108 protein-coding genes, 3 tRNA genes, 3 pseudogenes and 1 other annotated feature (2 of these 115 only partly in view) are annotated in these 112,864 nt (G+C 58.5%); of the genes and pseudogenes, 66 read left to right on the forward strand and 48 right to left on the reverse strand.

What is annotated here, in order from left to right:
• Positions 1–992 (reverse strand): annotated as a pseudogene (gene purM, locus QE432_RS18485) (phosphoribosylformylglycinamidine cyclo-ligase) (it extends 83 nt beyond the left edge of the window).
• A 296-nt stretch (positions 993–1,288) separates the two neighbouring features.
• Between purM and QE432_RS18490 the strand changes: the two are divergent.
• The 5 genes from QE432_RS18490 (at position 1,289) to QE432_RS18510 (ending at position 7,508) form a co-directional block, all read left to right on the forward strand.
• Complete coding sequence (locus QE432_RS18490) at positions 1,289–2,428, forward strand: AI-2E family transporter (protein WP_013635868.1); 1,140 nt, start codon at positions 1,289–1,291, stop codon at positions 2,426–2,428.
• Positions 2,429–2,430: 2 nt separating this feature from the next.
• The gene (hdaA, locus tag QE432_RS18495) at positions 2,431–3,159 is read left to right on the forward strand and encodes a DnaA regulatory inactivator HdaA (RefSeq protein ID WP_003512460.1); all 729 of its coding nucleotides are present in this window, start codon (positions 2,431–2,433) and stop codon (positions 3,157–3,159) included.
• A gap of 98 nt (positions 3,160–3,257) precedes the next feature.
• Entirely contained in the window at positions 3,258–5,456 is a 2,199-nt protein-coding gene (locus tag QE432_RS18500; protein ID WP_075807550.1) for an RNA degradosome polyphosphate kinase, read from the forward strand.
• Positions 5,453–6,976, forward strand: a complete 1,524-nt coding sequence (ppx, locus tag QE432_RS18505) for an exopolyphosphatase (RefSeq protein WP_111798989.1) — start codon at positions 5,453–5,455, stop codon at positions 6,974–6,976. Before QE432_RS18500 ends, ppx begins: the two co-directional genes overlap by 4 nt.
• Positions 6,977–7,040: 64 nt before the next feature.
• Positions 7,041–7,508, forward strand: a complete 468-nt coding sequence (locus tag QE432_RS18510; protein ID WP_137037418.1) for a GNAT family N-acetyltransferase — start codon at positions 7,041–7,043, stop codon at positions 7,506–7,508.
• Between the two features lie 97 nt (positions 7,509–7,605).
• Here the strand turns inward: QE432_RS18510 and QE432_RS18515 are convergent, their stop codons facing one another.
• From QE432_RS18515 to QE432_RS18550, 8 genes are all read right to left on the reverse strand, one after another.
• Complete coding sequence (locus QE432_RS18515; protein WP_306625245.1) at positions 7,606–8,238, reverse strand: DapH/DapD/GlmU-related protein; 633 nt, start codon at positions 8,236–8,238, stop codon at positions 7,606–7,608.
• A 158-nt stretch (positions 8,239–8,396) separates the two neighbouring features.
• On the reverse strand, positions 8,397–8,744 hold the full coding sequence (locus QE432_RS18520) for a hypothetical protein (protein WP_112681877.1): 348 nt from the start codon (positions 8,742–8,744) through the stop codon (positions 8,397–8,399).
• Between the two features lie 172 nt (positions 8,745–8,916).
• Entirely contained in the window at positions 8,917–9,264 is a 348-nt protein-coding gene (locus QE432_RS18525) for a YunG family protein (protein WP_112681876.1), read from the reverse strand.
• A gap of 159 nt (positions 9,265–9,423) precedes the next feature.
• Positions 9,424–10,779, reverse strand: a complete 1,356-nt coding sequence (locus QE432_RS18530) for an esterase-like activity of phytase family protein (RefSeq protein WP_065688201.1) — start codon at positions 10,777–10,779, stop codon at positions 9,424–9,426.
• 149 nt (positions 10,780–10,928) lie between these two features.
• Positions 10,929–11,957, reverse strand: a complete 1,029-nt coding sequence (locus tag QE432_RS18535; RefSeq protein ID WP_111795780.1) for an adenylate/guanylate cyclase domain-containing protein — start codon at positions 11,955–11,957, stop codon at positions 10,929–10,931.
• Between the two features lie 184 nt (positions 11,958–12,141).
• Positions 12,142–12,756, reverse strand: a complete 615-nt coding sequence (locus QE432_RS18540; RefSeq protein ID WP_065688202.1) for a hypothetical protein — start codon at positions 12,754–12,756, stop codon at positions 12,142–12,144.
• A 137-nt stretch (positions 12,757–12,893) separates the two neighbouring features.
• Positions 12,894–14,054 carry a ribonuclease D gene (rnd, locus tag QE432_RS18545; protein WP_003512471.1) on the reverse strand — a complete coding sequence of 387 codons (1,161 nt, stop codon included), beginning with the start codon at positions 14,052–14,054 and terminating at the stop codon, positions 12,894–12,896.
• Between the two features lie 82 nt (positions 14,055–14,136).
• Positions 14,137–15,408: an MFS transporter gene (locus QE432_RS18550; protein WP_003512472.1), complete on the reverse strand. Its 1,272-nt coding sequence runs from the start codon at positions 15,406–15,408 to the stop codon at positions 14,137–14,139.
• Between the two features lie 180 nt (positions 15,409–15,588).
• Here QE432_RS18550 and aspS point away from each other — a divergent pair, with 180 nt between their 5' ends.
• From aspS to QE432_RS18565, 3 genes are all read left to right on the forward strand, one after another.
• Complete coding sequence (gene aspS / locus QE432_RS18555; RefSeq protein ID WP_003512477.1) at positions 15,589–17,376, forward strand: aspartate--tRNA ligase; 1,788 nt, start codon at positions 15,589–15,591, stop codon at positions 17,374–17,376.
• A 256-nt stretch (positions 17,377–17,632) separates the two neighbouring features.
• A complete protein-coding gene (gene creD / locus QE432_RS18560) occupies positions 17,633–19,087 on the forward strand; it encodes a cell envelope integrity protein CreD (RefSeq protein WP_306625248.1) in 1,455 nt (484 codons plus the stop codon).
• A 78-nt stretch (positions 19,088–19,165) separates the two neighbouring features.
• Positions 19,166–19,221, forward strand: a sequence feature (sul1 is cis-regulatory element that is thought to sense ions involved in sulfur or methionine metabolism; They are found in Alphaproteobacteria).
• 74 nt (positions 19,222–19,295) lie between these two features.
• The gene (locus tag QE432_RS18565) at positions 19,296–20,777 is read left to right on the forward strand and encodes a SulP family inorganic anion transporter (protein WP_306625250.1); all 1,482 of its coding nucleotides are present in this window, start codon (positions 19,296–19,298) and stop codon (positions 20,775–20,777) included.
• 43 nt (positions 20,778–20,820) lie between these two features.
• On the opposite strand, the pseudogene QE432_RS18570 reads toward QE432_RS18565, so the two are convergent.
• A pseudogene (locus tag QE432_RS18570) lies at positions 20,821–22,012 on the reverse strand (hypothetical protein).
• Between the two features lie 230 nt (positions 22,013–22,242).
• Between QE432_RS18570 and parC the strand changes: the two are divergent.
• Positions 22,243–24,495 (forward strand): DNA topoisomerase IV subunit A, encoded by a 2,253-nt coding sequence (gene parC, locus QE432_RS18575; RefSeq protein ID WP_013635880.1) that lies wholly within the window; start codon positions 22,243–22,245, stop codon positions 24,493–24,495.
• Positions 24,496–24,559: 64 nt separating this feature from the next.
• Here parC and QE432_RS18580 read toward each other — a convergent pair whose 3' ends face one another.
• The 5 genes from QE432_RS18580 to hemB form a co-directional block, all read right to left on the reverse strand.
• A complete protein-coding gene (locus tag QE432_RS18580; protein ID WP_065688205.1) occupies positions 24,560–24,949 on the reverse strand; it encodes a type II toxin-antitoxin system death-on-curing family toxin in 390 nt (129 codons plus the stop codon).
• Positions 24,946–25,167, reverse strand: a complete 222-nt coding sequence (locus tag QE432_RS18585; RefSeq protein WP_038490623.1) for an AbrB/MazE/SpoVT family DNA-binding domain-containing protein — start codon at positions 25,165–25,167, stop codon at positions 24,946–24,948. Before QE432_RS18585 ends, QE432_RS18580 begins: the two co-directional genes overlap by 4 nt.
• Positions 25,168–25,239: 72 nt before the next feature.
• Positions 25,240–26,007, reverse strand: a complete 768-nt coding sequence (locus QE432_RS18590) for an arginyltransferase (protein ID WP_038492769.1) — start codon at positions 26,005–26,007, stop codon at positions 25,240–25,242.
• A 176-nt stretch (positions 26,008–26,183) separates the two neighbouring features.
• Positions 26,184–26,642, reverse strand: a complete 459-nt coding sequence (locus QE432_RS18595; protein ID WP_038490628.1) for an RDD family protein — start codon at positions 26,640–26,642, stop codon at positions 26,184–26,186.
• Between the two features lie 115 nt (positions 26,643–26,757).
• The gene (hemB, locus tag QE432_RS18600; protein WP_003512495.1) at positions 26,758–27,771 is read right to left on the reverse strand and encodes a porphobilinogen synthase; all 1,014 of its coding nucleotides are present in this window, start codon (positions 27,769–27,771) and stop codon (positions 26,758–26,760) included.
• A gap of 181 nt (positions 27,772–27,952) precedes the next feature.
• On the opposite strand from hemB, the gene QE432_RS18605 reads away from it, so the two are divergent.
• The 12 genes and pseudogenes from QE432_RS18605 (at position 27,953) to QE432_RS18660 (ending at position 40,310) form a co-directional block, all read left to right on the forward strand.
• Entirely contained in the window at positions 27,953–28,390 is a 438-nt protein-coding gene (locus QE432_RS18605) for a DUF6163 family protein (RefSeq protein WP_306625256.1), read from the forward strand.
• Between the two features lie 234 nt (positions 28,391–28,624).
• Positions 28,625–29,134 (forward strand): transcriptional regulator LdtR, encoded by a 510-nt coding sequence (gene ldtR, locus QE432_RS18610; protein WP_025593036.1) that lies wholly within the window; start codon positions 28,625–28,627, stop codon positions 29,132–29,134.
• Positions 29,135–29,509: 375 nt separating this feature from the next.
• The gene (locus QE432_RS18615) at positions 29,510–30,841 is read left to right on the forward strand and encodes a L,D-transpeptidase family protein (protein WP_003512501.1); all 1,332 of its coding nucleotides are present in this window, start codon (positions 29,510–29,512) and stop codon (positions 30,839–30,841) included.
• 211 nt (positions 30,842–31,052) lie between these two features.
• Positions 31,053–32,342: a serine hydroxymethyltransferase gene (gene glyA / locus QE432_RS18620; protein ID WP_003512506.1), complete on the forward strand. Its 1,290-nt coding sequence runs from the start codon at positions 31,053–31,055 to the stop codon at positions 32,340–32,342.
• 12 nt (positions 32,343–32,354) lie between these two features.
• Positions 32,355–32,834, forward strand: coding sequence for a transcriptional regulator NrdR (gene nrdR / locus QE432_RS18625; protein WP_003512508.1), 480 nt, complete (start codon positions 32,355–32,357; stop codon positions 32,832–32,834).
• A gap of 2 nt (positions 32,835–32,836) precedes the next feature.
• Positions 32,837–34,087, forward strand: coding sequence for a bifunctional diaminohydroxyphosphoribosylaminopyrimidine deaminase/5-amino-6-(5-phosphoribosylamino)uracil reductase RibD (gene ribD, locus QE432_RS18630; RefSeq protein ID WP_306625261.1), 1,251 nt, complete (start codon positions 32,837–32,839; stop codon positions 34,085–34,087).
• Positions 34,087–34,698: a riboflavin synthase gene (locus tag QE432_RS18635; protein ID WP_003512512.1), complete on the forward strand. Its 612-nt coding sequence runs from the start codon at positions 34,087–34,089 to the stop codon at positions 34,696–34,698. Before ribD ends, QE432_RS18635 begins: the two co-directional genes overlap by 1 nt.
• Before the next feature lie 262 nt (positions 34,699–34,960).
• Positions 34,961–35,593, forward strand: coding sequence for a LysE family translocator (locus QE432_RS18640; protein WP_306625264.1), 633 nt, complete (start codon positions 34,961–34,963; stop codon positions 35,591–35,593).
• Between the two features lie 164 nt (positions 35,594–35,757).
• Positions 35,758–36,204 carry a 6,7-dimethyl-8-ribityllumazine synthase gene (gene ribH, locus QE432_RS18645; protein ID WP_025593086.1) on the forward strand — a complete coding sequence of 149 codons (447 nt, stop codon included), beginning with the start codon at positions 35,758–35,760 and terminating at the stop codon, positions 36,202–36,204.
• A 4-nt stretch (positions 36,205–36,208) separates the two neighbouring features.
• Positions 36,209–36,706, forward strand: coding sequence for a transcription antitermination factor NusB (nusB, locus tag QE432_RS18650; protein WP_013635887.1), 498 nt, complete (start codon positions 36,209–36,211; stop codon positions 36,704–36,706).
• Positions 36,707–36,727: 21 nt separating this feature from the next.
• A complete protein-coding gene (locus QE432_RS18655; RefSeq protein WP_306625267.1) occupies positions 36,728–37,951 on the forward strand; it encodes an MFS transporter in 1,224 nt (407 codons plus the stop codon).
• 219 nt (positions 37,952–38,170) lie between these two features.
• Positions 38,171–40,310: pseudogene (locus tag QE432_RS18660) on the forward strand (sodium-translocating pyrophosphatase).
• A 75-nt stretch (positions 40,311–40,385) separates the two neighbouring features.
• Here QE432_RS18660 and QE432_RS18665 read toward each other — a convergent pair.
• Entirely contained in the window at positions 40,386–40,916 is a 531-nt protein-coding gene (locus QE432_RS18665; protein WP_065661135.1) for an outer membrane protein assembly factor BamE, read from the reverse strand.
• A 270-nt stretch (positions 40,917–41,186) separates the two neighbouring features.
• Between QE432_RS18665 and QE432_RS18670 the strand changes: the two genes are divergently transcribed.
• From QE432_RS18670 to QE432_RS18745, 16 genes are all read left to right on the forward strand, one after another.
• Entirely contained in the window at positions 41,187–41,726 is a 540-nt protein-coding gene (locus tag QE432_RS18670; protein ID WP_111803625.1) for a ubiquinol-cytochrome C chaperone family protein, read from the forward strand.
• 8 nt (positions 41,727–41,734) lie between these two features.
• Positions 41,735–42,298 (forward strand): YceD family protein, encoded by a 564-nt coding sequence (locus QE432_RS18675; protein ID WP_003512527.1) that lies wholly within the window; start codon positions 41,735–41,737, stop codon positions 42,296–42,298.
• 99 nt (positions 42,299–42,397) lie between these two features.
• Positions 42,398–43,459, forward strand: coding sequence for a phosphate acyltransferase PlsX (plsX, locus tag QE432_RS18680; RefSeq protein ID WP_003512528.1), 1,062 nt, complete (start codon positions 42,398–42,400; stop codon positions 43,457–43,459).
• 4 nt (positions 43,460–43,463) lie between these two features.
• Positions 43,464–44,435 carry a beta-ketoacyl-ACP synthase III gene (locus QE432_RS18685; protein WP_003512529.1) on the forward strand — a complete coding sequence of 324 codons (972 nt, stop codon included), beginning with the start codon at positions 43,464–43,466 and terminating at the stop codon, positions 44,433–44,435.
• Between the two features lie 243 nt (positions 44,436–44,678).
• Positions 44,679–45,017 carry an integration host factor subunit alpha gene (locus QE432_RS18690; RefSeq protein WP_003512530.1) on the forward strand — a complete coding sequence of 113 codons (339 nt, stop codon included), beginning with the start codon at positions 44,679–44,681 and terminating at the stop codon, positions 45,015–45,017.
• A gap of 275 nt (positions 45,018–45,292) precedes the next feature.
• On the forward strand, positions 45,293–45,826 hold the full coding sequence (locus QE432_RS18695) for a MerR family transcriptional regulator (RefSeq protein WP_306625271.1): 534 nt from the start codon (positions 45,293–45,295) through the stop codon (positions 45,824–45,826).
• 116 nt (positions 45,827–45,942) lie between these two features.
• Entirely contained in the window at positions 45,943–46,671 is a 729-nt protein-coding gene (locus QE432_RS18700; RefSeq protein ID WP_013635890.1) for a hypothetical protein, read from the forward strand.
• Between the two features lie 141 nt (positions 46,672–46,812).
• A tRNA-Leu gene (locus tag QE432_RS18705) sits at positions 46,813–46,898 on the forward strand.
• A 247-nt stretch (positions 46,899–47,145) separates the two neighbouring features.
• Positions 47,146–49,650 (forward strand): heavy metal translocating P-type ATPase, encoded by a 2,505-nt coding sequence (locus tag QE432_RS18710; RefSeq protein WP_306627089.1) that lies wholly within the window; start codon positions 47,146–47,148, stop codon positions 49,648–49,650.
• Positions 49,651–49,662: 12 nt separating this feature from the next.
• Positions 49,663–50,685 carry a 2Fe-2S iron-sulfur cluster-binding protein gene (locus QE432_RS18715; RefSeq protein WP_112154952.1) on the forward strand — a complete coding sequence of 341 codons (1,023 nt, stop codon included), beginning with the start codon at positions 49,663–49,665 and terminating at the stop codon, positions 50,683–50,685.
• Between the two features lie 11 nt (positions 50,686–50,696).
• Entirely contained in the window at positions 50,697–51,185 is a 489-nt protein-coding gene (gene cueR / locus QE432_RS18720) for a Cu(I)-responsive transcriptional regulator (protein WP_013635893.1), read from the forward strand.
• 72 nt (positions 51,186–51,257) lie between these two features.
• On the forward strand, positions 51,258–52,202 hold the full coding sequence (locus QE432_RS18725) for an ABC transporter permease (RefSeq protein WP_003512536.1): 945 nt from the start codon (positions 51,258–51,260) through the stop codon (positions 52,200–52,202).
• Complete coding sequence (locus QE432_RS18730; RefSeq protein ID WP_013635895.1) at positions 52,192–53,097, forward strand: ABC transporter permease; 906 nt, start codon at positions 52,192–52,194, stop codon at positions 53,095–53,097. The genes QE432_RS18725 and QE432_RS18730 overlap by 11 nt, the downstream gene beginning before the upstream one ends.
• Before the next feature lie 141 nt (positions 53,098–53,238).
• The gene (locus QE432_RS18735) at positions 53,239–54,303 is read left to right on the forward strand and encodes an ABC transporter ATP-binding protein (protein WP_065661117.1); all 1,065 of its coding nucleotides are present in this window, start codon (positions 53,239–53,241) and stop codon (positions 54,301–54,303) included.
• Between the two features lie 12 nt (positions 54,304–54,315).
• On the forward strand, positions 54,316–55,326 hold the full coding sequence (locus QE432_RS18740) for an ABC transporter ATP-binding protein (RefSeq protein WP_065704744.1): 1,011 nt from the start codon (positions 54,316–54,318) through the stop codon (positions 55,324–55,326).
• A gap of 239 nt (positions 55,327–55,565) precedes the next feature.
• On the forward strand, positions 55,566–57,059 hold the full coding sequence (locus tag QE432_RS18745; protein WP_306625275.1) for an ABC transporter substrate-binding protein: 1,494 nt from the start codon (positions 55,566–55,568) through the stop codon (positions 57,057–57,059).
• A gap of 391 nt (positions 57,060–57,450) precedes the next feature.
• On the opposite strand, the gene QE432_RS18750 is transcribed toward QE432_RS18745, so the two are convergent.
• Both QE432_RS18750 and QE432_RS18755 read right to left on the reverse strand, forming a co-directional pair.
• Positions 57,451–57,705 carry a heavy-metal-associated domain-containing protein gene (locus tag QE432_RS18750; protein WP_003496638.1) on the reverse strand — a complete coding sequence of 85 codons (255 nt, stop codon included), beginning with the start codon at positions 57,703–57,705 and terminating at the stop codon, positions 57,451–57,453.
• Positions 57,706–57,812: 107 nt separating this feature from the next.
• On the reverse strand, positions 57,813–59,270 hold the full coding sequence (locus QE432_RS18755; RefSeq protein WP_003512541.1) for a TrkH family potassium uptake protein: 1,458 nt from the start codon (positions 59,268–59,270) through the stop codon (positions 57,813–57,815).
• Between the two features lie 79 nt (positions 59,271–59,349).
• Here QE432_RS18755 and ilvA point away from each other — a divergent pair, with 79 nt between their 5' ends.
• From ilvA to QE432_RS18770, 3 genes are all read left to right on the forward strand, one after another.
• Positions 59,350–60,624, forward strand: a complete 1,275-nt coding sequence (ilvA, locus tag QE432_RS18760; protein ID WP_029658759.1) for a threonine ammonia-lyase — start codon at positions 59,350–59,352, stop codon at positions 60,622–60,624.
• Between the two features lie 75 nt (positions 60,625–60,699).
• The gene (locus QE432_RS18765) at positions 60,700–61,008 is read left to right on the forward strand and encodes an HlyU family transcriptional regulator (protein WP_013635901.1); all 309 of its coding nucleotides are present in this window, start codon (positions 60,700–60,702) and stop codon (positions 61,006–61,008) included.
• Positions 61,009–61,125: 117 nt separating this feature from the next.
• The gene (locus QE432_RS18770; protein WP_306625278.1) at positions 61,126–62,391 is read left to right on the forward strand and encodes a GGDEF domain-containing protein; all 1,266 of its coding nucleotides are present in this window, start codon (positions 61,126–61,128) and stop codon (positions 62,389–62,391) included.
• A 42-nt stretch (positions 62,392–62,433) separates the two neighbouring features.
• On the opposite strand, the gene QE432_RS18775 is transcribed toward QE432_RS18770, so the two are convergent.
• Positions 62,434–63,051 (reverse strand): FMN-dependent NADH-azoreductase, encoded by a 618-nt coding sequence (locus QE432_RS18775; RefSeq protein ID WP_306625280.1) that lies wholly within the window; start codon positions 63,049–63,051, stop codon positions 62,434–62,436.
• 149 nt (positions 63,052–63,200) lie between these two features.
• Between QE432_RS18775 and QE432_RS18780 the strand changes: the two genes are divergently transcribed.
• Positions 63,201–64,169: a LysR family transcriptional regulator gene (locus QE432_RS18780; protein ID WP_013635904.1), complete on the forward strand. Its 969-nt coding sequence runs from the start codon at positions 63,201–63,203 to the stop codon at positions 64,167–64,169.
• Positions 64,170–64,369: 200 nt separating this feature from the next.
• The gene (locus QE432_RS18785) at positions 64,370–64,921 is read left to right on the forward strand and encodes a DUF2087 domain-containing protein (RefSeq protein ID WP_306625282.1); all 552 of its coding nucleotides are present in this window, start codon (positions 64,370–64,372) and stop codon (positions 64,919–64,921) included.
• 45 nt (positions 64,922–64,966) lie between these two features.
• Here QE432_RS18785 and QE432_RS18790 read toward each other — a convergent pair whose 3' ends face one another.
• From QE432_RS18790 to QE432_RS18800, 3 genes are all read right to left on the reverse strand, one after another.
• On the reverse strand, positions 64,967–66,955 hold the full coding sequence (locus QE432_RS18790; protein WP_111802086.1) for a bifunctional 2',3'-cyclic-nucleotide 2'-phosphodiesterase/3'-nucleotidase: 1,989 nt from the start codon (positions 66,953–66,955) through the stop codon (positions 64,967–64,969).
• 214 nt (positions 66,956–67,169) lie between these two features.
• Positions 67,170–67,505, reverse strand: coding sequence for a PilZ domain-containing protein (locus tag QE432_RS18795; RefSeq protein WP_003512551.1), 336 nt, complete (start codon positions 67,503–67,505; stop codon positions 67,170–67,172).
• A gap of 98 nt (positions 67,506–67,603) precedes the next feature.
• A complete protein-coding gene (locus QE432_RS18800) occupies positions 67,604–68,071 on the reverse strand; it encodes a DUF1203 domain-containing protein (RefSeq protein ID WP_306625285.1) in 468 nt (155 codons plus the stop codon).
• Between the two features lie 162 nt (positions 68,072–68,233).
• On the opposite strand from QE432_RS18800, the gene QE432_RS18805 reads away from it, so the two are divergent.
• Both QE432_RS18805 and QE432_RS18810 read left to right on the forward strand, forming a co-directional pair.
• The gene (locus tag QE432_RS18805) at positions 68,234–69,118 is read left to right on the forward strand and encodes a DUF4344 domain-containing metallopeptidase (RefSeq protein ID WP_111789297.1); all 885 of its coding nucleotides are present in this window, start codon (positions 68,234–68,236) and stop codon (positions 69,116–69,118) included.
• Positions 69,119–69,172: 54 nt separating this feature from the next.
• Positions 69,173–69,817, forward strand: coding sequence for a dihydrofolate reductase family protein (locus tag QE432_RS18810; protein WP_112496627.1), 645 nt, complete (start codon positions 69,173–69,175; stop codon positions 69,815–69,817).
• Positions 69,818–69,955: 138 nt separating this feature from the next.
• Here the strand turns inward: QE432_RS18810 and sseA are convergent, their stop codons facing one another.
• The 4 genes from sseA to QE432_RS18830 form a co-directional block, all read right to left on the reverse strand.
• A complete protein-coding gene (gene sseA, locus QE432_RS18815) occupies positions 69,956–71,377 on the reverse strand; it encodes a 3-mercaptopyruvate sulfurtransferase (protein ID WP_306625288.1) in 1,422 nt (473 codons plus the stop codon).
• 16 nt (positions 71,378–71,393) lie between these two features.
• The gene (locus tag QE432_RS18820) at positions 71,394–72,131 is read right to left on the reverse strand and encodes an alanyl-tRNA editing protein (RefSeq protein ID WP_003512557.1); all 738 of its coding nucleotides are present in this window, start codon (positions 72,129–72,131) and stop codon (positions 71,394–71,396) included.
• A gap of 12 nt (positions 72,132–72,143) precedes the next feature.
• On the reverse strand, positions 72,144–73,181 hold the full coding sequence (locus QE432_RS18825) for a cysteine synthase A (RefSeq protein WP_003512558.1): 1,038 nt from the start codon (positions 73,179–73,181) through the stop codon (positions 72,144–72,146).
• Between the two features lie 122 nt (positions 73,182–73,303).
• Positions 73,304–74,743 carry a cryptochrome/photolyase family protein gene (locus tag QE432_RS18830; protein ID WP_306625290.1) on the reverse strand — a complete coding sequence of 480 codons (1,440 nt, stop codon included), beginning with the start codon at positions 74,741–74,743 and terminating at the stop codon, positions 73,304–73,306.
• 189 nt (positions 74,744–74,932) lie between these two features.
• On the opposite strand from QE432_RS18830, the gene QE432_RS18835 reads away from it, so the two are divergent.
• From QE432_RS18835 to QE432_RS18845, 3 genes are all read left to right on the forward strand, one after another.
• Positions 74,933–75,220, forward strand: coding sequence for a DUF982 domain-containing protein (locus QE432_RS18835; RefSeq protein WP_003512562.1), 288 nt, complete (start codon positions 74,933–74,935; stop codon positions 75,218–75,220).
• Between the two features lie 131 nt (positions 75,221–75,351).
• Positions 75,352–75,909, forward strand: a complete 558-nt coding sequence (locus QE432_RS18840) for a methylated-DNA--[protein]-cysteine S-methyltransferase (RefSeq protein ID WP_038492779.1) — start codon at positions 75,352–75,354, stop codon at positions 75,907–75,909.
• A gap of 113 nt (positions 75,910–76,022) precedes the next feature.
• Positions 76,023–76,466, forward strand: coding sequence for a TIGR02594 family protein (locus QE432_RS18845; RefSeq protein WP_025593218.1), 444 nt, complete (start codon positions 76,023–76,025; stop codon positions 76,464–76,466).
• Positions 76,467–76,535: 69 nt separating this feature from the next.
• On the opposite strand, the gene QE432_RS18850 is transcribed toward QE432_RS18845, so the two are convergent.
• Entirely contained in the window at positions 76,536–76,775 is a 240-nt protein-coding gene (locus QE432_RS18850) for a hypothetical protein (protein WP_013635919.1), read from the reverse strand.
• Between the two features lie 169 nt (positions 76,776–76,944).
• On the opposite strand from QE432_RS18850, the gene QE432_RS18855 reads away from it, so the two are divergent.
• Positions 76,945–77,337: a DUF2934 domain-containing protein gene (locus QE432_RS18855; RefSeq protein ID WP_065704729.1), complete on the forward strand. Its 393-nt coding sequence runs from the start codon at positions 76,945–76,947 to the stop codon at positions 77,335–77,337.
• Positions 77,338–77,427: 90 nt separating this feature from the next.
• On the opposite strand, the gene QE432_RS18860 is transcribed toward QE432_RS18855, so the two are convergent.
• Positions 77,428–77,502 (reverse strand) — tRNA-Asn (locus QE432_RS18860).
• A gap of 176 nt (positions 77,503–77,678) precedes the next feature.
• Here QE432_RS18860 and QE432_RS18865 point away from each other — a divergent pair.
• On the forward strand, positions 77,679–77,957 hold the full coding sequence (locus tag QE432_RS18865; RefSeq protein ID WP_013635921.1) for a hypothetical protein: 279 nt from the start codon (positions 77,679–77,681) through the stop codon (positions 77,955–77,957).
• 3 nt (positions 77,958–77,960) lie between these two features.
• Here QE432_RS18865 and QE432_RS18870 read toward each other — a convergent pair whose 3' ends face one another.
• On the reverse strand, positions 77,961–78,605 hold the full coding sequence (locus QE432_RS18870) for an exopolysaccharide biosynthesis protein (RefSeq protein ID WP_003512591.1): 645 nt from the start codon (positions 78,603–78,605) through the stop codon (positions 77,961–77,963).
• 517 nt (positions 78,606–79,122) lie between these two features.
• On the opposite strand from QE432_RS18870, the gene QE432_RS18875 reads away from it, so the two are divergent.
• From QE432_RS18875 to QE432_RS18905, 7 genes are all read left to right on the forward strand, one after another.
• Positions 79,123–79,710 carry a YqaA family protein gene (locus tag QE432_RS18875; RefSeq protein WP_003512594.1) on the forward strand — a complete coding sequence of 196 codons (588 nt, stop codon included), beginning with the start codon at positions 79,123–79,125 and terminating at the stop codon, positions 79,708–79,710.
• Between the two features lie 138 nt (positions 79,711–79,848).
• Positions 79,849–80,403, forward strand: coding sequence for a dual specificity protein phosphatase family protein (locus QE432_RS18880; protein WP_003512595.1), 555 nt, complete (start codon positions 79,849–79,851; stop codon positions 80,401–80,403).
• Positions 80,404–80,715: 312 nt separating this feature from the next.
• Entirely contained in the window at positions 80,716–81,810 is a 1,095-nt protein-coding gene (locus QE432_RS18885; RefSeq protein ID WP_306627091.1) for an ABC transporter substrate-binding protein, read from the forward strand.
• A 120-nt stretch (positions 81,811–81,930) separates the two neighbouring features.
• Complete coding sequence (locus QE432_RS18890; RefSeq protein ID WP_065704973.1) at positions 81,931–82,983, forward strand: FecCD family ABC transporter permease; 1,053 nt, start codon at positions 81,931–81,933, stop codon at positions 82,981–82,983.
• On the forward strand, positions 82,980–83,801 hold the full coding sequence (locus QE432_RS18895) for an ABC transporter ATP-binding protein (protein ID WP_111795797.1): 822 nt from the start codon (positions 82,980–82,982) through the stop codon (positions 83,799–83,801). Before QE432_RS18890 ends, QE432_RS18895 begins: the two co-directional genes overlap by 4 nt.
• Complete coding sequence (locus tag QE432_RS18900) at positions 83,798–84,253, forward strand: pseudoazurin (protein WP_065658036.1); 456 nt, start codon at positions 83,798–83,800, stop codon at positions 84,251–84,253. Before QE432_RS18895 ends, QE432_RS18900 begins: the two co-directional genes overlap by 4 nt.
• 116 nt (positions 84,254–84,369) lie before the next feature.
• Positions 84,370–84,867: a ferritin gene (locus QE432_RS18905; protein ID WP_003512602.1), complete on the forward strand. Its 498-nt coding sequence runs from the start codon at positions 84,370–84,372 to the stop codon at positions 84,865–84,867.
• 59 nt (positions 84,868–84,926) lie between these two features.
• On the opposite strand, the gene QE432_RS18910 is transcribed toward QE432_RS18905, so the two are convergent.
• The 3 genes from QE432_RS18910 to QE432_RS18920 form a co-directional block, all read right to left on the reverse strand.
• Complete coding sequence (locus tag QE432_RS18910; RefSeq protein ID WP_013635930.1) at positions 84,927–85,130, reverse strand: hypothetical protein; 204 nt, start codon at positions 85,128–85,130, stop codon at positions 84,927–84,929.
• Between the two features lie 170 nt (positions 85,131–85,300).
• Complete coding sequence (locus QE432_RS18915; RefSeq protein ID WP_003512603.1) at positions 85,301–85,561, reverse strand: hypothetical protein; 261 nt, start codon at positions 85,559–85,561, stop codon at positions 85,301–85,303.
• Between the two features lie 138 nt (positions 85,562–85,699).
• Positions 85,700–85,776, reverse strand: a tRNA-Pro gene (locus tag QE432_RS18920).
• A gap of 219 nt (positions 85,777–85,995) precedes the next feature.
• Between QE432_RS18920 and QE432_RS18925 the strand changes: the two genes are divergently transcribed.
• Positions 85,996–86,532, forward strand: a complete 537-nt coding sequence (locus tag QE432_RS18925; RefSeq protein ID WP_003512604.1) for a DUF1269 domain-containing protein — start codon at positions 85,996–85,998, stop codon at positions 86,530–86,532.
• A gap of 59 nt (positions 86,533–86,591) precedes the next feature.
• Here QE432_RS18925 and QE432_RS18930 read toward each other — a convergent pair whose 3' ends face one another.
• The 6 genes from QE432_RS18930 to uppC form a co-directional block, all read right to left on the reverse strand.
• Complete coding sequence (locus QE432_RS18930; RefSeq protein ID WP_112681860.1) at positions 86,592–87,272, reverse strand: hypothetical protein; 681 nt, start codon at positions 87,270–87,272, stop codon at positions 86,592–86,594.
• A 230-nt stretch (positions 87,273–87,502) separates the two neighbouring features.
• On the reverse strand, positions 87,503–87,652 hold the full coding sequence (locus QE432_RS18935; protein WP_003512607.1) for a hypothetical protein: 150 nt from the start codon (positions 87,650–87,652) through the stop codon (positions 87,503–87,505).
• 78 nt (positions 87,653–87,730) lie between these two features.
• The gene (uppF, locus tag QE432_RS18940; RefSeq protein WP_306625294.1) at positions 87,731–88,972 is read right to left on the reverse strand and encodes a polysaccharide biosynthesis O-antigen ligase family protein UppF; all 1,242 of its coding nucleotides are present in this window, start codon (positions 88,970–88,972) and stop codon (positions 87,731–87,733) included.
• Positions 88,969–90,522, reverse strand: a complete 1,554-nt coding sequence (gene uppE / locus QE432_RS18945; RefSeq protein WP_065704721.1) for a polysaccharide biosynthesis glycosyltransferase UppE — start codon at positions 90,520–90,522, stop codon at positions 88,969–88,971. The genes uppF and uppE overlap by 4 nt, the downstream gene beginning before the upstream one ends.
• 221 nt (positions 90,523–90,743) lie before the next feature.
• On the reverse strand, positions 90,744–91,886 hold the full coding sequence (uppD, locus tag QE432_RS18950; protein WP_306625296.1) for a polysaccharide biosynthesis type 4 glycosyltransferase UppD: 1,143 nt from the start codon (positions 91,884–91,886) through the stop codon (positions 90,744–90,746).
• Positions 91,887–91,903: 17 nt separating this feature from the next.
• Complete coding sequence (gene uppC / locus QE432_RS18955) at positions 91,904–92,476, reverse strand: polysaccharide export protein UppC (protein WP_003512614.1); 573 nt, start codon at positions 92,474–92,476, stop codon at positions 91,904–91,906.
• Positions 92,477–92,685: 209 nt separating this feature from the next.
• Here uppC and uppB point away from each other — a divergent pair, with 209 nt between their 5' ends.
• Positions 92,686–94,950 carry a polysaccharide biosynthesis protein UppB gene (uppB, locus tag QE432_RS18960; RefSeq protein ID WP_306625298.1) on the forward strand — a complete coding sequence of 755 codons (2,265 nt, stop codon included), beginning with the start codon at positions 92,686–92,688 and terminating at the stop codon, positions 94,948–94,950.
• 21 nt (positions 94,951–94,971) lie between these two features.
• On the opposite strand, the gene uppA is transcribed toward uppB, so the two are convergent.
• Together uppA and QE432_RS18970 are read right to left on the reverse strand one after the other, a co-directional pair.
• The gene (gene uppA / locus QE432_RS18965; RefSeq protein WP_306625300.1) at positions 94,972–96,204 is read right to left on the reverse strand and encodes a polysaccharide biosynthesis GNAT family N-acetyltransferase UppA; all 1,233 of its coding nucleotides are present in this window, start codon (positions 96,202–96,204) and stop codon (positions 94,972–94,974) included.
• A gap of 98 nt (positions 96,205–96,302) precedes the next feature.
• A complete protein-coding gene (locus tag QE432_RS18970) occupies positions 96,303–96,515 on the reverse strand; it encodes a DUF2842 domain-containing protein (protein WP_003512618.1) in 213 nt (70 codons plus the stop codon).
• 227 nt (positions 96,516–96,742) lie between these two features.
• Here QE432_RS18970 and QE432_RS18975 point away from each other — a divergent pair, with 227 nt between their 5' ends.
• A complete protein-coding gene (locus QE432_RS18975) occupies positions 96,743–97,861 on the forward strand; it encodes a COX15/CtaA family protein (RefSeq protein WP_065661568.1) in 1,119 nt (372 codons plus the stop codon).
• Positions 97,862–97,867: 6 nt separating this feature from the next.
• Here QE432_RS18975 and QE432_RS18980 read toward each other — a convergent pair whose 3' ends face one another.
• From QE432_RS18980 to QE432_RS19005, 6 genes are all read right to left on the reverse strand, one after another.
• Positions 97,868–98,713, reverse strand: coding sequence for an aminoglycoside phosphotransferase family protein (locus QE432_RS18980; RefSeq protein WP_111803642.1), 846 nt, complete (start codon positions 98,711–98,713; stop codon positions 97,868–97,870).
• Positions 98,714–98,723: 10 nt separating this feature from the next.
• A complete protein-coding gene (gene argC, locus QE432_RS18985) occupies positions 98,724–99,656 on the reverse strand; it encodes an N-acetyl-gamma-glutamyl-phosphate reductase (RefSeq protein ID WP_019565461.1) in 933 nt (310 codons plus the stop codon).
• 71 nt (positions 99,657–99,727) lie between these two features.
• Complete coding sequence (speB, locus tag QE432_RS18990) at positions 99,728–100,681, reverse strand: agmatinase (protein ID WP_003512629.1); 954 nt, start codon at positions 100,679–100,681, stop codon at positions 99,728–99,730.
• A 131-nt stretch (positions 100,682–100,812) separates the two neighbouring features.
• Positions 100,813–101,280: a 30S ribosomal protein S9 gene (gene rpsI / locus QE432_RS18995; protein ID WP_003512631.1), complete on the reverse strand. Its 468-nt coding sequence runs from the start codon at positions 101,278–101,280 to the stop codon at positions 100,813–100,815.
• A gap of 2 nt (positions 101,281–101,282) precedes the next feature.
• The gene (rplM, locus tag QE432_RS19000; RefSeq protein WP_003512633.1) at positions 101,283–101,747 is read right to left on the reverse strand and encodes a 50S ribosomal protein L13; all 465 of its coding nucleotides are present in this window, start codon (positions 101,745–101,747) and stop codon (positions 101,283–101,285) included.
• A gap of 251 nt (positions 101,748–101,998) precedes the next feature.
• A complete protein-coding gene (locus QE432_RS19005; protein WP_306625304.1) occupies positions 101,999–102,835 on the reverse strand; it encodes an EamA family transporter in 837 nt (278 codons plus the stop codon).
• Between the two features lie 239 nt (positions 102,836–103,074).
• Here QE432_RS19005 and QE432_RS19010 point away from each other — a divergent pair, with 239 nt between their 5' ends.
• The 4 genes from QE432_RS19010 (at position 103,075) to QE432_RS19025 (ending at position 105,894) form a co-directional block, all read left to right on the forward strand.
• On the forward strand, positions 103,075–103,221 hold the full coding sequence (locus tag QE432_RS19010; RefSeq protein ID WP_162163069.1) for a hypothetical protein: 147 nt from the start codon (positions 103,075–103,077) through the stop codon (positions 103,219–103,221).
• Between the two features lie 497 nt (positions 103,222–103,718).
• Positions 103,719–104,153 (forward strand): CoA-binding protein, encoded by a 435-nt coding sequence (locus QE432_RS19015; protein WP_025593243.1) that lies wholly within the window; start codon positions 103,719–103,721, stop codon positions 104,151–104,153.
• Positions 104,154–104,226: 73 nt separating this feature from the next.
• A complete protein-coding gene (locus tag QE432_RS19020; protein ID WP_035198148.1) occupies positions 104,227–105,510 on the forward strand; it encodes an O-acetylhomoserine aminocarboxypropyltransferase in 1,284 nt (427 codons plus the stop codon).
• 15 nt (positions 105,511–105,525) lie between these two features.
• Complete coding sequence (locus QE432_RS19025; protein WP_038490713.1) at positions 105,526–105,894, forward strand: cupin domain-containing protein; 369 nt, start codon at positions 105,526–105,528, stop codon at positions 105,892–105,894.
• Between the two features lie 58 nt (positions 105,895–105,952).
• On the opposite strand, the gene QE432_RS19030 is transcribed toward QE432_RS19025, so the two are convergent.
• Both QE432_RS19030 and QE432_RS19035 read right to left on the reverse strand, forming a co-directional pair.
• A complete protein-coding gene (locus tag QE432_RS19030) occupies positions 105,953–107,206 on the reverse strand; it encodes a cytochrome P450 (protein ID WP_162706736.1) in 1,254 nt (417 codons plus the stop codon).
• Between the two features lie 85 nt (positions 107,207–107,291).
• Positions 107,292–108,539, reverse strand: a complete 1,248-nt coding sequence (locus QE432_RS19035; protein WP_306625306.1) for a GGDEF domain-containing protein — start codon at positions 108,537–108,539, stop codon at positions 107,292–107,294.
• A gap of 455 nt (positions 108,540–108,994) precedes the next feature.
• On the opposite strand from QE432_RS19035, the gene clpP reads away from it, so the two are divergent.
• From clpP to lon, 3 genes are all read left to right on the forward strand, one after another.
• Entirely contained in the window at positions 108,995–109,627 is a 633-nt protein-coding gene (gene clpP, locus QE432_RS19040; protein ID WP_003496491.1) for an ATP-dependent Clp endopeptidase proteolytic subunit ClpP, read from the forward strand.
• Positions 109,628–109,918: 291 nt separating this feature from the next.
• Positions 109,919–111,196 carry an ATP-dependent Clp protease ATP-binding subunit ClpX gene (gene clpX, locus QE432_RS19045; protein ID WP_003512644.1) on the forward strand — a complete coding sequence of 426 codons (1,278 nt, stop codon included), beginning with the start codon at positions 109,919–109,921 and terminating at the stop codon, positions 111,194–111,196.
• Between the two features lie 412 nt (positions 111,197–111,608).
• A protein-coding gene (lon, locus tag QE432_RS19050; protein ID WP_003512645.1) for an endopeptidase La crosses the window boundary here: on the forward strand, positions 111,609–112,864 show its 5' portion. It continues 1,162 nt past the right edge of the window; only the first 1,256 of its 2,418 coding nucleotides appear in the window; its start codon is at positions 111,609–111,611; its stop codon lies beyond the right edge, outside the window.

Consider the following 112,864-nt stretch of genomic DNA (forward strand, 5'->3'; position numbering starts at 1 on the left):
CGCCTTCCGCCGTCAGAGCATCGGTGACCTTGGCGGCATTTTCAGCCGAAACGACCACGATCATGCCGACACCACAGTTGAACGTCCGCAGCATTTCTTTGGCTTCAACGCCACCCGGTTTTTGCAAGCCACGAGAACACAGCCGGAACCTCGATCGCGTCGAGATCGATCTCGGCGGCGAGATGCTTGGGCAGAACGCGCGGAATATTTTCCGGGAAGCCGCCGCCGGTAATATGTGCCAGCGCCTTCAGCGCGCCGGTCTCGCGAATTGCCTTCAAAAGCGGCTTTACATAGATGCGCGTCGGCGTCAGCAGCGCTTCGCCAAGCTTCTTGCCATCTGCGAAGGGTGCCGGGGCGTCCCAGTCAAGGCCGGAGACCGAAACGATCTTGCGCACCAGCGAAAAACCGTTGGAATGAACGCCGGAGGACGAAAGCCCGAGAATGACGTCGCCTTCGGAAATATCGCCGGCGGGCAGAAGCTGGCCACGTTCGGCAGCACCCACGGCAAAGCCCGCGAGATCATAGTCGCCATCGGAATACATACCGGGCATTTCAGCGGTTTCACCACCGATCAGCGCACAGCCGGATTCGCGGCAGCCGGCAGCAATGCCGGAAACGATGGCAGCGCCCTGATCCGGGTCGAGCTTGCCGGTCGCGAAATAGTCGAGGAAGAACAGTGGTTCTGCGCCCTGCACGACGAGATCGTTGACGCACATGGCTACGAGGTCGATGCCGACGGTGTCATGGAAATTCGCGTCGATGGCGATCTTCAACTTGGTGCCGACGCCGTCATTGGCGGCCACCAGAACCGGATCGTTAAAGCCTGCGGCCTTCAGATCGAACAGGCCGCCGAAGCCGCCGATTTCGCCATCCGCGCCGGGACGCCGCGTCGAGCGCACCGCCGGTTTGATCTTTTCGACCATCAGGTTGCCGGCGTCGATATCCACACCTGCGTCACTATAGGTAAGACCGTTCTTGCCCGACTGGCTCATCGCTCTCGTCTCCGCTGGTTCCTTTGGCGTCGCCATTCGCACGGGACGGGGCCCGATGCAAGGGTTTGAGTGGCAAAAGCTCCGGTTTTTAACGGCTTTGCGACGGTTTGACGTTTTGTGTGCCTCGGGCCTCTCGACAGCGATATGCGCAGCGCAGACTTGAAAACCCGTCGTCGTTGCACAGACCTGGTAACCGCCGTGTCTATCGCTACCGGACCACCGGCCTTGACCATGTGCATATGCGCATCCTATCTCCATCATGGGCAATGACGGCGCGGCGACAAGAGGATGAACGGATGCAACCCCATGTGAGCGGTACGAGCCTGCGCCGGCAGGTTTTTTTCTGGATAGGCGTGCTTGCCGTCTTTATCTTTTTCCTGATGGTCTTCAGCTCCATCCTCCTACCTTTCGTGGCGGGCATGGCACTTGCCTATTTTCTCGATCCGGTTGCCGACTGGCTGGAGCGCCGAGGCCTGAGCCGGTTGATGGCGACCGTCGTTATCCTCGTCACCTTCGTGCTGATTTTCGCGCTGTCGCTCATTATCATCATTCCGCTGATTGCCGCCCAGGCATCCGAATTCATCACGCGCATCCCGCAATATATCTCGTCCCTGCAGCAGTTGATCGCCGGTGCGGACGCCAATCTGCTGCCTGACTGGGTGAGCAACCAGATCAATGCAGTGAAGGAGAATTTTTCCAAGCTGCTGACCGAAGGCGCGGGCTTCATCGGCACCCTGCTGACGCAGATCTGGAATTCCGGCAAATCGCTGGTCGATGTCATGTCGCTGCTAGTCGTCACACCCGTCGTCGCCTTCTACCTGCTGCTCGACTGGGACCGGATGATCGACAAGGTCGATAGCTGGATACCGCGCGACTACGTGCATACCGTCCGCCAGATCGCCCGCGACATGGACAGGACGATTGCCGGCTTCGTGCGCGGGCAGGGGTCGCTCTGCCTCATCCTTGGTGTTTATTACGCTGTCGGCCTGTCCTTGGTGGGCCTGAATTTCGGCCTGCTGATCGGCCTTTTCTCCGGCCTTATCAGCTTCATTCCCTATATTGGTTCGATGGTCGGCCTCATCCTTGCCGTCGGCGTCGCCATTGTGCAGTTCTGGCCTGATTACATCTATGTATTTCTGACACTTGCCGTGTTCTTTTCCGGCCAGTTCATCGAAGGCAACATCCTGCAGCCGAAGCTCGTCGGCAGCAGCGTCGGCCTGCATCCGGTATGGTTGATGTTCGCATTGTTCGCCTTCGGTGCGCTTTTCGGTTTCGTCGGCCTTCTGGTCGCCGTGCCGGCGGCGGCAGCCGTTGGCGTGCTTGTCCGCTTTGCATTGTCGCGATATCTTGAAAGCGATCTTTACCATGGACACGCCGCCAACCTTCCCTGGGAAGAACAGGAAACGTCCTCCGGCAAGGTTGACTCTCAGGGCTAACGATGACTGACCAAATCAAAAACGACAACGCCCGGTCGAAGGCCGAGCAGCTGCCGCTCGCATTCTCACACCAGTCCGCTTCCGGAAGGGACGATCTTCTCGTGTCTGACTCGCTCAAGGCTGCCGTCAGCCTTGTGGATGAATGGCCGAACTGGCCTTCGCCCGTGGTGGTGCTGGCCGGGCCTCCGGGTTCGGGAAAATCGCATCTCGCCAATATCTGGAAAAATATCAGCAGCGCGCAGGATATCCACCCGCAAGCCGGTGTTGGCGCTGCGCGCCTTGCCGAAACCGGAGCGGTTCTGTTTGAGGATGCCGATCGCCGCGGTTTTGACGACACCGAACTTTTCCATGTCATCAACAGCGTGCGCCAGCACGGCACCACGCTTTTGATGACCAGCCGGCAATGGCCGGCCGCATGGCCGGTGACCTTGCCGGACCTGCGCTCACGCCTGAAAGCCGTGACTGTGGTGGAGACAGGCGAGCCCGACGAGGGTCTTCTGGCACAGGTTCTGGTGAAACTCTTCGCCGACCGGCAGCTTTATATGGATGACAAACTCATAGGCTACATCGTCAACAGAATGGAGCGTTCACTCGATACAGCGCAGACGATTGTGGACCGTATCGACAGGCTGGCGCTCTCGCGTGGAACAAGGATAACCCGTCCCTTGGCGGCGGAAGTCCTTAACGCGATGGGCGAAGGGACAAGGGGTAGCGGGCTGGAGGTCGATTGACTGTCACAGTTCCGTCGTCAAACTGTTATACGGGCAAGAGGGACGATCGCGGGATGCAGCAGGATCACGGGACGGAAAGTCAGGGGATGGTACAGGACATGGACGCTATTGTGCAGGACGACTTCAACAAGGTTCAGCCGATGACCGAGGGCGAGAACCTCTGGGACAGCCCCGCGCGCTTCATCAACCGCGAATTCTCCTGGCTCCAGTTCAATCGCCGTGTTCTGGAAGAAACGCTGAACACGGATCATCCGCTATTGGAGCGGCTGCGTTTCCTGTCCATCTCCGCCGCCAACCTCGATGAATTCTTCATGGTCCGCGTCGCCGGCCTCGAAGGCCAGGTGCGCCAGAAGATTACGGTCAAGACACCTGACGGCAAGACACCAGCCGAGCAGCTGGAAGACATTCTGAAGGAAATCGACAACCTGCAGATGGAGCAGCAGGCTTCGCTTGCGGTTCTGCAGCAATATCTCGCCAAGGAAGAAATCTTCATCGTGCGGCCTGCCGCACTTTCCGAAGCGGATCGTACCTGGCTGGGCACCGAGTTCGAGGAACGTATTTTCCCGGTGCTGACGCCGCTGTCCATCGACCCTGCGCACCCGTTCCCCTTCATTCCGAACCTCGGTTTCTCGATGGGCCTGCAACTCGACAGCGTCAACGGCCGCGAGCCGATGACAGCGTTGTTGCGTCTCCCGACGGCGCTCGACCGCTTCGTTCGTTTACCGGATGAGAAAAACGCCATCCGCTACATCACGCTAGAAGATGTGGTCGGCCTGTTCATTCACCGTCTTTATCCGGGCTATACCGTCCGGGGATTCGGCACGTTCCGCATCATCCGTGACAGCGATATCGAGGTGGAGGAAGAGGCGGAAGATCTGGTCCGCTTCTTCGAAAGCGCGCTGAAGCGCCGCCGCCGCGGTTCGGTTATCCGCATTGAGACCGACAGCGAAATGCCGCAGTCGCTCCGCCAGTTCGTGGTGCACGAGCTTGGCGTGCCTGATAATCGCGTTGCCGTTCTGCCCGGCTTGCTCGCGCTCAACACCATCTCGGAAATCGTGCGCGCACCGCGCGACGACCTGAAGTTCGAGCCTTACAACGCCCGTTTCCCCGAGCGCGTGCGTGAACATGCCGGCGATTGCCTTGCCGCCATCCGCGAAAAAGACATGGTGGTTCACCACCCCTATGAAAGCTTCGACGTGGTTGTGCAGTTCCTGTTGCAGGCTGCGCGCGACCCCGAAGTGCTCGCCATCAAGCAGACGCTTTACCGCACCTCCAACGACAGCCCGATCGTTCGCGCGCTGATCGACGCGGCGGAAGCCGGCAAATCCGTGACCGCGCTGGTCGAATTGAAGGCGCGTTTCGACGAGGAGGCGAACATCCGCTGGGCGCGCGATCTGGAGCGGGCCGGCGTGCAGGTGGTGTTCGGCTTCATCGAACTCAAGACGCATGCCAAGATGTCTATGGTGGTGCGCCGCGAGGACGGCAAGCTCAGAACCTATTGCCACCTCGGCACCGGCAACTACCACCCGATCACAGCCAAGATCTATACCGACCTGTCCTTCTTCACCTGCAACCCGAAGATCGCCCACGATATGGCGAATATCTTCAACTTCATCACGGGTTACGGCGAACCGGAAGAGGGCATGAAGCTCGCCATTTCGCCCTATACGCTGCGTGCGCGCATCGTGAAGCACATCAATGAAGAGATCGAGCACGCCAAGCGCGGTGCGCCGGCGGCGATCTGGATGAAGATGAACTCGCTGGTCGATCCCGAGATTATCGATACGCTTTACCGCGCCAGCGCGGCTGGCGTGGAGATCGATCTCGTCGTGCGCGGCATTTGCTGCCTGCGCCCACAGGTTGCGGGTCTGTCGGACAATATCCGCGTCAAGTCGATTGTCGGCCGCTTCCTCGAGCACAGCCGAATCTTCTGCTTCGGCAATGGTTTCGGCCTGCCGTCCGACAAGGCGCTGGTCTATATCGGCTCCGCCGACATGATGCCGCGCAACCTTGATCGCCGCGTTGAAACGCTGGTGCCGCTCACCAACCCTACCGTGCACGAGCAGGTTCTTTCACAGATTATGCTGGGCAATCTCATTGACAACCAGCAGAGCTACGAGATACTTGCGGACGGAACGTCGAGGCGCATCGAGGTGCGTAAAGGCGAAGAACCGTTCAACGCGCAGCACTATTTCATGACCAATCCCAGCCTTTCCGGACGTGGTGAAGCCCTGAAATCAAGTGCGCCCAAATTGATTGCCGGGTTGATTTCTTCCCGCAAGAAACAGGCTGAATGACTCGATCAGAAGCACAGGGGCGGCTGACCGGCCTTGCCCCCGTTTCCGTCATAGATATTGGTTCGAACTCCGTTCGTCTCGTCGTATATGAAGGTCTTTCCCGCGCGCCCGCCGTGCTGTTCAACGAAAAGGTCCTTTGCGGTCTCGGCAAGGGACTGGCCCTCACGGGCCGGATGCATGAGGAAGGCGTTAGCCGGGCTTTGATGGCACTGCGTCGCTTCCATGCGCTTTCCGAACAGGCGCAGGCGCAGCAACTCTACGTACTGGCAACAGCGGCAGCGCGTGAAGCGGAAAACGGCCCGGATTTCATCCGTGAAGCCGAAGCCATACTGGGTTGCGAGATCGAGGTCCTGTCCGGCGAAAAGGAAGCGCTTTATTCCGCCTATGGCGTGATTAGCGGTTTCCACGACCCGGATGGCATTGCAGGCGACCTGGGCGGCGGTTCGCTGGAACTCATCGACATCAAGGGCAAGAACTGCGGCGAGGGCATCACCCTGCCGCTCGGCGGCCTTCGGTTGTCGGAGCAATCGGATGGCTCGCTGGAGAAGGCGACGACCATTGCCCGCAAGCACGTCAAATCCTTCGCAAAGCTGCTGGCGGCCGGCGAGGGGCGTACCTTTTATGCCGTGGGCGGCACGTGGCGAAACATCGCCAAGCTGCACATGGAGATCACGGGTTATCCGCTGCACATGATGCAGGGATATGAATTGCCGCTGGCGGAAATGCTGAATTTTCTGGAAGAAGTCATCGTCTCCAGGGACAGCAAGGACCCGGCCTGGCAGGCGGTCTCCAAGAACCGCCGTTCGCTTCTGCCGTTCGGCGCCATCGCCATGCGTGAAGTTCTAAAGGCGATGAAGCCGGCAACGATCGCCTTCTCGGCGCAGGGCGTGCGCGAAGGTTATCTTTATTCGCTACTGACGGAAGCGGAGCGGGATACCGACCCGCTGCTGGTCACGGCCGACGAGCTTGCCATTCTGCGTGCCCGTTCGCCCGAACATGCGCGCGAACTGGCCGACTGGAGCGGCCGCACCTTTCCGGTCTTCGGCATCGATGAGACGGAAGAGGAAAGCCGTTACCGGCAGGCGGCCTGCCTTCTGGCCGATATCAGCTGGCGTGCACATCCGGACTATCGCGGTCTGCAGGCGCTCAACATCATCGCCCACTCCTCCTTCGTGGCGATCACCCATCCGGGCCGCGCCTATATTGCACTTGCCAATTATTACCGCTTCGAAGGGTTGAACGACAACGGCACCACACAGCCGCTCGCCGCCATGGCGGGTGACCGCCTGCTGGAACTCGGCAAGTTGCTCGGCGGCCTGCTGCGCGTCGTTTACCTCTTCTCAGCCTCCATGCCCGGTGTCGTCGATCACCTGAAATTCCGCAAATCCACCAATCCGGATCTGGATCTGGAATTCGTCGTGCCACACGCCTATTGCGATTTTGCCGGCGAGCGTCTGGACGGACGCCTGCAGCAACTGGCGAAACTGACGGGCAAGCGGTTGGCGTTTGTGTTCGAATAAACGGTCGCGCGCATGACGTAGCATAGAATGCTGGTCAACATGGGAGCTGGCTTAAGGGGATCAGTTGACCGAGACACGATTTAGACTGGCGTTGCCGCACGAAGCGCTGATCGTGAAAGAGATCAGTGCTGCGGCCTATATTCCAGCATATCTACAAATTGTGGGCGCTGCGCCCAAACCCGCTTTTGAAGATTACCTGCCGCGCATTTCTGCGGAACAAGTGTGGTTTAGCGTAACCGATGGCGAAACGTCTGGGTTGGTGGTTCTCGAAAGCCATCACCGCTATCTCATGATTTACAGCATAGCCGTTAGTCCCATCTTTCAGGGAAGAGGCATCGGGAAATCACTTCTCCGTTTCGCGGAGCTACACGCTTTGGAATGTGGGATTGGCGAATTGCGCCTTTACACGAATATGCGGATGACGAAGAACATAGCGCTTTACAGCGATTGCGGCTTTGAGGAGTGCGGGCGTCGCCCGCATCCGTCAAGAGAAGGTGAAATCCTCATCGATATGAAAAAGTCGGTTGCATGATTTTGCAACTCTGTCTCACCGTGGCGAGGCTGACGGCCGGCTGGCATTTCTCTTCGAATAACAAACAGACGTTTTCGCCGTTGGGGCACGAATTGTGTCAGGACCAACGCTCGCAAAAGGCTTCGATATCGCTCGACTGAAAGTCGGCAAGCCGTGCCATGATCGTCTCGAATGGCCAGTTCCACCAGGCGATAGAGGCCAGCTTCTCCGCGACGGTTCGCGAAAATCGCTCGCGAATGATCTTCGCGGGGACGCCTCCGACGATTGTATAGGGCGGCACGTCTTTGGTGACGACCGCGCCGGCCGCGAGCACTGCACCGTCTCCAACCTTTACACCTGGCAAGACAATGACCCCGTGACCGATCCAGACATCGTGACCGATGATGGCACGATCCGCCTTGCGCTGATCGAAGAAGGCGTCGTCGCGCACAGCATCCGCAGAGTAATATTCCGGGCAATAGCTGAAACGATGCATGGACGGTCGGTCCATCGGATGGTTCGGGGCGCCTATCCTGACCTCTGCGGCGATGGCGCAGAACTTTCCGATTGTCGCATCACCGACCATGCAGCGGTGTCCAAGATAGGAGTAGTTCCCGAGTTCGACATTGTGCAGGGAGGTATCCGCCAGAATTTCGCAGCATTCGCCGAGGCTTGAATCTCTTATGCTTGCCGTCGAATGGATAATGGTCTCTGCGAGCTTGGGGCGATTGAGTTGTGCGGTCGAGTCCATTCCAGTCTCCGGATTTTGGCCTGCTTAACCGGGGATGATGAAGGACATGTGACGTGGGAAAGGCCGAGGGAGCCGGTCGGGCCGGTCATTCCCTCTAAAAATGCAGATTGTGCGTGTTGCATCGCGTGGAGCGAAATCTTGCCTTCACGCAGAGTCTGTCAGTTGCCCGAAACATCCGCTGCGGCATTTTTCTTCTGCCAGTAGTGGTCGGATATGTTTTGAGCGTTCCGAATGATATGACCTGCGATTTCGGGGTCTCCGCCCTCGAATGTGTCCGGGTCGGCCCCGCATAACAGCAGGAAAAGCTGCTGGTGAGCGACGGCGGCGAAATAGTCATGTGGCGGGGGCTGTATTTCCGAGCCAACGGCCTGGAGTTCCTCGGCGGCCTGTTTGCTGGCGCGCTCAAGCGCTGCGTTAATGGTGGCCATCATCGCCGCTTCCGTCCGTTCCAATATATCCTGAACTTGCTGCTCAGCCGGTGTCAGAACCGGGCAACTCTCACTCATCGAACCTCTCTCCTATCGGTGCGCCATTTCGCTCACCGATACTATCGCATGGATTGTGTCGGCTTTGCGGGAAAGACTAGATCGCAGTGTTGAAACTACACTCAATAGCTGATCGCCATGCCGGATTCGGTGGGGCAAAACCACAATCGACTGGCGCGCATGGGCAAACGGGTCAGCAGTGCCCCAGCGCCTTCCGGATACAGGCGCTGAGATAGGCATATTGCAGGGGCGTGGCCCTTGCCATCGCTTCCGTGCGGGTGGCGGGCCTGTCCTCGTAACCGACCGGAATATCGAACTGGGTGAAGGTGAAATCCCAGCGGGTGTCGTTGACGATATTGTAGAAATGGTCGGCGCCGCTAACGACGGTTTTGGCGAGGTCGCCACCGAAAATATCCTGCACCACCAGAGCTGTAACGCCGCCTTGCCCCCTGGCTGGGTTTTCCCTCGACCACAGGCTGCTGGTTTCGAGCGACCAGCTTTTCCTCAGGGCGTAATACAGTCGTTCGGCATTGTCCTGCATGACGGGTCTTTCCTGTTTCGGAACCGGGTTCCGGGTCAGGTTGGGTCGGTACAGTAACGGAGCGCCTCGCTTCCTTTTTCAGGCCGCAGGAACGCTCCGTTCAGTTGAGATTGCGCCGATGCGCTGACGGTGCCGGAACGAATTCCGGCACTCCTTTCCTCACTTCGCGTCGAGAAGGTCCTTGACTTCCAGCAGGACGAACTCGTTGTCGTCAGCCTTGTCCAGCGCACGGCCGGCCGAGAAGGGCAGGTTGTTGTCGTTGCCGACGATGATATGGGTGGCGTCGACACGGTCGACATTCTCGATGGTCACGAACGGCATGTCGTAGAAACCGTTGCCGCCGCCCTGACGCTTCCTGTTATCAGGATCGGAGATCTTCAGCAGATCGATATAGCCGATCTTGCGCGCCGCCTTGCCAGCATTGGCGTCGTTGAATTCGATCTTGTAGATGCGCTTGACCTTGGAAGGTACGGCAAAGCAGTTTACGTCCGGCTTTTTCGGGTCGGCGCAGGCTTTGTCGGCGGTGCCGGCGCCATTGTCGCGCTCGATGACCAGCGCGGTGCTCTCGTCCAGCATGTTGAAATCGCCGATGGCTTCGCCACCTTGCGCCAGCGGGTAGAGCCAGGTGCGGCCTGTCCATTCCTTCTTGGCGGTATCGAGCTCGATGATGCGAAGGGCGGTTGAGCCGTCTTCGGTCTTTTCGACCTGACCTTCGGCGGTGTAGAGCGGGCCTTCGAGAAGGCCGTAAAGCTTCGAGCCGTCCTTGGAGAGCGCCATGCCTTCATAACCACCTGATCGTTTCAGGTTGAAGGCGGGCATTTTCTGCGTGGGGTTGCCGGGCAGTGCCAGGGTCGGATGATCCGGGGACTTCACCTCGATATCGCCGGCCTTGGTGGCGATGACGTCGGTCAGCTTGCCGTCGCGGGTGAATTTCAGGATGTAGGGACCGAACTCTTCGCCCACCCAGAAGCCGTCGGCAACGGGCTGAATGGATTCGACATCGAAGTCGGCGCCCGTCAGGTAACGTTTGGTCGAACCTTCCATGACGATGGGGAAGGGAGCTTTCTTGTCCGGGTCGGAAAGGAACACCGTCTCCAGCGCGTTGACCTTGCCGGCATCCCAGTCGAATTTGATGTGGTGGAGCATCAGCATGGCATCGCTGGAGTTGAGCTTCGAGCCGAAACCATTATCGGAAAGGCTCCAGAAGCTGCCGTCCTCCATGGCCTTGATGCCGGAAAAGCCCTGCATGGCCTGGCCGTTGAACGGCATGGAGAGGCCGGTCGGGCGAACGCCATCCTTGCCGGGCACGGTGCCGAGACCCTCGGCGCGCTTGCGGTCGGCCGTCGTGAACTTGGCGGATGTCTTGAGGTATTCCGGCGCATCGGCAGGTGCTGCGATGATGGTGTTGGCGGGCAGAATGGCGTGCGAGACCAGCTTTGCCGAAAACTCCTGCTCTGCATGGGATGCGGTTGCGAGCGCAAGAACGGCGAAAGGTGCGAAAAGAATATGCTTCATGGTGGAGACCCCTCAATGCCTGTTGAAGACAGGACTGAGGCGATAGGGGTGCCACATGACAGGCAGGTGATTGCAGTTTGAAGCTTTGATGAATTTTGATGGCGGGCGGCCTCGGAAAACGAAGCTACCCGTTTGTTTTCAGGGTTTTTTCAGGCGGCTGGGGCCTGATATTGGCTGAGCGTACACACGCCGAGCGTCTGGCCGCGTCCCTTGACAGCATGTTCGCCGAGATATTCGCTGCGCACACCTTTGGGTAGCACCAGCTGATGGGCGAGATCGGCAGAAATCAGCACGGGATGGCCGAGCATCTTGCTCAGTGATTCGAGCCGCGAAGTGGTGTTCACCGTGTCGCCAAAATAGGTGATCTTGTGGTGATCGACGCCGATTTCGGCTGTTATGACCGGCCCGCCATGAATCGCAAAGCGAAGGCGCGGCACTTCACCGAAACGGGCGAGCCACATGTCGCGCTTGTCCTCGATGGTCGCCTGGATATCGAAAACACAGCGCACGCAGGCTGCCCGCCTTATTGCCATGTGATAGGGCCAGGTGATGATGGCCGCGTCGCCGATGTAGTCGTCAATGACGCCGCCATGTCTTCTGACGGGGGCTGCGTAGGTCGCGAAGATTTCGCCCAGAAACTCCTGAGCCTTCAGGTCGCCATGGGTTTCGGCAAACGAAGTGGAGCCGACGAGGTCGATGAAGATGAAGACGCGGTCTTCGCTGACTGGACGGCGATAGCGCCCAAGGATGAGATCGATGAAGATGTCACGGCCCAGCAGTTCACGCACGCGCATGATGAAAACGATGATGCCGCAGACGATGAGGGTGAAGATCAGTGTCTGCACCTCGGCATGCACCGCCCGTTTCCAGGTGCCGGGAAATATGCCGCTAACCCACAGAATGGTACCGCCAAGCCCGAAGCCACAGAAGACGAGTACGGCATAGATGATGAGGCCGACGGCAATATAGGCCGGTGTCGGCAATGCGCTAACCTGCCGCGACAGACCGGGCAGCACGTAACCACGCTCGAAGGCGAGGATTGGCGCACAGGCGAACAGCGCATAGGTGGCGCCAATGAGCGCGCCGCCGCCATATTCCAGAAACGCGTAGGCCACCCCGCTGCCGGCCACGGCAACGAAGAGCACCACGTAATCCAGAATGGGCAGCAATTTTCTCATGTCGGTTCTTGATCTCGGGGAAGGGAAGCGTCGTGCCCCGTCAGGCGAAGCTTCTGTTCAAGTCATATGCGACATTAATGTGGAAAATGCGCTGCAAAAAGTGACCATTCGGTAAGGTCACATGAAGGATTGGAAAGGCTGTTGCCCCGTTGCCGCAAAAGGGCTGTGAACCCGGCTCTACTACTTAATAGGATGTTCTGTAATAGACCGTTTCAAGCGGGGATTGCGGACGGTCGTCCGGCGAGCGGTTCGACCATGTGACTGGGAAGGCGGCAAAACGCAGCCGGTTGCCGTCTATCCATGCCCGGTCGAACAGGGTTTCTCCCTTGCTGGCAAAGGTGATGGCCGCGCAGGTCCGACCATCGACATCGAAGGGAATATTCTCTTTCCAGCCAGTCAACCCGCAGCCGATACCCTTCGGGTCACCATTATAATGCTCGACAACCGCGGGGTCGTTGGGCGTCATGGCGATTGAGGTGACGGTATGGGCAAAGAGCATGCTGTCGTTGTCCTTCAGGCCACCATCCAGCGTGCCTTCGTAACGCACCTGCACCGTGGGCTGCTGGCAGCTGCTGCGGGCGTAAATCTGTGAGACAGCATGCATGCGGCCACCGCGTATGGTGATGCGAGTGACGATGCCGTGACGATCGTTCTTGCCGATCTTAAGGCAATCGGTCGTCCATTCGCCCTGAAGATCGACCTTGCCGTCATCGGCGCGCGCTGACGTGGATGAAAAAGTAGGGAAAATGCCTGCGGCCGCGATAGATGCGGCCAACAGCAGAGCACGGGCAGGTTTCATGGAAATACCCTCAAAGCGAGACCATCTGCAAAGAGATGGACCGCGATGCGGGCAAAATTTGGGTTGGCGCAGGTCCAGTAAAAGCAGAGACGCTTTTGCATCCGGACAATGCGCAAAACTGCGCGAGGCGCGGGCGATCAGGCCTCGCTCACCGCCACATCAACCGCCTCGACCTTCTTGCCGGCGAAACGCAATGCCACTTCGCCATTGATGAGCTTCAGCGCCACATCGCCAAACAGTTCGCGCCGCCAGCCGGTCAGCGCTGCCACGGTGGCAGCCTCGCCCTCGGAAGCGATCTTGTCCAGATCTTCGCTGTTGGCGATGACCTTTGCTGCGACGCCGTGCTTGTCTGCCGTCAGCTTCAGGAGAACTTTCAAAAGCTCCACAGCAGCGCCGGAGCCTTCCGGTGCGTGGCTGTGACGCGGCGCCTTCGGCATTTCCTCTTTCGGAAGTGCCAGCGCCGCATTCACGGTCTCGATGATGGCCGTGCCGGAGGAAGAGCGCTCCCAGCCCTTCGGGATGGTGCGAAGCCGCGACAGCGCCTCGGTGTCCTTCGGCTGCTGCTGTGCGATTTCGAAGATCGCATCGTCCTTCAGCACGCGTGAGCGCGGCACGTTGCGCGACCGCGCCTCACGTTCACGCCATGCGGCGACAAATTTGAGGATGGCGAGTTCCGTCGGCTTGCGCAGGCGCGATTTCAACCGCAGCCAGGCATCGTCGGGATGCATGTCATAGGTTTCGCGCGATTCCAGAATGTCCATCTCTTCGGTCAGCCAAAGCGAGCGGCCTTCACGCTCCAGCTGCGCCTTGAGCGCTAGATAGACATCACGCAGATGGGTGACGTCGGCCAGCGCATAATCCAGCTGCTTTTCCGTCAGCGGGCGGCGGCTCCAGTCCGTGAAGCGTGAGGATTTGTCGATCTGCACATTCTTGATCCTCTGGACCAGCTGGTCGTAAGAGATCGAATCGCCGAAACCGCACACCATGGCCGCGACCTGCGTATCGAAGATCGGGTGCGGAATAAGCCCGCCAAGATGATAGATGATTTCGATATCCTGACGCGCCGCATGGAAAACCTTCACGACATCGGGATTGGCCATGAGTTCGAACAGCGGCGTAAGGTCGAGACCCTTGGCGAGCGGGTCGACCAGTACCTCAAGGGTAGGGCTCGCCATCTGTACGAGACAAAGCTCGGGCCAGAAGGTCGTCTCACGCAGAAACTCGGTGTCGATGGTAATGAATTCCGATTTCGCCAGTTCCGTGCAGGCTTCGGCGAGGGCGGCAGTCGTTTCAATCATTGCAAATGGCCACTCGTGAAAATTATCCGTCTTACTTTCCCTTTGCCGGGCGCATGTCAATACAAAGCCCGCTTTTGAAGGCTCAAGGATCGTTTTTCTCAGGTGGTTTTGGCGTCGGCCCGTCGTTTTTGGGTGGTGCAGGGGCGGCCAGCTTCTGAAAATAGGCCGAGGTGCGCAAAAGCGGGCGGAACCGCCAGTTCCGCTCCTCAACGGGTACTCCCTCGCGCACCCTAAGCCGGTATATGGTGTAGGCGATGAAAACGATCTGGATCGCGGCCGTGTAGCTGAACAGCGCTTTGGGACCGAACTGATCGATCAGGACGGAGGCGAGCAGCGGCCCGACGGTTGCACCCACCGACCAGAAGAACAGCAGCCCGGCAGACACCATCGCATGTTCGCCCTCTTTGGCATGGTCGTTGCCATGGGCGGAACTCAGTGAATAGAGCGGCAGGGCAAAGGCGCCGAACACGAAGACGCCGATGATGTTGCTCCATTCGTCCGAGCCGGCGAACAGGGCGAGAAACAGACCGACAATCACGGAGCAGGCCGTGGTAGCGAGAATGATGATGCGGCGGTCGTAACGGTCGGAATAGACGCCGAGCGGATATTGCAAGACCACGCCGCCGATGATGCCCGCACTCATGAAGGTGGCGATGGCGGTGACGGAAAGGCCGATCTGTTCGGCATAGATTGGCCCGATGTTGCGAAAAGCCGCCATGCTGAGGCCGACAGCCACGCAGCCGACGACGGCAAGCGGTGAGATGCGCCACACCGCGAAAAGATTGAACGGGATCTGTTTCGGCGGCGCGGGGTTGGATTTGTCGGCAATCGAGATCGGCACCAGCGACAGCGTGAGCGCCATGGCGATCAGCGAAAACACCACGGGCCCGTCAATGCCGGCGACGGGAATGATATATTGGGCGAGCGTTACGGAACCGAGATCGACGAAACGATAGATGGACAGCGTGCGCGCACGGTTGGAATTCGTCACCTGCGCATTGATCCAGCTTTCGATCGCGGCGAAAAGGCAGGCGACAGCAATACCGATGACGAAGCGCATCAACATCCAGAACAAGGGATGAAGGACAAGCGGCATGGCGATCGAGGCGGCCGATGCGACCGCCGCCATGGTGGCGAAGGTGCGGATATGGCCAATCTTGCGCAGAAGGCGCGTCACCGAAATGCAGCCGAGCGCGAATCCGATACTGTAGGCGGCGCTGATGAGGCCGATGGTGCTGGCCGAAAACCCTTCGGACAGGCCCCGCAGCGCGATATAGGTTCCCTGCAGACCGTTGCCGCCAATCAGAATGCCGGCGGTGACGAGAAGCGGGATAAGAGGTCTGATCTGGCTCATTGCGGGCCGACTCGGTTTGGCGGGCTGAATAAGCACTATCTAAAGCGAAGGTGCGCGAAAGGACAGGCTGAACGCGACATTGTTGTGCTTTGCCTTGACAAATCGGGCTGGTCATGCGCTTTTCCGGCAAATTTCGACAGTGCCGCCGATCTGGCCCACGACACGCTCCAGGATATTAAAATGCATCGTTACCGCAGCCACACCTGTGCCGCTCTCCGCAAGTCCGACGTCGGCGAAACCGTTCGCCTTTCCGGTTGGGTTCATCGCGTGCGAGATCATGGCGGCGTTCTCTTTATCGACCTTCGCGACCACTACGGCATTACCCAGGTCGTGGCCGACCCCGATAGCCCGGCCTTCAAGGTTGCCGAGACGGTGCGCGGTGAATGGGTGATCCGCATTGACGGTCTCGTCAAGGCGCGGTCCGAAGACACCATCAACAAAGGCATGGCCACTGGCGAGATCGAGCTTTATGCGCAGGAGATCGAGGTTCTGGGCGTTGCCAAGGAACTGCCGCTGCCGGTCTTCGGTGAGCCTGAATATCCCGAAGATGTTCGCCTGAAGTATCGCTTTCTCGACCTGCGCCGCGAAACCCTGCACAAGAACATCGTCAAGCGCACGCAGATCATCTCCTCCATGCGCAAGGGAATGGGCGATCTGGGCTTTGCCGAATATACGACGCCGATCCTCACCGCATCCTCGCCGGAAGGCGCGCGCGACTTCCTCGTTCCCTCGCGCATCCACGAAGGCCAGTTCTTCGCGCTGCCGCAGGCCCCGCAGCAGTACAAGCAGCTTCTGATGGTGGCCGGTTTCGACCGCTACTTCCAGATCGCTCCATGCTTCCGCGATGAAGACCCGCGTGCAGACCGCCTGCCGGGCGAATTCTACCAGCTCGACGTCGAAATGAGCTTCGTGACCCAGGAAGACGTCTGGACCACGATGGAGCCGATGATGACGGCCGTTTTCGAACAGTTTGCCGAAGGCAAGCCGGTGACGAAAGAATGGCCGCGCATTCCCTATGACGAATCGATCCGTAAATACGGCTCCGACAAGCCGGACCTGCGCAACCCGATTGTCATGGAAGCCGTGACCGAACATTTCGATGGCTCGGGCTTCAAGGTTTTCGCCAACATGATCGCCTCCAACCCCAAGGTGCAGGTCTGGGCTATCCCGGCCAAGACCGGTGGGTCGCGTGCATTCTGCGATCGCATGAACGCCTGGGCGCAGAGCCAGGGCCAGCCGGGCCTCGGCTACATCTTCTGGAAGGAAGAAGAAGGCAAGGTCGCCGGCTCCGGTCCGCTTGCCAAGAACATCGGCGAGGAACGCACTGAGGCGCTGCGCCAGCAGCTCGGCCTTGAGGCGGGCGACGCCTGCTTCTTCGTCGCGGGCGATCCCGCCAAGTTCTACAAGTTTGCCGGCGAGGCGCGCACCCGTGCCGCCGACGAGCTGAACCTGATTGACCGCGACCGTTTCGAAATGTGCTGGATCGTCGATTTCCCCTTCTTCGAATACAACGACGAAGAAAAGAAGATCGATTTCGCCCACAACCCATTCTCCATGCCGCAGGGTGGCATGGAAGCGCTGGAAGGACAGGATCCGCTCTCCATCAAGGCTTTCCAGTATGACGCGGTCTGCAACGGCTTCGAAATCGCCTCCGGCTCTATCCGTAACCAGTCGCCCGAGCTGATGGTCAAGGCTTTTGAAAAGGTCGGCCTGTCGCAGAGCGACGTGGAAGAGCGCTTCGGCGGTCTCTACCGCGCCTTCCAGTACGGTGCGCCTCCGCATGGCGGTTGCGCCTTCGGTATCGACCGCGTGGTCATGCTTCTGGTTGGTGCGAAGAACCTGCGCGAAATCACGCTGTTCCCGATGAACCAGCAGGCACAGGACCTGCTGATGAACGCGCCGTCCCCGGCAACGCCGACCCAGCTTCGCGAGCTGGCGCTGCGCGTGGTTCCGTCCAAGAAGGACTGATCTCAACCGCCACGGGTTTTGAACAAAAGGGCTGGCGGCGACGCCGGCCCTTTCTGTTTCTGCAACGAACGTGGGAAAGTCACAATTTTACCGCGAGTTTAACGGAATTCCGAACGTAATCAGCCGGAATCCGATCCCAGTATAGTTTTGCGCTCATTTTGGGGACGCAAAGACTATCGGGGATTTTAAACTTGGGACAGCGCCGGCCGAACTTCGCTTGGGGTTGCGGCGCGATCATATTTATAAGGATTTCAGAATGGCACATGTATCGGAAAAAGACCTCGCCCCGGCCGGTGGGCAGATGCCGCCAGCCCCGCCTCGCAACGGCTTCGCCGTCAGCCTGCGCTCACCGGGCGCCAAGTTTCTGATGATCGGTTTCATATCGATGGTTCTGCTCGTACCGCTGCTTCTCGTCTGGGCGCTGACGGAAGAGCGCGCCTCGCGGGCCGAGGATGTTTCGGGCCGTATCGCCAGCGGCTGGGGTGGCGATCAGGTGGTGAACGGCCCTTATCTCGCCGTGCCTTTCGACGTGGAAAGACGCCGCGAGGTGAACGGCCAGAGCATCGTCGATCGCACGACCGAATGGGCGCTGGTCATGCCGGAAACGCTTGATGTCACGGCCGATCTGAAGACCGAGGAGAAGCGGCTGTCGATCTACAGCCTGCCGGTCTATAATGGCGACCTTGTCCTCAAAGGCCGGTTCGGTGCCGGCATCCTTCAGGATCTCGCCCGCTTCTCCGGCACGCCCCGCCTCGACAGCGCCATTCTCGTTCTCAGCATACAGGATATGGCCGGCATTCGCTCGAGCGCCGGTGTCAGGATCGATGGCGGTTCCGTATTGCCGTTCGATCCCGGCATGCGTGATATCTCTGTCATAGCGCCCCGCACGGGTGCGCAGGACATGTCCATCAGGTCCGATGCCGGCGTGCACAGATCGATCGAAAGAGGCCTTGTCGAGAAAGGCTTCGATTTCGATATAGCCTTCTCCCTGAATGGTTCCGGCAGCTTTGCCGTCGCGCCCGCCGGCCAGACCACCAGTTTGGCGGCCAAGGCCAACTGGCCGCATCCCGGCTTTGAAGGCCTATTCCTGCCAGAGGAAAAGACCGTCACAGCCTCGGATTTCACGGCCAACTGGACAATCCCCTATCTCGCAAGGGGCATAGACCGCGTGGTCGAGAGTTCGCGCCTGCCGCTGACCGACAGCCTGATGAGGATCAACCTCGTCGAGCCCGTGAAATTCTACCAGATCATCGCCCGGACACTCAAATATTCGATAGGCTTCATCTCTCTGGTGTTCCTGGCCGTCTTCATCGTCGAACTGAGGGGCGGCAGCAGCGTGCACTGGATCCAGTACGTGCTGACGGGGCTGGCGCTGATCGTTTTCTACGTGCTGCTGCTCGCACTTGCGGAACATACGGGCTTCACCATCGCCTATGCTGCGGCGTCGCTTCTGACAGCGCTCCTGATCTCCTCCTATCTCGGAAGCGCAACCCGTAGCCGCAAGAACGGGGTAGCCCTGTTTACGGTTCTGGCGGTGGCTTATGGGGTCATGTATCTAGTTCTGAATGAGGATGAATATGCGCTGCTGGCCGGCGCGTTGATATCTTTCATCGCCATTGCTGCCACCATGTTCGCAACCCGCAGGGTCGACTGGTCGGGAACCGGCCCAACCCAGCACAACACCAATATTGGTCGCAGCGAAGCCTCGTAAGGCGCATCGCCAGCATCGAAAGGCGCGGGCATGCAACTTGCTGCCCGCTTTTTTGCCGTCTATAGGTGGAGCATTCACCACGGACCCGGTGAAATTCCGGGTGGCTCTTCTGGCCGCCGATCCGCCAGACAACGCAAAGCACCGACATTCTTTTTCAATCTACCGGACATGTTTCCGGCCGGTGCGTCATACTTTGCGAAAAAATCAAATGAACAGATTTCAGACTTACAGACGTGAGTGGTTTTCCAATATTCGCGGCGATGTGCTTTCCGGCATCGTCGTCGCACTCGCGCTCATTCCCGAAGCAATCGGCTTTTCCGTCATCGCCGGCGTCGATCCGAAGGTGGGGTTGTTTGCTTCTTTCGCCATTGCCTGCGTCTGCGCCTTCACCGGTGGCCGTCCGGGCATGATTTCCGCGGCAACCGCCGCCACAGCCGTCCTGATGGTGACGCTGGTGAAGGAACACGGCCTGCAATATCTCTTTGCTGCGACCATCCTCATGGGTGTGCTGCAGATCGCTGCGGGCTTTGCAAGGCTCGGGCGGGTGATGCGCTTCGTCTCTCGCTCGGTCATGACCGGCTTCGTCAATGCACTGGCGATCCTGATCTTCATGGCGCAATTGCCCGAGCTGATAGGCGTGCCTATCGCAACATACGTCATGATCGCGGCTGGTCTTGCGATCATCTATCTCTTCCCGCTGGTCACTAAAATCATCCCGTCGCCGCTGGTCGCCATCGTCGTTTTGACCTGCGTGGCGGTGTTTTTCGGCATGGATATCCGCACCGTCGGCAATCTCGGTGAGCTGCCCTCGACACTGCCGGTCTTCGCCCTGCCACAGGTGCCGCTGACTTTCGAAACGCTGCAGATCATCTTTCCGTATTCCGCAGCGCTGGCTGCCGTCGGTCTCCTGGAATCCCTGCTGACGGCACAGATCGTTGACGAAATGACAGATACCGGCAGCAACAAGAGCCGGGAATGCATCGGGCAGGGGACAGGCAACATCGCCTCCGCGCTGATCGGCGGGATGGGCGGCTGCGCCATGATCGGCCAGTCGGTCATCAACGTCAGATCCGGCGGCAGGGGCAGGCTCTCCACTTTTGTGGCGGGCGCCTTCCTGCTGTTCCTCATTCTGGTGCTGGATGATCTTGTCCGCATCATTCCAATGGCCGCTCTTGTGGCTGTCATGATCATGGTTTCGATCGGCACCTTCTCGTGGCGTTCGATTCTCGATCTCAGCCGCAATCCACCGTCTTCCAGCATCGTCATGCTGGTAACGGTCGGGACCGTGCTGGCGACCCATGATCTCGCAAAAGGCGTGCTCGCCGGCGTGCTTCTCTCCGGCGTGTTTTTCGCGGGGAAGGTTTCAAAACTCTTCCACGTTCGTCCAGAGCTTGTCGCGGATGGACGGCATCGCATCTATCGCGTCGATGGGCAGATTTTCTTCGCCTCGACGGAAAGCTTCATTGCCGCCTTCGATTTTGCCGAAGACGTGGGAACGATCACCATCGACGTCACACAGGCGCATCTGTGGGACATTTCGGCTGTCGGTGCGCTGGACAAGGTCGTGCTGAAATTCCGCAAGACCGGCAAGACGGTCGAGGTGATCGGCGTCAACGAAGCTAGCGCCCATATGATCGACCGTTTCGCCCTGCACGACAAGCAGGATGGAGCGACAGCCCCACTCCACTGACCAGAAGTAAAAAGCCCCGGCGGAACCGGGGCTTTTTGTTGTGCTATTCGTTTGCCGTCACCGTGACGCCGAGCATTGTCGGCAGGGTGTTCGGTGCACCCATGGCGGCGCCCATGATCATCGGGAAGGGAACCGGCTTTTCCGGTTCGGCCGAGATGGAGAAGCTCTTCGGATTGTCGATATAGGCGTTGATCGCAGCCGACACCATGTTCTGCAATTCCGGAACGTTGAGCGAAGCCATCATGATGGGCGCCATGCCCTTGATTGTCTGGGAAAGCTGATCGCTGGTCATACCCTGCTGGCTTGCAGCGTAGTCGATGGCGCGCTTGGTGATGCCTGGCATCTTCGAAGCTGATTTCGGCATTAACGAAGGAAAGCTGCTGCATCAGGCCGAGCATGGCAAGGCCCGCTGCCTGTTCCGCCTGTTCCTTGTTCGGATTTGCAGCCTGCGCCTTCACCGTCTCCTGCATCGATTTGATGAAGGCGAGTGTGTAACCGGAGAAACCGAACGACATGTTGAGACGGCCGACCTTGTCGAGGTCGATGGCATATTCCTCGACGTCTACGGTGCCGGAGGCAACTTCCCAGCTTCCGCTCATGGTCATGTTGCCGGAAAGGGCCTGCAGATTGAGCTTTTCAATTGCGTCCTTCGTGGCCGGATCGTTGACTTCGCTGAGATCGGCTTTGAAGCCGGATGCGTCGAGATCGAAGCCGATCGAGGCCTTGTCGTCGCTGACGGACATCGTTGCGCTGCTTTCCTCGAGCGAGAAAGCCTGCTTGCCGTCGATGGAGACGGAAATCGGACCGCTATGCGCCTCGTCGTAGAACATCAGCGCATCAATCGTGCCCGTCGTCGCATCGGCAGGGATGGTGAGACCTGACATGTAGATGTCGTTGGCCTTGATCTCCACGTTTTCCTGCTTGTAATCGACATTGTCGAAACGCGCGTTCTTGATCTTGTAGCCGCCGTTGTTTTCCTCGACGCCTTCAAGGGTGACGTTGCCGACCGGAATTTTTTTGGCCGGATCGGCAGCCGCATTGAAGGTCACGCCGTTCAGCGTCACCGTGTCGCCGTTGACGGCGACGGATCCGGCGGCGATTTCACCGCCCTGCGCGGCGTAGGCGGCGTTGATCTTTTTCAGAACGTCGTTGCCATCCAGTGCGAATGCCGGTGCGGAAAGCGCGAGAAGCGCGGCACTTGCGAAAAGAATCTGCCGGGTGGATTTCAGTCTCATAGTGTTTCTTCCCTCAATGTGCGGATGTGCACCGTGTTCTAAATGTGAATGGTGACATTTATATTCGCGATTATTCAAAGGTCTACAGGATTTAGATCGATTCGTATGACGGCGGCATTGCGGCATTCGCAACGCAGTTAATAAAAATCCTCACAAAAGGCATCGTTTCGTCCACAGCCGAGCCCCCCGAATTCCTTGCCGGGAATCGGCATTTCCGCTAGTCAAGCACCATGGGAAAAAATCTTGTACCTCCGTCAGGCGGAGACGATAACATTCATCCGGTCGATTTGAAGGCGGCGCTTGAAGAGCGCTACCTCGCTTACGCCTTGTCCACGATCATGCATCGTGCGCTGCCGGATGTGCGCGATGGACTGAAGCCGGTTCACCGCCGCATCATCCACGCCATGAGCGAAATGGGCATCCGCCCCAACTCGGCTTTCAAGAAATGCGCCCGTATCGTCGGTGACGTTATCGGTAAGTTCCATCCGCATGGCGACCAGTCGGTCTACGATGCGCTGGTCCGTCTCGCGCAGGATTTCTCGCAGCGTTATCCGATCGTGGACGGGCAGGGCAATTTCGGCAATATCGATGGCGACGGCGCCGCCGCCTATCGTTATACCGAAGCACGCATGACCGATGTAGCAGCGCTGCTGCTCGAAGGCATCGGCGAGGACGCGGTTGACTTCCGCGCTACTTATAATGAGGAAGATGAGGAGCCGGTCGTCCTCCCGGGCGCGTTCCCCAATCTGCTTGCCAACGGCGCCTCCGGCATTGCCGTCGGCATGGCGACGTCCATCCCGCCGCACAACGCCCATGAACTGTGCGACGCAGCTCTGCATCTCATCAAGCATCCGGATGCGACGGTTGAAAAGCTGGTGGAATTCATTCCTGGCCCCGACCTGCCGACCGGCGGGGTGATCATCGAAAGCCGCGAGAATATTCTCGAAGCCTATAAGACCGGGCGCGGTGGTTTCCGCGTGCGCGCCAAATGGGAAACGGAAGACCTCGGACGTGGCGGCTATCAGATCGTCATCACCGAAATCCCGTTCCAGGTGCAGAAATCGCGGCTGATCGAAAAGATCGCCGAGCTGCTGCTCGCCCGAAAACTGCCGCTGCTTGAGGATGTCCGCGACGAATCGGCCGAAGACGTGCGTATCGTGCTGGTTCCGAAAAACCGCACCGTCGACGCGACGCTGCTGATGGAATCGCTGTTCCGTCTGTCCGACCTTGAAAGCCGCCTGCCGCTCAACATGAACGTACTGTCGCTTGGCAGGGTGCCGAAGGTCATGGCGCTGAACGAGGTGCTGAGCGAATGGCTGGCACACCGCAAGGACGTGCTGGTCCGCCGTTCCCGCCATCGTCTTGCGGCCATCGATCGCAGGCTCGAGATTTTGGGCGGCCTGCTGGTCGCCTATCTCAATCTCGATGAGGTGATCCGTATCATCCGCGAGGAGGACGAGCCGAAACAGGTGATGATGGCCAAGTGGTCGCTCACCGATAATCAGGCCGAAGCCATCCTCAACATGCGTCTGCGCAATCTGCGCAAGCTCGAGGAATTCGAAATCCGCAAGGAGTTCGACGAACTCAGCAGCGAGAAGGCTGAAATCGAGGGTCTACTCGCCTCCGATGAAAAGCAATGGCAGACCGTCGCCTGGGAAATCGGCGAGGTCAAAAAGAAATATGCCAAGGCAACCGAGATCGGCCGTCGCCGCACGCAGTTTGCGGATGCGCCGGATGCCGACATCGAGGCCATCCAGCAGGCGATGATCGAAAAGGAACCGGTCACCATCGTCATCTCGCAGAAGGGGTGGATCAGGGCGCTGAAGGGGCATATGTCCGATACGTCGGCTCTGACCTTCAAGGAGGGCGATGGCCCGAAGCTCGCCTTCCCGGCGCAGACGACCGACAAGTTGCTTCTGCTGACCACCGGCGGCAAGGCCTACACGCTCGGCGCCGACAAGCTGCCCGGCGGGCGTGGTCACGGCGAGCCGATCCGCATCATGGTCGATATGGAGAACGATCAGGACATCCTGACGGCCTTCGTTCACGATCCGTCGCGCAAGCTTCTGCTCGTCTCGACTGGCGGCAACGGCTTCATCGTGGCCGAAAGCGAAATGGTCGCAAACACCCGCAAGGGCAAGCAGATCATGAATGTCGCCATGCCTGACGAAGCCAAGCTCGCCGTACCTGTTACGGGCGACCATGTCGCCGTCGTTGGCGAAAACCGCAAGCTGCTTGCCTTCCCGCTATCGCAGGTGCCGGAAATGTCACGCGGCAAGGGCGTGCGCCTGCAACGCTACAAGGACGGCGGCGTCGTTGATGTTAAATGTTTCGCGCTCGCAGACGGCTTGAGCTGGTCCGACACGGCCGGGCGCCTCTTCACCAAGGTCGGTGAGGAATTGCGCGAATGGCTGGCAGACCGCGCCACCGTTGGCCGCACCGTACCGAAGGGCTTTCCGCGTAGCGGGAAATTTGGCGGGTAAATCCGTCCTCTATCGATAGAAACAGAAAAAGCGCCGCATATCGAAAGACGTGCGGCGCTTCCGTTTAATCGAGTGGGACGACGTGGTCGCGTAGAAAAAGATAAACGCCGTCCTCATCAATGTTGCCGGCAGCGACGTCGAGAACAAAAGCGATGACATCAGCTTGCTCGGCGTGGATTTCATGGCCGTTGATGAACAAGAAGGTGTAGGCCGCTAGAAACGCGGTTCGTTTGTTTCCATCTGAAAATGGGTGGTTGCGGGCTATCCCGTAAAGATAGGCGGATGCAAGCCTTAGAGCGTCTTCCTCACCGTAGGCGGCTTTGTGAAGGGGGCGTGCCAAAGCTGCCTCAAGTGCGTTCTCGTCTTTTAGACCTTGCAGGCCGCCATGTTCAACAAGTTGTTCCCGATGTATTATTTCAATGGAAGTTCGGGACAGCCACTTAATTTTTTTCATTTTGCGAGTTCTCTCAGCGCCACATGATATTTCTTCATGCCGCGCCGGGCAGCTTCAAGCTGCTCGCTCAAATCCGCTTGTTCAGGGACGAGTTCGATGTTCCCGGAGACTTCCCTTAGTTCAAGGGTATCACCCGTCTTGAGACCCATGCGATCCAGGACTTCTTTTGGGATGATAATGCCTTCGGAATTACCGATTTTCCGGATTGTGATGTTCATGACGCCAACTCCTGTTATAACTGAGTTATAACATTGTCATCACGGTGAGACAATGCCGGTGTTGGATTGGATCTACTCGGCTGTCTCTACCGCAGGCACATAAACCTCCCACCCACGAGGTGTCAGGTGCTCCTGCGGGTGGTAGCGCGTCTTGTAGCCCATCTTTTCCGAACCATCGACCCAGTAGCCGAGATAGACGTGCGGCAGGCCGAGCGCGCGTGTGCGGGTGATGTGATCCATGATCATGAAAGTGCCGAGCGAGCGCTTTTCTAGATCGGGGTTGAAGAAGGAATAGACCATCGACAGCCCGTCGCTCATCACATCGCTCAGCGCTACGGCGAGAAGTTCACCTCGTTTGCTGGAATCGATGCCGGAGCCGGGCTCTCGCACACGGTATTCGATGATGCGGGTGTTGACGTGCGTGTCTTCGATCATGATCGCATAGTCGAGCGCCGACATGTCGGACATGCCGCCTGACTGGTGCCGATGGTCGAGATAGCGGCGAAACAGTGAGAACTGTTCGGTGGATGGCTCAGCGGCATGAACGGTGGCGACGACATCCTTGTTGATGGAGAGAACGCGCCGCATCGATTTCGTCGGCTGGAACTGTTCGGCAAGGATGCGCACGGAAACGCAAGCTCGACAGGTTTCGCACGCCGGGCGATAGGCGATGTTCTGTGAACGCCTGAAGCCGCCCTGGGTCAGAAGGTCGTTCATTTCCGACGCACGCGGGCCGACCAGATGCGTGAAAACCTTCCGCTCCATCTGGTTCGGCAAGTAGGGGCAGGTGGCCGGTGCCGTAAGATAGAATTGGGGAGAGGGCGTCGCCTGCGTGTTCATCGAACCGTGATCGCCTCCTGCGTCTGTTGTGAAAGCGCGCCGCGATTTCACGGGGTGCGGCGACGCTTCAAGCGACATGCATAATGTCACAGAATGGCAAAATGACGGAAAACGTCAACTGCACCATGCGCTATTTGCCTGATATGGAAGCCAAGTTTTCGTGGCTTTCCCTTATATCAGTAGGTTCTGACCATGACGGTGCCGAGCAGGAAGTCGTGAACGAGGCGCGAGCGCTCCGTAAACAGGCCTGCAAGCAGGATAAGCGGCGTCAAAACCGAGTTGATGATCCAGAAAAGCGCAATGTGCACGGTAGCCAGAAGGAAATCGATTCGCCGTCCGTCCATGCGCGCCATCGCGATGCCCATCGCCCGCATGCCGGGTGAGGCCTGCGACGGGCCGCTGAGCGTTACGCCGAAATAAAGCACCGCCACGATCACGAACAAGGCCGGATAGAGGAAGAAGCCGAGACCCAGCGTAATCACGCCGAGAAAGAAGACGATCACGGCGGCTGGAATGCACAGCAGGAGAACGATCGCGTAATCGATCAGGAACGCGAAGACCCGTCGGCTCAGGACGCCGCTATAGGCGCGCCAGTCGTCCGGTGCGACATAGGTAGGGTTCTGGTCGAGGTTCATCGGTCGTTTTCTCCTGAGAAGACATGACAGCTCGAAACGCGCTTTTCGTCAGGCAGCATTCCGTGTCAGCAAACAATATGGGAAGAAAACGACCGAATACAATAAGCGTCGGCTGTCAGCCCTTCGCGAGTTTGCGCGCGGCTTCCACTGCGAAATAGCTCAGAATGCCATCGCAGCCCGCACGCTTGAAACAGAGAAGCGTTTCCATCATCACGCGCTCGCCGTCGATCCAGCCATGCATGGCCGCTGCCTTGATCTGGGTATATTCACCGGACACCTGATAGGCGAATGTGGGCAGCCCGAAATTCTCTTTCAGCCGCCAACAGATGTCGAGATAGGGCAAGCCGGGTTTGACCATCAGCATGTCAGCACCTTCTTCCACGTCGAGCGCTGCGTCGCGGATTGCCTCCATGCCGTTGGCGGGGCTGATGTAATAGCTGTTCTTGTCCCCCTTCAGCAGTCCGGCCGTCGAAATGGCCTCGCGATACGGACCGTAATAGCCGGAGGAGAATTTCGTGGCATAGGCCATGATGCCGACGTTCTGGTGCCCGGCCGCATCCAGGCCGCGGCGGATGGCGCCAATGCGGCCATCCATCATCTCGGACGGAGAAATAATGTCCGAACCGGCATCGGCCTGAAGGATTGCAGCACGAACGACCTGGTCCACGGTCTCGTCATTGACGATTTCATCGCCGCGCAGAATGCCGTCATGCCCATGGCTGGTGAAGGGATCGAGCGCAACATCGGTGATCATGCCGATATTCGGAACCGCTTTTTTGACCGCGATGGTCGCCTGATTAATGAGGTTGTTGGCCTCGAGCGCATTCGAGCCGGTCTCGTCGCGCAAGTCCATCTCGATATTCGGGAAGGTCGCAATCGCCGGAATGCCGAGATCGGCGGCTTCCTTCGCCGCTTCGACCAGCTTGTCGACGCTCATGCGGTTTACGCCGGGCATCGCCGGTATGGGATCGAGGATATTGCTGCCCGGTACGATGAAGACCGGCCAGATGAGATCATCGACGGTCAGGCGGCTTTCCTGAACCAGACGGCGAGTCCAGTCGGCCTTGCGATTGCGGCGCATGCGGCGATGGCCGGTGATCGCGTCGACCAGATGCGTTTTGTCCTGCATGTAAGAATGTCCTTCGTATCCCACCCAAGTCAGGAAAGCTGCATAACACGAAGCAAGCGCCGTGCGAATGCGACAATGTTTCCCCCTGGACTTCCCCGGTGGGCGAGGGTGCTTTGACAAGGCAAGCCGCCGAATTCAATAGGGGCTGGTCGCCCGCCCGTCGAAACCGTATCTTCCGGCCATGGAACCTGATTCTCAACCTCTGCCGAAACGTCCGCTGACGGAAATCCTCTTTCTGGTCTTCATGAGGCTGGTCGCGGTTACCTGTTTCTGGTTCGGCCTGCAATATTGGGCGATGCTGACGGGATATTCTCTCGGCGGGCATGGGCGGTTCGATATGCTTAACCTGCCATGGCGGGTGGCGGGTAGTGCGCTTGCGGTGATTTTCCCGGTCACGGCGCTCGGTCTCTGGCTCGGCGCCTCCTGGGGGGCAGTCATGTGGGTCTTGGGTGCCGGCACCCAGATCGCCATGTATAAGGTGTGGCCATATATCTTCGGCGCCAACACGCTTGTACCCGTCATGCACGGTCTCGTGGCAACCATTTATATACTATTCCTGGTCGCTTTTTGGCTCGATCAGCGCCAGAATGAAGAGCGCGCAAGAATTGATTTACCATAAGAATAAAGCAATTCAGCCTGGTTTTCGGTCGAATTTTATTGCTAAGTCTTTGATTTGTAATGCATGGTGATAAGCCAGTCCCGCTTCGCCACAAGTTTGACCCACTTGGGAAAATGCAGGTAAGCATTTGTTAATCGTAGCTTTTAAGTAGAATTTTATGCGCATTGATTAGGTTCTCACTCAAGGCGGGAGACAAACAAACACACCGCCAAACAAAACAGTGAGGCAGTCATGATCAATAGCAAAGCAAAGCCGCAGGCCGTTGTTGCCGACGCACATGAAGATACCATCCGTTCGCTCTACATGGAGTCGCTGCACCTGGTGGAACGTCTCCACCGCCGCCTCCTCGATGTCATCAAGGACGAGTTCGATCGTCAGGGTCGCGATGATGTCAACGCCGTTCAGGCGCTCCTGCTGTTCAACATCGGCAATTCCGAACTGACGGCCGGCGAGCTTCGTTCGCGTGGTTATTACCTCGGATCGAACGTCTCCTACAACGTCAAGAAGCTGGTAGACCTCGGTCTCATCAACCACCAGCGCTCGCGTGTCGACCGCCGCTCGGTCCGCATCAGCCTGACTGAAAAAGGCCAGGAAATCGCAGAAACGGTTGCTCACCTCTACGAGCGCCACGTCGGCTCGATCGAAAAGGTCGGCGGCATCGGCACCGGCGAATTCTCCGAAATGAACAAGCTGCTGCAGCGCCTCGATCGCTTCTGGAACGACTCGATCGCTTATCGTCTCTAATTCCGCGGCGGTTTCACTGTTAGAGCCGGGGGCATCGGTTTGCCTCCGGTTTGCGGATTCGTGTTGGAGGCGCCGTTCACCTGTGCGTGTCAAGCCCGTTCTCTCAGGTGCGTTTTCGCCCTGTTTTGCAGGCATACACAGCTTCGTGAGAAAAGGTCCGTGACACGAATTGGCCATATTGATATGGGACCCGCAAAGGTGAAGGAGCCGGCGGTTTCTCCTGCTGTCGTGGCAAGTCCCGACTGTTCTGCCAGACAATAGCGCCCAGACCATGGGTATTGAGCATTACCGGCCGGCAGACACGTTGTACGTGTTTGTTAATCATATTGATTTAGGCATTGTTGAGAATGCCGAAGAGAGTGGCTGGTAGGTAGAATGACAAAAAAATCCGTTTCCGAATCCGTATCGCGCCGTGCGCTTCTGCGCTCGGCTGTTTCCGTTGGTGTTGCCGCGCTTGCCGCGCCGGCCCTGGCGCAGAATGCGCTCAACGATCTCATGGGCTCGTCGCGCCGCGGCAACTGGGATGACCAGTTCGACGCGAATTCGTCGCGTTCCGCCGTTGGCGTCGTTTCCAACAACCCGGTTCTCGGACGGGAAGCGCCTGTCTACATGCAGCAGGCGATCATGCAATATCAGCAGATCGTGCAGAATGGCGGCTGGCCGGACGTGCCCGTCACCCAGCAGCGTCTCCAGATCGGCGTTTCCGATCCTTCCGTTCAGGCGCTTCGCCAGCGATTGATGGTCTCCGGCGACCTGCCGCGCGAAGCTGGCATTTCCAGCGCCTTCGACTCTTACGTCGATGGTGCGTTGAAGCGCTTCCAGGCCCGCCACGGCCTTCCCGCCGATGGTGTCAGCGGCGAATATACGACCAAGGCGCTCAATGTTTCGGCCCAGATCCGTCTGGCGCAGTTGCAGACCAACCTCGTGCGCATTCAGTCCATGTCCGGCGATCTCGGCCAGCGTCACCTGATGGTGAACATTCCGGCCGCTGCCATCGAGGCGGTTGAGAATGAGCGCGTCGTCCTGCGCAACACCGCCGTCGTCGGTCGCGCCAGCCGCCCGACGCACGTCATCAATTCCAAGATTTACGAAGTCATCCTCAACCCTTACTGGACAGCGCCGCGCTCGATCGTCGAAAAGGACATCGTGCCGCTGATGCAGAAGGACCCGACCTATCTGGAGCGGAACAACATCCGCCTCATCGACGGCAAGGGACAGGAAGTTTCGCCGACGGCGGTCGACTGGTTTGCGCCAAAGGCACCGAACCTGATGTTCCGCCAGGACCCCGGCAAGATCAACGCCATGTCCTCGACGAAGATCAACTTCCACAATCCGAACAACGAATATATGCACGACACGCCGCAGCAGGGTCTGTTCAACAAGCTGATGCGGTTCGAATCGTCCGGCTGCGTGCGCGTACAGAACGTGCGCGACCTCACAAGCTGGCTGCTGCGCGACACGCCCGGCTGGTCGCGTCAGGAAATGGAACGCGTCATCGCCACCCGCGTCAACACACCGATCAAGCTGGCGCAGGAAGTGCCTGTCTATTTCGTCTACATCACCGCATGGTCGGCGAAGGACGGCGTGGTGCAGTTCCGCGACGACATCTATGAAAAGGACGGCAACGCCGAACTGGCGCTCAACACCACCACCGGCATCGAACAGCCGGCTGGACCTGTCGACGACGACCTGTTGCCGCGCAACTGATCCGGCGCTGCCATCAGGTTTTTATATTTAAGTGAAAGGCCGCACCCCGTCGGGTGCGGCTTTTTTTCATTTTCGCTGCTGGTTTTGAAAAAACAGCTGCCGTTTTTTGTCGCAACGTCGCAGTTTGACGGGCAAATCTCGCTGCCCGTATTGCTCTTGTTCGGGCAGGGCGCTAAGACGCCATCGCATTACTGTTTCAGGAGCCTTCACCATGTCGAACACAGATGCTTTCTTCTCCCGTCCGCTTGCCGAAGTCGATCCGGATATTTTCGGCGCGATCGAGAAGGAACTGGGTCGCCAGCGCCACGAGATCGAACTGATCGCCTCGGAAAACATCGTTTCCCGCGCTGTGCTTGAAGCGCAGGGTTCGATCATGACCAACAAATATGCCGAAGGTTATCCGGGCAAGCGTTATTACGGCGGCTGCCAGTTCGTAGACATTGCTGAAGAGCTTGCCATCGAGCGCGCCAAGAAGCTGTTCGGCGTCAACTTCGCCAACGTCCAGCCAAATTCCGGTTCGCAGATGAACCAGGCCGTGTTCCTCGCGCTGCTCCAGCCGGGCGACACCTTCATGGGTCTCGACCTGAACTCCGGAGGCCATCTGACGCACGGTTCGCCGGTCAACATGTCCGGCAAGTGGTTCAACGTCGTGTCTTACGGCGTGCGCGAAGGCGACAACCTGCTCGACATGGACGAGGTGGAGCGCAAAGCCAAGGAAACCCGGCCGAAGCTTATCCTTGCTGGCGGCACCGCCTATTCCCGTATCTGGGACTGGAAGCGCTTCCGAGAGATCGCCGATGAAGTCGGCGCCTATCTGATGGTCGATATGGCCCACATCGCTGGTCTCGTTGCCGGTGGCCAGCATCCGTCGCCGTTCCCGCATTGCCACGTTGCCACCACGACGACGCACAAGTCGTTGCGCGGCCCGCGTGGCGGCATGATCCTCACCAATGACGAGGATCTGGCCAAGAAGTTCAACTCCGCCGTTTTCCCCGGCCTGCAGGGCGGTCCGCTGATGCACGTCATCGCCGCAAAGGCAGTTGCCTTCGGTGAAGCTTTGCAGCCGGAATTCAAGGATTACGCCGCACAGGTCGTCAAGAACGCCAAGGCGCTTGCCGAAACGCTGATCGAAGGTGGTCTTGATGTCGTCTCCGGCGGCACCGACAACCACCTGATGCTGGTTGACCTTCGCAAGAAGAACGCCACCGGCAAGCGTGCTGAAGCAGCTCTCGGTCGCGCCTACGTCACCTGCAACAAGAACGGCATTCCTTTCGATCCGGAAAAGCCCTTCGTCACCTCGGGTGTGCGTCTCGGCACGCCGGCTGGCACGACGCGCGGTTTCAAGGAAGCGGAATTCCGCGAAATCGGCAAGCTGATCGTCGAGGTTCTCGATGGTCTGAAGGTCGCCAATTCGGATGAGGGCAACGCTGCTGTTGAAGCTGCGGTGCGCGAAAAGGTCGTCGGCCTGACTGACCGTTTCCCGATGTATCCGTACATGTAAGGACGTAAAGAGATGCGCTGCCCATTCTGCGGTTCCGAAGACACACAGGTCAAGGACTCGCGTCCGGCGGAGGATAACACCTCCATCCGCCGGCGGCGCATCTGCCCCGATTGCGGCGGCCGCTTCACAACCTATGAGCGCGTGCAACTGCGCGAGCTGATGGTCATCAAGAAAAGCGGCCGCAAGCTGCCCTTCGACCGGGAAAAGCTGGTGCGATCCTTTGAGATCGCGCTACGCAAACGCCCGGTTGACCGGGACCGGATCGAGCGGGCCGTCTCGGGCATCGCTCGCCGTCTGGAAAGTTCCGGCGAGACGGAAATTCCCTCGGAAGAAATCGGCCTCCAGGTGCTTGAAGCGCTGAAGAGCCTCGATGACGTGGCCTTCGTACGCTACGCCTCGGTCTATCGCGATTTCAGTCATGCCGAGGATTTCGAGAACGTGATTGCCGAAATCAACGCCAAGATCGCCCGAGATACAGACGCCGGAGCATAGACGTGACGAGCCGCGCCGATGACGAAAAATTCATGGCCCGGGCAATCGAGGTTTCCCTGCGTCATCAGGGTCAAACCGAGACCAATCCCTCCGTCGGTTGCGTTCTCGTCAAGGACGGAAAAATCATCGCCGAAGCGGTGACCGCCATTGGCGGCCGCCCTCATGCCGAACGCCAGGCGCTGGAAATCGCCGGCGAAGCGGCGCGCGGCGCAACAGCCTATGTCACCCTCGAACCCTGCTCGCACTGGGGCAAGACGCCGCCCTGCGCCAATGCGCTGGTCGAATACGGCGTGGCCCGTGTCGTTGTAGCGGTTGACGACCCGGACGAGCGTGTTTCCGGTCGTGGTTACTCCATCCTGCGGGAGGCGGGCATTGTCGTGGAAACCGGCCTGCTGCGCGAACAAGGCAAGAGAGCGCTTGCAGGTTACCTCACACGCCAGGTGAAAAAACGCCCGCATGTGATTCTGAAGCTTGCGATTTCCGCTGATGGCATGATCGGCAGGAGAGGCGAGGGGCAGGTGGCGATCACCGGGCGCGAGGCTCGCCACGCCGTGCATGAACTCCGGGCGCGTTGTGATTGCATCCTTGTGGGGATCGGGACTGCGATTGCGGATGATCCGGAACTGACGGTTCGCATTGACGGTATCGAGGATCGCTCGCCGGTGCGCATCGTGCTGGATCGGCATTTTGAATTGCCGCTGACGTCGAACCTGGTGAAGACGGCGCGCGAAGTACCGGTGATCGTTGCGGTCGCGGCGTTACCCCCCTCTGCCCTGCCGGACATCTCCCCCTCAAGGGGGGAGATCGGCAAGGGGCTGGCCGCTCGCTCAAATTTTGACTCCACCTCTCATTCGTTAACCTTCGATGTCGGGCAAGGCAGCGCCCTATCGATCTCCCCTCGTGAGGGGGAGGTGCCCGGCAGGGCAGAGGGGGTTAGCCCCGACCACCGCCGCCAACAACTGACCGACGCAGGCGTCGAAATCCTTGAAGCACCAACCCTCGAGAACCTCCTTCACATTCTCGCTGAACGCGGCATGTCGGAACTTCTGGTCGAAGGCGGCGCTTTTGCCGCAAAATCGTTCCTTGAAGCCGATCTCGTGGACCGTATCATGCTGTTTGAAAGCCCGGTCGTGGTTGGTGAAGGCGGGATTGAAACGCCGCTCAGCCGTGCCGATATTCCGGGCGATTATGTTTTGGTCAGCGAAACCGCCTACGGGCCGGATCGCTGCTTCGATTATGAAAGGCCGCTTTGATGTTTACCGGAATTGTTACCGATGTTGGAACCGTGTCCGAGCTGGAAGCTCTGGCGGAAGGCATTCGTCTGCGGGTGGCGACCAATTACGATCCCAAGACCATCGATATGGGCGCATCGATCTCCCATGGCGGCGTCTGCCTGACGGTGACCAAACTGCCCGAAGACGGCAGCAACGAGCGCTGGTACGAGGTCGAAGCCTGGGAAGAGGCATTGCGCCTGACGACGATTGCGGGCTGGCAGAAGGGCACGCATGTCAATCTGGAGCGCGCCCTGAAGATTGGCGACGAGCTTGGCGGTCACATCGTTTCTGGCCATGTCGATGGCAAGGCGGAGATTCTGTCGGTCGAGCCGGAAGGTGAGGCGGTCCGTATCCGCCTGCGCGCGCCCGACCATCTGGCGAAATTCGTGGCGCCCAAGGGTTCCATTGCACTCGATGGCACTTCTCTGACCGTTAATGCGGTCGACGGAACGGATTTCGACGTGCTCCTGATCCGCCATACGCTCACCGTCACCACATGGGGTGAGCGCCAACCGGGTGATTTCGTCAATTTCGAAGTCGACACCATGGCGCGATATGCCGCAAGGCTTGCGGAGTTCCCCTCGGCGTAACACCGTTCGGCATCTATTGTGCTGAAATACACTCCCGGCCTTGAGCCGGTATCCAGCCAGCCCAAATCCTTGGGCTGAAAAGACTCTTGCCGCCGCGCAGACGCGCGTTGACTGGAGTACCTCTCAAGGCCAGAATGCCGGATAGACTTTACAGTCCTCCGCCATCGCGACAGATCAGTTGTTGTCCCGCACTCCGCTTTCGATTGACGCGCAAACACTATAAAGACGTCTTTAGGCCCAAACGGGGTAGGGGGATTACGACATGCCGTCTTTCGAACTGCTGACAGCCTTTTTCATCACCACCGCCCTGTTTGCCTATATTCCCGGCCCGGCCATGCTTTATGCGGCGGCGCAGACAATGGCGCGCGGCCGGTTTGCCGGGCTGATGGCGGTGCTTGGCATCCATGTCGGCTGCTATTTCCATATCGTCGCCTCTGCGGCGGGGCTTTCGGTGCTGTTCCAGGCGGTGCCGTGGCTTTATCTGGCCGTGAAGCTGTGTGGCGCGCTGTATCTCATCTGGCTCGGCTTCTCGATGCTGCGCAGCAAGCTTGAAGGTGAGGCCGTCAATCTGACCATCCAACCGAAATCGGCAAGGCGCGCCTTCATCGACAGCATCATCGTCGATGTGCTCAATCCGAAGACGGCGCTGTTCTTTCTGGCGTTTCTGCCGCAATTCGTTGATCCGGCGGCGGCCTTTCCGATCTGGCTGCAATTGCTGATCCTCGGTATTGCCGTCAATTTCATTTTTTCCTCCGCCGATCTGGTTGGCATGCTTCTGGCGGGCGCGATGGTCGGGCGGCTCAAGCGCTCCAGCAGGGTGCAGGTGCTTGCCCGTCGCACTGCGGGAACGGTGCTGATGGGGCTTGGCGTGCATCTGGCTTTCCAGAAAACCTGATTTTCGTAAGCCGCGCCGGATAAGGCCAAAACCTGCGCAATTGTCTTGCAAACGGGGCCTCTTGCGCGGTTGACACATGAAATTACTTGCCAAAAACGGCCAGCCGTGGTTTGACCGCCGCAAAAGCCGGTATGATCCGGCCCGAACCTTTTCAGGAAAATCCCATGTCCAAACCCCATCTTCTTATCGTGGAAGCACGCTTTTACGACGATATGGCAGACGCTCTTCTCGAAGGCGCGAAGTTCGCGCTGGATGAGGCTGGCGCAACCTATGACGTCATCACCGTTCCCGGCGCGCTCGAAATCCCCGCTGCCATTGCCATGGCGCTGGATGGCGGCGACAACGAAGGCACTGAATATGATGGTTTCGTAGCGCTCGGCATGGTCATTCGTGGCGAGACCTACCACTTCGACATCGTTTCCAACGAATCCTCCCGCGCCCTGATGGATCTCGCCGTCAGCGAATCGCTGGCCATCGGCAACGGCATCCTCACCGTCGAAAACGACGATCAGGCATGGGCACGTGTTCGCCGTTCTGACAAGGATAAGGGCGGTTTTGCGGCCCGCGCGGCGCTGACGATGATCGAGCTCAAGAAAAAACTGGGTGGCTGAACGCATGTCGGATGTTGAAAATGGCGGCGAACCGCGCCAGCCTTCGGTAAAGCCCGCCAACCAGCGTGGCGCTGCGCGCCTCGCGGCCGTGCAGGCACTTTATCAGATGGATGTCGGCGGCACCGGCGTGATGGAAGTCGTGGCGGAATACGAGGCACATCGTCTCGGTCAGGAAGTCGATGGCGATACCTATCTGAAGGCCGATCCTTCCTGGTTCCGGTCCATCGTGTCCGGCGTCGTCCGCGATCAGACGAAGATCGACCCACTGGTGCGCTCCGCACTTCTGGAAGACTGGCCGCTGTCGCGTCTTGATGCCACCGTTCGCGCTATCTTGCGTGCCGGCGCTTTCGAGATTCTGGAGCGCAAGGACGTTCCGGTTGCCGTCATCGTCACGGAATATGTCGAAATCGCCCGTGCTTTCTTCGAGCATGACGAGCCGAAGCTGGTGAACGCGGTTCTGGACCGCATTGCCAAGCAGGTACGCGGCGAGGCAAAACGCTAAAATACGTTAGGTGAGGAAGATATGAGCGCCGTTTCCGTCCCCGGACTTGAAGTTCAACTGGACGAGGCGAAGCGCAACGTCTTCCTCCTGACCGCCGCACAGGCGATCATGGGCTCGGCAGCACCTATGAGCTTCTCGGTTGGCGCGCTTGCCGGTTACCAGTTGCTCGGGGCTGACAAGTCGCTGGCAACGGCGCCGCTTACCGGTTTCAACATCGGCGTGGCGCTGGGCGCCATCTGCGTTGCCGCAGCATCGCGTTTTCTCGGCCGCAAGGCGGGCTTCATGGTCGGCGCGCTGATGTGCTCCATCGGCGGCGGCATTGCTGCCGTGGCACTCTTCCGCTCCGACTTCTGGCTATTTGCGATCGGCCTGCTGCTGATCGGCATTTCCGGCGGTTTCACGCAGAAAATCCGCTTCGCTGCTGCCGACGCATCCCCCTCTTTCTACAAGCCGAAAGCCATTTCCTGGATATTGGCGGGTGGCGTCGTCTCGGCGATCATCGGGCCGCAGCTTGCCATTTTCGGCAAGGATGTCTTCGCACCGGTCACCTTCGCCGGTGCTTTCATCGCGCTGGTGCCGCTCGGCATCATCGCGATTGCCATTCTGGCATTCCTGAAATTGCCGGACCCGAAGGCCGCCTCTATCCACGCGCAGGCGGCACGGCCTTTGTCGGAAATCGTGCGCACGCACCGGTTTGTTACCGGCATGGTCTGCGGCATCGGTTCCTATGCGTTGATGACCTTCATGATGACCGGCGCGCCGCTCGCCATGGTGGTCGGCTGCGGGTTTCCCACCGAACTTGCGACGCTCGGCATCCAGTGGCACGTTCTCGCCATGTTCGGCCCAAGTTTCTTCACCGGTATGTTGATTGCGCGATTCGGCGCGGAAAAAATCGTTGCAGCCGGTCTCGTCGTGCTGATGGCCTGCGCCGTCGTCGCCCATATGGGCATCGAATTGTGGAATTTCTGGGCGGCGCTCATTCTCCTCGGTCTCGGCTGGAACTTCGGCTTCATCGGCGCCACTGCCATCGTTACCTCGAGCTACCGCCCGCATGAGGCAGACAAGGTACAGGGCTTTCACGATATCGTGCTGTTTGGCACGGTAGCGCTGTCGTCCTTCTCTTCCGGCAAGGTGTTTACGGCCTGGGGCTGGTCGGTCATGAACCTCGTCATCTGGCCGGTTGCGGGCCTATGCCTCGTGCTGGTGGCGTCGCTGTTGCTGACCCCGCGCAGAAACGCCGCGTAAGATCGCCTTCGATCTCTACCCCTTTCATGTTTCAGGCAAATTTGTGGGCTTGACGCCACGCCTTTCGCCAACGCAATCTTGCCGCGCAGGTCATTTTTCCTTGGGAGGGGAAGAATGGCCACGACAGGACGGGCCGCGCATTTGATCGCCCCTGTCCTTGCACATGGTTCGCCACGCCGGGGAGGGAGTGAGACCCGGCCTTTTGGGAGGTAAGTGCGCATGACCGTAATACCCATAGTGATTTTATGTGGGTTCCTGTCCGTGGTTTACGCGGCATGGACGACCAGGACCGTTCTCGCTGCCGATCAGGGCAACGAGCGTATGCGTGAAATAGCAGGTTTTATCCGTGAAGGTGCGCAGGCTTATCTCACCCGTCAATATCTCACCATCGCCATCGTCGGATTGATCGTCGCCGTTCTCGCCTGGTATCTGCTGTCGGCTCTCGCGGCCATCGGGTTCATCATCGGCGCCGTGCTTTCGGGTGCTGCCGGTTTCATCGGCATGCATGTCTCCGTCCGTGCCAATCTGCGCACCGCACAAGCCGCATCCCACAGCCTTGCCGCCGGTCTCGACATCGCGTTCAAATCAGGCGCCATCACGGGCATGCTGGTGGCTGGCCTCGCGCTGCTTGGCGTATCCATCTATTATTTCATCCTCACCTCGGGTGCTCGGCCATGCGCCCGGATCGCGTGAGGTGATTGACGCGCTGGTGTCGCTCGGTTTCGGCGCTTCGCTTATCTCCATCTTCGCCCGTCTCGGCGGTGGCATCTTCACCAAGGGTGCAGATGTCGGCGGCGATCTTGTCGGCAAGGTTGAAGCAGGCATTCCCGAGGACGACCCCCGCAACCCGGCAACCATCGCAGATAATGTCGGCGACAATGTCGGCGATTGCGCCGGCATGGCGGCCGACCTTTTCGAGACCTATGCCGTCTCGGTGGTGGCAACCATGGTGCTTGCGGCGATCTTCTTTGCCGGAACGCCGATACTGGAAAGCGCGATGGTCTATCCGTTGGCCATTTGCGGCGCCTGCATCCTGACCTCGATTGCCGGCACCTTCTTCGTCAAGCTCGGCACCAACAACTCCATCATGGGCGCTCTCTATAAAGGGCTGATTGCCACCGGCGTCTTCTCGATTGCGGGGCTTGCCGTGGCAACTTACGCGACCGTGGGCTGGGGTACCATCGGCACGGTTGCCGGAATGGAGATTACCGGCACAAACCTCTTCCTGTGCGGGCTGGTCGGCCTTGTGGTAACAGCGCTTATCGTCGTCATCACCGAATATTATACCGGCACCAACAAACGCCCGGTCAATTCCATCGCGCAGGCTTCGGTCACGGGCCACGGCACCAACGTCATCCAGGGTCTTGCAGTCTCGCTGGAATCGACGGCGCTGCCGGCGCTTGTCATCGTCGGCGGCATCATTGGCACCTACCAGCTCGGTGGCCTTTTCGGTACCGGCATCGCGGTCACCGCCATGCTTGGTCTGGCGGGCATGATCGTGGCGCTCGACGCCTTCGGTCCGGTGACTGACAATGCCGGCGGCATTGCCGAAATGGCCGGTCTCGACCCGGATGTGCGTAAGGCGACCGACGCGCTGGATGCCGTCGGCAACACCACCAAGGCGGTGACCAAGGGTTACGCCATCGGCTCTGCCGGTCTCGGCGCGCTGGTGCTGTTTGCCGCCTATTCCAACGACCTGTCCTATTTCGCTGCCAATGGCGATACCTATCCTTACTTCAAGGATATCGGCGAAATATCCTTCAGCCTTGCCAATCCTTACGTCGTTGCCGGTCTGCTGTTCGGCGGCCTCATTCCGTATCTCTTTGGCGGTATCGCCATGACGGCGGTGGGCAAGGCGGCAAGCTCGATCGTCGAGGAAGTTCGCCGCCAGTTCCGCGAAAAGCCTGGCATCATGGCAGGAACGGAAAAACCGGACTACGGCAGGGCGGTCGATCTTTTGACCAAGGCGGCGATCAAGGAGATGATCATTCCGTCGCTGTTGCCGGTTCTGGCGCCGCTCGTCGTTTATTTCGGCGTGCTGCTTATCTCAGGTTCCAAGGCCTCTGCCTTTGCCGCACTCGGTGCATCGTTGCTTGGCGTCATCATCAACGGCCTGTTCGTGGCGATTTCCATGACCTCCGGTGGTGGTGCGTGGGATAACGCCAAGAAAAGCTTCGAGGATGGCTTCATCGACAAGGACGGCGTGCGCCACGTCAAGGGTTCGGACGCCCACAAGGCGTCGGTTACGGGCGATACGGTGGGCGATCCCTACAAGGATACCGCCGGTCCGGCGGTCAACCCGGCTATCAAGATCACCAATATCGTGGCGCTACTGCTATTGGCGGTTCTCGCCCACTAAGGAGTTGCAGCATCGACAAAGAAAAAGGCCCGGGGAGCGATCTCCGGGCCTTTGAATTTTCGTTCCGTCTTCCGATCAGGGGGTGTTGCCGCTCTGGCCAAGAATGCTCTTGGCGATGTTGGCGCCCGAGGTGCCGCCGGACAGCAGCTGCTGCAGGAAGGTGAGATCCTTGCCGCCTGTCGGGGTGGTACGCGAAATCGTGTCGAAGACCTTGCCGTCCTGCAGCGCGTAATTGGCCTTACGCTCGATTACGCCGTCCTTGTTGAAATAGATCGCGAGAATGTTCTGTTCGACCAACGTCGGCTTCATGAAAGCGGCGCGGCGCACACGCTTCTGCGAGATGTAATAGAAAACCTCGTTGCCGAACGTCGCCGTGGTGGAGGGCGTGCCCATGGTCAGCAGAACCTGCTCGCGGCTGGAACCTTCCGGGATCAGCTGAAGCGACTGCTCGTCCATGACGTAGCCGTTGTGGAACACATCGGTGGTGCTGGTGCAGGCGGAAAGCAGGGTGGACGCGACGACGATTGCGATGGCGGTCTTGCCCAGAATTTTACCGTGACTTGCGGATTTCTGCTTGCTCAACTGCTTTTCCCCGACTGCGATCATGAATGGCACCTTCCGGCATTGCGTGGTGCACAGTGTCTGTGCACATGATTGTGTCAATCCGGGGACGGAAAATCCCGATCACCCCCCAAATTCAACGCTTTCACGGCCTTTGGAAACTCTTCCGGTCTCTTAGACTGTTTCAGCCGAAAGACGAACGTGACCGCGACAGCATTGCAATTCGTGGATGCTTCGGTAAACCAGCTTTGGCGATCATGCAACAAGTGCGATAGGCGGGTGAGCGAATTCACCAGCCCCGTTCGGAAAAAAACGATGATATTCGGGCTGTTCAGACAGAAAAACAACAACCGCGCCATAGTAGACCGGCAATATGCGATCCTGACGGCTGCGGCCCGCACGCCCGCTTTTTATCTTGATCTCGGCGTTCCAGACACGGTGATGGGCCGCTTCGAGATGCTGTCGATCATCATGATTCTCTATTTCCGCCGCACCAAATCCTCCGGTGTGAGCGGGCAGGAAATCGCGCAGGAGATCGTCGACGCCTTTTTTCAGGATATCGACCATTCCATCCGTGAGCTCGGCATTGGCGACCAGGGCGTGCCGAAGCGCATGAAGAAATTTGCCGGCATGTTCTACGGGCGGCTCGAATCCTATGCGGCGGCGCTGGATGCATCCGACCCCGTTGCCCTTGCCGCAGCGCTCCGGCGCAATATATACCCCCAGACAGATGAGAAAGCACCGGAACTGGACGAGCTTGCGGGCTGGATGATGGAGGCGTCTTCCAACCTTTCCGCAGGCTCCGAAGAAACGATAGCAACCGGAAGCCTGAAGCTGCCTTTGCCTGGACTATGAGGTTTACGATGAACGCGCGACACGCCGCAAATGACGATCTGCCTTTTTCCTACCCCGTAAAGGTAGGCCATATTTCCGCCAATCCGGTGAGGATTGGTCTTGAAGCCAATGCCGAGGAACTGAAGGCGCTGGCGAAATTCTGGGATGTGGTTTCCGTCGAATATCTGAAGGCGGAACTGCAGGTTACCCGCTGGAAGAGGGATGGCGTGAAGATCAAGGGCGAGGTGCATGCGGCCGTGACCCAGTCCTGCGTCGTGACGCTGGAGCCGGTTTCCAGCAAGATCGACGAGAGCGTCGAGCATATTTTCGTGCCGGAAGGATCGAAGCTGGCGCGGATGGTCACCAATGAGGAAGGGGAGATCGTACTCGATCCCAATGGCCCTGACATTCCCGACCAGTTCACCGGCGACAGCATTGATGTTGGCGCGACTGTTGCGGAATTCGCGGCCCTTGCGATCGATCCCTATCCGCGCAAATCGGATATCGAATTTACCGATACGACCGAAAATGAGCCTGAAGAAGAAAAGCGTCCGTCGCCTTTCGCCGTGCTGAAAGACTGGAAAAAAGACTGAATGCGCCGCCGGGCTGAAATAATTTTATTGTAACACAGGCCGGAACAGGTATTTTCGCGCAAAATCCGCTTGAGTGGCGGCAAAAAGGATAAGGGACGAGTGATCAGAATAGCGATTGACGTCATGGGTGGCGATTTCGGCCCTGATGTTGCCATACCCGGTGCCGCCAAGGCGCTTGAACGGCACAACGATGTGACTTTTCTGCTCTACGGGCAGAAAAGCAAGTGCGACCCCATTCTGGCACAATATCCCGCACTTCGGGAAAAGTCGGTCTTTCACGATTGTGAAATCTCGGTCGCCATGGACGAAAAGCCAAGTCAGGCGCTTCGTCGTGGCCGCTATGTCTCCAGCATGTGGCGCGCCATCGAGGCCGTGAAGCTCGGTGAAGCGGACGTCGTCGTATCCGCCGGCAATACCGGCGCGCTGATGGCCATGGCCAAATTCTGTTTGCGCACCATGGCGCGGGTGGAACGCCCGGCCATCGCCGGCATATGGCCGACGCTGAAAGGCGAAAGCATCGTACTCGATGTTGGCGCCACGATTGGCGCCGATTCCCAGCAATTGCTCGATTTTGCCCTGATGGGCGGCGCCATGGCGCGTGCGCTTTTCGATATCGACCGTCCGACCGTCGGTTTGCTGAATGTCGGTGTCGAGGAGGTGAAGGGTCAGGAAGAGGTCCGTGAAGCCGGACGGCTGATCCGCGAGGCCGATCTAGGCACCATCGATTACCGCGGGTTCGTCGAGGGTGACGACATTGGCAAGGGCACGGTGGATGTGGTGGTGACCGAAGGTTTCACCGGCAACATTGCGCTCAAAGCCGCCGAAGGCACGGCGCGCCAGATCACCACGCTTCTGCGTGAGGCGATCTCCCGCAGCTTCTTTGCCAAGATCGGTTATATTCTCGCGAAAAGCGCTTTCGATGTGCTGCGAGAAAAAATGGACCCGCGCAAGGTCAATGGCGGCGTGTTTCTCGGCCTGAACGGCATTGTCATCAAAAGCCATGGCGGCACAGACGCCATCGGTTTTGCCTCCGCGGTCGATGTCGGCTACGACATGGTCCATAACGGTCTTACGGCAAAAATTGAAAACGATCTGAAGATTTACCACGCAAGACGGCTTCCGCCCCCGGCGCCCGAAGCTCTCGTGGCTGACGAGGAATAAGGGAATGATCCGCTCTATCGTACGTGGTTTCGGGGCAGCGCTTCCGAAGCGTGTCATGACCAATAGTGAAATCGAAGGGGTCGTAGAGACGTCCGATGAATGGATCGTGCAGCGCACGGGCATTCGTCAGCGCTACATAGCGGGAGAAGGCGAGACCACCGCTTCGCTCGGCGAGGCTGCGGCGCGTGCGGCGCTCGACAATGCCGGCCTGACGCCCGATGATATCGACCTCATCATTCTGGCAACCTCGACACCGGACAATACATTTCCGGCAACGGCGGTAAACATCCAGAACCGTCTCGGCATGACCCACGGTTTCGCCTTCGACATGCAGGCCGTCTGCTCCGGCTTCGTCTATGCCGTGGCCACCGCCGATCTTTACATTCGCGGCGGCATGGCCAAGCGCGTGCTGGTGATCGGCGCCGAAACATTCTCGCGCATTCTCGACTGGAAGGACCGCACCACCTGCGTTCTGTTCGGTGATGGTGCAGGCGCACTCGTAATCGAGGCAGGGGAAGGCGAAGGTACTTCCAGCGATCGTGGCATCCTCACCTCGCAGCTGCGCTCCGACGGTTCGCACAAGGACAAGCTTTACGTCGATGGTGGACCTTCCACGACCGGCACGGTCGGCCATCTGCGCATGGAAGGCCGGGAAGTGTTCAAGCACGCTGTCGGCATGATCACCGACGTCATCGAACAGGCTTTCGAGGCGACAGGCACGACGGCTGATGATCTCGACTGGCTCGTCCCGCATCAGGCCAACAAGCGCATCATCGACGGATCGGCAAAAAAGCTCAATATCGATCCGGAAAAAGTCGTCATCACCGTCGATAAACACGGCAATACGTCGGCCGCATCCATTCCGCTGGCGCTTGCCGTTGCGGCCAGTGACGGACGCATCAAGAAAGGCGATCTGGTCATGCTGGAAGCCATGGGCGGCGGTTTCACCTGGGGCGCAGTGCTGCTGCGCTGGTAACGGCAAATTTTAGCGTTTACCGGGGCGTTGGCACAAAATCGGTTGTGATTTTTGCGGCAGTACCCCGTTCAAACGCGCTGAAGCGACCCCCGCGTGCGGCAAAACCGCGTCAGTCGCTCTAAGCCATTGCACTGATTGCCGAAAGCCTCAAATGAATCTGGAACAATCCCTTGACCGGTCGCCACAAGGGAAATAATCTCGGCGGCTCCTAGAGAAAAATTCAGACACGGTTTGTGGGGAAAAATGGCCGGGAAGACAGTGACACGCGCAGATCTTGCAGAATCTGTGTTTCGTAAAGTCGGGCTGTCCCGCACCGAATCCGCCGAACTGGTCGAAACGATCATCGACGAGATTTGTAATGCGATCACGCGTGGCGAGGTCGTCAAGCTCTCGTCCTTCGCGACATTTCAGATCAGGGAAAAGAACGAGCGTATCGGCCGCAACCCGAAAACGGGTGAGGAAGTTCCGATTTCGCCACGCCGCGTCATGACCTTCAAGGCGTCAAACGTGCTGAAACAGCGAATCCTGAAGGCGCATACGGCTCGCAAGACCAAGCAAAAGGGTCAGAAAGCCGGGGCGTAAGCCGGCTGTAACACGGGTTTTTTGCCGCATGGCAAGCCTTTATCCCCATTCTTCTTGTGAACATGCTTGAATTTCGACGTGCAAGCCGTTGAAATCTGGTCGACTCACATCATAATCAATTTTAGATAAATGGTATCTTGCCGCCACGGGCATCGGTGCGAGGATCGGGTTCGATTTTTCGCAAGACATGATGCACGGTATCGGCTGGTGAAAAGCGTTCTTGTTCAGTGTCCGGCTGGGTGCATGGCGCTCAAGGTCCGGATGGGAGTGGAAGTTTGGACAAAAGCCCCGACGCGTTTCGGACGATCAGTGAAGTGGCGGATGAGCTGAACCTGCCGCAGCACGTGCTGCGTTTCTGGGAAACGCGCTTTCCGCAGATCAAGCCGATGAAACGGGGTGGGGGCCGCCGTTATTACCGCCCTGATGATATCGATCTCCTCAAGGGCATTCGTCATCTTCTTTATGACCACGGCTACACCATCAAAGGTGTGCAGAAACTTCTGAAAACCAACGGAAACCGTTTCGTGGCGGCAATCGCGTCGGGCGATCTTGCTACCATGGAAGCCATCATGGCAGCGAGCGGCGAAAAGGAATTTGCCGAACCGCGCGTGCTGGATCCGGACGGAGACGAGGTCGTCGGCCGCCCGAAAGCCAAGCCGAGCGGCCGATTTTTCGGCTTCGGTGGCGGTAACAGCGATACCGAGATATCAGTCGGCAAATCTGGCATCGGCAAGGATGACCAAGCGCTGTTGCAGGAGGCGCTGTTCGATCTTCTCGAATGCAAGCGGCTGCTTGATCAGGTTCGCTGATCGTTTGTCCACAACTCTGTTCGAGCATTTTCAGGAAAAGCGAAGGCGCTCTGGAATGCCAACCTTTCAGAAACTCTCTTGACCGATAATGCGGCTCCGTAAAAAGGAGTCTGATCGTGAGCAATCGAAAACCGACAACGCGACGCCGTACGGCGAAGAAATCGGCCGGCGGCAGCGTTTGGCCCTGGGTGCTAATGCTGGGCGTCGTGGCCGGCGGCATTCAGGCTTACGAACATCGCGACAGTCTTATGCCGCAGCGGCATGTCGCGAAGGCAACATCCACGACGACAAATTCCCCCAAGATCGCCGTAGCCGCCAAACGCGAGACGGCCGCACCGGAGAAGGTGGCGGCCATCCGCCCCGCATCGCCGGTTTCACCGATCAATGGTCCGGTGCCGCCACGCTCGATTGCCATGCCGCCTGCGGCACAGCAGAGCCAGGTTGCCGCTATCCTGCCGGAAACACGCCCTTCGGTCGAAAAAGTCTCGCTGGGAGAAAAAAGCGGCGCCTTTGCCTTTTGTGGTCGCTCAGGTCTCACCAATTGCGTGGCCGATGGCAATACCTTCTGGATGAAGGGCGTGAAAATGCAACTCGCCGGCATCGAGGTCCCGCAGATCGACCGGGCGCGATGCATGGAAGAGCGTCAGCGCGGTTTCATTGCCAAGGTGCGGTTGCGGGATATGTTGAATGCCGGCGCATTCGATGTGGCGTCGTCGGCAACAGCCGGCGGGCAAGCCATGGAACGCAAACGGATTTCACGTTCGGGCGTATCCTTTGCCGATCAACTCGTGCGGGAAGGCCTGGCTCATCCGGTCTCGGCAAAAAATCAGTCCTGGTGTGGCTAAGGCCCGGTTGACCGAAACGGTGCGGCCTGTGTAGATGTGGCGCTGTCGGTGCTTGGGGTCAGGGTCTCGTTCGATCCTGTGCCTGAGGAATGACAAGGCAATTTTGTAGCGCCGGGGCCTGTTGGCACGCGGCGCGACAATGCGGACGTGGCGAAATCGGTAGACGCAGCAGACTTAAAATCTGCCGACCATTGGTCTTGCGGGTTCAAGTCCCGCCGTCCGCACCATTTCCATCTCCAATTAAAAGATTTCTCTGCCGTTTTCCTACGACATGCGGGCATTCGGGATGGATTCTGCGCCAGGATAGTCGATATCCGGGCAATCGATTGCATCATGACGGATGAGTCAGCCTAAAAAATGGGCTTGTTCACGCTCGCGGCATTTCTCCGTGAAAATCATCCAAAAGAGCCTATTGACCTTGCCACGATGGGAAGCCCTATCTTTTTTTTGTAAAGAGAAAAAGAGGTCATGCGCATGTCACAAATCCAGATACAGGCGAACCATTCGATAGCCATCGAGGGAATGACATGTGCCTCCTGCGTCGGTCGTGTCGAGAAGGCTATTGCCAAGGTGCCGGGGGTCGTCAAGGCTTCGGTCAATCTTGCGACGGAGCGCGCCGATATTGCTTTTTCAGGAGCGCCCAACGTTTCGGCCGTTGTCGATGCCGTGCGAAATGCAGGCTATAGCGTCGACGAGAAAACCATCGAACTCGATATCGAGGGCATGACTTGCGCGTCCTGTGTCGGCCGTGTCGAAAAGGCGCTGAAGGCCGTTTCCGGTGTCTCCGACGCGAGTGTCAATCTCGCAACGGAGCGCGCCACCGTCCGCGTCGCCGGCAATGCCGTCTCTGCCGCCAGGCTGGCCGAAGCAATCAGCCAAGCCGGTTACAAGGCAAACGAGATCGTCGCCGACAAGGCCAAGGGTGACGAGCCGGACCGGCGCGAAGCCGAATTGCGCGGTTTGAAAATCAGCCTGGCCACCGCTGTTGCCCTGACGCTGCCGGTCTTCATTCTGGAGATGGGCTCGCATCTTGTGCCCGCCATCCATGATTTCGTGATGGAAACCGTCGGCATGCGGGAAAGCTGGTATCTGCAATTCGCGCTGACCACGCTTGTCCTCTTCGGGCCGGGCCTGCGGTTCTTCAAAAAAGGCATCCCCGCACTTCTGCGGCTGGCGCCAGATATGAATTCGCTGGTGGTGCTGGGCACTGCCGCCGCCTGGGGGTTCTCGGTCGTCGCCACCTTCGTGCCCGAAATCCTGCCGAGAGGCACGGCCAATGTCTATTATGAGGCCGCAGCGGTGATCGTCACGCTTATCCTGCTCGGCCGTTTCCTCGAGGCGCGCGCCAAGGGCCGCACCAGCGAGGCGATAAAGCGGCTCGTCGGCCTGCAGGCCAAGTCGGCCCGTGTGATGCGCAATGGTGAAACCATCGATGTGCCGCTGCAGGATGTTGCGACCGGCGATGTCATCGTCGTCCGTCCCGGCGAGAAAGTGCCAGTCGATGGTCTGGTGCTTGATGGTTCTTCCTATGTCGACGAATCGATGATTACAGGCGAACCGGTGCCGGTGACCAAGACGGCTGGGTCCGAAGTCGTGGGCGGTACGGTCAACAGAAACGGCTCCTTCACGTTCCGCGCCACGAAGGTCGGTGCCGACACGCTGATCGCGCAGATCATCCGCATGGTCGAGGAAGCGCAGGCCGACAAACTGCCGATACAGGCGCTGGTGGACAAGGTGACCAACTGGTTCGTGCCAGCAGTCATGCTCGCTGCACTCGTCACCTTCATCGTCTGGTTCATTCTCGGACCGGACCCGGCCTTGACCTTTGCGCTGGTTAACGCCGTCGCTGTCCTCATCATCGCTTGCCCCTGCGCCATGGGCCTTGCCACCCCGACCTCGATCATGGTCGGAACCGGCCGTGCAGCCGAAATGGGCGTGCTGTTCCGGCGCGGCGATGCTCTCCAGACTTTGCGTGATGCCGATGTCATCGCCGTCGACAAGACCGGCACGCTGACGCTCGGCAAGCCGACACTGGTGCATTTCACCACGACAGAAGGCTTCGATCAGGATGAGGTGTTGCGCCTTGTCGCCTCGCTTGAGAGCCGTTCCGAGCATCCCATAGCCGAAGCGATCGTCGAGGCGGCAAAACATGGTGGCCTGACGCTTGCCGACGCGGCCGGCTTTGATGCGACCCCCGGTTTCGGCGTTGCGGCAACGGTTGACGGCCGCAAGGTCGAGGCGGGCGCCGACCGCTTCATGGTGAAGCTCGGTTACGACATTGCGAAGTTCGCCGACGATGCCGACCGGCTGGGCAGGGAAGGGCAGTCGCCGCTTTATGCCGCTGTCGATGGCCGGCTGGCCGCCATCATCGCTGTTGCCGATCCGATCAAGCCGACGACGCCGGAGGCGATCGCAGCGCTGCATGCTCTTGGTCTCAAGGTCACGATGATAACAGGCGATAACCGCCGCACGGCCGAAGCCATTGCCCGCCGTCTTGGTATCGACGAAGTGGTGGCGGAAGTACTGCCTGACGGCAAGGTCGAGGCCGTTAAAAGACTTGCGGCCGATGGCCGGCGGGTGGCCTTCGTCGGTGATGGCATCAACGATGCGCCGGCCCTTGCGGCGGCCGATGTCGGTCTCGCAATCGGCACGGGTACGGATGTCGCCATAGAAAGCGCCGATGTGGTGTTGATGTCTGGCGATTTGCGCGGTGTCGCGAATGCCATTGCGTTGTCCAAGGCGACGATCCGCAACATCCGCCAGAACCTGTTCTGGGCCTTTGCCTATAATGCCGCACTCGTTCCCGTGGCGGCCGGAATATTGTATCCTGCCAACGGTGTTCTGCTGTCGCCTGTCCTTGCTGCCGGAGCCATGGCGCTTTCCAGCGTGTTTGTCTTGACCAACGCGCTGCGTCTCAAAAGCTTCCGCCCGCCGCTGCTGGACAGATCGTCCGGCATGCAACTCGCAGCGGCAGAATAGGGGGCGGATGTGATGACGCCTGGAAACACAGTCTATTTGCCACGTATCGGACGTAGCATTGTGGCAGCGCAGGGCGAGACCGTCCTTCAGGCCGCCCTTGCCGCCGGAATTTCCTATCCGCACGGCTGTCGCATGGGCCGGTGCGGGGCGTGCAAATCGCACCTCGTCTCAGGCGAGATCGACCTTCTCAAGCATACGCCCTTTTCGTTGACAGAAGAGGAAAAGGCGGAAGGGCTGACACTCGCCTGCCGCGCCGTGCCGTTGAGCGACGTGACGATCGGCTGGCTCGACGGTGAGGATGAGTTTGCCGATATTCCGACCGGCCGCTTTGATGGCGTCATCGCGGAAGCGGTAGATGCGACGCATGATATCAAGCTCATCCGCATCAGGCTCGACGATCGCGAACTGTTTACCTTCAAGGCCGGCCAATATGTGCGCCTGCTTTATCCGGACTGTTCGCCGCGTGACTATTCCATTGCCAGCCGCATCGATGAGGACCTGATCGAATTCCATATCCGGCATGTCCCCGGCGGCGTCACGAGTGGCCATATTTTCGCGAACGCCAAGGCGGGTGACCCTGTCGTGCTGGTCGGTCCCTTCGGGTCTTCGTATCTGCGGGAAAAGCATTGCGGACCGATCCTCGGTATTGCCGGCGGTTCGGGGCTGGCGCCGGTGAAGGCGGTGGTAGAGGCAGCGCTTGCCACTGATCGGACCACGGGCCGGCAACGCCCGATCCATGTCTATTTCGGCGCCCGCGCCGAGCGTGACCTCTATATGGTCGACCGTTTCGAAGAACTTGCCGTAAGCCACGGCAATCTGAGCTTCGTTCCGGTTCTCTCGAATGAAGACCATGCGCAGATGCGGCGCGGTTATGTCGGTTCCGCCGTGGCGGACGACTTCGACGATCTCGATGGCTGGAAAGCCTATCTGGCCGGACCGCCGGCGATGATCGAGGCAACGGTGCCGCAGCTCTTGGCAAGGGGCATCCGCACCGCCGACATTCATGCAGACGTGTTTTTCACCCCGGAAAGATAGGAGCAGGATCGATGAACATTGGTACAGCCGCCACCGCATCCGGTGTTTCCGCAAAGATGATCCGCCACTACGAGACGATCGGGCTGATCAAATCCGCAAACCGCACGGAATCCGGTTATCGGGTCTACACGACCAACGATCTGGAGACGCTGCGTTTCATCCGCCGCGGCCGCGACCTCGGTTTCTCGATCGAAAAGATCAGGCAGCTCATGACCCTGTGGCGCGATCCCGGCGGTGCATCCTGCGACGTCAAGCGCATCGTCATGGAACATGTCGTAGATCTGGAGGCCAAGATGCATGCTCTTCGGGAGATGGCCGACACGCTGCGAAATATCGCGACCTATTGCCCTGACAATGGTGAACCGGATTGCCCGATCATTCAGGATCTTGCCCAATCTGAAGATCCCGATTTTACGCCGGTGGCGATCCTACCCAAGCGTTCCGGCATGCTGAAAGGCACGTCCGGTGTGGTGACGGATTTGCCGCGCCTCATGAAATAAACCGCATTTCCCCGGCGGGGACCGATCATCAATTGCAGTGCAATGGCCATTTGCGGCGAAGGAGAACAGGCAATGTGGATACAGATAATACAACGCTTCCTTATTCTGTGCCTTATGCTGATGATCGTCTCCGTCATCGCGTTTCTTTTGCCCTACATGGCCGGTGGCGATCCTGCCCGCACCATTCTGTTTTCGCGCATGCGCGATACGGCGCTCGATCCGCATGCGGTCGAGGCCCTTCGGTTAAGCCTCGGGCTCGACCGGCCGCTTTACGTCCAATATTTCGCATGGCTGTCGGGCGCGCTGCGCGGTGATCTGGGCTTTTCCTTCACCAGCAGCCAGCCCGTGGCGGGTGAGCTTTTGCGCTCTCTCGGCGTGTCCGTGACATTGGCACTGACGGCGCTGGCGATTGCGGTCGCCGTCGCCCTGCCGCTCGGCACGTTGGCGGCGATGCGTCCGGGTGGCCGGCTGGACAATTTCGCAACGCTGATGATCCAGACCTTCGTTGCCACGCCGGAATACTGGTTTGCGCCGATGTCGGCGCTCGTCTTTGCGCTTTATCTCGGCTGGTTGCCGTCCGCGGGCTGGGATAGCTGGCGCTCGCTGGTGCTTCCCGCTTTGACGTTGACGCTGCGCCCACTGGCCTATTTCACGCAGGTGACGCGCGCCGCCATGGCTGAGGTTCTGCGCGCGCCTTACATCACGGCGGCCCGCAGCCGCGGTCTCGGCATGCATGGCACGGTCATGCGCCACGGCATTCGCAACGGTTCGCTTCCGATCGTCACCTTCTTTGCCCTGTGGCTTGCGGGCCTGCTTGGCGGATCGGTGGTCGTGGAGGTGATATTCGCCATCCCCGGAATGGGCCGGCTTCTTTACGACGCCGTGGTCAATCGGGACATCCCCATGCTGCAGGGCGGTTTCATCTGCATCGTCGCCCTTTCCATCCTGATCAATACCCTGGCCGATGGCCTCTATGTCCTGATCAATCCAGCAATGCGAGGTCAACATGACCATTAGTCACTTCCCGAGCGCGCCGGTAGCCGCCATGCCAATGACCTTGCCCAAGCGCCCGTCGACACTTTTCCGGTTCACGGATTTCATCCGCCGGCGGCACTGGACGTTCTACGCGGGTTCGGCGATTTTTCTCGTCATCATCGTGCTGCTCGTCATCGCGCCGTGGATTTCGCCCTATAATCCCGCGCAGCAAAGCCTTCGCCTGCGGTTGAATGCGCCAAGCGCCGCCTACTGGCTGGGCACTGACCATCTCGGGCGTGATGTCTTGAGCCGGTTGCTTATCGGTGGACGCTTCACGGTCACGATTGCCGCCATCACCGTCATTCTGTCGGTCGCCATCGGAACATTCATCGGCATCATCAGCGGTCGCAGCCGCGGCGTTGTCGATGAAGTCCTGATGCGGGTGGTGGATCTGCTCATCGCCATCCCTGACGTGGTGATCGCCATTTTCCTCGTCGCCATCTTTGGCCCGGGATATGGAACATTGATCGCGTCGCTGACGATCGTCGGCTGGACACCTTTTGCGCGACTGGCACGCGGGCTGACGCTTTCGATCAATTCCAGAGAATATATGCGCGCCGCCGAGGTGCTTGGATGCACACGCCGCTTCATTATTTTCCGGCATGTCATTCCCAACACGATCTGGCCCATCGCAGCAGTTGCCTTCCTGCGCTTCGGCCACAAGCTGATCACGGTGGGCGGACTGTCGTTTCTCGGCCTCGGCGTGCAGCCGCCTGCCGCAGACTGGGCGCTGATGTTGGCCGATGCGCAGGCCTATGCGGAACGTATGCCCATTCTCGTGATCGCACCAGGTCTGGCGATTTTCCTGTCGGCGTTGAGCGTGACATGGATCGGCCACGGCCTGAACATGGATACCAGGAAACCGAACGGCCATTGACGCCTGCGGTTAGAGCAATGACCGGCGCCCGCGCCGATCAAACATACACAGGGCACGATAGCCCCAAGGAGAGTATTATCGTCTGAAGCCGCTTGAAAATACGCCCATGCCTCCGATGCAATAATAATAAGGGGAACTCTTATGAATATCGAAGGACACACGCATGCCAATACGGCCATCGCCCCGGAACGGACACCGCTTCTGGAAATCGAGGATCTGCACGTTTCGGTGCCGTCTGGAAATGGCCGCAAGTTTGTTATCTCCGGTCTGACGCTCTCCGTCGATGCCGGAGAGGTCGTTGCACTGGTCGGCGAATCCGGATCCGGCAAGAGCATGACGGCTCTGTCGCTGATGCGGCTGTTGCCGCACGGCGCGGAAATCAACTCCGGCCGCATTTCCTTTGCCGGGCGCGACATTCTCGCTCTCTCGCCCTCCGAGCTTGATGCGTTGCGCGGCGCCGATATCGGAATGCTTTTTCAGCAACCGCAGGCCATGCTCGATCCGACCAGCCGGGTGAGGACGCAGGTCGCCGAGCCACTGTGGGTCCACCGCAAGATGAGCCGGCATGCGGCACTGGGCCGGGTTGTCGGCATGCTCTCGGATGTTGGAATTCCCGATCCGTCGGCGCGGGCGCAATGCTTCGCACATGAACTCTCCGGCGGCATGGCGCAGCGCGTCATGATTGCTGCGGCACTCTCCGGCAATCCGCAACTGCTGATCGCCGATGAACCGACGACGGCACTCGATGTCACCGTCCAGGCACAAATATTGCGCCTGCTCGACGATGAGCGTCGGAAGCGGCGGCTCGCCACGCTGCTCATCACCCATGACCTCTCGGTCGTTGCCGCTTTCGCGGACCGGATTGCGGTGATGTATGCTGGTCGCATTGTCGAGGAAGGGCCGACGCAGGCAATCCTCAAGGCGCCGCAACATCCCTATACCAAGGCGCTCATCAGCTGCTCGCTTCTGACGACCGACAGCGAGGGGCAGCTGCTGACGATCCCCGGCTCCAGCTCGCAGGCCCATGACATGTCCTGCGGTTGCCGTTTCCATCCCCGCTGCGCGCTTGCACAGTCGGCCGGCATGGGCGGCCGTTGCATGGCAACGGAGCCGGATCTGAATGCCTTGCCGGAAGGCCGCAAGGCGCGGTGCTGGGCGGTCGACGACGACCATGCCGGCAGCCATGCCAGTCACACAGTCTGCTGAAGGAGGGTTGCGATGCTATCGACAGTGAAAACACCGAACCAGCCTCAGGCGGATGGCAAGATCAAGCCCTATGTGGTCGCAAACAACCTGTGCAAATATTATCCGATATCGGGTTTCGGCAATCGCGTGGTCAAATCCGTGGACGATGTTTCCCTCACGATCGGCGAGGGTGAGGTTCTTGGTCTCGTTGGCGAATCCGGCTGCGGCAAAAGCACTGTCGCCGGGCTGATAACGCGGTTGACCAACGCGACGAAAGGCGAGGTCAGCATCGGAGACCACGATATTCTGCATATGCAGGGCGAGACGCTGCGGCGCATGCGCCGTGTCGTGCAACTGGTGTTCCAGGATCCCTATTCCGCGCTCGACCCGCGCATGCGCATAGGGCAAAGCATGGAAGCGCCGCTTGCCCAGCACGGCATCGGCACGCGCGAAGAACGCATCGCGCGCGTGTTCAAGATGCTGGAGGAGGTCGGCCTCGATGCCTCCTATTATGACCGTTATCCGAGCCAGTGCTCCGGCGGGCAGTTGCAACGCGTGGTCATAGGACGCGCGCTTCTTCTCAATCCAAGCTTCCTTGTGTGCGACGAACCGACATCGGCGCTCGACGCCTCCATGCGCACGCAGATCCTGAACCTCCTGATGGACATGAAGCGTCGTCATGGTTTGACGGTGCTGATGATTTCCCATGACCTGCGCGTGGTGCGTTATCTCTGCGACCGTATCGCGGTGATGTATCTCGGGCGGATCGTTGAAATCGCCGACCGGGATGAGCTTTTCCGGGCGCCTAAGCATCCCTATACGAAGGCTCTTATTGCCTCGTCGATGCTTGATGAAACCGGATTATATGCGCCGGAAATGCTTCTGGATGGTGATCTGCCAAGCCCGCTCAATCCTCCAAGTGGCTGCAAGTTTCACACCCGCTGCAAATATGCGACGCAGATTTGCAGCGAACAGGAACCGGTTCTGGAAGACGTTGCCGGGGAGCATTTCGCTCGTTGCCATCACTGGCGCGAATGGGGCTGAGGAGCAGCGCAGTTACAGTCTTCTGGTTCTGTAAAAACAGATGAATTGTGCGTTTGTGAATTAATATCGGAATTAAATTCCGAGTATAAAAACATAAAATGAATGATATTCAAGCGGATGTTCGTGGAGCGTCCGAAGGATATTCTTATGTCTTTCGAGATCTATTTTGTGAAGATATTAAATCTCGTGAGACGACTGAATTTTGAGCGTTGTCATCAAAAATAAAAGGGGAATATTCAATGATAAAGCACGTACTTTTGGCGACAAGCGCCATTGTGGTCTCTTTTGGAACGCAAGCGGCAACGGCCGGAACGATCACCTATGACGATTATACCGGCGTCAAGACCGGCTGGCAGATGGCTTCCGACGATGCCTATCTCGGTTCGCGCGCAGGGTGTTTCGAAAGCATGGTCCGCGTCGGCTATGACACCGCACTGGAGCCGGGCTTGGCCGAATCCTGGACACAAACCTCACCGAAGGTTTGGGAGTTCAAGTTGCGCAAGGGCGTGAAGTTCCAGAACGGCGAGCCGCTTAATGCAAAAGCCGCGGTCAATGCGCTCACCAATCTTCTGAAAGCGCCCGTTCCGGCCCGGGCCTTTTCGCCTAAGCTGGTCGCTGCCGTCGAGGTTGGTGGCGACGATATCGTGAAGATCACGACCATCGAGCCATCGGTGCTGCTGCCGGCGCAAATGGCAAGCCCGGCGACTTCGATCCTCGCGCCATCCGCCTATAAGGACGGCAAGGTCGATCCGATCGGAACCTGCACCGGACCGTTCAAGATCACCAAGGTCGATGCCAGCCAATATATGGAACTGACGGCGAACCATGACTATTGGAACGGTATGCCGAAGCTCTCGGGCGGCCGTGTGAACTTTATTCCGGATGCCGATACCCGCGCCACCCAGATAAGAAGCGGTGAGGTGCAGATTTCGCGCGTGATTCCACCTTGGGCGGTAAAGACCATTGTAGCCACGAAGGGTGTCAAGGTTGCGCCAATTACCGTGCCCCGGATTACGGAAATGCTGCTCAATAATTCGAAGCCGCCGTTTAAGGACATCAAGGTTCGGCAGGCGATCCGGGCCGCCATCGACACCGCCGGTATTGCCGACAGCATCTATGAAGGCATGGTAAACCCCGCAACGATGCCCTTCGCACCGGGAGAGCCGTGGGCGCCGCAAAACGTCACGCCCGCTTATGACATAGAGAAGGCAAAGGCTCTGCTGAAAGAGGCGGGCATTGCCCCCGGCAGCCTGAAGCTGACACTTCTGGCCTATACTGAAAGAACCGAACTCAAGGATGTTGCCGCCGTTATTCAGGCCCAATTGCAGGAAATCGGCATCAAGGTCGATGTTCGCGTTGCTGATTACACTGCGATCGAGCCCGATCTCCTGTCCGGCAATTTCGACATGGTCCTTCTGTCACGCGGTTATGCCACCGATGTTGCAGAACCGATCGGGTTCCTCAACGCCGACTATACCTGCGGAGGCGGCTACAACATCTCGCATTATTGCAGTGAGGAGACGGACAAGCTGATCAAATCTGCCTATATGGCGGCTGAGCCGGCAAAACGTTACGCCATCTATGCCGAGGCGGCGAAGCGGATTTACGACGAAGCCGTCACCGTCTACCTCGTCCATGAGACCGCTTTCGATGCCTATTCGGACAAGGTCGAAAACTTCAAGCCGCATCCGATCAACTACTTTATCATGACCAAGGATCTGGCAGTGAAATAGGCCAATGTGACATTGCTGACGAGATATGGCCCGGCTCGAAAGAGCCGGGTTTTGCCTGTTGACAGGCCATCGCCCACACTCAACGTCATCCTCGTCCTGAGGATCTTTCCACCTATCGTAAAATCAATAGGTATCAGATGCCCGGACAGGCCCGAGCATGATGAAGGACAGGTTTTCAGACCTTGTCAGCCGTTGAAAATACGAATTTCAGGAACCGGGAAAACCTCCACTGTCATCCCCGGTCGAAAGGGAGAGTCACTTGCCGCGGGAGGTATGGAGAAGGACGAACGTTGGTATCGTCCAGCGGCTGTCACGCAAGCTCGGCGTGAAGCGGGGGCAGGCAGGTCGATCCGGCGGCAGGGATGAAGGCCGCCGCCGGCATCTCGTCAAATCAGGCGCGCGCTTCCGGCGTATAGCCTGCAGCGGTGATGATTTCAGCAATACGTGCCGCGTCGGAGACGCCGCCAACCACAACCGTGCGGCTTGCCGGATCAGCATGAACGGCGGCGCCGGGAACGGTCTTTTCGATAGCGCCCTTGATCACACCGGCGCAGTGACCGCAGGTCATGTCTTCAACGTGGAAAGAAAGGTCGGCATCAACAGGTGCGGCAGCGGTTTCGGGGTGATGCTGGTGGGCGGTGCACATAGGCGGTTCTCCTTGGGTTGGAACTTGTAACAGCAGGAGCCTGAACTATTCCAACGTGGGAAGGTCAAGCGCTTTATTAAGGCAGCCAAAATAAGCGCACCGGCATTTTAGTTGCGCCAGAAAATCGGCATCAGCAGCACGAGAACGGTGAGGATTTCCAGACGTCCAAGCAACATCAGGACAGACAGGAGATAGAGCGCCGGATCGCTGATCGTGGAGAAATTGCCGACAGGCCCGATGATCGGGCCGATGCCGGGGCCGACATTGGCAAGTGCGGTCGCAACGCCCGAGGTCGCAGTCAGGAAATCGTAACCCATCAGGCTCATGGCGAGGCTGCCGGCGATCCAGAGCGCGATGAAACAGCTGACGAAAAGGAAGATCGTCCGGATCGTGTCGGGATCGACCACCTGCTGGCCGTAACGGACCGAATAAACCGCGTTCGGATAGATCAGCTTTTTGAGGCCTGCCCGAACGACATTGAACATGATCAGAAAACGATAGGCCTTGATACCACCCGCCGTCGAGCCGGAGCAGCCGCCCATGAAGGTTGCGAAAAATGCAACGACGACAACGAACGGACCCCACAGCGTGTAGTCGTCGCTCGCAAAGCCACCGGTCGAGAGGATTGATGTCATGTTGAAGAAGGAGTGGCTGAGCGCAGTATCCAGCGGTACGCCGTTTCTAAGGTGGTGATAAACGCCGACTGCGATGGAAATCGCGCAGAGATAGCCAAGGAAGACCGCTATCTGCGGGTCGCGCAGCGTCTCCAACCTGCGGCGCACCGCAAGCAGGATCATCACCGAGAAGGGCAGGCTGCCGAAGATCAGGAAGATGGTGGCAATCCAAAGCAGCGCCGTGTTGTTGAAATAGGCAAACGAGGCGTCGTGGGTGGAAAAACCGCCGGTCGCAACCGTCGACATGGCATGGTTGAGGGCATCGAAATGCGACATGCCAGCAAAATCGAAAGCCACCGTGCAGGCGATGGTCATGATGATGTAGATCGCCACGAAAGCGCGGGTGAAGCTTGCCAGCCGCGCGAAGGGCCGGTCATTGCCGGTGTCGGATGATTCCATGCGGAAGAAGGTCATGCCGCCAACGCGCAAGAGCGGCAGGATGAAGAGGCCAAGCGCGACAATACCGATGCCGCCGAGCCAACAGAGCAACGACCGCCACAGAAGAATGCCCTGCGGCGCATTATCGAGGCCGGATATGGCGGTCGATCCCGTCGTCGTGATGGCCGAGACCGATTCGAAAAGGGCCTGACCGGGCGTCAGGTCAAGCTCGGACAGATAGAGCGGAACCGCTCCGACAATGGAAAATACAAGCCAGAGCACGTTGACGAGCAGGAAGCCGAAGCGTTTGTTGAAGGACGCGATCGGTGCGCGCGTGGCCAGCGCACAGGCAAGCGCAAAGCCGCCGCACATGAAGCCTGAAAGCGCAAACACCGTCCAGTCGTCATTGCCGTAATAAAGGTCCGTCAGCGCGGGCAGGAACATGGCCGTCGCGAGATAGAGCCCGAAGATGGACGCCACATATATGACCGAGCGCAGAAGATTGCTGTTCAAGAAATGAAACCCAGGGTTCGTGGCAGCGTGAAATGAGTCTTTGTCTCTGACGCCTTCCTATGGCATAGCGGGTGCCATTATGAATTTCAATGGATTGACAATCGTGGACAAGCAGCTTGTGGAGGCAGCGCGGCGGGAAGTGCGGGAGATATTCCCGGAAACGCCGTTGCAGTTGAATGAACATCTCAGCCGTCGGTATGGCGCGTCGATTTGGCTGAAGCGTGAGGATCTGTCTCCGGTTCGTTCCTACAAGATTAGAGGCGCATTCAACTTTCTCCGCAAGGCTGTTGCGAAGGCTGGCAAGGACAAGGTTTTCGTCTGTGCTTCGGCCGGCAACCATGCGCAGGGGTTTGCTTTCGCCTGCCGCCATTTCGGCGTTCACGGTGTTGTTTTCATGCCGGTGACCACGCCGCAGCAGAAGATCGACAAGACCCGTATCTTCGGTGGTGAATTCATCAGCATCCGTCTGGTGGGCGATATTTTCGACCAATGTTACGCCGCCGCGCGCAAATACGTCGAAGACAATGACGCCTACATGGTGCCGCCCTTCGACCATCAGGATATCATCGAAGGCCAGGCGACGGTTGCTGCCGAAATCATGGACCAGCTCCCCGAAGGCACCAAACCGGATATGGTTGTCATGCCGGTTGGCGGCGGCGGGCTTTCGGCAGGCCTTACCGGCTTTCTGGCGGGCACCGTTGAAAAGGGCAACTTCGTGTTCTGCGAGCCGGAAGGCGCGCCGAGCCTGAAAAGGAGCCTCGAGCGTGGCGAAGCGGTAACGCTCCCCAAGGTCGACAATTTCGTCGACGGCGCCGCTGTTGCCCGCATCGGCGATCTCAACTTCCAGGCGCTGAAGGATTTTCCGGCCGAGCAGGTTTTGCTCATCCCCGAAAACGCCATCTGCGTGACCATCATCGAGATGCTGAACCTCGAAGGCGTGGTGCTGGAGCCAGCGGGTGCGCTGTCCATTGCCGCGCTGGAGAAGCTCGGCCGCGAGAAACTGGAAGGCAAGACGGTTATCGTCGTCGTCTCCGGCGGCAATTTCGATTTCGAGCGGCTGCCTGACGTCAAGGAACGCGCCATGCGTTACACCGGCGTGAAGAAATACTTCATTCTGCGCCTGCCGCAGCGCCCCGGCGCGCTGCGCGATTTCCTCAATCTGCTTGGCCCGGACGACGATATCGCCCGTTTCGAGTATCTGAAGAAATCGGCCCGCAATTTCGGTTCGATCCTGATCGGCATCGAAACCAACGCGCAGGAAAACTTCGCAGGGCTTCTGGAGCGTTTCGAGGCTGCAGGCCTCGGCTATGAGGATATTACCGAAAACGAGATCCTGTCGAACCTGATCATCTGATCGGGATAAGAGCGACGGGAAGGGCGGAGCATATCCGCCCTTCGAAATGCGAGACAGATTAAGGGAGTGAAAGCCATGGCATCGTTTTTTTCCAAAATCCTTTCGGCCTTCGGCTCCGGCCAGTCCGCGGATGCGCCGCAGAAGGCAGCGCAGTCGGAACCGCATGTGCATGGAGACTATCTGATCTATGCGACGCCGCTGAAGGAAGGCGGCCAGTTCCGTTTGGCGGGCCGCATCGAGAAAAAGGACGGCGAGGAAACGCTCGTACATGAATTCGTGCGCGCCGATGTCTTCACCAGCATGGACGATGCGGTTGAGTTCACCATCCGTAAGGCAAAGCTGATCATCGACCAGAACGGTGCATCGCTTTTCCCAGGAAAATGATGGCGGTTTCTTCTGCTGGACATTAAGATTCCGTTGGTTGCTTCGGCCTATCGTCTTCAGAGGGCATGAAGTCGCGCCGATGAACCGGCGCGATGTGGATCGATAGGGCGTATGCCGATGCAATGGGCAAATCTGGCCCTCTTCGTGGCGGAAGCCATCGTCTATTTTTCGGTAATGACGGCATTCCTTCATTACCGGCATATTCTCGGCATCGGTGTTTTTCTCACCGCGCTGGGTGTCATGCATTTCCTGGAAACCTATCTGGCGGCGGTCTTTTACGTCGAGCTGCCATTTGGCGTGGTATCACCCGGCTCCTCGATCCTTTTTGCCGGCAAACTGATGATGATCCTCATGCTCTATATGCGCGAGGATGCGGCAGTCGTCCGCCAGCCGATCTACGGCCTGTTTCTCGGCAATATACTCACCATCATCATGGTGCAGATCATCCGCTTCCATCCGACGGTGGCAATTGTCCCCGGACAGTCGGTAGATACCGGATTTCTGGATGAGATGGGCGTGCTGATGGTCTGGGGAACCAGCCTGCTTTATATCGACGCCATCGCCATCATCCTGTTTTACGAAAAGCTGGGACGCTATTTGCAGCGCCTTATTGTCCTGCGCTTCGCAATCTGTGGCGTGGTGATTTTGAGCCTGGATCAGGCAGGCTTTTACGCGGCGTTGCGATATATGCTGAACGCGCCGGTCGATGTCTTTTACGATGGCTGGAAAGCGAAGATGGTGGCCGTTGCCATCTATGCTCTGCTCTTTGCCATTTATCTGAAGCTGACGGCGGCGAAAGGCCGCTTCCTGACGCGCCGCAGCGTTGCCGATGTCTTCAACGACCTCACATTCAGGGAGCGCTACGAGGAGCTTCTGTCCCGGTCTGGCCGCGACATGCTGACCGGTGTGTCTGACCGCGCCCGCATGGAACTCGATGCGCCGTCCGTCGTCGTGGAATGTCTGGAAAAGAAACGTCCCGTTAGCGTGCTGATCGTCGATATCGATCACTTCAAGACCGTCAACGACACCTTTGGGCACTTGCAGGGCGATGAGATGTTGCGGGAATTCGCCGCCGTTCTGAAACGCATCGTGCAACCGCACGGCCATCTCTACCGGTTCGGCGGCGAGGAGTTCGTGGCCCTGTTGCCGACGATGACCCATGAGGGGGCACTTGCCTTTTCAGCAGGTCTGCGGACGGCGATATTGAAGGATCTGCAACGGCCAGACGGTTCGCCACTGACTGTCAGCATCGGCGTCGCCACGGCTTTCGAGGACGGGCAGCTTTTCCGCGCGCTGCTATCGGAAGCCGATGCGCGGCTCTATGCGGCAAAAAATAACGGCCGCGATCAGGTGCACGGCCGTTACGGAATGTGGGTCGGCTGATACCGGCAATCGAGCCGGCATCACCACGTGTCAATTGGCGCCTCAGGCTGCCTGCGCCAGTTCGGCAACCTTTGCTTCGGCTGCCGCAATGGCCTTCTCAACGGCTTCCGGTCCAAATGCCAGACCTTCGACATAGATCACTTCAACATCCGTCATGCCCATGAAGCCAAGAACGGTCTTGAGGTAGGGAACGGCGTGGTTCATCGACACAGCCGGGCCTTCGGAATAAACGCCGGCGGCGGCCAGCACGATGTAGACCTTCTTGCCGGTGGCAAGACCAACCGGGCCGGTTTCGGTGTACTTGAAGGTCTGGCCAGCGCGGGCGACGTTGTCGATCCACGACTTCAGGCCGGAATAGATATTGAAGTTGATGAGGCCGGTGCCGATGACGACAGTGTCGGCGGCCATAAGCTCTGCAACCAGCTTGTCGGAAAAATCGGCTGCAACCGCTTCTTCAGCGGTGCGCTGGTCGGGAGCCTTGCGGATCGCAGCGGTCTTGACGGTGTCGAGATGCGGAATGGGGTCGGCAGCAAGATCGCGGTGGACAAGGGTATTGGAAGCCGACTTGGCCTTCAGCTTGTTTGCGAGTTCGCCGGAAAACTTGTTGGAAACCGACTCGTCGCCACGCGGGCTGGAGGTGATGAGCAGAATGTTGGACATGGTCTTTCCTTGCATAAGCGATGAATTGACGGGCGCCTTGGGAGGGCGGGAGAGCACGATGCCCTTCCTTTGCCCCCTATATGACCAATTGATGCCATCAAGAAAACTGTGATAATGTGGAAGCGACCTATCGATGAAATGGATGGAACATGGACGCGAACCCGACGCTCGACCAATTGCAGGTGTTTTTGACGGTTGCCGAAACCGGAAGTTTCTCTGCCGCGTCACGGGCGCTCAATCGCGCCCAGTCTGTTGTCAGCTACACCATCGCCAATCTCGAGGCGCAGCTTGAAGTCAGCCTGTTCGAGCGCAATGGCGTACGCCAGCCTCGATTGACGGACGAGGGTCGCGCCATGCTGGAAGACGCAAGGCGCATCGTGGCCGGTCTGCAGGAAATGCGTGCGCGTGCCAAGGGTTTGAAGCAGGGGCTGGAGGCCGAGCTTTCTGTCGCCATCAGCACCATGGTACCGGCGGAAGCCGTCGTTGCGGTGCTTCGCGATTTTCGCAAGGAATTCCCCACCGTTACCCTTAGCCTCAATGTGGGTGAGTTGGGCATGGTTATGGATATGGTGCTCTCCCGCAAGGCTGGGATTGGCATCGGCGGGGCGCTGTTGCGCCAGGATGACGAACTCGTCGTTGAAAAGGTCGGCCATTCCTTCATGCTGCCGGTCGTCGCCGCCGATCATCCACTGGCACAGATTGAGAGGCCGCTGGTTCTGGGCGATGTCCGCGAGGAGGTCCAGCTCGTCGTCACCGATGCGTCGGGGCTGACCAAGGGGCGCGATTTCAACGTGCTGTCCTACAAGACATGGCGGGTCAGCGACATCGCTACGAAATACCAGCTCATCAAGGGCGGTCTCGGCTGGGGCGGTCTGCCCGCATCGATCGTGCGCAACGACCTGACCAATGGCAGCCTGAAGGCACTTGATCTTGAAGCTTATGAGCAGGGCGAATATCCGATCTTTGCGCTGCGCCGGGTGGATTCACCCGCCGGTCCCGCTGGCCAGTGGCTTGCCACGGCCTTTCAGCAGCGTCTGTCGGCATGCCCGAACCAGAAGGATTTCAACAGGATAATTGCCGGAGGCAAACAGCGGACTATTTCTGTCGCCGCCGAGTGACATGGGTTGACTGAGTGACCAATTGACGAAGGTGAATGGCCTGCCTTATACAGGAAACACGGTCAGCAGTTCACCGAGGCATCGCCGTCCCGCAAGGGAAGCTAAACCTGCATTTTGAAAGATTGACAGCACTTATCCCGTGCCTAGTCGGAAGCCGGCGATCAGCGACACCTCTTCGGAATGGCACTCGAGGGTAAGTCATGCCACGTTCGATCTTTTCCATTGATATCGCCGACCTCTCCACCTTTGCCAAATCGCTACGCGAACAAATCGGCAGGCTGGACCGCCAGCCAAGCCATGTGGAGATGCTCAATCTCCTGAGCCGGGCTGCCGGGTTTCGCAACTTTCAGCATCTGCGCGCCGCGCGCACGCCACCCGTAGCAACTGGCTTGCCGCCACCGCAGACACGACCGGAGACAATGCCTGCCAATGAGGGCAGGGTGCTGAAGACCGCGCGGACTTTCGATGCTGCCGGTAAATTGGTGCAGTGGCCGGCCCGCCGCTCCCAGCAGGAACTGTGCCTCTGGTATCTGTGGGCAAGAATACCAGCCGGTCGCAGTTTCTCAGAGCGCGAATTCAGCAGCTTTCTCGATGGTCTGCACCTGTTTGGAGATGCCGCGATGCTGCGGCGTGACATGGCGGGTCTCCGGCTCATCCGTCGTAACCGCGATGGCAGTGACTATCAACGCATCGAGCAGAAGCCACCGCCGGAACTGCCACTGTTGTTGCGTATCGTCAGTGACCGCAATTGAGTAAATGCCCTCCCGGCCGATGAAACGCCGGGAGGGCTGCAAGCTCTAGAGAACGAGGCGGAACTTTGCGAAACCTTCGGCGCCGTCGCCGGCATCCTCGATTTTTGCGCCCTTGATGTCAGCCGCGTAATTGCGACCCTTCGGACCAGTCTCGAAGATGGCGGTCGTATTGGCAACTGGGGCGAAGGACCAGTTGGCATCCGCCGACGGGTTAATGGTGCCCTGATCGATGATATAGCGCACGATCACGTCACGGTTGGTGTCGGGCGCCACAAAGATCACCTTGTCGGCGGCGATATCGGGGAATTTTCCGCCGCCGCTTGCTCGGTAATTGTTGGTCGCCACCACAAATTTCTGCTCGGGGTCGATCGGCTTGCCGTCGAATTGCAGATTGACGATGCGGCTGCTGTCGGGATTGACGGCCTTGCCGTCCTTGTCGAACTTTGCCGGTTTGGAAATGTCGATCTGGTAGGTGACACCGTCGATGACGTCGAAATTATAGGACGGGAAATCCGCGTTTAGGAGCGGCGCATCCTTTGCGCCGGCCTCGACCGTGTTGAACATGCCGGCGGACATTTCCAGCCAGTTCTTCACCTGCGCACCGTTGATCAGCACCGCCTGCACCGTGTTGGGGTAGAGGTAGAGATCGGCGACGTTCTTGATGGCGATGTCACCGGCAGGGACATCGGTGTAATAATCCGCACCACCGCGACCGCCAGACTTGAATGGCGCTGCTGCCGAAAGCACGGGCAGATCCTTATATTGCCCTTCCTTCAGCATGTCCTTGATGTACCACGTCTGGGCATTGGAGACGATCTGCACGGACGGGTCGTCGGCCACCAGCGCGAAGTAGGAATAGAGTGGCGCCGACGTCTTGCCGACCGGGCGACGCACATAGGCGAGCGCCGCTTCGTGATCTGCCTTGGCGGCGGCTATGACCTCCGGTTTGTCCGTGACATCTGCAACGACCTTGCGATTGTCGTCGCGGTGGTAGATCGGCCGGGCCTCGGAGGTGAAATCGACGATCTTCCAGCTTTTGCCGTCTTTTTCGAGAAGAAGGTCAATGAGGCCCATATGCGAGCCCCAGAAACCGGCCATCACGGCCGGCTTGCCCATCAGCGTACCCTTGACCGCATCCGCACCCTCGATGCCGTCCCATGTCTTTGGACCGGGGAAGACCAGATGCTGGTGACCAGTGAAGATGGCGTCAATGCCTTCCACGCCCGCCAGATAAAGCGAGGCGTTTTCCATGCGATCGGTCTGGCCCTTGCCATCGATGCCGGAATGGGAAAGCGCGATGACGATATCGGCACCTTCTTCCTTCATGACCGGAACCCAGGCTTTAGCCGCCTCGACGATATCGCGCGTCTGGGCCTTGCCCTCCAGATTCTTGGAATCCCACATCATGATCTGCGGCGGCACGAAACCGATGATACCGACCTTGACCGGGCTGGTTACGCCTGCACCATCGCGGATCTGTTTCTCGAGGATGACGTAAGGCTTGAAGAACAGCTCATCCTGCTTGGGATCGGAAGCCAGCTGACCCTTGGTGAGGTTGGCGCAGACATAAGGGAAACCGGCGCCCGCCAGCGTATTGGACATATAGTCGAGGCCGTAATTGAATTCGTGGTTGCCAAGCGTGCCACAATCATAGCCAAGGACATTCATGGCGTTGATGACGGGATGCTTGTCGCCGGCCTTCATGCCGCGCTCATAGGCGATGTAATCGCCGAGCGGATTGCCCTGCAGGAAGTCGCCATTATCCACCAGCATCGAGTTTCCGGCCTCGGCACGGATGGCGCCGATGATCGAAGCGGTGCGCGCCAGACCCATCGTGTCGTTCGGTTTGTCGGCGTAATAATCATAGGGAAAGACGTGAACGTGGATGTCAGTCGTTTCCATGATGCGCAGATGCGCCTGGTTGGCTGCGGCGCGCGCGGCGAAGGGATGCAACAGCACCAGAGCCGAAGAGGCGGCGATGCCACCCAGAAGCGAACGGCGAGTGATGGGGTGGAGAGCGAGAAGCGACGACATGGGAACTCCTTCGTATGAAGCTTGCTCTGTCAGGAAAACGACAAGGTAGAAGCAATCCCCGAGGAGTCCATCATCAAAATGACAAGCCCGTGACGGACGGGCCAGTTTTCAACCGTTTGATAAATTTTTTGTCACAAGGTGGCCGCGCGCGCATGGTGCGCTTCGGGAATGCGCTTTGTCCGGCCTGCGCATTCCCCTTGTCGGAAACGTCTGCTTAGCGGGCGAGAGTCGGTTTTACTTCTTCGTGGAAGAAGCGGAAATAAGACGACAGCTGTGCCAGCGTGTTGGTGGAAAGTTTGAGTTGCAGGCCGAGCCGGTTCATGTGCTGCCATTGCACGACACCCTCGATGAAACCCAGATCTTCACTCTGCACCTTCACTCGGCTTCCCTTGGCGGCAGCGAAAGGTCCGTCCAGTTCGAGCGCCATGCCGGTGGCGGACAGGTCCACCACGCGGCCTCGGGTCGACTGGCTGAAATAGTGCACGGTCGCGTAGATCCGGGTCTTGCTACGGGTCGCAGTGCGGGTCGCCATATTGAGGTTGTTTGTCATTTCGCTACTCAAATCAATTGTTTCCGATGCTTTCATCATGACGTAGAAAGTTTGAGAGCCGTTTAGCCGTTTGCTTAAAATTGCAAGTAATCGCGCGATTATGCTTTGTCGATACGGCACTGATAGCAATTGTTGCGGGCGGAGCGCACATGCACATAAGCGACGTCTGCCCGCTCCAGAAGATGCGCTGCGCGTGAAAGGATTTCGTCCGTCGCCGTCACCGCTCCGGTGCCGTAGACGATGCGGTCGTCAGTGCCATAGCCGCGAACGATATAATCGGGGCTGTTAAGCATCGGGGGAAGGGCATCCGTCTGCGGATAGTGCTCACAGGCCTCAGCGTGAAGAAAGACTGGCCCCGTTTCCGCATAGGGCTGGAGCGAAGGGAAGGGCCGGTAGGCGAGGATCAGCATTGCTTCGCCTTCATTAATCTGGGAAAGGCAATGGCGGCACGGCATGCCGCCTGGAGAAACGGCCTTTTCCGGCGGGTTGCCATAGGCGTCGGCGGCTCCCGCCCGGAAAGCCTCAGCTTCCTTAGCCGGCATTGCTGTAAAGACGAGATCGGTCATGGCGAGGTCCTTCAGTTGGGATCGGCGTTGCTTCTTTGCAGCTATGATCCCGAAACAGACCTCTATCCACCCGATTCTTGACGGGTGATGCAACCAGCCCATTGCGTGACTCGTTAGCATCGGGAATCAGTGGCGCTCCTCGATCCCGGAAGGTCTGATTTTATGTTCCGTCGTTTTCTGGCCGCCGTTCCGCTGGCTTTCGTTTCTTTGACGGTTCCGATCGACACGCAGGCGCAGGTCGCCTCCGGTCTCGATGGCCTGTCCGACGATCAGCTTCAGCAGGCGGTCAATTTCGTCATCGGCAATGCGATCTTCTCGCTTTATCACGAGGGTGCACGCATGCTGATCTCGGATTTCGGCGCGCCGGAGACCGGCAGCGCGCAAGCACCTGCCGATCAGCTGGCGGGCACGCTCATCCTGCAGGCCAACGAGGAATGGCTTGATACCGCACTCGTCAACGCTACCGACAGCTGGTATCTGGCGCGCGAGACGGAGGCTTTGCCCGAGCACGAAGCACCGGTGTTTTCGGCGCTTGTTCCCGACAGGAGCCGCGATCGCAACATGGCCTGCCTGATGGTCGGCCGCGACAAGGACGGCTATGGCGATCTTGCCACCATGATGGGGCTTGCCAATGACGAATTTGCCAAATGTGGCGCCGCCTATCCGCGTATCGCATCGGCGTGGGAGGATTTTCTGACGCCCCACCGCGCGCAGACACCATCCAGATTTACTGTGAGCTACGTGCCGCCGCGCGATCCGGAGCTGGAACCTTACGCCATCATGGTCAAGGAATCGAAGGTTCTCGATCTTATCAGCCGCAGTTTCGGCGTTTACGGCTTGAAAGGCGAGGTCAAGTTGACGGCGAAGTCCTGCGGGCGTCCCGATGTCTACTGGTCGGCCGAAAAACGTGAGATCACCTATTGCTACGAGCTGGGTAAATTCCAGGCGGAGCTGATTGCCGATCATCTCCTCAACAGCGTTACCGAAGACAAAGGTTCCGCCGGCGGGCATACCCCGACGGCCGTCACTCTGGAAAGAGAAATCTGAGGCCAGTTACCGGATGCACGGCAACCTGTCCTCTTGAAACGGGAGGATATTGCCATGCCGAAGGTTGTCGTTCGAAATTTCGCCATTTCGATTGACGGATACGGTGCCGGGCCGGATCAAAGTCTTCAGAACCCGCTGGGTGTGAATGGCGAAATGCTGCATCAATGGGCGTTCAAGACCCGTACCTTTCACCGCATGTTCGGCAAGCGAGGCGGCTCGACCGGCACGGACGAGCAGTTTTCCGAGAAGAGTTTCGAAAATATCGGCGCCTGGATCTTGGGCCGCAACATGTTCGGCCCTATCCGCGGTGCCTGGCCGGATGAACACTGGAAGGGCTGGTGGGGGGAAGAGCCGCCTTATCACGTGCCGGTTTTCGTGCTGACGCACCATGCGCGCGCCTCCTTTGCGATGAAGGGCGGCACCGTGTTTCATTTTGTCAACACGGGCATCAAGGCCGCCCTCGACATGGCGTTGGAGGCGGCAAACGGCAGGGACGTCCGGATCGGCGGCGGCGTTTCGACCATTCGGCAATATATGGCCGGAAGCATGATCGACGAACTGCATCTGGCGCTGGCCCCGGTCTTTCTCGGCAAGGGCGAAAACCTCTTCCAGGGGCTGGATTTGCCTGCGCTTGGTTATCGCTGCACCGGGACCTCGGCGGGTGAGGGCGCGACCCATTTGATTATCGATAAAGCCTGAGTCGCAAACTACACAATGGTTTCATGTGCGGTTGCCTCCCACTCCCTCATTCCTGTGACAAGCAAAGGAATGAGGGAGGAGCAGTCCGATCTGCTCTATAGTCGGGGAATAGCGCGGGCCATCCCCGACGTGACGAACTCAGTTGCGCAGCGAGATTTCCAGAAGCTCTGTATCGGACAGCGGCTCTACCCAGGCCTCATAGGTACCAACAGGCGAAAATCCCATCATCTGGTAGAGTTGCAGCGCGCGCGGATGGTCAAGCGTGTTGGTGGTCACCGTCACGCGCTTCGGATTGTCCTGCCAGGCGGCGTAGAGCGCCTGCAACAGGAACCACTTGCCGACGCCAGCACCGATTGCCTCTTCGAGAAGCCCGAAATAGGAAAGCTCGGTTACCTCGTCGCTTGCCTTGTTCAGCTCGAAGAAACCGGCGGGTGCACCGTTCATATAAAGGACGGTGACGCTGTTCTTCGGGTCCTTGAGGACGGCGGACAGTTCCGCATCGCTCATGCGCATGCGTTTCTGCCAGTGCCAACGTTTTCCCACCCGCCAGTACATGTAACGGTAGAAGTGCAGGGGAATATCGGTGACCCGCATCAGTGCCGTCTGGATGTTGACGGGGATAGCAAGGCTGACCTTCGGCGGCGCCGTCATTTCAAGCTGCGTCACATGCGCCTTCAACGGTCCATGTGACACCACGGGAAGAGGTTCGGCAGGGCCGGTGACAACAGGCGTGTCTTCCAGTCCACCCCATTCCGACCACGAACCGTCATAGAGCGAATTATCCTGGTGGCCGAGCGATTCCAGCGCCAGCGTAATGACGGCGGCGGTAACGCCCGAGCCGCAGCTCGTCACCACAGGCTTGCCAAGATCGATACCGGCATCCGCCACCATCTTGCGGATGGCGGTGAGGTCCTTGAAGTGGCCGTTCTCGGAAAATGCGGTGGCGGGCAGGCTGCGAGCACCAGGCATATGGCCCGAACGCATGCCGGCACGCGGCTCGGCCTCGTCGCCGGTGAAACGTCCCGCGCCGCGGGCATCGGCAATCTGCTTTTCGCCACTGTCAACGATGCCGCGCATGGTCGATAGCGAGGTCACGCGCTTTTCGTTGAAATCGGGTGTGAAGGTGGCAGGCTCGATTTCCGGCGAGCCGTTTTCTAGCGGCCGGCCTTCGCGCTTCCAGCCGTCAAGACCGCCATCCAGCACGTAGGCCTTGCGCACGCCCATCACCCGCAGCATCCACCACACGCGCGGTGCGGAAAAGAAACCGGGGCCGTCATAGACCACGATGGTATCAGTGTCGCTGAGGCCAAGCTCTCCCGCCTGTTCAGCAAAGAACTCCGGCGAGGGCAGGGAATGCGGCAATCCGGTTGCATGATCGGCGATCTTGTCCTGATCGAAGAACACGGCACCGGGCAGGTGACCCGCCGCAAATTCTTCCGCACCGTTGCGTTTATGCGCCGGCAGATACCACGAGGCATCAACGAGACGAAACCCGGCCGTGCCGAGCTGCTTTTCTACCCAGTCCGCCGAAACGACGAAACGGCTCTTATCCGTGCTCACGATGTCTCTCCTGATTTCAGGCAGCAGCTTCAGGCGTGCCGAAACGAATGCGGAACCGCCTGTTCTCCTTGCCCTTCTTTTCTATCTTGGCAATGTGAATATCGCCCACTTCCTGCGTTTCGGAAACATGGGTGCCGCCGCAGGGCTGGCTGTCGATGGTGGAATTTTCGCCGATGCAGACAAGGCTGACCCGGCCAAGGCCGATTGGCGGGCGCACATTCTTGGATTTGACGATGCCCGGATTGGCCTGAAGTTCTTCGTCGGTAATCCATTGCAGGAAAACGGGATGGTTGGCTTTCACCAGTTCCATCAGCTTTGCCGTGACTTCATCCTTGTCGATGGTTTCCGACATGTCGAAATCGACGCGCGATTCGTCTTCGCCGACGGCAGCACCGGTGATCGGCCACTGGCAGACGACGGATAGCAGGTGGCAGGCCGTGTGCATGCGCATCAGCTTGTAACGGCGCGGCCAGTCTACATGCAGGGTCAGTTTTTCACCGACCTCGGGCGAAGGCTGACCTTCCAGCGGCACATGGATGATAACGCTCTTGTCGGCGCCATTTTTGGTAATGCCGAGTTCGATGCGCGAACCATCGGCCCGCTCGAGAAAGCCGCTGTCGCCCGGCTGGCCGCCGGACGTGGCGTAAAAGCAGGTCTGGTCGAGCTCGATGCCGCCATCCTCATGCACCGCCGTGACGATCGCTTCTGCGGTGGAAAGATAAAAATCGTCACGGAACAGGGCATTCACAGGCATTTCGGCATGTCCTCAAACGGTTTCGTACGGAACCGCAATCTCGCTTTTCGTTGCCAGCCACTGCGGAACCGGAAGCCCCTTGGAGCGCAGGAAATCCGGATTGAACAGCTTCGACTGATAACGATTACCGTAGTCGCAAAGTATCGTCACGATTGTATGCCCCGGACCAAGCTCGCGGGCAAGGCGGATTGCGCCGGCAATGTTGATGCCGGAGGAGCCACCGAGGCAAAGACCCTCTTTCGTGACCAGATCGAACAGCACCGGCAGGGCTTCCGCATCCGAAATACGATAGGAGAAATCCGGCGCGAAGCCTTCCAGATTGGCGGTGATGCGCCCCTGTCCGATGCCCTCGGTGATAGAGGAGCCTTCCGACTTCAGGACGCCATGCTTGTAAAATTCGTAGAGGGCGGCGCCCTCAGGGTCGGCAAGGCCGATCTTGATGTCGGGATTGAAATCGCGCAGGCCGTCAGCCACGCCCGCAAGCGTTCCGCCGGAACCGACGGAGCAAATGAAACCATCGACCTTGCCGTCCGTCTGGTCCCATATTTCCGGTGCCGTTGTCTCAATATGGGCCTGACGGTTGGCGATGTTGTCGAACTGGTTGGCCCAGATCGCGCCGTTTTCATCCGTCGCGGCCAGCTGTTTTGCCAGGCGGCCGGAAACCTTCACGTAATTGTTCGGGTTGGAATAGGGTGCCGCCGGAACCTCGACCAGCTTTGCGCCGAGAAGCTTCAGCGCATCCTTCTTTTCCTGGCTTTGCGTCTCGGGAATGACAATGACAGTCTTGTAGCCTAGCGCATTGGCCACCAGCGACAGGCCGATGCCGGTATTGCCTGCCGTGCCTTCCACGATGGTGCCGCCCGGCCGCAGCTGTCCGCGCCGTTCCGCATCGCGGATGATGTAAAGCGCGGCGCGATCTTTCACCGATTGGCCGGGATTGAGAAACTCCGCCTTGCCGAGGATTTCACACCCCGTCGCTTCAGAGGCAGCTTTCAGACGGATAAGCGGCGTGTTGCCGATAGCACTGAGCGCAGAGGGATGAATGGTCATGATTGAGCCTTCTTGTCTGAGCGGAAATTAGGTGCCGTTATGTCCCGTTACAACCGCCTCAAGGCAAGAAATTATCTTCCCGCCTTAGGCTTCGCCACGCAAAATTTTGCCGATACCCAATTTTATGCGTTGTTCTTCACTGCGGCATAGGCCGCAAGTGCTCTTTCCCGTGCCTTCCCATGGTCGACGATCGGCAGAGGATAGGTCTTGCCGAGCTCGATACCCGCCTTTTTAAGCACCTCTTTCGGTGCTTCAAACGGCTTGTGGATGTATTTTCGCTCAAGCTTTTCAAGCTCCGGCACGAAGCGGCGCACGTAGTCTCCCTCGGCATCGAATTTCTCCCCCTGCAATATGGGGTTGAAAATGCGGAAGAACGGCGAGGCGTCCGCGCCCGAACCCGCCACCCACTGCCAGTTGGCAGCGTTGGAGGCCGGATCGGCATCAACAAGCGTATCGCGAAACCACTTCTCTCCTTTGCGCCAGTCGATAAGTAGATGTTTGATGAGGAAGGATGCCACTATCATGCGCACCCGGTTGTGCATGGTGCCGTGTTTCCACAATTGCCGCATGCCGGCATCCACGATCGGATAACCCGTCATGCCACGCGTCCAGGCGTTGAAAGATGTGTCATCGTCCCGCCAGCCGAAGGCGTCGAAACTGTCGTTCCAGTTTTTCTCGTCCAGCTCGGGAAAGTGGAACAGCAGATGGTAGCAGAATTCCCGCCAGACGAGTTCCTTGCGGAAACGGCTGATATCGTTGGACGCGATATGGCGTGAGAGCCCCTTCGTCGCATGCCACACGGCGGCGGGCGATATTTCGCCGAGCGCCAGATGCGGCGCAAGAAGCGACGTGGCGTCCTTCGCCGGAAAGTCGCGGCCTTCCTCATAACCCTTCAAGGCACCATCGATGAAATCATCGAGTTTTTCCCGCGCGGCATTTTCACCGGGTGTCCATATCTCGCTGAAACCCCTGGCCCAGTCCGGTTTGACCGGCAGAAGCTTCCAATCATCGAGTTTCTCCGATTTTGGCCATGTCTCAGGTGCCTTCAGGCTCTGCGGTGCATCCGCCGGCGTATGTGGCTCCTCGCCGCCCTCCAGAGCCCGCCAGAAGGGCGTGTAGACCCGGTAGGGACCGCCGGATTTGGTCTGCACCCGGGATGGTTCATGCAGCAGGTGTCCGGCAAAGCTGCGAACTGTCAGTCCGTCGTCCCCAAGCGCCTCTTTTATTGCCTTGTCCGTTGCCATGCCGGTCGGCTCATAGCGACGGTTCCAGAGGACTGCATCCGCGCCGGTTTCGGCTATCAGCCGGCGCAGCGTCTCCTCTGCGTTGCCGCTTCTGAGCAGTAGACGGCTGCCGCATTTTTCCAGCGCCGCGGAAAGAGAGGCGAGCGAATGGTGAACCCACCATTCCTGCGCGCCGCCCAGCGGGCCGCTGGATGTCTCACGGATATAGAGCGGTATGACGGGGCCGCCATGCTCCACCGCTGCAAGAAGGGCGAGATTGTCCGCAAGGCGCAAGTCCTTGCGGAACCAGACGATAACAGGAGAGGATTTTGTTGGCATGAAGGGATCCGGTTCACTTCCGCTTGAACGAGTGTTGAAACGCTTTGTTCCTCAAATCGCGTAGAATGGAAAGCTGGAGGCACATGGTTTTTCGAGGGCTATTTTTTCGACCTTGAAACCGAAAGTGAAGGGAACCAACTGGAGGAGCCAGCGTTTTTCGCTGGTTAATAGAGCATGGAAGTACAATCAATGTTGCTGAAAGACGTTAAGTGGGAAAAGCCTGTTACCATATCCTTGGAAAACGGTGCTCCCCGGATTTTCAACGGCGTTTACGAGGCCTTCGATTTTCTCCAGCACGAATGGCCACAACGCGGTGACAAGGCGCATGAGCAGGCCCTGCGTCTGTGCCGCGCCTCGCTGATGGGGGACGTGGCGGGAGAGATTGCGCGCGCCGCCTTCGTTACCGCAAGCCGGCAGGCGCAATGCCTCCTGGAGGCCGGAAACAAGGTGGAAGATCAGGGTAAACTTGCATCCTGACAGCGTTGCCGGATTGAGATGTGAAAGGCCACCCGTAAAGCCGGGTGGCCTTGTTTTATCCGCCGACAGAAACGGGTTGTGTCGAACGCAGGATATGGCATCGTGCGCGTGCAAAGCGGATGAATACGGCAATGACCAACCACTACGGCTATATTGTTTTCCCGACAGCTCTCGGCCATTGCGGCCTCGCATGGGCAGAGCGCGGTATCGCCCGTCTGCAATTGCCCAGCGCAGATGCCGGTGAAACCGAGAAACTTATCCAGAAACGCCTGCCGTCATCTTCCATCGCGGTACCTGACACACGCGCCCGTGAGGCGATTGCGATGGTTACCCGCTATTTCGATGGTGAAGAGATTGATTTTACGCCCGTGGAACTCGATCTTGCCGGGCAGGAGCGGTTCTTTCTAGATGTCTATGAGGTGGCACGGCATATCGGCTGGGGCCGCACGACGACCTATGGCGGTATCGTAAAAACGCTGGGCCTCTCCATGGAAAAGGCCCGCGACGTCGGGCAGGCCATGGCGAAAAATCCCGTGCCGCTGATCATTCCCTGCCACCGTGTTCTGGCGGCTGGCGGCCGGCTGGGTGGCTTTTCCGCGCCGGGCGGAACGAACACCAAATTACGTATGCTGGATCTCGAAAATGCCGGCCGCAGCCGTGCTGACGATGCACAGGGCAGCCTGTTTTAAAGCAATGACAGATCAGTCCACATGAATAGCCGTCTGATTTCTGCCCTTTTCTCGTCAAATTGTCGCTAAATTGTCACAATACACGGACGCCCTCTAACATAAGGGCGAGACGTTTGAGAGTATCCGCGTTAATTCTATCCGCTGCCTTGGCTTTTACAGTCGTGGCACCCGCGTCGGCTGGCATGCTGAACCAAGCTGAAAAATACACCGGACTGCATGAATCCAAAAACAACAAGAGCCTGAAGAATATTCTTGGGGCAAATCCCCGCAGCACACCGTGGTGTGGCCTGTTCCTGCATGCCGTTGCCAGCAAGGCCGGGCGCGCATCGCCCAAATCCTACGGATTTGCAAAATCCTGGACGTCATTCGGTTATGCCGTACCCGTCGCCGCCGCCAAACCGGGCGATGTTGTCGTCATTCGCAACGGCCGCGGTTATCACGCCGGAATATTGAAGAGCATGAGCGGCAAGACAGCGCAAATTCTCGGCGGCAATCAGTCCGGCCGTGTGCAGGTGTCGAACTTCAACCGCAAGGCCATCGTTTCCGTGCGTCGCTGAAGACCGGACCAATTTTACGACGATCCTTATAAAGGCGGGCTGTGGCCCGCCTTATGCGTTTTAAGGCCCCTATGGCTGTTCCCTTGTGCCGGGTGCCGCATCGCGCTGGTCGTCATCCTCAAGGTCTGTGGCGACGATGAAGGCATCCTCGTGTTGCCGCGCTGCCTGCCGGCGTGCGCGCAGGCTTATGGATTCATCGGGGTAAATCTCACTTTCTTTCGATTTGAGTTCGCTGTCGGTTTCAAAACGCGGCAAATCTTCGTCTTTGATATCGAGAGGTTCGTTTTTCTTCTGTTTCGGATCGCTCATGGATGGTCCTCCTGCGGGTTCCTGCCGGACAAACGATCCTGCAGTGAGTAGGGTTCCCTTTTTTCAGGGAAATGCGCATGCGCAATCTCCGGACGCGGAACAATTTCCGGCCATTTCTGTTTTTCAATTGGCACAGTCAAAGCCGATGCGACGCAAAGAGGAGGACGTTATGAACCATGATCGCGAAGCAGCAATCCGCGAAAAAGCCCGCGCAATATGGGAGAGAGAAGGCAGGCCGGAGGGACATCACGAACGCCACTGGATGGAGGCGGAACGGGAGGTCTCGGCAAGCACGGAAACGGGAAAGACCAATGGTAAAAATGGCGCGAAGAAACCCGCTGCCGCCAAGTCCTTGGTCCAGAAGAAGGTGACTGCGGATAAGGCTTCGGCAAAAAATGCCAAATCACCAGCGGTAAAATCTCTTCAGAAAGAGCAAAAAGCGGAGACCAGCCGAAAAGACGACGACCTGACCGAAAGCCTGGAGGAAAGTTTCCCGGCAAGCGATCCGCCTGCACTCACCAACGCGTCTACTTCGACGAAGCGTGTGGCGAAGAAGACCTGAGGTCAATAGCGCCCAGCTAGGCGCCTATGCCAAGATCGATATAGAGCGAATGCTGCGGCATCTCGCTCATCATGCCATATTTTGGAAAAATGGCTCCCCGGGCCGGATTCGAACCGGCGACCTGTCGATTAACAGTCGAATGCTCTACCGCTGAGCTACCAGGGAACGTGCGCTGCTTGGCGCGGTGTGAGCGGGGTAATACAAATGCTTTTCCGATTTGCCAAGCGCTTTTTTCAAAAAAAACGCATTCATCTTGTTTTATCTCGCCGGAGTCCCGATTTTCCGGGCTTATCGACGGTGAAAAAATTATCCACAGGCCAGATGTTAAAGGGCAGTATGGAATGAAATTTGGAATGGACCACAGAACGGGTCGTCTCAATCTCGGAAAATGGAGCGTTGCCATGCCGCGTTCGCGCGTCGGCAGGATCGCCACCGGCTCGGCGCTGGTGGTGGGCGGAACGCTCGGGTTTTTGCCCATCCTCGGTTTCTGGATGGTCCCGCTTGGTCTTATCGTGCTTTCCCACGATTTGCCGGCGGTTCGCCGCAGGCGGCGGCGGCTGGCAGTGTGGTGGGCATCGCGACGCAATGGTCGCAACACCCGCAATAGAGGTGGACAATAAGGCTCAGCCGCCCATCGAGCTGCTGAGTCCCTGTCCGGCCCAGAAGGCGGCATAGGCGAGTGCTGCAAAATAAATCGCCGTCAGGATGAGAAACAGATACCCGCCGAGAACGGTCACGCCGTCCCTCTGGATCATACCCGCCGAAAAAAGCAGGATGGCGACGCCCGGCAGGGTGTTGGAGAAGGGAATGAAGCCGAGCGGCATCATCAGCAACACGCCAGCGGTCATCAGCGCAAGTCCGTTCACCCTATTGGCGACGATGCCCGCCGTCAGCGCCGGAAGGCGCGGGCGGATGAAGCGATCGAGCCTGGAGACGATGGCGACGCCTTTCTGGAGTGCCGGCACCAGCTTTGCCGTTTCCATCTGCCGGTCGAGAATCCTGGCCGGCAGCCATGGCAGACGGTTGAGGGTGATGGCCAGACTGACGAGAATGATCGCTGCGCCAAACACGGTGCTGACGCCTGGAATGGAGACCGGAATGAGGAAGGGCAGGGAAGCTATTGCACAGATGAGCAGCAGGCCCTGTTCGCCGATTGCCTCCATCAGCTCGCGCAATGTGATCGTCTGACCTTGCAGTTTCCCAATCAGCTTTTCGAGCGTGGTGCTGAGCTTTTCAGACGTATCAGTGAAGGCGAATTCGTTCGACATCAGGCTTCCCGGAAGTTGCTTTAACTCCGGGTTTGATAACATTCATCCGGCCGAATGCCTACCGCCGATGGAAAATCAGCGTCTTTTCGGACCGGTGCTGCCGCCCGCCTTTGTCAGTGGGAAACCCAGCTGCTGTAGGCGCCTGCGAGAAGAACAATCAGCAGGATGACCAGTATGACCGGATTGATCGACGTAATGAAGCTTACATAGTCCATGATAACTTCCTCCTCTTTCCGCCACACCTTATTCTACCGCAAAAAGGCCGGTTTATCTACCTGAGGATGAAATTTCGCATCGCAGCAACCATTCGCCGCTGCGGTCTGGAATTGTTTGTTTTTCTCATTTGCCGCAACGCAAAAAATAAATCTTCCAACATTTGCCATTCTCTTGCGTTGTCTCTAATCCTGATTTGGCGGCGGTCGATAGTCAGACCGTCCGCCGCTGACAAACCGCCACTGAGATGCCTTGGCTCCCGCCTTGCCTTCGGTCTAAAACGATCTTCCCCCGGGGACATGAAATGCTGAAAAACATCTATGCCTGGACGATGGCGCTTGCCGCGCGCAAAAGCGCCGTGTGGTGGTTGGCGATCGTGGCCTTCGTCGAAAGCTCCGTCTTCGTTGTGCCGGCGGATGTGCTTTTCCTGCCCATGGTGCTGGCAAAGCCAAAAAAGGCGATGTTTTATGCGCTCGTCGCAACGGTCGCTTCCGTTCTCGGTGGCATTGCCGGCTGGTTTCTCGGCCACTATGCTTTCGAGAGTATCGCGCGGCCAATTCTGGAATTTTACGGCAAGCTGGACAGCTTCGAGCAGCTCAAGAATTCGGTAAATTACGAGACCATCATTCTCCTGCTGGTGACATCGGGCTTTGCGCATCTGCCGCCGATCAAGGTTGTCACCATCCTCTCCGGTGCGGCCAATATCAGCCTCGGCCTCTTCATTCTCTCGGCTGTCGTCACACGCGGCGCGCGCTTTTTCATCCTCGCCGGGTTGCTGCAAAGATACGGTGAACCGGTGCGCCACTTCATCGAAAAACGCCTTGGTGTTATCGCCGCCGCAGTGGCCGCAGCGCTCATCGCCATCTATGCGGTCTACGTTTTCGTGCGCTGACGAAACGCAGTTTTTCTACTCTTACAATACTGTCGCATAACTTTCAGCCTACTGTCAGAATCCAGCTGTATCGGTTGTCTCGTCCAATGAGAGAACCGATTTATTATGCGAAGATTATGGAAGTGCTCCTTTGGGGGCATGGGTATTGCTGTGCTTGCCGCAGGCGGTTATCTCCTCGCCATCCAGCTTCTCGGCAACTTTCACGAGGTGGTGGCAGGGCAGCTTTACCGCTCCAACCAGCCAAGCAGTGAGCAGCTGGTCCGCTATACCAGGGACCATGGCATCAAGACGGTCATCAATCTGCGCGGGGAGAATGAATCCGAGGACTGGTACAAGGATGAGATCAAAACCTCGCGCGAGCTTGGGTTGACCCATATCGATTTTGGCATGTCAGCTCGCCACGAACTCGACATGACCAAGGTGAACCAGTTGGTCGCGATCATGCGTGATGCGCCGAAGCCCATCCTCATCCATTGCAAGTCCGGTGCGGACAGGACAGGCCTTGCGACCGCGCTTTATCTCGGCCGCGTCGCGTATCTCGGTGAAAAGGCGGCTGAGAGCCAGCTTTCCGTCCGCTACGGCCATATCGGCATCCCCTATCTGTCTGAGACCTATGCCATGGACCAGACCTGGGAAAATGTCGAACACATGTCGATCGCCGACGACTTCACAATTGCTTCAAACGAGTTTTGAAAACGGTCGGGCATAACGTCCGCAAAATTGCTGATCGATCTCCTGAAGCGGGATTTTGCGTTCTGTTCTGATCGCGCAACGGTCGGGACGGGGCCCAAACGCTTGGTTTCTTAACTGTTGAGTTATCAACGACGCAGCCTGTCTTTCATCAGGCGACCCGATTTCTCCCTCTCGAGGTTCGTCGGAAATCACATTTTTTGTCTATATATTAGTAACTTATGCGATCCAACAATTAAGTTGACTCCTTTAATCATCTTTTATAGAGCGACGTTGTTTCAACTTCTGGATCGCATCATGACCCCAAAATCATTTATGAGCGGCCTTGCCGCATCGCTCTTGTCTATTCTCTTTACCGCCCCTTATGTAATGGCTGAACAAAAGACCATCACAGATGTCATCGGACGCGAAGTGAAGGTTGACCTTCCAGCAAAGCGCGTTGTTCTCGGTTTCTACTTCGAGGACTACATGGCGGTCGGCGGCGAGAAAGCCTATGATTCCGTCGTCGGCATTTCTCGCGAAGCCTGGGAAGGCTGGGTACCCGCCAACTGGAAGATGCATCTCGCGCATCGCGCCTCGCTTGCCGACATTGCCGATGTCGGTGAAGTGGAAGCGCAGACTTTCTCGGTCGAAAAAGTGTTGAGCCTCAATCCCGATCTGGTGATTCTGGCAGACTGGCAATACAAAGCGCTTGGTCTCGATGCCGATCGTCTGGAAGAAGAGGGCATTCCCGTCGTCGTCGTCGACTACAACGCCCAGACGGTCGAGCGACACGTCGCCTCGACCCGGCTTTTTGGCGACCTGACCGGCCAGGAGAAGCGTGGCAACGAAATTGCCGACTTCTATGCCGGTTCGCTGAAAGAGGTCGCTGACCGGGTCGCCAAGTCCGGAAAACCGAAACCGAAGGTCTATGTCGAGTTCGGCAACAAGGGCCCGGCCGAATATTCTTTCACCTACGGCAAGAACATGTGGGGCGCCATGTCCACGGCGGCTGGCGGCGACAACATTGCCGCTCCCTTCGTCGAATGGTGGGGACCGATCAATCCAGAACAGGTTCTGGCGTCCAAGCCTGACGCCATCTTCATTTCCGGTCGCGAAAACAACAAGAACCCGGCAGCGCTGCCCATGGGACAGGCGGTGAAGGCGGCAGACGCAGGCGAGAAACTCAAGGCATTTGAGGCCCGTCAGGGCTGGAGCGAATTGCCCGCCATCAAGAACGGCCAGCTGTTCGGTGTCTACCAGGGTGCGTCGCGCACGCTCTCCGATTTCGCCATGGTTCAGTACATCGCAAAGCAGCTATATCCCGAGCAGTTCAAGGATGTCGATCCGATCGCCAACTATCTCGGCTATTACAAGAAGTACCTTCCGGTAACGCCTCAAGGCACTTTCGCCATCGCCGTCAAGGATTGATATCGCGCTTGCCTGTGGCGGCGCAGAAACGTGCTTTCTTCGCCGCCACAGTGGCGAAATCTCGCGAACGCCGCCTTTGCGGCGTCCGCTTTTCCAGACAGTCCTTTCAGGCAGGTTTTCATGACAATTGCTGCCCGCAACGCCGAGGCCATCGGTGCGCACCGGCTGCGCGAGCGCCGTCGCTGGCGTGTCGTCTCTATCTTCTTCGTATTGATGGCGGTGAGCCTCGTTCTAGATATCGCCACTGGTCCTTCGCTGCTGTCGCCCGCCGAAGTGGTGAAGTCGCTGACCGGCCTTGGCGAACGGGCCGCCATGACCGATTCTATCGTGCGCGGCCTTCGCCTGCCCATGGCGTTGATGGCGCTTGCCGTCGGTGCGGCACTCGGAGCAGGCGGCGCGCAAATGCAGACCCTGCTCAATAATCCCATGGCGAGCCCCTATACGCTCGGTATGGCCGCAGCGGCCGGTTTCGGTGCGGCGCTGGTGCTGGCGCTTGGCGGTCTCGGGCTGGATGCCATGATTGCCGTTCCGCTGGGCGCGTTCGTCTTTTCCATGCTCGCAGCACTTTTTCTCTTCACGCTGGCCTCCATGCGGCAGATGACGACCGAAACCATCATTCTCGGCGGCATCGCGCTTCTTTTCCTTTTTCAGTCGCTGCTGTCGCTCATCCAGTTCCTGTCCTCACCGGAGCTGTCCCAGCAGATCCTTTTCTGGCTGTTCGGCAGCCTGACCAAGGCGACCTGGCCGACGCTTGGCCTGACCGCTGCCGTGACCGCCCTCTGCTGCGCCCTGCTGATGGCGGATTGCTGGAAGCTGACCGCGCTCAGAATGGGGGAGATGCGGGCGGCAAGCCTCGGCATCAATGTCCGCTGGCTGCGCATGAAGGTTCTCGTCATCGTCGCCATCATGACCGCGACGGCCACCAGCTTCGTCGGCGTCATCGGTTTTATCGGGCTGGTCGCGCCGCATATCGCCCGCATGACCGTGGGCGAGGATCAGCGCTTCTTCCTGCCCATGTCGGTGCTGAGCGGCGCGCTGATGCTGTCGGCTGCCTCGATCCTCTCCAAATCGATCGTTCCCGGTGCGCTGTTCCCGGTTGGCATCGTCACGGCCATTGTCGGCGTGCCGTTTCTGATGTGGCTGATTTTCGCTCCGAAGAGGCGCGGCCGATGATGGTTCTCGATTCGATTTCCGCCGAGCGCGGCGGACAGACTGTTGTGAAAGGGCTGTCGGCGCGTCTGGAGGCGGGGCATATTCATGCCGTCATCGGCCCAAACGGAACGGGCAAGACGACCCTTCTGAGAGCGATCTTCGGCGATCTGCCACTTGCTGCCGGTTCGATCAGCCTCGGCGTCCGCCGTCTTCGGGCCGGGGAGCGGGCGGGGCGGTATATAAGGCAGTGGCGCGATGGCTTTGCCTACATGCCGCAGGACACCACGGCCGATATTGCGCTCAGCGTGCTGGAGGTGGTGGCACTCGGCCGGTTCGGGCGTCTGTCGTTGCATATTGACGACGAGACGCTCAACCTGGCCATGACACGCCTGCATCAGGCGGGCATAGCGCATCTGGCGGGCAGGGAGATCGCCTCCCTCAGCGGCGGGCAGCGGCAGATGGCGCTTTTCGCGCAGGTTCTGATGCGCGAGCCGCAGGCGATGCTGCTGGACGAGCCGGTCAGCGCGCTGGACCTCAAACATCAGGTGGCGCTTCTCGATCTGGTGCGGCATGAAACCCGCGCCAATGGCTGGGTAACGCTGGTCGTGCTGCATGATCTCAACCTCGCCTGCCAATATGCCGACAACCTGCTGGTGATTTCCGGTGGCGCATTGAAGGCGACCGGCGCGCCGGGAGATATCGTCACGCCGAAACTCATTTCCGAGACCTACGGGGTGACGGTGGAAGTTTTGCGGGACAGGCGCGGCAATCCCGTCATCCAGCCGGCTGGCGACCCGCTGCCCGAACATTTGAAAACCCTTGAAGGAATAATTGCATGAAACGATTTTTGATGACGTTTGCCGCGGCTTTGGCCGTAACCTTTTCTGTCGCGCCGTCCTTTGCTGCCGAACACAAGGTGCTGATGCTCAATTACGGCACGGACGGCAGCATGGTGTTTGAGCCTTCCTATGTAAAGGCAGAGCCCGGCGACACCATCACCTTCGTGCCGCAAAATTCCAGCCATTACGTGCAGTCCTATGCCGTTCCGGAAGGCGTAACGCCCTGGAAAGGCAAGCTCGATGAGGCCTTCACCGTTACCGTCGAGAAGGAAGGCGTCTATCTCTATTATTGCCCGCCGCATCTGATGATGGCGATGATCGGTGTGATCCAGGTCGGCAAGCCCGTCAATCTGGAAGCGGTCAGGCAAAAGGCGGAGAAGCTGCGCCCCAAACTGGTCATGAAGGGCGAAAGGCTGGACGCGGCTCTGGCACAGCTAACGCCGGCGCAATGACGCCATCTCCGTGCTCGACCGGATGGGACGCTCGATCCCTCAAATCTCGCTCGCCGGGTGTGTGAAGCAGCCCACACGAAAAAATTGGCTGCAATCACCATAACAAGGATAAACCAATGGCAAATAAACTAGTCGAAACGACATTGAACGACCTGCTCAACGGCGAATTGCGCGCCCACCACGCCTATCTTCAGGCAGCCGCCTGGGCGGCTGAGCGCAATCTCGATGGTTGCTACAAGTTTCTGCTTGGCCATGCTGCCGAAGAGCTGGAGCATATGCACCGCATCTTCAGCTTTCTGAACGATCTCGGAGCTCCAGTTATTTTCACCGAGCTGCCTGCCCCACAGGTCACTGCAAACGATATCAAGGGGTTGTTTGCAATTGTCGCGCAACACGAATCGCGTGTCACCGCCGCCATCAACGCGGCGGTTGATCTCGCTCGGTCTGAAAAAGACCATGCGACCACATCCTTCCTGCAATGGTTCGTGAACGAACAGCATGAGGAGGACAGCCTGTGCCGCACGATAATGGGCAAGATCGAGCTGATCGGTGACGGTCCCAATGCGCTTTATCTGATTGACCGCGAAATCGGCGAACTGGCTGAAAAGGCCTGAAGGCTGCGCAGCATTTACTGATATTCCACAAGCTGCATCAAACGCAGCTTGTGGCTGGTTCAGTCACTTCCCAAATCCGGCGTCCATCCACGCGTATAGCCTTTTCCCATGATGGCAACCGCAAGGGAAAGCTGTTCCTGCAAATGTTCGATTTCGCCCAGCAGCGTTTCAACAGCCGCCTTCGCATCGCCATCATGACACTGGATGACATATCCAGCTATGTCGTCAGGCCGTACAGGGGTGATTTTTTCCGCATCGGGCATATCGGTTGACCTCTCGTTTGTTCACTAAATGTTCTAATTTTAGCAGAGAGTCAACAAGGCAAATGTGTGCCGTCTCTGGACGGTCACAGGCTTTGCAATAAGAGTATATTTCTGGAATTATCGTTGAATGCACTCGCGCCCGCCATGGCCTCGCACCGCAGTGTCAAGCGTCAATGAACGGATGGATCTTCGCCGTCCAGGAAGCTGCGAATTCCATCTTTCTCACAGGTGGCCAGGAATTCTTCCCAGGCGTCCTTGTCTGTCGTGAAAGGTTCTTCCCAGGTGGTGACATCATCATGCTCGCTGATAACCTCGAGCGTCCAATCCTGCTGGGTGCCGGCCGGCCGGTAGATATCAACCAGAACCGTGATACCGTCGTCTTCAAATTCGCCTGAGAATTCCGAGTGTTCAATTTTTGTTTTTTTGACCATCACAGCACACCTCGTTCTCAGGCTTGGATAAACGCACACCCAGACCGCATCTTGTCAATTCGCGCATGGCGCCGGCGAGAATGTGGCTGAAAAAATTATAGCCAGCTCTGGGGGAACTGGCTATCTATCTGTTTTTAATGGTCGGAGCGGCGGGATTCGAACCCACGACCCCTTGACCCCCAGTCAAGTGCGCTACCGGGCTGCGCTACGCTCCGAACCTGAAAGCCGTTTATATATAAGCCTGTTAGGGCGCAAGCGGAAAATAGCCTTTTCTTGAAAAAAGGAACAAAGGCTGTGGACGGTGGGTAGGGGACTTTCTTCCCGAAGATGTTGCCCGTCAAACGCGTGACACATCATCCTTCCATCATGGCGGGAACCTGCCGTGTTCTTTGGCGTTCCAATCTAAGCGAAACTAAAATTCAGGGAGATGAAACATGTCCGAACTCGTCGTTGTCGGTTTTGACGGAACGGAAGAGGCCGACCGGGTCCTTCTGAAACTTGCTGGAATGAAAAAGGAATATCTGGTCGATCTGGAAGATGCCGTTGTCGTCGTTCGCGATGAAAACGGCAAGGTGCACCTGAAGCAGAGCGTCAATCTGACGGCGATCGGTGCAAGCTCCGGTTTTCTCTCCGGTGGTCTCTGGGGCGGCCTCGTTGGCCTGCTGTTCCTCAATCCGCTCGCGGGATTTGCGATTGGCGGCGCGATCGGTGCGGGAACGGGTGCGCTTGCGGGGTCGTTGACGGATTATGGCATCGACGACGATTTCATCAAATCTCTGGGTGAAACCATCCCGAATGGATCTTCGGCGTTGTTCGTGCTGATCCGCAAGGTGCAGCCGGAAAAGGTGATGGCGGAACTGGAGGGTCTTCGTGGGCGGGTCATCAAAACCTCGCTTTCGCCAGAGCAGGAAGCGCAACTGCAAAAGGCGCTTTCCGGCGGAACGGAACAAGCGGCAGCACCTGCCGTCTGAACGATGCAGAGAGAGACAATGCTGCGGCGCTCTTTGCGACCCTCACCTGAAACGTTGGCTTAAACCGTCAGCGTTCCGGTTTTCGACTGCGGCCAGGTCAGATAATAATACCGACTGCCGACATTGCCAAAAAATGCATTGTCGCCGGAAATACTGTCGACATAGGCGCCACCGGTGGTCTTTGCATAAGCGGAACCGTCGCGCTTGAGGTGGTCCTTCAGAAAATCGCTCCAGCCGGTCGTGGTGATCTCGGTTGCCGGTTTTGAGGTGGTTGTCTTGTCGGCCTCCACGTCCCAGGCTTTTATCTTTGCGCCTTCGGTCGGATCGGAGACTGTCAGCGTTCCAGCGGCCAGCGCTTCCAGCATTGCCTTGGCTTGCGTAGCTTTGCTCGGGTCCTTGGAGAGTTCTTCCAGCGTCGTCTTCAGGCTTGTCATGAAACTGGCCTGTGTAATGTCGCCGGATGGCGCCTGCGTGCTGGTGTCGTCGGTCTCCGCGTCATTGCCGGAGACTTGCGCATATTGCGCCAGAAGCTGTGTCAGCCGCGTATTGGTGGAGGAGGGCGAGGTGTCGATCCCGTAGGAGTCGAGGATCGCAGTTCGTGGTGAGGAGGTCGAAGCGGAATTGTCCTCCTGCTCCTTGATGGCCTTGAGTGCGAGTTTGGTGGAGTTGATGCGTGTGGACAGGTCGACGGAGGAGACCATTGCGCTCACTGTTTCCATGATCAGGCCGATACACGTCATGCATACCGAACCGGCTCGGCGAAGATTCTCGATCCCGCCTTTCGTCTCCTCTCATAAGAAGACCGGGTGTATCCCCAGCCGTCTCAAGCTTGGGATGCACCCGGTCTAATAGCCGAACTTTGCGCGACGCTTGCGGACATATAGTGCGTCTCTAATGAAACGAAGCGTTGGACGCACTCAATGCCTTGGTTTCAGTCATGAAACCGCTACGCATTTTTTACTGGAAGTGCTCAGTTTTCCTGCACGGAAACACCGTTCGGGCCGATATTCATCTCGATCCCCTTCGGTTTGCTTTCTTCGTGCCATACATAGGCTCCAAGCCCGACAAGAACCACCAGAAGTGCGCCAATGATGAAATAGAGATTGTTCGTCTGCGTCATAGGATGTCTCCCCGTTTGACAATCATGATCGCGGGCTAAACGCATGAAATAATGTAAGGTTCCGTAAGGGTAAGGACTTTATGTGGCACTTCTGCTTTGGCGCAGGCTTTCGCGCTTTTCCAGAGTCATGCATCCCCACAATATGCCGAGCAGCAGGAAGAAATGCCGCCAGTGGTCGGTGTCAATGACGTTGCCGATCATCACATGCCCGACAAAGGTTACCCAGGAAATGATGAGAAACGGCTGCCAGGGCCGCTGGCGCAGCAGCAGTTTGAAGCAGGCGGCAATGGTCCAGCAGATCAGCGTGAGATAGATGACGAAGCCGAACCAGCCATGCGTGGTCAGGCTCTTCAGCCAGATATTATGTTCCGCGGCGGGAAAGATGTCGTCGAACACCATGGGGCCGATGCCGAGCGGGTGTTCCATCGCCATCAGGAAACCGAGATAGTGGCGGGCAAAACGCCCGAGATGGCCACCATCATAGGATTGCACCGCCGAGGCGCGGCTGGAGAACAGGTCTGCGACCTGCTTGAATTGCAGGGCGATGATGACGGCTGCCACCATCAATGCCACGGCGACGAGAAACAGAACGAGGATTTTCAGCCGGAATGCCGCCGTACGCTCTTTCAGCAGCATGACGAAAACCAGAAGCACTGCGGAAAACAGGAAAAGGCCCCATGCGGCGCGTGAAAACGACAGGAACACGGCAAGAGACAGAATGAGCAGGCCAAGGATCCGCCATGGCGCATGCATCGCCTTGCCGGAGAGCAGGCCGTAAATCAGGTACAGCGACGGCGTCACCAGGAAGGGGCCGAAGACGTTCGGGTCCTGAAAGGCGCCCTTGGCGCGATCGTAAAGGGTAAAGACCTCGAAACCGGGAATGGCGTGAAAATATCCGATTATGCCGAGCAGGGAGGTAATCAGCGCTGCAGCGAGCCAGGCCCGGAAAATCAGCAGCAGCCGCTGGTGCTTGTCCTCGATGATGGCAGCATAAAAAACCGAGGTCAGCGCCAGAAAGGTCGATACGGCGAGATAAAGCGGCCCCTCGTCGAGATTGGCCATGGTGGTGAGCGAAAGATAACCGCCGACATTGAAGGCAAGCAGCAGGCACAAAAGCAGGACGACGGTGCGCGAAAGGCGCAAGCCCAGCAGGAACCAGATGGCCACTTGCCCCACCATCATCAGCTCATAGGGCGCCGGTTCGGAAATCACGAAGCCGGAAAGAAAGACGCCGAAGGCAATGAAGAACGCGCCGACCAGCCGCATGGCGGCAAGCGGTGCGTCAAAATCCGGTGCGTGCTGGTAACCGGTGTGGGTCAATAGGCATTTTCCGATTTGAGCAGCCGGATCGGCGTCAGGAACAGGATCTTGAGATCGAGAAGCAGCGACCAGTTCTCGATATAATAGAGATCGTATTCGGTGCGGAACTTGATCTTGTCGCCGTGGTCGATCTCACCACGCCAGCCATTGATCTGCGCCCAGCCGGTAACACCGGGCTTGACCTTGTGCCGGGCAAAATAATGCTCCACCACCTCGGTATATTTCAGGTCTCCCGTCTGGGCGTGCACGGCGTGCGGACGCGGCCCGACCAAAGAAAGATCGCCGTAAAGAACGTTGAAAAGCTGTGGCAGCTCGTCCATCGAGGATTTTCGCAGGAACCGCCCGACCGGCGTGACGCGCGGATCGTTTTTCGTGACGGCCTTTTTCGCCGTTGGGTCGCTGAGTTCCGTATACATGGAACGGAACTTCCAGACATTGATCGTTTCATTGTTGAAGCCATGACGCTTCTGCTTGAAGAACACCGGGCCTTTGGATGTCGTCTTGACGGCAATCGCCGCGCCCAGCATCACCGGCCACAACAGAACGATGCCGATAATGCTGAAGACGATGTCGAACACCCTTTTCCCCACCGAATCCCAGTCGCGTATCGGCTTGTCGAACACGTCGAGCATCGGCACTGCGCCGACATGGGAATAGGCGCGGGGGCGGAAACGCAATTTGTTGGCATGCGCCGCGATACGGATATCGACGGGTAGCACCCACAGCTTGCGCAGGAGCTGGAGGATACGCGCCTCGGCACTGAGCGGCAGGGCGATGATCAGCATGTCGAGCTTCGTCAGGCGGGCGAATTCCACCAGTTCCGCGAAGGTGCCGAGCTTGGGGTAGCCGGCAACCACATCGGGCGAACGCTCGCTTTTCCGGTCGTCGAAAATGCCGCAGATGCGGATATCATTGTCCGTTTGCTGTTCGAGCGAGCGGATGAGGTCCTTGGCGGCATCGCCGCCACCGACGATCACGGCGCGACGCTCCATCACGCCGTTGCGGCCCCAGTGGCGAATGGCGAAGCCGAGGATCAGCCGTCCGGTGAAAATGGCGATTGCGCCGGTGGCGTACCAGATGGCAAAAGTCTGCCAGGAATGCAGCGCTTCCGGCAAAAACAGGAGAAGGATGCCGGCGACGGTGACGAAGGACAGACAGACGGCGCCCTGAATGCGGGCAAACATTTTCAGCGGCGCGCGCAGCGTCGGCAACTGGTAACAGTCGCCGGCCTGCAAAAGAAACACGCAAACCGCCGCGCCCAGCACCCCAATGCCGAAAACCGCAAGAAAGGTTTCAAGCCCCTGCCGCGCAGCGATGCCGTTGACGATGGCCGCGATGATCGCAAGCATCGAAAATTCGAGAAGACGCAATTGGCCGATGACCATGTTTGGCGAATGGTTGCCGGCGCGAAGCTGGTTGGCGATCTGCCGTGCAAGTGGATTGAGAACAACGCTTTCCGATGCGGAAGGCTCACCCGCATCCCGCCCGGAGATTTGCTGGCGCAACGTCGCCAGATCGAATTCAAGTCTTCCCTTGTCAGCCTTGGTCATTGCTTTGGTCCGCACCCTCCAGCCCATCGGCCCGAAAATCGGAATCGATTTTCGAAGGGAACGATGCGCAACTTCAAAGTGGTAGAGCACAGTTTTCGCATCCGTGCGGATACGTGCGCTCTACGAGCAGGAAACTAGCCGAAACATGCTAAGAAACGTTTATGATGAGTTTCTACAGGACGGCGGAATATACAATTAAAAATCGTGTTTTTGAAATGTTTCTACAGCGAAAGCAGGTGACGATAGAGCTTCATCATGTCGTCGGCCATGACAGGCGTTGAAAATTTCGCCTTGAAGCTGTCGGGGCGGGGCATCACCCGTTTTCCCCAGTCCGGGCTCTCTGCATCCTTGACCATTATCTTTGCCAGCGCATCAGCGTCTCCAGCCGGAACGAGCGCCTCGCTGTCTTCTCCCAGAACCTCAGCTATGCCTCCAACATGCGAGGCGATGACGGTTTTGCCCGCAGCAAGCGCTTCCAGCACGATGTAAGGCATCGCCTCGGCGCGTGAGGGGACGACAACAGTCGTCGCTAGCGCGAACGCCTGTCTCGCTGGCATGGCGGCGTGCATGGAAATGCGCTGCGAAAGTCCGGCCTTGACGATCATATCAGCATATTTGTCCCTGTCCGGCCCATCGCCCACAATGACGCCGGACATGGGCTGGCCGATGCTGCGTTCCATCTTGGCGAATGCCTTGATGAAGATGTCGGGGCCCTTCAGGTCACGCAGCATGCCGATATAGAGAAAGCGCGCTGCCACTTCGCGGGCGGGCACGGTTTCAAACTCGCTTTCCTGCACGCCGTTATAGATCATCGCCGTGCGGGTGCGTGGTTTGCCGACCTTGTTTTCGTAGGTTTCCTGTTCGAAATTGCAAACGAAACACAGGGCGTCCGTGAAATGCTCCTGAAACCGCTCGATACGCAGGAACAGCTGCCCTTTAAGGCTTTTGCGATCGTAATGCAGGCTGCCGCCGTGCGGCGAATAGAGGCGGGCTACGCGATACTTGTTCACCCGCAACAGTGAGCCGATCAGCCGGGCCAGAGCGCCACCCTTGGCGCTGTGCCCATGCAAAATATCCGGCCGCAAACTTTTGATATGGTTGTAGGACTTAACGAGCGCCCACAGGTCACCGGGGCTGATCGAGCGCTTGATCGGCAGGCGGGTCAACCCCAGCTCCAGCATCGGGGCGATCTGCGCGAAAAGCCGTTCCTCATGCGCGCCGCCGGTCGAGCTGTCACAGACGATGCCGACCTTGTGGCCCTGCTTGACGTGTTCTTCGATCAGGTCGCGGACATGGCGGAACACGCCACCGACGGGAGAGCGGAAACAGTGAATGATGCGCAGGGGAGGACCGTCATCCGCCATGTCAGCCGCTCCGTTTTTCAGAAGAAGCGTTCACGCACATAGACCGTATCGCCCGCAAGAATTGGTGCGGTGATCCCGATCCTGCCGGTCATCACCTCGGTATTGATCTTGCGGGTGATATCGACATCGGCCTGATTGGCGCGTGGCGTGAAGCCGCCGGCGATGGCGATGGCGTTCTGCGCCGTCATGCCCGGCACGTAGGAATATTGGCCGGGACGGCCGACTTCGCCCATGATGAAGACGGGGCGATAACGATCGATCTCGATCGTCACATCGGGATCGCGCAGATAACCCTGACGCAACTTGGCGGCAATGGCGGCTTCGAGCTGCGGCAGCGTCTTGCCTCGGGCGGGAACCTGACCGACAAGCGGGAAGGCGACATAACCGGCCTGATCGACAGTATAGGTATTTGTCAGCCCGGTCTGTTCGAACACGTTGATGCGCAGCCTGTCACCGCTATCGACATGATAGGGCTGCAGGGCGCCCTCGTGAAACGCCTTGGGCGCAGGTTGATATGCCGCGCAACCGGAAAGGGCCGTTAGAACGGCAAGCGTCAGTGCGGTGACATGTCGTGATCCGGCGAGCGGCATCTCATCTGGCTCCGAGTCGAACTATGAGCATTCTTATCGTTCTGTTAGGGTTAATGGGCGGTAAACAGCCAGTCGTAAGGATGGTAATATCGGCTTTATTTCGTGGGCTTCGTCACAATTAACTGTTGTGTTACCGGAAAGACTTAAACTTCGCGAAAATTGGCCTCTATATTTGAGCGCCCGAGGTGTATCTCGGTTACGGAGCCCGTATGAACGGCGATCGCATTGATGACAGGGATGTGGATATCGATCTCGCGCGGCTCGTCGCTGCCATATGGCAGCGCAAGGGCAGGATAGCGGCGATCACGCTGCTTGCCGGGGGCGCCGCCTTCGTTGTCGCAAGCATGATGTCGCCCGCTTACAAGGGCGAGGCGCGCGTCCTCATCGAATCGCGCGCGGCCTCCTTCGGTGCGTCGCAGCAGTCGAATGCGCCCGCCGAACCCGTGCTCGATGAATTGACCATCTCCAGCCAGGTGCAGATCCTGCAATCGGTTGACCTCATCAAGCAGGTCGCGAAAGATATGAAGCTTTATGAGCGGCAGGAGCTTGACCCGGCGGCGCGTCCTTCTCTCGTCTCGAAGCTGCTGGTTGCTGTCGGCGTCAAGAAAGATCCGCAGCAGGTGCCGCCAGAGGAACGGATACTGAAGGCGTTCCAGGAGAGGTTGCAGGTCTACCAGGTCGAAAGCTCGCGCGTCATCACGGTCGAGTTCTCGTCCGAGGACCCCATGCTTGCGGCAGCAGTCCCCAACGCGATGATGAAGGCCTATATCGCGCTGCAAAGCGGCGCGAAACTGGACACAAGCACGGAGGCGGCACGCTGGCTGGAGCCGGAAATCGCCAGTCTGCGTGAGAAGGTTCGCGATGCGGACAGGAAGGTCGCGGATTACCGCGCCTCGTCCGATATTCTGTCGGCAGGGCAGGGCGAAACGCTCGCCACCCGACAACTCAGTGATATCTCGACCGAACTTGGCCGTATCCGCGGCGAGCGGGCGAATGCGGAGGCGCGGGCAGAAGGCGTGCGCAACGCGCTTTCGAGCGGCCGCCCACTCGATACTTTCCCCGACGTCGTCGCCTCGCCGATGATACAGAGACTGAAGGAAAGCGAGGCTGCCATGCGCAGCCAGATTTCCGATCTGTCTTCCTCGCTGCTGGAAGGCCATCCGCGTATCAAGGCGCTGCGCAGCCAAATTGACGGCATACAACGGCAGATTCAGGAAGAGACCCGCAAGGTGCTCGCAAGTCTCGAAAACGAGGCCAATGTGTCCCGCCTGCGGGAGCGGCAACTGGTTCAGCAGTTGAACGTGCTGAAAACGGAAAGTGTACGCGCCGGTGAGCAGCAGGTTGGCCTCAACGACCTGGAGCGCGAGGCCTCGGCTCAGCGCCAGCTTCTTGAAACCTATCTCGCCCGTTACCGCGAGGCGACGTCGCGCGCCGGTTCAGCCGAATCCACGCCCGCCGATGCCCGCGTGATTTCAACTGCAGTGGAGCCGCGCGAACCCTATTTCCCGAAGACCGGCGCCATCACCATCGTCGTCACGCTGGCGGCCTTCCTTCTCTCCTGCATCGTCGTCATGCTCGTGGAACTGTTCACCGGGCGGGCGTTGAAGCCGGTTGGCAAGACCCATGTCCCGCCGCTAACCGATCCACCACCGCCCGCGAGAGCGCGTGCTGACACGGATGAGACACCGGTTACGCCGGAGCAACCGCTTCCAGCACGTGAAGAGGATGCGCCGCCTGCGGTTCGTTCCATGCCTGCCGCTGCCCGCCAGTCCATTGTCGAACAGGAAGCGCAGATACCGGTCGCAGCCGTTGCTGCCAAATCGGCGCTGCCGGTTGCAGACGCCGCGGCTGCGAAAGTGGACGCTGCGGAAGAAGAGATCGACAACGCCGACAATTTCTCGATCGACTCCGTCGCATCTTTCCTCGCCACCCGTCTTGCGAAATCCGTCGCAGCGGTCGTGTCTCCAGCTGGCGACAGCGGTTCGACCACCACCGTCATGCTGGCGCGCGCCCTGTCCGAAATGGGCCGTTCGGTCGTTCTCGTCGATATGACGGCGTCGGCCTGTCCAACGCGCCTGATGGCGCCTGAGACCGGACTGCCGGGCGTCATGGACCTTTTGGCGGGTGCCGCCGCCTTTGGCGAAACCATTCACGGCGACCGGCTTTCCGATGCCCATATCGTGCCGCGCGGCAATGCGCAGCCGCGTGAGGCCATGCGCGCCATCGACCGGCTGACGATGATCCTCAGCGCGCTTTCCGACGCCTATGACACGGTTCTGGTGGAATGCGGCGCGGTGCAGATATCGAGCCTTGAGAAAATGCTGCGCAATCTGCCGGCGGAAATCGTCGTGTCCGTTCCCGGTAATGATAGCGAATTGCTGGAAAAGACCCTCGGAGAACTGGTTGCCCACGGCTACGAGCAGGCATTGCCGATGACCGGCATGCGCAAACCGGACCGTCTGAGCGCCGCCTGAGATGCTGCGGCCGATAACCGGTCAGTCGGCAGCGGGCGTTGCGTCCATGCTCGGCCGACCGGCGCGGAAACGCTGAATGAACGCATAGAGTGCCGGATTGGATTTGATCAGGCTCTTTGTCCGGGCAATGGCAACATAGGCAGAGGCCGCCGCCCGGCCCTTCAACGTCACCGGCAGGAAAATATCATGCTGCACGGTGAAAAGCGGACACCAGCTGCGCTTGTAGGGCTGGTCACCGACGCCGAAATCGAAGATCGCCGCATTTTCACTGCAAGCCCGTTCGATCATCAGCCAGAACAGCAGCTCACCGGGGCTGATTTCCGCGAAGGTCTCATCGATAGAACCGAACTGGCAGATGATGTGATCCTGCTTGCGGGAAAGGCCGGATATGGCAGCGATGAAACCTTCATTTTGACCATGCAGACGAATGGCGTGTATTTCCAGAAGACTGTCTGTGCCGATCTCCGGAAAATTTGCGAGGTCATAGAAAAAGTCTTTTACCGATTGATCGCGAAAAACATCCGGAATGCCCTGCGATGCGAACCGGGCTGCCTTCTGTCGGAAAAACGTCTGCAATAATTCGCACTTTTCCTGTGGCGAATGGGCGATCACATGGCTGTAACCACCCATTTCCTCGGCTCTCCGGCTCTGGATGCGGAATTTCTTCCGGCGCCTCTTGGCGTTGATCTGCTGAAGCGTGCTCTCAAAATTTGCCAGTAAGGGAATCTGGAAGGCCGGGTTCTGGTTTTCGACTGATGCCAGATGCGAGAGCGGGTTGGTCCTGCCGCGCCAGATCAGCGGTATGTTCTGCAAGGCCAGGATATCCGCCTGGCCACGCAGCAGCTTTCGCGCTTCGCGGGCAACGGCTGCCGCCGTTTTGTGGTTGGCTGCTTCGGCGAAGGACCGGTCGAAAAGCCCGGTATTGATATTGTTGAAACGGCCGCCGGGAAAACGTGCCTTGCGGATGCCGCCTTCCAGAACGATTTCGAGCGGCAGCAGGAACACGGTCTTTCCGCTTTGCCTGCCGCGAATGATGAGGAGGGGTCTGTCCTGCGTTTGCGCCCAGATGGAGCACCAGCCGTAACCCTGATGCAGCGAATTGAGCGGGTCGCTCTCCAGCTGTTCCCAGTCGGCGCGGATAGTGGAGGCATCGTCGACGAGATCGATAGCCAGGCGATCGGCGCCCCTCCGCTCGTTTTGCACGGCGGCTGGTCCTTCACCCTCGCTGACTATGACCGGCGCTTCAGCCGCCATCCACGCTCTCCGGTTGTTTCGGTGAGACTATATCGTTGAGCGGCAAACAAGAGGTTTATAAAATTGCGACCTCTGGATGTCCCGTAGAAGGCAGGTGCCTATTCCTGTTTTTTGGAGCCGGCCATCCATTTGATGACCAGCATGGCGGGCAGTATCCACAAAAGCCCACTCAGCACGAAGTAGGCAAGATGCACCCACCATGGAGATTGCGCCAGCGTCGCCGACGCGATGGCCGTCGCCGCTACGGCGTAGATGACGACGAGGCAGATGATGACGATGGTGCCGATGAGCGATCTGAGGCGAGGGTGCATGAAATCTTCCGTAACCGAGCATGTATCCCAAAAGTGTCATCGGTTTTGGGGAAAAGACATGCGTAAAACAAAAAATCTAGATCGTCTTGGTGATTCGAAGCAGAGACAGGACGATCTAGTGTCTGGCGCAACTATACCGCCGCGACCGGATGCCGCAAACCCTGAGGCCTTGTTTTGTGGTGCCGGTTGGGGCTAATCAACATGACTGTATGATGGAGACCTCAAAGATGCGTTCGAGCGGCATGACGATGGCAAATGGTTCTGCGGAAATGGTGGTGGAGGCTGCCCTGCAGAAACAGGAGAAGGATCGCCGCCTGCTGCGCATCTGGCTGCGCGTCGTTCTCTTCACGCTGTTCTGTCTCGTGCTTGTCGGCGGCGCCACGCGGCTGACCGAGTCTGGCCTGTCAATTACCGAATGGAAGCCCATCCACGGCGCCATTCCGCCGCTTTCAGTTGCCGAATGGGAAGAGGAATTCCAGCTCTACAAGCGTATTCCCCAATATCAGGAAATCAACCGGGGCATGTCGCTCGATGAGTTCAAGACGATCTTCTGGTGGGAGTGGGCGCATCGACTGCTTGCCCGCGCCATCGGTCTCATCTTCGCCCTGCCGCTCGCCTTCTTCTGGCTGACCGGCCGCATCGAAAGGCGCTTGCGCCTGCCGCTCATCGGCCTTCTGGGACTTGGCGGCTTTCAGGGCTTCGTCGGCTGGTGGATGGTGTCTTCCGGCCTCGTCAACCGTACGGATGTCTCGCAATATCGCCTGGCAACGCATCTGACGATCGCGTGCCTGATCTTTGCGGGCTGCATGTGGATATTGCGCGGCCTGTCGCACCATTCGGCCGATGCTGCCAATGAAACGACCGGCCGCCGTTTTGCCGCGCTGCTGACCTTCCTCTGTCTGTTCCAGATTTATCTCGGCGCGCTGGTGGCGGGGCTGAATGCCGGCCTGTCCTACAACACGTGGCCGCTGATGGACGGCTCCCTGGTGCCCGGCGATCTTTTCCTGCAACAGCCCTGGTGGATCAACTTGTTCGAAAACCCGAAGACGGTGCAGTTCGTCCACCGCCTCGGCGCCTATACGCTGTTTGCCGCCACGCTGTGGCATATGGTGTCCTTGGCTCGCGCCTTGCCCGGCACGCCGCATGCCCGCCGCGCCGTACTGTTCTTCGTGTTGATCTCCATTCAGGCGGCGCTCGGCATCACCACGCTTCTGATGCATGTGGATATTCATGTGGCGCTCGCCCATCAGGGCATGGCGCTGCTGGTGCTTGGTTTTGCAGTCGCCCATTGGCGAGGCTTCCTCGGCGAATACCCGGCACCTGTCGCGGTTGAGATCAGGGACTGAAAACCATTAAAATTGCTTCAGGACAGACTTGATGGTTGTCGCGACGGCCAGTTCGTCGTCGCGTTCGCGCGTGTTGCCATCTTCCTCGTGCCATGCCGCCGAAAGGCAGCCGTAGGCGAACGCATATTGCAGAAGCACCCGTTCGTCCCGTTTGAGCGCTTTCGCAAAAATCGACGCCATGGAGGCGATGCGTGCCTCGCTGCGTGTCAGATCGAAGCGGTCGAGTGGATTGGAGAACATGTTGGCGACGTCGAGTGCTGCATCGCCGATCAGGCCTGCCGGGTCGATGATGATCCAGCCACGCGCACTGCGCATGATGTTTTCGTGATGCAGATCGCCGTGCAGCGGTCGAATATTGCTTTGGTGCCCGATAAGCTCCTCGGCAAGCGAAGCGGCTTCGATGTAGGGGCTGTCGGTGCCTTCGCTGCGATCGTGCTCGGCTTTACGGAACAGACTTTCGAAATATTGCGGCAGCGTCAGCAGGCTTGCTGGTGGCGTCTGCGTTGAAGGCTGGTGATAGTGAAGGAGAACATCGGCGGCGATTGCGGTCGTGGCATCATCGTCGCCGTCGCGGAAAAGCACGTCGCGCAATGTCTCATTGCCGGCATGTTCCATGAGCAATATGTCGTCGGAGCGATCGAGCAGCTTCACGCAGCCGACACCCGCCCGCCATTCGATGAAATCCGCCCCGCGAAGGCTGTCCTTCAGAACCTTGTGTTTAAGTACCTTGGCGATGGCAAGGGAACCATTGCCAAGTCTGACTTCGTAAACCACCCCGGCCGGCGTATCGGCAATCTGTTTTGCGGCCTCGATATTCCACGAGGCCGGAAAAAAGGGGATAGCTCGGCTCACGCAAAAAGCCTCATGCCGAGAGCATCAGCTCCATGTTCTGGACAGCCGCACCCGATGCGCCCTTGCCGAGATTGTCGAGCAGCGCGACGAGATTGATGTGTTCGCCGCCCGGCGTGCCGAAGACGAACAGCTTCATCGTGTCCTTGCCCGCCAGTTCCTCGGCATCGATGCGGGACAGCCCCTTGCTTTCGGCAAGTGGAACGACGCTGACTATGTCCTGTCCGGCATAATGGGCGGTGAGCGCGGCATGCACGGTCTCGATGGTCGCGCCGTCCTTGAGGTCGGCGGCAAACAGCGGAACCTGCACGATCATGCCCTGCGGGAAGCGCCCGACGGAGGGTGCAAACAGCGGGGCGCGGTCCAACTGGCCGTGAATGGTCATTTCCGGCACGTGCTTGTGTGCAAGCGTCAGGCCATAGAGGAAGTTGTTGGCACTGATCGCATCGTCCCTGCTCTGATCTTCCATCTGCGCGATCATCTGCTTGCCGCCGCCGGTATATCCGGACACGGCGTTGACGCTGACGGGATAACCATCGGGCAGAATGCCGGCGGCGCGCAGCGGACGAAGAAGGCCGATCGCGCCGGTCGGGTAGCAGCCCGGATTGGCGACGAAGCGGGCGGAACGAACCTTTTCGCCCTGTTCCTTGTCCATTTCGGCAAAGCCGTAAGCCCAGTCCTTATGGATACGATAGGCGGTCGAGGTGTCGATGATGCGGACATTGTTGTTGCCTGCCACCATGGTGACAGCTTCTCTGGAAGCATCATCCGGCAGGCAGAGAATCGAAATGTCGGCGTTGTTGAGCATGTCCTCGCGGATAGCGGCGTTGCGGCGCTCGGCTTCGGGAATGGACAGCAACTCGATATCGCGGCGACCAGCAAGGCGCGTGCGGATCTGCAGACCCGTTGTGCCGTGTTCGCCATCGATGAAGATCTTCGCTGTCATGTCCTTGTCCTGACTTTTCAGAGGGTTGCGAGTGTAATCGGATTCAGTTTGCTAAGCGCCCGGGCGTCGGTTCAGCCGGCCTTCGCCAGCCGTTCGGCGCGCAAGCCAAGCATATACATCGCAACGGTCGCTCCGGCAATGGCAGTGATATCAGCATGGTCGTAAGCGGGCGCGACCTCCACCACATCGGAGCCGCGAATATCGAGCTGGCCGAGTCCGCGAAGGACGGACAATATCTTGGCGCTTGTCGGCCCACCGGCCACAGGCGTACCGGTTCCGGGCGCGAAGGCTGGATCGAGGCAATCGATATCGAAGGTCAGATAGGTGGGCATGCCTGCCGTGTGCTTGATGATCAGCGAGGCGATGTCGCTCGCCCGCATCTCCTCCACCTCGTAACCGTGGAGAATGCGGATGCCAAAATCCTCAGGCGCATGGGTGCGAATGCCGATCTGGATGGAACGATCGGCATCGATCAGACCATCGCGCACGGCGCGTGCCACGAAGGAACCATGGTCAATGCGTTTGCCGTCGTCGAACCAGGTGTCCTGATGCGCATCGAAATGCACCAGCGCCAGCGGGCCGTGCTTTGCCACATGCGCCTTCAGCAGCGGCCAGGTGATGAAATGGTCGCCGCCAAGCGTCAGCAGATAATCCGTCTTGGAGATGATCTTGCGCGCTTCCTTTTCGATTGTATCAGGCGTTTTCCAGTGATTGCCGTAGTCGAGCAGGCAGTCGCCATAATCGATGGTCGGCATATGGGCGAAAAGATCGCGGGCGAAGGGATATTGCGGGTCGTTGTCGAAAATCGCGGAGGCGCGGCGGATCGCCTGCGGCCCGAAGCGTGCACCCGGCCTGTTGGATGTCGCCGCATCGAAGGGGACACCCCAGACGGCCGTCGATACGCCCTTGAGGATCTTGGTATATTTGCGCCGCATGAAGGAGAGGACGCCCGCATGGGTCGGGTCGGTCGCAGCCGATGTCAGCGTTGCTGCGGTGAAGGCATGGTCGATGGTTTTTGATGGCATTGATCACCCCATTGCGGTTTGCGCTGAGGGTGCTGTCTTCTCGCCGAAAAAACAAGGAGGATGGTATTGAAAAAAGGCGGAGCCGAAGCCCCGCCTTTTCGAAGTTTTGAACGAACGGTTCCGGGAAGCGATTAGCGCTTGGAGAACTGGAACGAACGGCGGGCCTTGGCCTTACCGTACTTCTTACGTTCGACAACGCGGCTGTCGCGGGTCAGGAAGCCACCCTTCTTCAGAACGGCGCGCAGGCCCGGTTCGAAGTAGGTGAGGGCCTTGGACAGACCGTGACGAACGGCACCGGCCTGACCGGACAGACCACCACCGGCAACGGTAGCGATGATGTCGAACTGGCCCGTGCGTGCAACGGCAACGATCGGCTGCTGAAGGATCATCTGCAGAACCGGACGTGCGAAATACGTGGTGAAATCGCGGCCGTTGATGATGATCTTGCCAGAACCCGGCTTTACCCATACGCGGGCAACGGCGTTCTTGCGCTTGCCGGTCGCGTAGGAGCGGCCGAGAGTGTCAACCTTGCGGACGTGCACGGGAGCAGAAGCTTCCGATGCAGGGGCGAGGTCTTTCAGAGAGGAAAGATCGGCCATTATCAGGCGCTCCTTACGTTCTTCTTGTTGAGCACGGCTACGTCGAGAACGACGGGCTGCTGTGCTTCGTGCGGGTGGTTCGAGCCGGCGTAAACGCGCAGGTTCTTCATCTGACGACGGCCGAGCGGGCCGCGCGGGATCATGCGCTCGACGGCCTTTTCAACGACGCGCTCCGGGAAGCGACCTTCGATGATCTGGCGAGCCGTACGCTCCTTGATGCCACCCGGGTGACCGGTGTGCCAGTAGTACTTCTTGTCGGCGTACTTGTTGCCGGTGAAGGCAATCTTTTCCGCGTTGATGACGATGACGTTGTCGCCATCATCGACGTGGGGGGTGTAGGTGGCCTTGTGCTTGCCGCGCAGGCGGGTTGCAATGATGGTGGCGAGGCGACCAACAACGAGGCCTTCGGCGTCGATGATGACCCACTTCTTCTCCACCTCAGCAGGCTTCTGAACGAAAGTAGACATGGATTTCACTTTCTAACGTGGACCCGTCATCCTCTTTTAAAGTAAGAGCATACGGGCGTTTCTTGTTGCTTGGTTTGGTCACCCGAAGGCGACCGCAAATGACCATATTCCCTTTGGAATCCGATCTGGCGCGCTTATACGGTGTGCTGGATGAAGCGTCAATATGACGGATTTTGCTGACTGTAAAAATAAATCAATAAAAACAATGGTTTGTTTATGTGGTATTATTTTACCCCAGGGATTTGCCTGTTTCATCCCAGCCGCATGACCAGAACACCCGCTGCGATGATGCCGCCAGCGAGATAACGCCAGACGCTGGCGCGTTCTTTGAGGATGACGACGGAGATCACCAGCGCAAACAGAATTGAGGTTTCGCGCAGCGCCGCGACGACGGCGACGGGGGCCTTGGTCATGGCGTAGAGCGCCAGCCCGTAGGAGAGGATGGAGCCGCCGCCGCCGATCAGGCCGCGCCACCAGTTTCGCCGCACATGCTGCGTAACCGCGCTTACGCCGCGCTGGTAAAAGGCGAAACCAAAGAGGAGGACGGGCGGCAGAAGTGACATCCACAGCGTATAGGAAATCGCATTGCCGGAAAGCCTTGCGCCGACACCATCAACGAAGGTGTAGGAGGCAATCACGAAGGCGTTGATGAGCGCGACAATGATCGCCTTTCCGCCGCCGCGCCGCGCCTCGAAGGCAAGCGTCAGGATGCCGCCGGAAATGATGGCAATCCCGGCAAGCGCGAGCGGGCTTAAAATCTCGCTGAGAAAAAGGCTGCTCGTCGCTGCGACGATCAGCGGCGCCACGCCACGCATGACGGGATAGACGAGGCCGATATCGCCGATCGTATAGGCGGCGGCGACTAGGCGGAAATAGGCAAATTGCAGAACGGCCGAGGCGATGAGAAAGGGAATGGCCATCGGCGCGGGAAACGGCAGGACGGGCAGGAAGGGTAAAGAACAAGCTGCGGCGCCCGCCGCGATCAGCGAGGCGTCCAGCGACTTGTCGGACCCGGATTTTACCAGCGCATTCCATCCGGCATGCAATATCGCGCCCAGAAGCACCAGAATTAGAATGTCAAATGTCACGATAGAGACTCGCTCATGGGCTATTCCAGGCAACCTACAGCATCGGCTTGAAAACCGGAATCCATTTTCCGTGGTGGCTGTGGGAGACGCAAATCCTCCTGTCGTAAGCGGTTGCTTCTTTGCGGATTATGACGCGTGTCAAGTTTCGGGTTTGTGCGTGTTGCGGGATGGAGTGGGCAACTGTGCGAGAGGCGATATGCGGCCGTGCTCACGATTTCATCAGCAGGACATACGCGCCGATGCCGGATGCACAGCTTATGGTTTTGCTGTGGAACGTGTTTTTCGCAAAAATGCGACCGATTGCGGCGATTATTCCTGCTCAAAATTGCCCATATCCAGAAGATAAAACTGTATCAATCAAGCGAGCACATGCAGGCTCAAAATGAAAAGAAGTTTCAATTCATTACTGAATGGTTCGCTACAACGTTACAGTTTTACCTATAACTTGATTTACAGAATAACTTTCTGAAAATTAGATACGCCTAATGCATCGGTGAACGGAATGAAAACAAACAGGAGACGAAGGGCGCATAAGATGCACGCAAATGTTGTTTCAGCAAATATTCATCGAAATGTATGCTTTTGAAAAACTGGATAAAAATACTCAGCACAATGCCGCTTAAGGTGTTTTTGTGAAATCATTTTGCGCAAACTAGGTGTACTTTCGTGACACCACGAGTCCGGCTTGTTCAATATTTTCATTCGGGCGGGGGTTCAAGAGAAGGATGAGGGTTCCTAGATCTAGGAAAGCGGCCGCAAAAAAGCGGTGCGAAAAGCTCGTCCGCGGATTTATGTGGGAGAGGCAATTCTCGCTGGGCCATTGAGCGTCGAGCCGGCGCATGAGGTCCTTGAACCGCGCGATATGGCAGAGGGAAAAGTTGACATGCAGCATGATACCTATGAACCGGATTACCTCAGAAAAATTCTGACGGATGTCAGGACCATCGCCCTGCTTGGCGCCTCTCCCAATCCGGATCGGCCGAGCCACGGCGTCATGCGCTTTCTGCTGTCCAAGGGTTACCGCGTGTTTCCGGTCAATCCCGGTCAGGCGGGCAAGGAGATATTGGGGCAGAAGGTGTATGCGCGGCTTGCCGACATTCCCGAACCCGTTGATATGGTCGATGTGTTCCGGGCGCCGGAATATTTGTCGGCAATTGTCGAAGAGGCGATATTGCTGCCGCAGCGGCCATCGGTGATCTGGGGCCAGCTTTCGGTCAGAGACGACAATGCGGCGGCCAAGGCCGAGGCCTACGGCATGAACGTGGTGATGGACCGTTGCCCCGCAATTGAGTATCCGCGTCTCAATATTGTGCGATAGTTGGTACGGATTGGACTTATCATTTGGCGGCAAGGCATTATGATCCCTCCAAAATATCATTGGAGGAAACATCATGCCGAGCAGCAATCCCGGGTTCTCAACGTTGGCCGTGCACGCGGGCGCACAGCCCGATCCGACCACCGGTGCGCGCGCGACGCCGATCTACCAGACAACGGCCTATGCCTTCCGTGACGCCGATCACGCAGCCGCGCTGTTCGGATTAAAAGAGTTCGGCAATATCTACACGCGCATCATGAACCCCACCCAGGCGGTTCTGGAGGAGCGTGTCGCAGCGCTTGAAGGCGGCACGGCGGCACTTGCCGTTGCATCCGGTCACGCCGCGCAATTGCTGGTCTTCCACACATTGCTGCAACACGGCGACAATTTCGTCGCGGCACGCCAGCTTTATGGCGGCTCCATCAATCAGTTCGGCCACGCCTTCAAGGGTTTCGACTGGCAGGTGCGCTGGGCCGATGCGGCTGATCCGGCCAGTTTCGAACGGCAGATCGACGACCGCACACGCGCCATCTTCATCGAAAGCCTCGCCAACCCGGGCGGCACATTCGTGGATATCGCCGCGATTGCAGATGTCGCCCATCGTCACGGCCTGCCGCTCATCGTCGATAACACCATGGCAAGCCCCTATTTGTTGCGGCCGCTGGAACATGGCGCGGATATCGTATTGCATTCGTTGACGAAATTCCTCGGCGGCCATGGCAATTCCATGGGTGGCATCATCGTCGATGGCGGCACTTTCGACTGGTCGGCCACGGATAAATATCCGTCGCTGTCGCAGCCCCGCCCAGAATATTCCGGCGTCGTGCTGCACCAGACCTTCGGCAATTTCGCCTTCGCGATTGCCTGCCGCGTTCTTGGCTTACGCGATCTCGGCCCTGCGATCTCGCCCTTCAATGCCTTCCTCATCCTCACGGGCATAGAGACCCTGCCGCTGCGCGTTCAGCGCCACTCCGATAATGCGCTGGCCGTCGCCAAATGGCTGAAAGCGCACCCCAAGGTGGGCTGGGTGCATTATGCCGGGCTGGAGGACAGCGACAACTACGCAATCCAGCAGCATTATTCGCCAAAGGGCGCTGGTTCCGTCTTCACCTTCGGCATCAAGGGCGGTTATGCCGCCGGCAAGGCGCTGGTGGAAGGTCTGCAACTCTTCTCCCATCTCGCCAATATCGGCGATACACGCTCTCTCGTCATCCACCCGGCTTCCACGACACATGCGCAGCTGACACCGGAACAGCAGACGGCGGCGGGTGCCGGACCGGATGTGGTGCGCCTCTCGATCGGCATCGAGGATGTCAAGGACATCATCGCCGATCTCGAACAATCGCTTGCGAAGCTCTGAGAGACCGGGGTCGTCATGACGAATTTTCTCGCATTCGAAGATACACGAACCGCTACGGCCGGTGATGTCGAGGCGGAGGTGGAGCACAGTGCACCCGCACCGGAAAGGCTGATTTCCGGCGACCCCAAATTCACCACGTGGAATCTGGAGGAAGCGCCCGGTGGCATCTATGCCGGCATCTGGCAGTCGACACCCGGCAAATGGCGGGTGGTCTATGACGAATGGGAATATTTCAACATCCTCGAGGGTCACTCGATCCTGACGGAGGATGGCGGATCCCCGCGCGACCTGAAACCGGGCGACAGGCTGGTCCTGCGGCCGGGCTTCAAGGGAACCTGGGAGGTCGTCGAAACGACCCGCAAGGATTATGTCATCCGGTTGTAGGAGCCGGACGATTTCTATTGGTCCATCGCCGGGATAAAGGTTGTTCCCTGCGTGGCTGTCACCAGCTGAGATCGAGCCGTTCCAGACCATGGAAGTGATAGACGTCCTTGACCCTGGGTGGCTCGGCAATCTTCAGGCCCGGCAGTCGCTTGAAAAGCAGAGGCAAGGCCAGGTTCAGCTCCAGTCTTGCCAGCGGCGCGCCAATGCAGAAATGGATGCCGGCGCCGAAGGAGACGTTGGCGCCTTCGTTTCGGTCCGGCCTGAATGCCAGGGGATCGGAAAACTTGGCCGGATCGAGATTGGCTGCCGCCAGAATGAGGCTGACCTTGTCGCCGCGTTTGAATTCCACGCCATCGATCTCGACCGGCTCCAGAACCCAGCGCTGGAAAATATGGACGGGCGCGCAGATACGCAGCGTTTCTTCCACCGTGCGTTCCGTTGCCGTCTCGTCGTGGAAAAGTGTGTCAGGCGCAATGCCGCTTTCCAGAATGATGCGCACGGAATTGCCGATCTGGTGCACCGTCGCCTCGTGCCCGGCGTTCAACAGAACGATGGTGGTCGAGATCAGCTCGTCGTCGGTCAGATACTGGCCCTTGTGCTCCGTATGGATCATGTGGCTCAGCAGATCGTCTTTCGGCTCCGCCCGGCGCTCCGCGATCACACTGCGCACGTAGTCTGAAAACTCATGTGCTGCCCTGTCGGCCAGAAGCTCGTCCTCAGGCGTGCGCTTGAACATGTACATGCCGACATAGGCATGTGACCATTTTAGAAGCTGCGGCCCCATTTCCTCGGGAATGCCGATCATGCGCGCGATCATCGTGACCGGGATGATATCGGCATAGGAAGAGAGCAGTTCCGTCTCGCCGTTTCGTTCGAAGGCGTCGATCAGCCGGTTGGCGAGTTCCTCTATTTCCGGCTTCATCTTGTCGACATGCCGCGACACGAAAGCGCGGTTGATGAGGGTGCGCAGCCGTGTGTGTTCCGGCGGCTCCAGCTCCAGAAGCGAGTGCTGCTCTGCGGCGTCGAAATGCTTCACATGCTCGAGCGGCTCGGCCAGACCGATCTCCTCGCGGCTCGCAACATGCAGGATCTGCCGTCCGAACCGGCGGTCGCGCAGGAGGGCGCTGACATGGTCGTATTCGGTGAAAAACCACTGCCGCTGTTCTTCCCAATAGAAAGTGGGACATTGGGCATGCAGGGCGGCATAGACCGGGTTCGGATCGTTGTAGAAAGCCGGATTGCGGGCATCGAGTGAAACACGACGCGTGGCGGGATCGATTTTGAGAAAGGGAAATGTCGCTGTCATGTCCATGGTTTATTCCGCGTGCCGCACTTTGGGAAGGGCGTGAAAATGCCGTTCCATGTGTTTATCCGCATGTCACTGTGCGGTTACTTTGTCACCGGTTGGCGATGGCCGCTATCCGGTTCAGCGCCGCAACCTGCCGGTTGGCATTGTTGTCCATCGGGTTTTCGTCCCGGTCCGGAGAGGGGACGACAACATTGGCTGAATTGACGTGGATCACGGTGCGGTTGCGGCCGGCCTTCTTGGCCGCGTAAAGCGCGCGGTCGGCCTCCGTCATCATCACGCTCAGGTCCGCATCCTTGATCATGGCTTCGGATATGCCGACGCTGGTCGTGACCTCGATGTTTTCGCCGCGTGCGCTGATCTTCGAAAGGCGCAGGTTGCTGCGGATGGCTTCCGCAAGCGTCACGGTGCTGGAGGGGCTTTCCACTTCGGCGACGAGCGCGAATTCTTCGCCGCCCATCCTGACGAACAGGCCGCGCTCACCGATGACCCGCTGCGCCATATTGCAAAAATGCACAAGCACCGCGTCTCCCGACTGATGGCCGTATTTGTCGTTGATCTTCTTGAAATGGTCGATGTCAAATAGCGCCAGCGCCACGTAACGGCTGGAGCCGGGCGACCTTTTTTTGATGTGTTCGAACTCTTCAAGCAGCCCTCGCCGGTTGAGGACGCCGGTCAGGTGGTCGGTCATGGCCAGCCGGTGCAGGCGGGTTTCCGTGTCTTCCATGATGATCTTGGCGCTCATCATGACGATGATGGTAAAGCCGAGAATGCCTGAAAAGGCGAGCGCTGCCGTCAGCGGAATGGCGTTGGGGGCGGCGGCGTTGACGGGAATGACGATGGACGCCACGAGCGCCCCGCAAAACGCCTGCACGATGAAGGTGGCCGCCAGCACCTTGCGGCTGAATGACGCGCGTGCCTTGCTGGCCAGAAGAATGCCGGCCAGCATGAAATAACCGGTGGCGGCACAGATGTGATAGAGCAGGATGCGCGGGACCATGTTTTCGCGTACGGGGCCGATCAGCATGCCCGCCACCCATAACAGCGGCGGAATGGCGATCCAGCCGGCGGTCTTGCGCTGTTCGAAGGACAGGAGACCGGCGAGCCAGAAACTGAAGGCCGAAAGGGCAAGCGTATTGCCGACTTCGATCGACAGGAAGTTGGGAATATCGCCGCGCAGCGCCACCATCACCGTGCCGGCGCTCGTGGCGGCGAAACCGGCTGCGAAATAGATATTGTGCCGGCGGGCAGGGCGGTGCAGCCACAGGGTTCCCAGCAGCAGGGCAAGGGTCAGCGTTTCCGACGCCCAAAGCAGCATGCCCGTCTTTGCATCCAGCATTGCAAAATCCTATCTGCGCTATCATGCCGTAAAAGCGGTTCGCGGCACGATGTGCGCAATGCCCGCCGAATTGGTGGAGATGCCATTTCGCCTCAAAAGAGGCTCCCGCCCCCTGACGGGAAACCGGAAATTCGCGGTCGTAGTATCAGCCGCAAATACCTAACGAGTTCTTGCCAGTGAGAAGTTATATCTGGGCAACACACCGGTTTTTGCGTTTGCGGTTTGCTCCTGTTAAAAAATAATGCGGGCGACAGAGAATGGTTCGGCTGGCATCGGCTTCTCCATAGCCGTTACCCCGCGGGTGGAAAACGCCCGTAAACGCTGTTGAGCCGTTAAGGATATGCGGCTTCGTGTCTTGAAGTACCGGGCAGGGACACTCTATGTAGGGAGAACGAAGGTTAGAAGTGATTCCGGAGCGGTTTTCCGCGAAGGGCAGAGTTTGACAAAGGACGGACATGAAAAATCCAGTTGATACCGCCATGGCTCTGGTGCCGATGGTCGTAGAGCAGACCAATCGCGGCGAACGCTCCTATGACATATTTTCCCGTCTTCTCAAGGAACGCATCATTTTCCTCACCGGACCGGTGGAAGACCAGATGGCCTCGCTCGTCTGCGCGCAGCTGCTTTTCCTCGAGGCTGAAAACCCGAAGAAGGAAATCGCGCTCTACATCAATTCGCCGGGTGGCGTCGTGACCGCCGGCATGGCGATCTACGATACGATGCAGTTCATCCGCCCTGCCGTTTCGACGCTTTGCGTCGGCCAGGCCGCATCCATGGGCTCGCTGCTTCTGGCCGCTGGCGAAAAGGGAATGCGTTTCGCAACTCCGAACGCCCGCATCATGGTGCATCAGCCCTCCGGCGGCTTCCAGGGGCAGGCTTCGGATATCGAGCGTCACGCCCGCGACATCATCAAAATGAAGCGTCGCCTTAATGAAGTCTACGTGAAGCACACCGGCCGTACGCTGGAAGAGGTTGAAAAAACCCTTGATCGCGACCACTTCATGGATGCCGACGAGGCCAAGGACTGGGGTGTGATCGACAAGATCCTCACCTCGCGCCAGGAAATGGAAGGCGCCGCCGCGAATTAAGGCGCGACGCTTTTTGACGGTTGTTTAACCCCGCAAAGTAATTTCGGGGCTTTCAACCGCAACAGAAAGCGATATTAGTATATATAAAGGCTGTGTTGAATTTTTATGACGTGGCCTTTGGTTTGATGGGGAATTCGTTGCAGCCGGTTGTCAGCTCATGTATCTGATACCGGTTAGTACCCCGGGAAACGAGGCGGATACGGCGATGCACCCAAGGGCGGCCGTATCGGCGGGCGGTAAGTTGACCGCGATCCGTTTGGCGGACCTGCGGCGTGCTGGAAGGAAAGTGATATGAGCAAAGTCAGCGGCAGCAACGGCGGCGACTCTAAGAATACACTCTATTGTTCATTCTGCGGCAAGAGCCAGCACGAAGTCCGGAAACTCATTGCCGGACCGACGGTATTCATCTGCGATGAATGCGTCGAATTGTGCATGGACATCATCCGCGAGGAGAACAAGACGTCGATGGTGAAGTCGCGCGAGGGTGTTCCCACCCCGCAGGACATCATCAAGATCCTCGACGAATACGTCATCGGCCAGAAGCAGGCGAAAAAAATCCTGTCGGTGGCCGTTCACAACCATTACAAGCGCCTCGCGCACGCCTCCAAGAATGGCGATGTCGAGCTTGCGAAGTCGAACATCATGCTCGTCGGTCCGACGGGTTGCGGCAAGACCTATCTTGCCCAGACGCTCGCCCGCATCATCGACGTTCCCTTCACGATGGCAGACGCAACGACGCTGACCGAAGCCGGTTATGTCGGCGAGGACGTGGAAAACATCATCTTGAAGCTGTTGCAGGCTGCGGATTACAATGTCGAGCGCGCCCAGCGCGGCATCGTCTATATCGACGAAGTCGACAAGATCTCCCGCAAGTCGGACAACCCGTCGATCACGCGTGACGTGTCGGGCGAGGGCGTTCAGCAGGCGCTTCTGAAGATCATGGAAGGCACGGTCGCTTCCGTTCCGCCGCAGGGCGGCCGCAAGCATCCGCAGCAGGAATTCCTGCAGGTGGATACGACCAACATCCTGTTCATCTGCGGCGGCGCGTTTGCCGGCCTGGACAAGATCATCTCGGCCAGGGGCGAAAAGACCTCGATTGGCTTCGGTGCGACCGTCAAGGCGGAAGACGATCGCCGCGTTGGCGAGGTGCTTCGCGAACTGGAGCCGGAAGATCTGGTGAAATTCGGTCTTATTCCGGAATTCATCGGCCGTCTGCCGGTTCTGGCGACGCTCGAGGACCTTGACGAGGATGCGCTGATCCAGATCCTGTCCGAGCCGAAGAACGCGCTGGTCAAGCAGTACCAGCGTCTGTTCGAGATGGAAGATGTGGAACTGACCTTCCACGAGGACGCGTTGCGCGAGATTGCCCGCCGGGCGATTACCCGCAAGACGGGTGCCCGCGGTCTGCGCTCGATCATGGAAAAGATCCTTCTGGATACCATGTTCGAACTGCCGACGCTGGAAGGCGTGCGCGAAGTGGTGATCTCCAACGATGTCGTCAGCGGCATCGCTCGCCCGCTCTACATCTATGCGGATCGTCAGGAAGAAAAGGCCAATGTTTCGGCTTGATTGACCGATCCGACGCTTTGATGAATTCAAAAGGCCCGCACTCGTGCGGGCCTTTTCTGTTGTGGCAGGTGCGAAACTTGCCGCTAACTTGGAGTAACCCGATTTTGCGTTTGGAGCGGATTGCGCTTTGCTGATAAAGTCTTAAAACTGATTTGCAGCGCGATATGACGGAAATGTGAATTACCGTCGGCGACCCGGTTCCTGATCCTAAGGGATAACCGGAAATGTCGGGAGTAATAGCCGGCGCTGTATTTGTTTGAATTTTACGGCCGTGCCGTTGCGCGGGGTCGTCTCTTCCGGTGACTTGAAATCGGCGTTCCGAAACTCCACTTTCAGTCTCGAGAAATGAATATGCCGGACGCCCCAAGACGTCAGGCAAAGTGTCCTGAAAGGGACCATGAAAGGAAATGATATGACGAACATCACGTCTGCGGCATCCGGCGGTATCTATCCGGTACTTCCCCTGCGCGACATTGTCGTTTTCCCGCATATGATCGTTCCCCTGTTCGTCGGGCGGGAAAAATCCATTCGCGCTCTCGAAGAGGTCATGGGCTCGGACAAGCAGATCATGCTTGTTACCCAGATCAACGCCAGCGATGACGATCCGTCCCCGGAAGCCATCCACAAGGTCGGCACGGTCGCTAACGTTCTCCAGCTGCTGAAGCTGCCCGACGGCACCGTGAAGGTGCTTGTGGAAGGCAAGGGCCGCGCCCAGATCGAGGCCTATACCGACCGCGAGGATTTCTACGAAGCGTCTGCGACGCCGCTGCAGGAGCCTGCGGAAGACCCGGTTGAGATCGAGGCGCTGTCGCGTTCCGTTGTTTCGGAGTTCGAGAGCTATGTGAAGCTCAACAAGAAGATTTCGCCCGAGGTTGTCGGCGCTGCCGGCCAGATCGACGATTATTCGAAGCTGGCCGACACTGTTGCTTCGCACCTGTCGATCAAGATCACCGAAAAGCAGGAAATGCTGGAAACCGTCAGCGTGAAGCAGCGGCTTGAAAAAGCGCTCGGCTTCATGGAAGGCGAAATTTCCGTGCTTCAGGTCGAGAAGCGTATCCGCTCGCGCGTCAAGCGCCAGATGGAGAAGACGCAGCGCGAATATTATCTGAACGAACAGATGAAGGCGATCCAGAAGGAGCTCGGCGACGGCGAGGATGGCCGTGACGAGATGGCCGAACTGGAAGAGCGCATTGCCAAGACCAAGCTTTCCAAGGAGGCCAAGGATAAGGCCGAGGCGGAAATGAAGAAGCTTCGCCAGATGAGCCCGATGTCTGCGGAAGCGACTGTCGTGCGCAACTATCTGGACTGGCTGCTCAGCCTGCCCTGGGGCAAGAAGTCGAAGGTCAAGGTTGATCTCAACAGCGCCGAGGCGGTCCTCGATCAGGATCATTTCGGTCTGGACAAGGTCAAGGAACGCATCGTTGAATATCTGGCCGTGCAGGCTCGCGCTTCGAAGATCCGTGGCCCGATCCTGTGCCTTGTTGGTCCTCCCGGCGTCGGCAAGACTTCGCTCGCCAAGTCGATCGCCAAGGCGACCGGCCGCGAATATGTGCGTATGGCGCTGGGTGGTGTGCGTGATGAGGCGGAAATCCGCGGTCACCGCCGTACCTATATCGGCTCCATGCCGGGCAAGATCGTTCAGTCGATGAAGAAGGCCAAGAAGTCCAA

It is taken from the genome of Agrobacterium sp. SORGH_AS_0745, assembly GCF_030818995.1.
GTDB lineage: Bacteria > Pseudomonadota > Alphaproteobacteria > Rhizobiales > Rhizobiaceae > Agrobacterium > Agrobacterium tumefaciens.

What these genes read in the sequence shown, in the direction of transcription:
- QE432_RS18490 (WP_013635868.1), top strand. Translation starts at nt 1,289, where the DNA reads ATGCAACCCCATGTGAGCGGTACGAGCCTGCGCCGGCAGGTTTTTTTC.
- hdaA (WP_003512460.1), top strand. Translation starts at nt 2,431, where the DNA reads ATGACTGACCAAATCAAAAACGACAACGCCCGGTCGAAGGCCGAGCAG.
- QE432_RS18500 (WP_075807550.1), top strand. Translation starts at nt 3,258, where the DNA reads ATGGACGCTATTGTGCAGGACGACTTCAACAAGGTTCAGCCGATGACC.
- ppx (WP_111798989.1), top strand. Translation starts at nt 5,453, where the DNA reads ATGACTCGATCAGAAGCACAGGGGCGGCTGACCGGCCTTGCCCCCGTT.
- QE432_RS18515 (WP_306625245.1), bottom strand. Translation starts at nt 8,238, where the DNA reads ATGGACTCGACCGCACAACTCAATCGCCCCAAGCTCGCAGAGACCATT.
- QE432_RS18520 (WP_112681877.1), bottom strand. Translation starts at nt 8,744, where the DNA reads ATGAGTGAGAGTTGCCCGGTTCTGACACCGGCTGAGCAGCAAGTTCAG.
- QE432_RS18525 (WP_112681876.1), bottom strand. Translation starts at nt 9,264, where the DNA reads ATGCAGGACAATGCCGAACGACTGTATTACGCCCTGAGGAAAAGCTGG.
- QE432_RS18530 (WP_065688201.1), bottom strand. Translation starts at nt 10,779, where the DNA reads ATGAAGCATATTCTTTTCGCACCTTTCGCCGTTCTTGCGCTCGCAACC.
- QE432_RS18535 (WP_111795780.1), bottom strand. Translation starts at nt 11,957, where the DNA reads ATGAGAAAATTGCTGCCCATTCTGGATTACGTGGTGCTCTTCGTTGCC.
- QE432_RS18540 (WP_065688202.1), bottom strand. Translation starts at nt 12,756, where the DNA reads ATGAAACCTGCCCGTGCTCTGCTGTTGGCCGCATCTATCGCGGCCGCA.
- rnd (WP_003512471.1), bottom strand. Translation starts at nt 14,054, where the DNA reads ATGATTGAAACGACTGCCGCCCTCGCCGAAGCCTGCACGGAACTGGCG.
- QE432_RS18550 (WP_003512472.1), bottom strand. Translation starts at nt 15,408, where the DNA reads ATGAGCCAGATCAGACCTCTTATCCCGCTTCTCGTCACCGCCGGCATT.
- aspS (WP_003512477.1), top strand. Translation starts at nt 15,589, where the DNA reads ATGCATCGTTACCGCAGCCACACCTGTGCCGCTCTCCGCAAGTCCGAC.
- creD (WP_306625248.1), top strand. Translation starts at nt 17,633, where the DNA reads ATGGCACATGTATCGGAAAAAGACCTCGCCCCGGCCGGTGGGCAGATG.
- QE432_RS18565 (WP_306625250.1), top strand. Translation starts at nt 19,296, where the DNA reads ATGAACAGATTTCAGACTTACAGACGTGAGTGGTTTTCCAATATTCGC.
- parC (WP_013635880.1), top strand. Translation starts at nt 22,243, where the DNA reads ATGGGAAAAAATCTTGTACCTCCGTCAGGCGGAGACGATAACATTCAT.
- QE432_RS18580 (WP_065688205.1), bottom strand. Translation starts at nt 24,949, where the DNA reads ATGAAAAAAATTAAGTGGCTGTCCCGAACTTCCATTGAAATAATACAT.
- QE432_RS18585 (WP_038490623.1), bottom strand. Translation starts at nt 25,167, where the DNA reads ATGAACATCACAATCCGGAAAATCGGTAATTCCGAAGGCATTATCATC.
- QE432_RS18590 (WP_038492769.1), bottom strand. Translation starts at nt 26,007, where the DNA reads ATGAACACGCAGGCGACGCCCTCTCCCCAATTCTATCTTACGGCACCG.
- QE432_RS18595 (WP_038490628.1), bottom strand. Translation starts at nt 26,642, where the DNA reads ATGAACCTCGACCAGAACCCTACCTATGTCGCACCGGACGACTGGCGC.
- hemB (WP_003512495.1), bottom strand. Translation starts at nt 27,771, where the DNA reads ATGCAGGACAAAACGCATCTGGTCGACGCGATCACCGGCCATCGCCGC.
- QE432_RS18605 (WP_306625256.1), top strand. Translation starts at nt 27,953, where the DNA reads ATGGAACCTGATTCTCAACCTCTGCCGAAACGTCCGCTGACGGAAATC.
- QE432_RS18615 (WP_003512501.1), top strand. Translation starts at nt 29,510, where the DNA reads ATGACAAAAAAATCCGTTTCCGAATCCGTATCGCGCCGTGCGCTTCTG.
- glyA (WP_003512506.1), top strand. Translation starts at nt 31,053, where the DNA reads ATGTCGAACACAGATGCTTTCTTCTCCCGTCCGCTTGCCGAAGTCGAT.
- nrdR (WP_003512508.1), top strand. Translation starts at nt 32,355, where the DNA reads ATGCGCTGCCCATTCTGCGGTTCCGAAGACACACAGGTCAAGGACTCG.
- QE432_RS18635 (WP_003512512.1), top strand. Translation starts at nt 34,087, where the DNA reads ATGTTTACCGGAATTGTTACCGATGTTGGAACCGTGTCCGAGCTGGAA.
- QE432_RS18640 (WP_306625264.1), top strand. Translation starts at nt 34,961, where the DNA reads ATGCCGTCTTTCGAACTGCTGACAGCCTTTTTCATCACCACCGCCCTG.
- ribH (WP_025593086.1), top strand. Translation starts at nt 35,758, where the DNA reads ATGTCCAAACCCCATCTTCTTATCGTGGAAGCACGCTTTTACGACGAT.
- nusB (WP_013635887.1), top strand. Translation starts at nt 36,209, where the DNA reads ATGTCGGATGTTGAAAATGGCGGCGAACCGCGCCAGCCTTCGGTAAAG.
- QE432_RS18655 (WP_306625267.1), top strand. Translation starts at nt 36,728, where the DNA reads ATGAGCGCCGTTTCCGTCCCCGGACTTGAAGTTCAACTGGACGAGGCG.
- QE432_RS18665 (WP_065661135.1), bottom strand. Translation starts at nt 40,916, where the DNA reads ATGATCGCAGTCGGGGAAAAGCAGTTGAGCAAGCAGAAATCCGCAAGT.
- QE432_RS18670 (WP_111803625.1), top strand. Translation starts at nt 41,187, where the DNA reads ATGATATTCGGGCTGTTCAGACAGAAAAACAACAACCGCGCCATAGTA.
- QE432_RS18675 (WP_003512527.1), top strand. Translation starts at nt 41,735, where the DNA reads ATGAACGCGCGACACGCCGCAAATGACGATCTGCCTTTTTCCTACCCC.
- QE432_RS18685 (WP_003512529.1), top strand. Translation starts at nt 43,464, where the DNA reads ATGATCCGCTCTATCGTACGTGGTTTCGGGGCAGCGCTTCCGAAGCGT.
- QE432_RS18690 (WP_003512530.1), top strand. Translation starts at nt 44,679, where the DNA reads ATGGCCGGGAAGACAGTGACACGCGCAGATCTTGCAGAATCTGTGTTT.
- QE432_RS18710 (WP_306627089.1), top strand. Translation starts at nt 47,146, where the DNA reads ATGTCACAAATCCAGATACAGGCGAACCATTCGATAGCCATCGAGGGA.
- QE432_RS18715 (WP_112154952.1), top strand. Translation starts at nt 49,663, where the DNA reads ATGACGCCTGGAAACACAGTCTATTTGCCACGTATCGGACGTAGCATT.
- cueR (WP_013635893.1), top strand. Translation starts at nt 50,697, where the DNA reads ATGAACATTGGTACAGCCGCCACCGCATCCGGTGTTTCCGCAAAGATG.
- QE432_RS18725 (WP_003512536.1), top strand. Translation starts at nt 51,258, where the DNA reads ATGTGGATACAGATAATACAACGCTTCCTTATTCTGTGCCTTATGCTG.
- QE432_RS18730 (WP_013635895.1), top strand. Translation starts at nt 52,192, where the DNA reads ATGACCATTAGTCACTTCCCGAGCGCGCCGGTAGCCGCCATGCCAATG.
- QE432_RS18735 (WP_065661117.1), top strand. Translation starts at nt 53,239, where the DNA reads ATGAATATCGAAGGACACACGCATGCCAATACGGCCATCGCCCCGGAA.
- QE432_RS18740 (WP_065704744.1), top strand. Translation starts at nt 54,316, where the DNA reads ATGCTATCGACAGTGAAAACACCGAACCAGCCTCAGGCGGATGGCAAG.
- QE432_RS18745 (WP_306625275.1), top strand. Translation starts at nt 55,566, where the DNA reads ATGATAAAGCACGTACTTTTGGCGACAAGCGCCATTGTGGTCTCTTTT.
- QE432_RS18750 (WP_003496638.1), bottom strand. Translation starts at nt 57,705, where the DNA reads ATGTGCACCGCCCACCAGCATCACCCCGAAACCGCTGCCGCACCTGTT.
- ilvA (WP_029658759.1), top strand. Translation starts at nt 59,350, where the DNA reads ATGAATTTCAATGGATTGACAATCGTGGACAAGCAGCTTGTGGAGGCA.
- QE432_RS18765 (WP_013635901.1), top strand. Translation starts at nt 60,700, where the DNA reads ATGGCATCGTTTTTTTCCAAAATCCTTTCGGCCTTCGGCTCCGGCCAG.
- QE432_RS18770 (WP_306625278.1), top strand. Translation starts at nt 61,126, where the DNA reads ATGCAATGGGCAAATCTGGCCCTCTTCGTGGCGGAAGCCATCGTCTAT.
- QE432_RS18775 (WP_306625280.1), bottom strand. Translation starts at nt 63,051, where the DNA reads ATGTCCAACATTCTGCTCATCACCTCCAGCCCGCGTGGCGACGAGTCG.
- QE432_RS18780 (WP_013635904.1), top strand. Translation starts at nt 63,201, where the DNA reads ATGGACGCGAACCCGACGCTCGACCAATTGCAGGTGTTTTTGACGGTT.
- QE432_RS18785 (WP_306625282.1), top strand. Translation starts at nt 64,370, where the DNA reads ATGCCACGTTCGATCTTTTCCATTGATATCGCCGACCTCTCCACCTTT.
- QE432_RS18790 (WP_111802086.1), bottom strand. Translation starts at nt 66,955, where the DNA reads ATGTCGTCGCTTCTCGCTCTCCACCCCATCACTCGCCGTTCGCTTCTG.
- QE432_RS18795 (WP_003512551.1), bottom strand. Translation starts at nt 67,505, where the DNA reads ATGACAAACAACCTCAATATGGCGACCCGCACTGCGACCCGTAGCAAG.
- QE432_RS18800 (WP_306625285.1), bottom strand. Translation starts at nt 68,071, where the DNA reads ATGACCGATCTCGTCTTTACAGCAATGCCGGCTAAGGAAGCTGAGGCT.
- QE432_RS18805 (WP_111789297.1), top strand. Translation starts at nt 68,234, where the DNA reads ATGTTCCGTCGTTTTCTGGCCGCCGTTCCGCTGGCTTTCGTTTCTTTG.
- QE432_RS18810 (WP_112496627.1), top strand. Translation starts at nt 69,173, where the DNA reads ATGCCGAAGGTTGTCGTTCGAAATTTCGCCATTTCGATTGACGGATAC.
- QE432_RS18820 (WP_003512557.1), bottom strand. Translation starts at nt 72,131, where the DNA reads ATGCCTGTGAATGCCCTGTTCCGTGACGATTTTTATCTTTCCACCGCA.
- QE432_RS18825 (WP_003512558.1), bottom strand. Translation starts at nt 73,181, where the DNA reads ATGACCATTCATCCCTCTGCGCTCAGTGCTATCGGCAACACGCCGCTT.
- QE432_RS18830 (WP_306625290.1), bottom strand. Translation starts at nt 74,743, where the DNA reads ATGCCAACAAAATCCTCTCCTGTTATCGTCTGGTTCCGCAAGGACTTG.
- QE432_RS18835 (WP_003512562.1), top strand. Translation starts at nt 74,933, where the DNA reads ATGTTGCTGAAAGACGTTAAGTGGGAAAAGCCTGTTACCATATCCTTG.
- QE432_RS18840 (WP_038492779.1), top strand. Translation starts at nt 75,352, where the DNA reads ATGACCAACCACTACGGCTATATTGTTTTCCCGACAGCTCTCGGCCAT.
- QE432_RS18850 (WP_013635919.1), bottom strand. Translation starts at nt 76,775, where the DNA reads ATGAGCGATCCGAAACAGAAGAAAAACGAACCTCTCGATATCAAAGAC.
- QE432_RS18855 (WP_065704729.1), top strand. Translation starts at nt 76,945, where the DNA reads ATGAACCATGATCGCGAAGCAGCAATCCGCGAAAAAGCCCGCGCAATA.
- QE432_RS18865 (WP_013635921.1), top strand. Translation starts at nt 77,679, where the DNA reads ATGAAATTTGGAATGGACCACAGAACGGGTCGTCTCAATCTCGGAAAA.
- QE432_RS18870 (WP_003512591.1), bottom strand. Translation starts at nt 78,605, where the DNA reads ATGTCGAACGAATTCGCCTTCACTGATACGTCTGAAAAGCTCAGCACC.
- QE432_RS18875 (WP_003512594.1), top strand. Translation starts at nt 79,123, where the DNA reads ATGCTGAAAAACATCTATGCCTGGACGATGGCGCTTGCCGCGCGCAAA.
- QE432_RS18880 (WP_003512595.1), top strand. Translation starts at nt 79,849, where the DNA reads ATGGGTATTGCTGTGCTTGCCGCAGGCGGTTATCTCCTCGCCATCCAG.
- QE432_RS18885 (WP_306627091.1), top strand. Translation starts at nt 80,716, where the DNA reads ATGAGCGGCCTTGCCGCATCGCTCTTGTCTATTCTCTTTACCGCCCCT.
- QE432_RS18890 (WP_065704973.1), top strand. Translation starts at nt 81,931, where the DNA reads ATGACAATTGCTGCCCGCAACGCCGAGGCCATCGGTGCGCACCGGCTG.
- QE432_RS18895 (WP_111795797.1), top strand. Translation starts at nt 82,980, where the DNA reads ATGATGGTTCTCGATTCGATTTCCGCCGAGCGCGGCGGACAGACTGTT.
- QE432_RS18900 (WP_065658036.1), top strand. Translation starts at nt 83,798, where the DNA reads ATGAAACGATTTTTGATGACGTTTGCCGCGGCTTTGGCCGTAACCTTT.
- QE432_RS18905 (WP_003512602.1), top strand. Translation starts at nt 84,370, where the DNA reads ATGGCAAATAAACTAGTCGAAACGACATTGAACGACCTGCTCAACGGC.
- QE432_RS18910 (WP_013635930.1), bottom strand. Translation starts at nt 85,130, where the DNA reads ATGCCCGATGCGGAAAAAATCACCCCTGTACGGCCTGACGACATAGCT.
- QE432_RS18915 (WP_003512603.1), bottom strand. Translation starts at nt 85,561, where the DNA reads ATGGTCAAAAAAACAAAAATTGAACACTCGGAATTCTCAGGCGAATTT.
- QE432_RS18925 (WP_003512604.1), top strand. Translation starts at nt 85,996, where the DNA reads ATGTCCGAACTCGTCGTTGTCGGTTTTGACGGAACGGAAGAGGCCGAC.
- QE432_RS18930 (WP_112681860.1), bottom strand. Translation starts at nt 87,272, where the DNA reads ATGACGTGTATCGGCCTGATCATGGAAACAGTGAGCGCAATGGTCTCC.
- QE432_RS18935 (WP_003512607.1), bottom strand. Translation starts at nt 87,652, where the DNA reads ATGACGCAGACGAACAATCTCTATTTCATCATTGGCGCACTTCTGGTG.
- uppE (WP_065704721.1), bottom strand. Translation starts at nt 90,522, where the DNA reads ATGACCAAGGCTGACAAGGGAAGACTTGAATTCGATCTGGCGACGTTG.
- uppD (WP_306625296.1), bottom strand. Translation starts at nt 91,886, where the DNA reads ATGGCGGATGACGGTCCTCCCCTGCGCATCATTCACTGTTTCCGCTCT.
- uppC (WP_003512614.1), bottom strand. Translation starts at nt 92,476, where the DNA reads ATGCCGCTCGCCGGATCACGACATGTCACCGCACTGACGCTTGCCGTT.
- uppB (WP_306625298.1), top strand. Translation starts at nt 92,686, where the DNA reads ATGAACGGCGATCGCATTGATGACAGGGATGTGGATATCGATCTCGCG.
- uppA (WP_306625300.1), bottom strand. Translation starts at nt 96,204, where the DNA reads ATGGCGGCTGAAGCGCCGGTCATAGTCAGCGAGGGTGAAGGACCAGCC.
- QE432_RS18970 (WP_003512618.1), bottom strand. Translation starts at nt 96,515, where the DNA reads ATGCACCCTCGCCTCAGATCGCTCATCGGCACCATCGTCATCATCTGC.
- QE432_RS18975 (WP_065661568.1), top strand. Translation starts at nt 96,743, where the DNA reads ATGCGTTCGAGCGGCATGACGATGGCAAATGGTTCTGCGGAAATGGTG.
- argC (WP_019565461.1), bottom strand. Translation starts at nt 99,656, where the DNA reads ATGACAGCGAAGATCTTCATCGATGGCGAACACGGCACAACGGGTCTG.
- speB (WP_003512629.1), bottom strand. Translation starts at nt 100,681, where the DNA reads ATGCCATCAAAAACCATCGACCATGCCTTCACCGCAGCAACGCTGACA.
- rpsI (WP_003512631.1), bottom strand. Translation starts at nt 101,280, where the DNA reads ATGGCCGATCTTTCCTCTCTGAAAGACCTCGCCCCTGCATCGGAAGCT.
- rplM (WP_003512633.1), bottom strand. Translation starts at nt 101,747, where the DNA reads ATGTCTACTTTCGTTCAGAAGCCTGCTGAGGTGGAGAAGAAGTGGGTC.
- QE432_RS19010 (WP_162163069.1), top strand. Translation starts at nt 103,075, where the DNA reads ATGCCGGATGCACAGCTTATGGTTTTGCTGTGGAACGTGTTTTTCGCA.
- QE432_RS19015 (WP_025593243.1), top strand. Translation starts at nt 103,719, where the DNA reads ATGCAGCATGATACCTATGAACCGGATTACCTCAGAAAAATTCTGACG.
- QE432_RS19020 (WP_035198148.1), top strand. Translation starts at nt 104,227, where the DNA reads ATGCCGAGCAGCAATCCCGGGTTCTCAACGTTGGCCGTGCACGCGGGC.
- QE432_RS19025 (WP_038490713.1), top strand. Translation starts at nt 105,526, where the DNA reads ATGACGAATTTTCTCGCATTCGAAGATACACGAACCGCTACGGCCGGT.
- QE432_RS19030 (WP_162706736.1), bottom strand. Translation starts at nt 107,206, where the DNA reads ATGGACATGACAGCGACATTTCCCTTTCTCAAAATCGATCCCGCCACG.
- QE432_RS19035 (WP_306625306.1), bottom strand. Translation starts at nt 108,539, where the DNA reads ATGCTGGATGCAAAGACGGGCATGCTGCTTTGGGCGTCGGAAACGCTG.
- clpP (WP_003496491.1), top strand. Translation starts at nt 108,995, where the DNA reads ATGAAAAATCCAGTTGATACCGCCATGGCTCTGGTGCCGATGGTCGTA.
- clpX (WP_003512644.1), top strand. Translation starts at nt 109,919, where the DNA reads ATGAGCAAAGTCAGCGGCAGCAACGGCGGCGACTCTAAGAATACACTC.